Raw genomic sequence first — 115,343 nt, forward strand, 5'->3', positions numbered from 1 at the left:
GAGCCAGTGGAAACGTCCCGCCTCCGCCTCCTGTTCGGCCAGTGCCCGCAGGAAGCCCGCGGTGTCGGCGGCGGTACCGGACAGCTCCGCCGGTCGCAGCGCACCCAGCCGGCTCAGCACTTCTGCCGCGAACCCGGCACGCTCGTCGGTCTCCGTGGCGGACACCCCCGGCAGCGACTCGACCGGCAGCCCGCGGCGCGTGCGCAGCGACGGCTCGCGTGCGAGCAGGAACTCCCAGTACGAGGTCGCGAGTCGGTCGATCTCGCGCGCCGTCGAGCCGTCCGGGGAGCCCCCTGGATTGATGACCATGGCGCCAGTGTGCGCCTTGAGGTGACGCATCATCAGGAACGGGAAGGCGGACCGCGCGTCGGACGGCCTCACTCGGACGGGGGAAATAGTCCGGCATGTTCGCGTCCGGCCCGGGGAAGCCCGGCCGACGCCGTCGATCGCGATGGCACGATGAGCGCCATGCACCGCCGAACCGTGTCGTCTCCCAGGGCTCGGTCGGTCGTGGCGGCGGCCGCCGCCGTGTCAGCCGTGCTGACCGGTTGTGGCGGCGACGTGTCGTCGACGCGCACTCCTGTGGTCGAGGGCGGCACCGTGACGATCGCCACCACGGCGGAGACCCCGAGCTTCAATCCGTACGCGCAGTTCGGCCTTTCACTGGCTCCCTATGCCTACGACTCGCTGGTCGATGTGGCACGGGACGGGCGCGTGGTGTCCGGTCTGGCCGAGCGTTGGCGGGCGGGAGCCAGTACGGCGGGTTTCACCCTGCGCAAGGGGGTGACCTGCTCCGACGGCACGACGCTGACGGCGTCCGGGGTGGCCCGGTCGCTGCGGTACGCCGGCGATCCCCGCCATCGGCTCGTCGGTGCCCGGACCGCCCTGCCGGGTGTGCCGTTCACGGTGTCGGCCGACGACGCGGAGCGGACGGTGTCGGTGCGGACGGCATCGCCGTACAGCTTCATCGTGCGGACGATCGGTCTGCTGCCCGTCGTCTGCCCCGCCGGGCTGGCGGATCCCGGCGCGCTGGACAGGAGGTCACAGGGCACCGGACCGTACGTGCTGAGCGGCTACGCCTCGGGGGGTCCCTACCTCTTCACCCGTCGCAGGGGGTACGCGTGGGGGCCGGGTGGAGCGGGCAACGCGGCTCCGGGGCAGCCTGAGCGCATTGTGGTGACAGTGGTTCCACAGGAGTCCACCGTGGCGAATCTGCTGCTCACCGGCGGAGTGAACATCGCCATGGTGACCGGCCCGGACCGGGCGCGGCTGACCGGCCACGGGCTGGCGACCGCCCAGGTGCCGACCGTGGTGGGGCTGACCTTCTTCAACGAGCGGTCCGACCGGCCCCTGAGCGATCCGGTGCTGCGCCGGGCGCTGGTGGGAACCCTGGACCGCAAGGGCCTCGCCAATGTGGCGATCGGCGGCGACGGTACGCCCGCGCGCGCTCTCACCGCCCCGCACTCCCTCTGCTACTCCGACGTGGCCGCGGGGAACCTGCCTTCGCGCGGCAGCGCCGTGCGGGACCTGCGCGCCGCGGGCTGGACGAGGGACGCGCGAGGCAGGCTGGTCAGGCAGGGCCGGCCGCTGCGGCTGCGGGTGCTCAGCAGCGCCGACTTCGGCTCCACCCTTCCGTCGGTCGCCGAACTGATGGCCGTGACGTGGCAGACGCTGGGCGTGGCCGTCGACCTCGTCGGCGAGAGCCGCAACGCGGTGGTCCAGGCCATGTACGGAAGCGGCGACTTCGACGTCGTGGTCGGCAGCTCGCCGGGGCCGCCGCTGCCCGCGCAGCTCGTCCCGTACTTCTCCGGCACGCCGTCGTCGGGAGGACTGAACTTCGCGCATGTCGCCAACCCCGTCTACGACCGTTTCGTCGCCCAGGCCCTGCGGTCGCCGGGCTCGGCGAGCTGCGCGGACTGGAACAGGGCCGCCGCGGCGCTGCTCCGGTCGGCCGACGCGCTGCCCGTCGCCGACGGCACGAGCACGGTGTACGGCTACCGGACGACCTTCGCCGTCGTGCCCGGCGGCCGGATCGTACCGACCAGCATCCGCCTGCACAGGTAGCCGTAACGCACGCGGCGCGGCGGACCGGCCGCTGCAGCCCGCCCGTCGAGGAGGTTTCCCATGACGACCGTGTCCGCGCGGCCCGGTGCCCCGGCCCGGTACCACCCGTGGGTGGTGTTCTGCTGCCGACGCGCGGCGCGCCTGGTCGTCTCGCTCTTCGTTGTCGTCACCGCTTCCTTCGCGATGATCCGGCTGATCCCCGGGGACCCGGTCCGCGCCGCGCTGGGCGTGGACGCCCCGCCGGACCTGGTGGCGGCGGAGCGGCACGAACTCGGTCTGGACCGGAGCCTGCCGGAACAGTACGTGCAGTACCTGCCGAGGCTTGCCCACGGCGACCTCGGGGTCTCACTGGTGACCGGCGAGCCGGTGGCCGAGCTGGTCAGGGCCCGTCTGCCGGCCACTCTGCTGCTCGCCGTGCTGGCCTTCGGCTGCGTACTCGTCGTCGCCCTCCCAGGGGGAGTGCTCGCCGCGGTGTGGACGCGCGGAGGGCGACGCCCACGGACGGAACTGGTGTTCACCGCCACCACCTCGGTCCTGGCGGGCGTGCCGGACTTCGTCCTGGCGGCGGGTCTCACCGCGGGGCTGGCGGTCGCCCTGCGCATCCTTCCCGCCGCCGGCGACCTCGGTTCCCGGTCCTACGTGCTGCCCGTCCTCGCGCTGGCGCTCGCCCCGACCGCGGTCCTGCTGCGGATCGTGCGGGTGGAGACACTCAAGGTCCTCGCCACGGACTATGTGCGTGCCGCCCGCGCGAAACGGCTGCCCGCCGTCCGGTTCCACGTGTGCCACGTGGCACCGAACGCGCTGACCGCGTCGCTGACGTTCGCCGGGAACCTGTTGCCGGCCCTGATCGCGGGGACCGTGCTGGTCGAGAAGGTGTTCGCCTGGCCGGGCATCGGTTCGGCGATGGCACAGTCCGTGGTCGCGCAGGACTACGCGGTCGTCGAGGCGTCGGTGCTGGTGCTCGGCTCGTCGGTCCTCCTGGTGAACTTCCTGGTCGATCTGGCCCTCGCGCTGCTCGACCCCCGTTCGGTCATCCGGAAGACGTGATCCGATGGCGCTGTCCTCTTCCCCCGCATCCTCTCCCCCGTCCTCACCGGGTGCCGCCCGCGGCCGTTCTCGCGCGTCCCGGTCGGGCTGGGCCACCCCCATGGGCGTGATCACCCTGGTGATGCTCGGCTCGCTCGTCGTCCTGGCTGTCGCCGGAGCGGTGCTGTGGGGGCAGCAGGCCGGCCGGGCCGACCCGTCGGCGGTGCTGCGCGCGCCCACCACGGGTCATCCGCTCGGCACCGACCGTCTCGGCCGCGACCTGCTCGCCCGGCTGCTCGCGGCGACCTGGCCCTCCCTGCTGCCGGCCGTCGCGGCCACGCTCCTGGGGGCGGCGGCCGGCATCACGCTCGGCGCGCTCACCGCCGTGGTCGACGGGCGCGCCGCCCGCCTGCTGGGGGCGCTGATCACCCTTCTGCTGGCCTTTCCCGCGCTCCTCGTCGCGATGTTCCTCGCGGCCCTCTTCGGAGCGGGCACGGGCGGTGCGGTGTGCGCACTCGCCGTCGCCTGCGCACCGGGCTTCGCGCGGATCACGCAGACCCTCGCCGCCCAGGTGGCCGGTACCGACTTCATGGCCGCCGCGCGGGTGCTGGGCCTGCGCCGCCACCGGCTCCTGCTGCGCCATGTCCTGCCCCACATCGCCGAACCGCTGATGCTCAACACCACGGTCGCCGCAGGCTCTTCACTCGTGGCGCTGTCGGGACTGAGCTTCCTCGGACTGGGGACGCAGCCCCCGTCGTACGACTGGGGACTCCTGCTGAGCCAGGGGCTGGACCGCGTCTACACCGAACCGCTGCCCGCCGTGGCGCCCGGTATCGCCATCGTCTACGCAGCCGTCGCGTTCCAGCTGCTCGGCGAGATGCTGGCCGGAGCCGCCGCACGGCAAGCCCGACCGCACCCGGTGGACGAGCCCGTGGCACACCCGGAGCCCGTGGCACACCTGGTGCGCACCGACCGGCCGGCGTCCGTGGACCACGTGCTGGAGGTGGCGGATCTGCGGGTCGCCCTTCCCACCGCGGACGGGGTGGTCCGGCCCGTCCGCGGTGTGACCCTCGCCCTGCGGCGCGGTGAGATGGTCGGCCTGGTGGGCGAGTCCGGTTCCGGCAAGTCGCTGACGGCGCTCGCCATCGCCGACCTGCTGCCGGACGGCGCCCGCGCGACCTGGGGCAGACACCGGTTCCTCGGCACGGACACCGAGTCGTTGTCGGGCAAGGAGCGACGCAGGCAACTGGCGACGGGGATGGCGATGGTCTTCCAGAACCCGGCCTCGGCCTTCAACCCGTCGCTGCGCATCGGAACGCAGCTGACGGAGGCCGTGCGCGCACACCGTGGCACCCCTCGTGCCGAGGCCGTCGAGCAGGCGCTGGCCCAGCTTCGGCGGGTCGCGCTGCCGGGCGGGCGCCGGTTGCTGCGCTCCCGGCCCTTCCAGCTCTCCGGCGGTCAGCGCCAGCGAGTGGCGATCGCCTCCGCATCGATGATGCGGCCCGGCCTCATCATCGCCGACGAGCCGACGACAGCCCTGGACGTGACCGTGCAGCGGCAGATCATGGACCTGCTCCGCCGGATCCGGCGCGACGACGGCACCGCGATCCTCTTCATCAGTCACGACATCGCCCTGGTGGCCGACGCCTGCGACCGGGTTCTGGTCATGTACGGGGGAACGATCGTGGAGAGCCTTCCCGCCCCTGAGCTGGCGGCCGGTGCACGGCATCCGTACACGCGGATGCTCGTCGCCTCGGTCCCCGACCTGGCCGCGGAGCGTGACCACCCCCTGCACTCCATCGAGGGAGGACCGCCCGATCCCTCCGGAGCGGCCCCGGGGTGCCCGTTCCACGACCGCTGTCCGCACCGGCTGGACCGGTGTGCGGTGGAGAGCCCGGTGCTGTCCCCGCTCGGCCCGGGGCACGAGGTCGCCTGCTGGCAGCCGCCGGCCGCGGCACCGTCCCACGGGCGGCGTGAGAACGAGGAGGCGCAGAAGTGAGCACAGGGTCGGGGCTGGCGCTGTACGACGTCACCGTCCGCCATCACGGACCCCTCGGGCCGATCACGGCGGTGGACGGCGTGTCGCTGGACGTTCCCCAGGGCACGACGGTCGGCCTGGTGGGCGAGTCCGGGTCGGGAAAGTCCACTCTGGCACGAGCGGTCGTCGGTCTTGCCCCTCTGTGCGCCGGGCGGATCACCGTCTCAGGGCGGGAGTACGGCGGGCGCCGGGTGGCCGACCGGCGTCGGCTGGGGCAGCAGGTCCAACTGGTGTTCCAGGATCCGGACACGGCACTGGATCCGCGTATGACGGTCCGTCAGTCGCTCGCCGAATCGGCCGGGGCCTTCGTCCGGCTGGACCGCCGCAGCCGCGATCAGCGGATCGGCGGACTGCTGGACCTCGTCGGCCTCGACACCGGCTGCGCCGACCGGCTGCCCCGGCAGCTCTCGGGCGGCCAGCGTCAACGCGTCGCCGTCGCCCGCGCGCTCGCCGTCGATCCGGCGGTGCTCATCGCCGACGAGGTCACCTCGGCTCTCGACGTGTCGGTCCGGGCGGCGCTGCTCACGATGCTCCGGGATCTGCAGCGCCGCATGGGCTTCGCCATGCTGTTCATCAGCCATGACCTCGCCGCCGTCCGCCATGTGTCGGACGCCGTCGCCGTGATGTACCTCGGCCGGATCGTGGAGATCGCCGCCGCCGAGAGCCTGCTGAGCGGCCCACGGCATCCCTACACCCGGACGCTGCTGTCGGCCGTGCCGAGTCTGCACGCCGGCAGACGCCCGGCCGGGGAGCCCCTTCTCGCCGGTGAGGTGCCCGACCCCGCCGCGCCGCCGGCCGGCTGCCGCTTCCATCCGCGCTGCCCCGTCGGACCGGACCGGCATCCCGGACGCGACGTCTGCGCCGTACGGGACCCGCAGCGGGAGGCGACCGGTCGGCCGCACCGCGCCGCCTGCCACTTCCCGTACGGCACGGACGACCGCCCGCCCGAGGCCCGTCACGTTCCACCGGACGGCGACGGTGACCGGACTCCGCGAACCCCCGAGGACCTGCCGTCATGACGGCCGGGGAGACGGCCGCGCCTCCGTCCGGCGCGGACGCGGTCGTCGTGGGGGCCGGTGTGATCGGTGCCGCGGTGGCACTGGAACTGGCTCGCACCGGGAGGCGCGTGGTGGTCGTCGACAAGTCCGGCGGCGTCGGCCACGGATCCACCAGCGCGTCGAGCGCGGTCATCCGTTTCAACTACTCCACCTGGGACGGTGTCGCCACCGCATGGGAGTCCCGGCACTGCTGGGCACGCTGGGCGGAGCACCTGGGCACCGTGCGCGGCCCCGGTCAGGCGGCGTTCCGGCGGACCGGAGGGGTACTCCTCGACGCACCGGGCTCCGGGGCGTCGGAGGTCGTCGCGCTGTTCGAGCGTGCCGGTGTGCCCTACGAGCGCTGGGACGCGGCGACGCTGCGGAACCGGATCCCCGGGATCGACACGGGTCGCTACGGGCCTCCCAGGTCCCTGCTCGACGATGCCTTCTTCCGCGGCCCCGAGGGTGAACTCGGTGCGCTGTTCACACCCGACGCGGGCTTCGTCGACGATCCACAGCTCGCCGCACAGAACCTCGCGGACGCGGCGGCCCGCCTCGGGGCGCGGTTCCTCTTCCACCGCGCGGTCGTCGGTGTCCTGCGTCGCGAGGACCGGGTGGCCGGCGTCCGGCTCGCCGACGGCACCGCGATCGCGGCGCCGGTGGTGGTCAACGCCGCCGGGCCCTGGTCCGGAGCGTTCAACCGGCTGGCCGGGGTCGGGGCCGAGTTCACCGTCGGAGTGCGCCCGCTGCGCCAGGAGGTCCATCAGGTGGCCGCACCGGTCGGCCGGCGTGACACCGGCTCGTCGGGACCGGGCGGCGCCGGGACCACGCTCGGCCCGATCGTGGCCGATGTCGACCTCGGGACCTATCTGCGCCCCTCCGGAGGGCATCTCCTCATCGGCAGTACGCTTCCCGCCTGCGACCCCAGGGAGTGGCTCGACGATCCCGACGCGTGCAACCCGCACCCGACGCCCGCCCGGTTCGAGACCCAGGTGACCAGGGCCGCACGCCGCTTCCCGCTCCTCGGGGTCCCGAACCGGCCGGCCGGCGTCGCCGGTGTCTACGACGCCGCGGACGACTGGTCCCCCATCTACGACCGCACCGATCTGGCCGGTTTCTACGTCGCGATGGGCACGAGCGGCAACCAGTTCAAGAACGCTCCGCTGGCGGGCCGGTTCCTCGCCACCCTGGTCGACCGGATCGAGGCCGGCCACGACCACGACCGCGATCCGCTGCGGTACACGGGGGAACACACCGGCCTCGTCGTCGACCTGGGTGCCTTCTCCCGCAGACGGCCCCTGGCCGAGGGCGCCGCCGCCCAGAGCGTCCTGGGCTGACGTACGACCTGTGCCGGTGCCCTCCGGCGGGTGACGTGCCGAAGGGCACCAGCCCGGCGCCGCCGGAGGCCGGGCTACCAGCGACCGCGTGCCGACGCCGAGCCGAGCTTGGAACTCAGCACCGAAAGAAAGGCCGGGAGCCTGGCCACCGCGGACTCGGGGACCGGGGTGACCTGGACCGTGTCCCGTACCACGTCCTGCACGACGAGTTTGTAGGTGCCGTCTTCCCGTACGAGTTCGGCGGCATAGAGCAGTTTTTCCACCAGAGGTCCTTCGGTCGTGTCGTGCGGCGGGTTCAGTCGGGTTCAGGAACCATTGAGCCAGGCGTCCCAGGCCTCGACGGCCGGCTTCTCCTCCGCCTCCTCGGCGAACAGGTGGTGCCCCAGCCAGATCGGCCAGTTCCAGGAACTGCCGTTGAAGAACCGGTACAGCGCGTCCGGTCCGCGCAGGCCCAGGAAGTCGGGGCTCAGCCAGTCCACGACCACCTCCGTCGAGCCGCCGTCCGAGCCCGGGAGGTCGAGCGACAGCCGGTCGCCGACGGCGGCGTCGTCGGCGAGGCCGAGGCGCCGACGCAGAGCGGCGAAGTCGGCGGGGTCCTCGGTGCACTCGCCACGGGCGGCCCTGACGTAGACGGCGGGGCGGCCGGCGAAGTGCCTCAGGTACTCGGGAAGGGAGTGCTGGTAGAAGTCGACGTGCTTCTCCGCCGCGTCCGACTTGGTGTCCCAGTTCCAGGTGTCGTCGACGACGCCCGTGTGCACCCAGTGGATTCCCATCCGCAGGTGGCTCGTGCCGCCGTCGGCCGGTTCGATGCGGTAGGTGAGCGTGTTGGAGAACCCGCCGTCCTGGGTCGCCCGGACCGCGAAGTGGTGCGGCGGCTCCCACGCCACGACGGTGCTGTCGCCGCGCGTGGCCTTTCCGCCGACGCGCGGCTCGACCTCCATCGGGTACAGCCAGCCGAGGTTGCCGGCGCCGGTGGCGACCGCGTCCCAGACCTGTTCGGGCGTGGCGGGCAGATCCTGTTCCCGGCGGACCTCGAACTCTCGGGCCATGGTCACTTCTCCTTCGTCGTTCATGGGTCAGTAGGTGAGCGGAAGCGCGGTGAGCCGCCGTTGCAACGGGTTGGGGCGCCAGTCGAGTACCGCGTCGTCGGCCAGCCGCAGGTGCGGGAGCCGGCGCACCAGCGTGCTCACGGCCACTTCCGCCTGGAGCTTGGCCAGCGGGCCGCCGAGGCAGAAGTGCGGGCCGTTGCCGAAGCTGAGGTGCCGGTTGCCGGGGCGGGTCAGATCGAGCAGGTCGGGGTCCTCGAACCGCTCGGGGTCCCGGTTGGTCGCGGCGAGGAACAGGTAGGCCAGCTCGCCCTCGCGCAGCGTCCGCCCGCCGATCGCGACGTCCTCGGCGGCGACCCGGACGATCGCCTGGGTCGGGGTGTCGTAGCGGGCGAGTTCCTCGACGGCGGTGCGGATCAGCGTCGGCTCGGCGCGCAGCCGGGCCAGCTGGCCGGGGTGGCGCAGCAGGGCGAGCATGCCGTTGCCGACCAGGTGGGTGGTGGTCTCGTCGCCCGCGGTGATCAGGACGAAGCAGGTGGCCAGCAGCTCGGAGTCGGTGAGGCGGTCGTCCTGCGCCTGGGTGGCGACCAGGGCGCTGATGAGGTCGTCGCCGGGGTCGGCCCGGCGGCGGCGGACGAGCCGGGCGAGGTACTCCTCGTACTGTTCGATCGCCGCCTCGGACTTGTCGATGTCCTCGCTGAGCCTGCCGAAGCGGTGGAACCACGTCTTGACCTGCGGGAGGTCCTCGGCGGGGATGCCGAACAGCTCGCAGACGACGGACATCGGCAACGGCGAGGCGACGGCCTCGATCAGGTCCATGGCCGGCCCGGCCGCGACCGCCTCGTCGATGAGCCGGTCGACGATCCGCTGGATGCCGTCGCGCAGGGCTTCGACGCGCCGGGCGGTGAACGCCCGGTTGGCCAGCTTGCGCAGCCGGGCGTGGTCCGGCGGGTCGGTGTTGCTCATCACCCGGCCGAGCCGGTCGGTGAGCCGGCTGAAGGCCTTGAGGTCGCCGCCGAGCGCGCTGTAGGCGCGGGTCATCCGGTCCCGGTCGTTGGAGAGCCTGAGGTCGCTCAGCGCCGCCTCGACGTCGGCGTACCGGGTGAGGTACCAGATGCCCTGGGCGCTGCGGTGGACCGGGTCCTCGCGGCGCATGCGGGCGTAGAAGGGGTACGGGTCCCGGCGGGCCTCGGGCGTGAGCAGGGCCGCGGCGAGGTCGTCGGACCGGGCGAGGCCCGCGCCGGCGCGGGCCTCGTCGGCGGTGTCGGTCAGGTTCACTGCGCGCCCTGCTACTGCTGGGCGTTCATGGCGTCGGCGAGGCTCCTGGGCCGCATGTCGGTCCAGGACCGCTCGACGTACTCCAGGCAGGCGGCGTGGGTGTCGGGTCCGTGCGCGACGCTCCAGCCGTCGGGGACGTCCGCGAACTGCGGCCACAGCGAGTGCTGGTTCTCGTCGTTGGTGAGCACGAGGAAGGTGCCGTTCTCGTCCTCGAAGGGGTTGGTCATGGGTCAGTCCTCCTGGTGGGAAAGGGTGGTGTCATCGGTGGCCGCGTCGAGGCGGGCGGCCAGGATCGGGCCGATCTGGGCCAGCGAGCCGGCTTCGGTCATCCGGTTGTGCCGGGTGGTGATCTCGTGCGATTCGATCCGGCCCGCGATGTACGGGCGCCAGGTCGCGGGCCCGGCGTCGTCCCCGTCGCGATCGATCGTCGAGTTGAACAGCAGCAGGTCGCCGTCGAAGGCGGCGGGGACGAAGTCGACGGCCAGCTTCGCGTTGTTGATCATGATGTGGACGATGACCTCGATCTGCTGCTCCGTCAGTCCCTGCAGCGCGCTGCCCCGCCGGTTCAGGACCTCGGCGACCTCGGCGTAGGTCAGCTCCCGGTCGCCCAGCTCGTCCGGGTCGACGTCGAGCACGCCGACGAGCACGTCCCGCTCGGTGGGCACGGGCATCTCCTCGAACCGCACGTCCTTCACCGGGTAGGCGTCGAGGATGGCCAGCAGCGCGGTCCGCTCGCCGCGTGCCTGCAGCTCGCAGGCGATCGCGTGGGCGATCAGGCCGCCGGCGGACCAGCCGAGCAGCAGGTACGGGCCCTCGGACTGGATCTTGCGGATCTGGTCGGCGTAGTCGGCCGCCATCTCCTCGAAGGACGTCGGCAGGGGCTCGGGGCGGCCGAGGCCGCGCGCCTGGATCGCGTAGACCGGATGCTCGGGACCGACGTGGTTCAGGAGCCCGCTGTACGACCAGCTGATGCCGCCGCCGGGGTGGATGCAGAACAGCGGTGTGGCCTCCCCGGTCGAGCGCAGCGGCAGCACCACGTCCAGCGCGTCCCGGGGGTCGTCCATGACCAGGCGTTCGGTGAGCCCTGCCACGGTCGGTGCCTCGAACAGCATGCGCAGGCCCAGCTCCAGGCCGAGGGTCTCACGGACGCGGGAGGCCAGGCGGGCGGCCAGCAGCGAGTGCCCGCCCAGGTCGAAGAAGTTGTCGTCGATGTGTACCTGTTCGCGGCCGAGGACCTCGGCGAAGAGGTCGCACAGCAGCTGCTCCCGCGGCGTCCGGGGGCCGCGTCCGGTGCCCCTCGCCCCGTACTCGGGGGCGGGCAGGGCGGCCCGGTCCAGCTTGCCGTTGGCGGTCAGTGGCAGCGTGTCGAGGGTGACGAACGCCGACGGCACCATGTAGTCGGGCAGGTCACGGCGCAGTCGCCCGGACAGCTCGCCGGTCTCGGGCACGCCCTCGGCTGCGGGCACCAGGTAGGCGACGAGTCGCTTGTCGCCGGGCCGGTCCTCGCGGGCGACGACGGCCGCCTGGGCGACGCCCGGACAGCTCGCGAGAATCGCCTCGATCTCGCCGGGCTCGATCCTGAGGCCGCGGAGCTTCACCTGGTGGTCGGTGCGTCCGGCGAACTCCAGTGTGCCCTCGGCCGGCCACCACGCCAGGTCGCCGGTGCGGTACATCCGGCTCCCGGGCGGCCCGTACGGATCGGCGGTGAAGCGCTCCGCCGTCAGGCCGGGCCGGCCGAGGTAGCCGCGGGCCACACCCGTCCCCGCGAGGTACAGCTCACCGACCAGACCCGTGGGCACCGGCCTGAGGCGTTCGTCGAGGACGTAGGCGCGCATGTTCGCCATCGGTCCGCCGATCGGCACGGTCGCGGCGTTCTCGGGGAGGCTGTCCACGGAGTGGCAGGTGGCCAGGGTGGTGGCCTCGGTGGGCCCGTAGCCGTTGACCACCTCGATGCCGGGACAGACGTCCAGCACCCGGGCGACGGCGGCCGGGGAGACCACGTCACCGCCGGTCCACACCTCGCGCACCCCGGCGAGCAGGGCCGGGCGTTCCTCGGCGACCAGGCGGAACAGGCCTGCTGTCAGCCACAGTCCGGTGACCCCGTGCGTGCTGACGGTGTGCTGGAGCAGGTCGAGGTCGAGTCGCTCGGGCGGTGCGACCACGATCCGGCCACCGTTGAGGAGCGGCACCCACAGCTCGTAGGTCGAGAGGTCGAAGGCGGTCGGGGAGTGCATCAGCACCCGCTCGTGTCCGCCGCCGCGGTACTCGGGGGTGAGTGCGAGGCCCACCACGTCACGGTGGGTGACGGCCACGCCCTTCGGTCGGCCGGTCGAGCCGGAGGTGTACATCACGTACGCCAACTGCCGCTGATCGCAGCGTACTTCGACATCGGACGGGTCGGGCTCGCCCTCGATCAGCGCGGTCAGCACGTCCTCGGTGAGTACCAGGGCGGCGCCGGCCTCCTGGCGGATCAGGTCGATCCGGGACCGCGGGAAGCGCGCGTCGAGGGGTGTGTAGGCACCGCCCGCCTTGATGATCGCCAGGAGCGCCACGACGAGGTCCGCCGAGCGGTCCAGCAGCACGGCGACCGGTGCCTCCGGCCGTACGCCCTGACGGATCAGTGCGCGTGCGAGGCGGTTGGACCGCCGGTCGAGTTCCCGGTACGTCAGCTCGGTGGCGCCCGCCACGACGGCCACCGCGTCCGGGGTGGCGCGCACCTGGCGGGCGAACAGCTCCGGCAGCGCGGCCGCGGGCAGTTCGACCGTGTCGCCGGTGGACTCGGACAGCAGCCGGTCGCGTTCCTCGTCCGACATGATGTCGATCCGGCCGATCGGCCGGCCGGGGTCGGCGACCGCCGCGCGCAGCAGCCGTGCCCAGCGGGCGAACAGCAGCTCCACGGTGGCCGGTTCGAAGAGGTCGGTGGCGTACTCCACGGCGCCGGCCAGGCCGTCGGGGCCGCCGTCGGAGTTGAACTGCTCGGTCAGGCTGAACGTCAGGTCGACCCGTGAGGTCCCGGTCGACGCCTCCAGGTGACCGGTCGACAGGCCCGGCAGCGTGAACTCGCCCACGGGCGCGTTCTGCAGGGCCAGCATGATCTGGAACAGCGGGTGGTGCGACAGCGAACGGGCCGGGTTGACCACCTCGACCAGGTACTCGAACGGCACGTCCTGGTGGTCGTAGGCGGCGAGCGCCTTCTGCCGTACCCGGTCGAGCAGTTCGGCGAAGCCGGGGTCGCCGCTGGTGTCGGTGCGCAGCACCAGCGTGTTGACGAAGAAACCGACGAGGTCGTCCAGCGCCTGGTCGGTACGGCCGGCGATCGGGCTGCCCACGGGGATGTCGGTGCCGGCGCCGAGCCGGGTGAGCAGTGCGGCGAGGCCGGCCTGGAGCACCATGAACATGCTGGCGCCGCGCTCGGTGGCCAGGTCCCGTAGCGCTTGGTGCAGTTCGGGGTCGAGGCCGACCACGACCCGGCTGCCCCGCTGGGAGGCCACCGGCGGCCGGGGCCGGTCGGCGGGCAGTTGCACCTGCTGCGGGATACCCGTCAACTCCTCCTTCCAGTAAGCCAGTTGCCGGGCGAACAGGCTGTCCGGGTCGTCAGTGTCGCCGAGCAGGTCGCGTTGCCAGCAGGTGTAGTCGGCGTACTGCACCGGCAGTGGGGCCCACTGCGGCTCCTCGCCTCGGCAGCGCGCGGTGTAGGCGGCCGCGAGGTCGCCGGAGAGCGGCCCCATCGACCAGCCGTCGGCAGCGATGTGGTGGACCACGACCAGCAGCACGTGCCGGTCCGGCGCGAGTGCGTACAGCTCCGCCCGGACCGGCGGCTCCGCCGCCAGGTCGAAGCCCCGCCGGGCCGTCCGCGCCAGCCTCTCGGCCAGCCCGCTCTCGTCGAGTTCGGCCACCGGGAGCTCCGGGCGCGCCTGGGCGGCGCTCAGCACGACCTGGTACGGCACTCCGTCCGTCTCGCGGAAGACGGTCCGCAGGCTCTCGTGCCGGGCGATCACGTCCGCGAGCGCGGAGTGCAGGGCCGGGCGGTCGAGTTCGCCGGTCAGGCTCAGCGCGAGCGGCATGTTGTAGGTGGCGCTCGGCCCGTCCATCCGGTGCAGGAACCACAGGCGTCGCTGGGCGAAGGACAGCTCCACGTGGTCGGGCCGCGGCCGGGCGGTCAGCGCGGGCCGCGCCGAGCCGGAGCCGTCGAGGCGGGCCGCCAGTCCGGCCACGGTCGGCGTCTCGAACAGGGTCCGGACTTCGAGCTCGGCGCCGAGGGTCGCCCGGACGCGGGAGGCCAGGCGGGTCGCCAGCAGTGAGTGTCCGCCCAGGTCGAAGAAACTGTCCTCGACGCCGACCTGGGCGAGGCCCAGCACCTCGGCGAACAACTCGGCGAGGAGCTGTTCCTGCGGGGTGCGCGGCGCCCGCCCGGCTCCGGCCGAGCCGAGTTCGGGCGCGGGCAGCGCGCGGCGGTCGAGCTTGCCGCTGGCCGTCAGCGGCAGCGTCTCCAGGGCCACGAACGCCGACGGGATCAGGTAGTCGGGCAGTCGCCCGCGCAGCCATTCGCGGAGTTCGCCGATGAGGGCGCCGGTGCCCCGGCTGCCGGTCGGGCGGTTGGTCAGCGACGAGAGTGGTCCGTCGGCGGTCCGGGCCGACCGGTACGGCTCGACCGGGCAGGCGTGCTGCGCCTGCGGGTCGGACGGGTCGGCGAAGACGACGTCCAGGGTGTCGGCAGCGGTGGCCGACCAGGTGACGCCCACCCAGCGGTCGAACTCCAGCCCGATGGCCCGGAAGTCCTCCGGGTCGGGGAGTTCGGCCCCCTCCGGGGTGCTCTCCTCCGGTCCGTGCAGCCGCTCCAGCAGTTCGGCGAGCGAGCCGTCGCCGTTCTGCACCGCCCGGGAGAGGGCGGCCTCGCGCAGCACCCGGCGGTTCGGCACTCCGGTGATCCGCAGCACGTCGGCGGGCGGCTGGGCGAGGAGTTCGCGCAGCTCGGCCAGTCCCGCGAGCCGGCGGCCCCACTCCAGCTCGACCGCCGTCCGGCCCAGGGCCGCCGGAACGACCGGGGCCTTGTGCAGCGTCACGTCATAGCGGTAGCGGGTCAGTTCGTTGTGGTGGCGGCCACCCTTGACCTCCACCTGCACCGCACCGATGTCCGTGCCGCGCTCCCGCAGGACGGCGAAGAAGTCCGGGTCGACCAGCAGTTCCTTCTCCACCCTGACGGCCTGCTCCACCGCGCGGCGCACCGCCGCGAGGTCACCGTCGGCACCGGTGCGGTGCAGTTGGACCGCGGTGGCCAGCGGGCGCAGCAGCCGCTTGTTGCGGACGTCGCCGACGAAGAGCGTGCCGCCGGGGGCGAGCAGCCGCATCAGCTTCCCGATGACGTCGGCGAGGTAGTCGGCGGACGGGAAGTACTGCACCACCGAGTTGATCACGATGGTGTCGAACCGCCCGGCCGGCAGACCGTCGGTGTCGTGCGCCGGGCGGGTCTGCAGCACCACACGCTCGGCCAGCCCGTCCTGCCGGGCGACCTGCGCGGTCAGCGCGTCGACCGCCGTGGCGGAGAAGTCCGTCGCCCAGTAGGTCTCGCAGTGCGGTGCGATCTGCGAGAGCAGCAGTCCGGTGCCGACGCCGACCTCCAGCACCCGGCGGGGGCGCAGGGCCAGGATGCGGGCCACGGTGGCGTCCCGCCACTCCCGCATCTGCTCGACCGGGATCGGACTCGCGTCGTAACTGCTGTTCCAGCCGACGAAGTTCTGGCCGAAGCCTGCTTCCTCGGGGGTGATGGGCAGGGCGTCGTAGATGTCCTGCCACTCGCCGACGTGGTCGGCTTCCAGGCCGCTGTCCCGGGCCTCGTCCTGGTGCGGGACGACATAGCCGACGAGCCGGTCGTCCTGGGCGAGGACGGCGGCGCGGGCCACGGCGGGGTGCTCGGCCAGCGCCGCCTCGACCTCGCCGGGCTCGACCCGGAAGCCGCGCACCTTCACCTGGTCGTCGGCACGGCCGACAAACTCCAGCTGGCCGTCTCCCAGCCAGCGCACCAGGTCTCCGGTGCGGTACATGCGCTCACCGGTCCCGAACGGGCAGGCGACGAACCGTCCGGCCGTCAGACCCGGCCGGTTCAGGTAGCCGCGGGCCAGCCCCGCACCCGCGACGTACAGCTCCCCCGCCACACCCGTCGGTACCGGCCGCAGCCGCTCGTCCAGCACGTACACCCGGGCGCCCGCGATCGGACGGCCGATCGGTGGTACGCCCGCTCCCGGGGACAGCGGATCGCTCATGGTCGCGCACACCGTCGTCTCCGTCGGACCGTACGCGTTGACCATCCGGCGCCCTGACGCCCAGCGGTCCACCAGCTCCGGCGGGCACGCCTCACCCGCCACCACCAGGGTCGACACCCGCACCGAGCCCTCCGGCACGGCGGCGAGGACGGACGGGGGCACGGTCACGTGGGTGACCGCGAGGTCCCGGTCGGTCAGCGCGGCGACCGGGTCCGCCGCCTGGGGCAGCACCAGGGCCGCGCCACGCAGCAGGGCGGTGCAGATCTCCGACACCGAGGCGTCGAAGCTGGGCGAGGCGAACTGGAGCACCCGGCTGTCGGGGTGGATCGCGAAGCGCTCGATCTGTCCGGCGACCAGGCTCGCGACGCCGCCGTGGGCGACCACGACGCCCTTGGGGCGACCGGTCGAGCCCGAGGTGTAGATGACGTAGGCCGGATGCCGGACGTCGAGCGCGACCACGGGGTCGGTCTCCGGCCATGCGGACACCTCGGTCACCAGCGCCGGGTCGTCGACCACCAGGGCCGGCCGGGCGTCCGCCAGCATGTACGCGATCCGCGCCTGCGGGTACGCCGGATCCACCGGCAGGTACGCGGCCCCGGCCTTCAACACGCCCAGCACGGCCACCACGGACTCCACCGAGCGCGGCAGGGCCACCGCCACAGTCTGCTCCGGGCCGACGCCCCGGGCGATCAGCGCATGCGCGAACCGGTTCGCCCGGGTGTTCAGCTGACGGTACGTCAACTCGGCATCGCCACAAGCCAGCGCGACCGCGTCCGGAGTCGCCCTCACCTGCGCCGCGAACGCCTGCGGCACCGGCACGGCCGCCACCTCCCGGGCGGTCGCGTCGCCCTGCTCCAGCAAACGGTGCCGCTCGTCGGCGTCGAGGAGCTCGATACCCCCGATCGGCCGGTCCGGGTCGGCGGTGACCGCCTCCAGCAGGCGCGTCCAGCGCCTGGCAAGGGCCGCGACCGTGGAGCGGTCGAACAGGTCGGTGGCGTACTCCACCGCGCCGACGATCCCCGCGGGACCGCCGTCGGGGCCGAACTGTTCGACAAGGCTCACACCGAGGTCGAACTTGGCGGTCCCGGTGGCCACCGCGTAGGCGGCGACATCCAGGCCGGGCAGCGAGAACCTGCCCATCGGAGCGTTCTGCACCGCCAGGATGGTCTGGAACAGCGGGTGGTGCGACAGCGAGCGGGACGGGTTGAGCGCCTCCACCAGGTGCTCGAACGGCACGTCCTGGTGCGCGTACGCCGACAGCGCCGTCTCCCGCACCCGCCCCAGCAGCTCCGCGAAACTCGGATCACCGCTCGTGTCGGTGCGCAACACCAGCGTGTTCACGAAGAACCCGACCAGATCGTCCAGCGCCTCGTCGGTGCGCCCGGCGATCGGACTGCCGATCGGGATGTCCGTGCCCGCACCCAGCCGCGTGTACAGCGCGGCGAGCGCCGCCTGCAGCACCATGAACAGGCTCGCGCCCGAGCGGCGCGCCAACTCCACCAGTGCCGCGTGCAGTTCGGGGCTCAGCTCCAGGCCGACGTGGTCCCCGTGCCAGCCGGCGACGGCAGGCCTCGGCCGGTCGGCGGGCAACTGGAGCAGCTCCGGAAGGTCGGACAACTGACGCTTCCAGTAGTCGAGTTGTTCGGCGAACCGGCTCTCCGGGTCGGCGGCGTCGCCGAGCAGGTCGCGCTGCCACAGTGTGTAGTCCGCGTACTGCACCGGCAGGACCGGCCAGTGCGGCGCGCGGCCCTCGCACCGGGCGGCGTACGCCTCGGCCAGGTCGCGGGCCAGCGGGCCGGTGGACCAGCCGTCGCCGGCGATGTGGTGCATCACCAGCAGCAGCACGTGCTCGTCCGGCGCGAGCGCGAACAGCTCAGCACGCAGGGGCGCTTCGGCCTCCAGGTCGAAGGGGTGTCGGGCGAACCCGGCGAGCCGCTCGAACAGTTCGGCCTCCGACACCCTTGTCAGCCCCGTCCGGGGCCGGGCCTCGGCCGGGTCCAGGACGAGCTGGCACGGTACGCCGTCGACCTCCGGAAAGACCGTCCGCAGGCTCTCGTGCCGGGCCACCACATCGGCCAGCGCCTCGTCCAGCGCCGTCCGGTCGAGCGTCCCGGTCAGCCGGAGCGCCAGCGGGATGTGGTAGGTCGCGGCGGTGCTGTCCATGCGGTGCAGGAACCAGAGCCGTCGCTGGGCGAAGGACAGCGGCACCGCCTCCGGCCGCTCGTGTGTGGTCAGCGCCGGGCGGGCGTGACCGGCTCCGGCCAGCGCCTCGGCGAGGCCCGCCACGGTGGGCGCCAGGAACAGCGCGCGCAGCCCCAGTTCCACACCGAGCACCGAGCGCACCCGCGCGGCCAGCCGGGTGGCGAGCAGGGAGTGCCCGCCCAGGTCGAAGAAGCCGTCGTCGACCCCGACCCGTGGCACACCCAGCACCTCGGCGAACAGCTCGCACAGGATCTGCTCCTGCGGAGTGCGCGGCGCCCGGCCGGCCTCGGCCGAGCCGGGGCCGGGAGCGGGAGCGGGAGCGGGCAGCGCCGCCCGGTCCAGCTTCCCGCTCGGCGTCAGCGGCAGCACGTCCAGCAGCACGAGCGCCGACGGCACCAGATAGTCGGGCAGACGGTCACGCAGATACGCCGTCAGTTCCGCCGGACGTACGACCGTGTCGGGACGCGCCGCGACATAGCCGACGAGCCGGTCGTCCTGGGTGAGGGCAGCGGCCTGGGCGACGGCGGGGTGCTCGGCCAGCGCTGCCTCGATCTCGCCGAGTTCGACGCGGAAGCCGCGTACCTTGACCTGGTCGTCAGCGCGGCCGACGTACTCCAGCTCGCCGTCGGCCCGGCGGCGCACCACGTCCCCTGTACGGTACATCCGCGCACCCGCCGGACCGAACGGGCAGGCGACGAACCGCCCGGCCGTCAGACCCGGCCGGTTCAGGTACCCGCGCGCCAGACCGGGGCCGGTGACGTACAACTCCCCCGTCACGCCCGGCGGTACGAGGCGCAGCCGCTCGTCGAGGACGTACACCCGGAAGCCCGCGACCGATCGGCCGATCGGCGGTGCACCGGCCCCCGGGGACAGCGGGTCGCTCATCGTCGCGCACACCGTGGTCTCGGTCGGACCGTACGCGTTGATCATCCGCCGGCCCGGCGCCCACCGGGCCACCAGTTCCGGCGTGCAGGCCTCGCCCGCCACCACCAGGGTGGTGGCCGTGAGGTCGGCGCGCTCCAGCGCGGCCAGGGCCGAGGGCGGAAGCGTCACGTGGGTGACGTCGAGCCGACGGTCCGTCAGGGCCGCCAGCGGCGCCTCGGACGGGGCCAGGACGAGGGCGGCACCGGTGAGCAAGGCACTGCAGAGGTCCCAGAAGGACGCGTCGAAGCTGAGCGAGGCGAACTGGAGAACACGGCTACCCGGCGCCACGTCGAGCCGGTCGACCTGCGTCGCCACCAGGCCCGACACACCGGTGTGGCTCACCATGACGCCCTTGGGCCGGCCGGTCGAACCCGAGGTGTAGATCACGTAGGCCGGGTGCCGGACGTCGAACGCGGTCCGCGGGTCGGTGTCCGGCCACTCTCCCTCGGTCACTGTCACCGGGTCGTCGATCACCACCGTGGGCTGTGCGTCGTCCAGCATGAACGCGATCCGGGCCTGCGGGTACGCCGGATCCACCGGCAGGTACGCGGCCCCGGCCTTCAACACGCCCAGCACGGCCACCACGGACTCCACCGAGCGCGACAGGGCCACCGCCACGACCTGCTCGGGACCGACCCCCCGGGCGATCAACGCATGCGCGAACCGGTTGGCCTTCGCATTGAGTTGACGGTACGTCAGTTCGCTGTCACCGCACACGAGCGCGACCGCGTCCGGCGTCGCCGCCACCTGCGCCGCGAACAGCTCCGGCAGGCTCACCCCGGTCGCCCCGCCCTCGACGGCGGGCAGCAGCTCGCGGCGCTCCTCGGAGGACAGCAGGTCGATCCCGCCGATCGGCTGGTCGGGCGCGGCGGTGACCGCGGCCAACAGCCTGGTCCACCGGGCGACCAGTGCCTCGACCGTCGAGCGGTCGAACAGATCGGTGCTGTACTCGACCGCACCGCTGAGCCCGGCCGGCGCGCCGTCGGGCCCGTACTCCTCGGCGAACCCGAAGGTCAGGTCGAGCCGCGCGGTCCCGGTGAGCACGGTCACCCCGCAGACCCGCAGACCCGGCAGCTCGAAGGCGCCGCCCGGCGCGTTCTGCACGACCAGCCCGGTCTGGTACAGCGGGTGGTGGGACAGCGAGCGGGACGGGTTGAGCGCCTCCACCAGGTGCTCGAACGGCACGTCCTGGTGCGCGTACGCCGACAGCGCCGTCTCCCGCACCCGCCCCAGCAGCTCCGCGAAACTCGGATCACCGCTCGTGTCGGTGCGCAGCACCAGCGTGTTGATGAAGAACCCGACCAGATCGTCGAGTGCCTCGTCGGTGCGGCCCGCGATCGGACTGCCGATCGGGATGTCCGTGCCCGCGCCCAGCCGCGTGTACAGCGCGGCGAGCGCGGCCTGCAGCACCATGAACAGGGTCGCGCCCGAGTGTCGCGCCAACTCCACCAGTGCCGCGTGCAGTTCGGCGTCGATCCGGAGTTCGAGGAGGTCGCCGCCGTACGACATGGTGGCCTGGCGCGGCCGGTCGGCGGGCAGCCGCAGCTGCTCGGGCAGCCCGGCCAGCGCCTCGGTCCAGTAGGTGACCTGACGGGCGAACACGCTGTCCGCGTCGTGCTCGTCGCCGAGCAGCTCGTGCTGCCACAGGGTGTAGTCGCCGTAGGTCACCGGCAGCGGCGGCCAGGCCGGCGCCGCGCCCCCCTGCCGGGTGGTGTAGGCCGTGGCGAGGTCGCGGGCGAGCGGGCCCATGGACCAGCCGTCCCCGACGATGTGGTGCAGGACGAGCAGCAGTACGTGCTCGTCCGGGGCGAGCGCGAACAGCTCTGCCCGCAGCGGTACTTCCGAGGTCAGGTCGAATGCCCGTACCGCCGCCTCGCGCAGCAGGGCGGGCAGCTCCGGCTCGCCGACGGCGCGTACGGTCAGCGGGACGGTGGCCTCGGTGGGGTCCAGCACCCGCTGGTACGGGACTCCGCCGGTGTGCGGGAAGACCGTGCGCAGGGTCTCGTGGCGGGCCGCCACGTCCGCGAGCGCGGCGCTCAGCGCGGCCCGGTCGAGGTCGCCGGACAGCCGCAGGGCGAGCGGCATGTGGTAGGTGGCGCTCGGCGCCCCGAACTGCTGGAGGAACCAGAGCCGGCGCTGGGCGAACGACAGCGGCATCGGTTCACGGCGGGGCCGGGGCACCAGGGCCTGCCGCGCGGTGCGGGCGTGGCGCAACCCGGCCGCGACCCCGGCGGGTGTCGGCGCCCGGAACAGGCTGCGCAGTTCCAGCTCGATCCCGAGGGTCGCCCGGACCCGCGAGACCAGCCGGGTGGCGAGCAGGGAGTGCCCGCCCAGGTCGAAGAAGCCGTCGTCGACCCCGACCCGCGGCACACCCAGCACCTCGGCGAACAGCTCGCACAGGATCTGCTCCTGCGGAGTGCGCGGCGCCCGGCCGCCGGCGGTCGCGCCCGGTTCCGGCGCGGGCAGCGCCGCCCGGTCCAGCTTCCCGTTCGGCGTCAGCGGCAGCGCGTCGAGCAGCACGAACGCGGACGGGACCATGTAGTCCGGCAGCCGGTCGCGCAGGTAGGCCGCCAGCGCCGCCGCGGTCGCCCCGGCGTGGGCCATGGGGACGACGTACGCGACGATCCGGTCCTCCCGGGCGAGCACCGCGACCTGGGTGACACCTGGGTGGGCGGCCAACTCGGCCTCGATCTCGCCCGGTTCGACCCGGAACCCGCGTACCTTCACCTGGTGGTCCACCCGACCTGCGAACTCCAGCTCGCCGTCGGCACGCCAGCGGACCAGGTCACCGGTGCGGTACATCAGCGCACCCGCCGGACCGTACGGGTTGGCGACGAACCTCGTGGCGGTGAGCCCGGGACGGTTCAGGTAACCGCGGGCGAGGCCCGACCCGGCGAGGTACAGCTCCCCCAGAACGTCGGGGGCGACCGGCCTTAGCGCCGAATCCAGCACGTATACCCGGCAGTTGGCGATCGGGCGGCCGATCGGTACCGGCTGCGGGCAGTCGGCGGGGTCGGCCGGCACGGGGTAGGCGGTGATCACATGGGTCTCGGCGGGGCCGTAGTGGTTGTGCAGCTCCCGGCCCGGTCGGCGGGTCTGGAAGCGGCGTACGGCACCGCCGAGGCGCATCGCCTCACCGGCCTGGGCGATCAGCCGCAGGCTGGGCAGTTCCAGCCCGGCCTCCTCGGCGGCCTCGGCCAGCGCCTCGATCACCAGGTTGGGCGCGAACAGCTCCTCGACGGCGTGCCGGTCCAGCCAGCGGGCGAACAGTTCGGCGCTGCGGCGCTGTTCCTCGGTCGGCACCACGAGGGTCTTGCCGTACAGCAGTGCGGAGAGGGTCTCCTGCACCGAGACGTCGAAGCTGATCGCGGTGAACTGCGCGGTACGCGTGCCGGGTTCGCCACCGACGCAACCGTGGTGCCACGCCAGCAGGTTCAGCAGCCCGGCAGCGGGCATCACGACGGCCTTGGGCCGGCCGGTGGAGCCCGAGGTGTAGATGACGTAGGCAGGGTGCCGCGGGTCCACGGCGACGGCCGGGTCGTGCTCGGGCCATTCCCCGTCCGGCGTGACGGCCGCGAGGTCGTCCAGCACCACGGCCGGGCGTGCGTCCTGGAGCATGTACGCGATCCGGGCCGCCGGGTAGTCGGGGTCGACCGGCAGATAGGCCGCGCCCGTCTTGAGCACCGCGAGGACGGCGACCACCAGCTCGGTCGACCTCGGCAGCCGCAGGGCGACGACCTGCTCCGGCCCCACCCCGCGCGCGATCAGCGCGTGCGCCAGGCGGTTGGCCCTGCGGTTCAGCTCCCGGTAGGTCAGCACGGTGTCCTCGAACACCACCGCCGGGGCCTCGGGGGTCGCCCGGACCTGTGCCTCGAACAGAGCGGGCAGGGCGGCATCGGGAGCCGGGCAGGCGGTGTCGTTGCGCGCGACCAGCAGCTCGTGCCGTTCCCCGGCGGTGAGGACGTCGATCCGGCTCAGCGGCCGGTCCGGCTCGGCCACCACCGACGCCAGCAGCCGCAGCCACCGGGCCACCAGTGCCTCCACCGTGGCGGGGTCGAAGAGGTCGGTGCTGTACTCGACCCGCCCGACGACGCCCTCGGCCGGGCCGCCGGTACCGCCGCGCTCCAGCAGGTGGAAGCCGAGGTCGAACATCGCCGTCGGCGTCCGCACCAGGACGATCTCGGCGGCCAGACCGTCCAGCGCGAACTCGGTGCGGGGCACGTTCTGCAGCGCGAGCAGCACCTGGAACAGCGGCTGACGGGCGAGCGACCGGGACGGGTTGAGGGCCTCGACGACATGTTCGAAGGGCAGGTCCTGGTGCGCGTACGCGGCCAGCGCGCCCTCGCGGACCCTGCCCAGCAGCTCGGCGAAGGTCGGGTCGCCACCGGTGTCCGTGCGCAGCACCAGGGTGTTGACGAAGAACCCTACGAGGTCGTCCAGGGCCTCGTCGGTCCGGCCCGCGATCAGGCTGCCGACCGGGATGTCCTCTCCCGCACCGAGCTTGGCCAGCAGCGTTGCCAGGGCGGCCTGCAGCACCATGTACACGCTGGCGCCGTGCTCCCGGCCCAGCCGGACCAGCCCGGCGTGCAGTTCGGCGTCCAGTTCGATCGCGAGGTGGCCGCCGGAGTGGGAGGGGGTCGCGGGGCGAGGGCGGTCTGCGGGAAGCCGGATCTGCTCCGGCAGGTCGGCCAACTGCCCTGTCCAGTAGGTCAGTTGGCGGGTGAACAGGCTGTCCTGGTCGGCCGGGTCGCCGAGCAGCTCGTGCTGCCAGAGGGTGTAGTCGGCGTACTGCACGGGCGGTGGCGCCCACTGCGGCTCCTCGCCCTGGCGGCGTGCCGCGTACGCGGTGGCCAGGTCGGCGGCGAGCGGGCCCAGCGACCAGCCGTCACCGGCGATGTGGTGCATCACCAGGAGCAGCACGTGCTCGTCCGCCGAGACCTCGAACACCTCGGCGCGCAGCGGTGGTTCGGTCGCGAGGTCGAATCCGCGCGCGGCGGCCCCCGCCAGCAGTTCCGGCAGGGCCTGCCCATCGGCCGGGGTGAGCGACAGCCTCGGGCGCGCCTCTCCGGTGGCCAGCACCTGCTGGCAGGGCACGCCGTCCGCGGCCGGGAAGACCGTGCGCAGGGTTTCGTGCCGGTCGACGACGTCGCCCAGCGCGGCCTCCAAGGCCGCCAGGTCCAGTGGCCCCGAGAGCCGCCACGCGAGCGGCATGTTGTAGACCGAGTCGGCGCCCTCCAGCTGGCGCAGGAACCACAGCCTCCGCTGGGCGGACGACAACGGCACCAGCTCGGGCCGCCGCACCCGCCCCAGGGCGAGCCGGGCCCGGTCCGCGCCGCCCAGCCCGGCGGCCAGCCCGGCCACCGTCGGGGTCTGGAACAGGGTGCGCAGCGCCAGCTCCACGCCCAGGGCGGCACGGACCCGGGCCACCAACCGGGTGGCCAGCAGGGAGTGGCCGCCGAGGTCGAAGAAGTCGTCGTCGACACCGACCTGAGGCAGACCCAGTACCTCGGCGAACAGTTCGGCCAGTACCTGTTCCTGCGGGGTGTGCGGGGCCCGGCCGGCCCGCGACGCGGTGTACTCCGGCTCGGGCAGGGCGCGCCGGTCGAGCTTGCCGCTGGCGTTCAGCGGCAGGGCGGCGAGGGAGACGAACGCGGCCGGCACCATGTGGTCGGGCAGCCGCTCGCGCAGGTACGCCCGCAGGTCCTCCGGCCGAAGCTCCGCCCCGGTGGCGGGCACCGGGTAGCCGACCAGGCGGGTGTCCCCCGCGCGGTCCTGCCGGACGATCACGGCGGCTCGCGCGACCTGCGGGTGTTCCGCCAATGCCGTCTCGATGTCGCCGAGTTCGATCCGGAATCCCCGGACCTTGACCTGGTCGTCGGTGCGGCCGAGGAACTCCAGGTTTCCGTCCGGTCCCCACCGCACCAGGTCGCCGGTGCGGTACATCCTCGTGCCGGCCGTTCCGAAGGGGTACGCCACGAACCGCCCCGCGGTCAGGCCCGGCCGGTGGAGATAGCCGCGTGCGAGCCCCGCACCGGCGATGTAGAGCTCACCCGGCACCCCCGCGGGCACCGGCCGCAACGCGGCGTCGAGCACGTGCAGCCGGACGCCGCCGAGCGGCCGGCCGATCACCTGGCGCGGGCTCGACTCCAGCGGTGCGCAGGTCGAGTCCACGGTGCACTCGGCCGGCCCGTAGTAGTTCAGGGCGGACACCCCGTCGGCCGCCCGCAACCGTTCCCACAGTCGCTCCGGAACGGTCTCGCCGCCCAGCCCGACCAGCGACGGCCGCCACCGCGGGTTGTCCAGCAGGCCGTGGTCGACCAGGACTTGCAGGTAGGACGGCGTGCCGCCGACCGTGTCCAGCCCGGCCCGCGCGGCGTAGTCAAGGTAGGCGTCCGGGTCGGTCCAGGTCGCCTCGTCCAGCACGTGCAGCTCGTGGCCGGCGTACAGGGCGAACATCTGGTCGCAGGAGGCGTCGAACGACACCGACGTGGTCAGCCCCACCCGCACCCGCTCCCCCGTCCGGAACATCAGCGGACCCTGGTTGGCGAACAGGTTGGACAGGCCGCCGTGCGTCGCCACCACGCCCTTGGGCCTGCCGGTGGAACCTGAGGTGAAGATGACGTACGCCGGATGGTCCGGATCGATGGCCACCGCGGGGTCCGTCGCCGGGCAGCCCGCCACCACAGCGGCCGTCTCCGGGTCGTCAACCACCAGCCACCCGGCCGGAGCGTCCGGCAGCCGGCCCCGGGTGCGGACATCGGTCACTGTCAGGACCGGTCGGGCATCTTCGAGCATGTGTGCGATCCGCACGGCCGGGTACTCCGGGTCGACCGGAACATACGCGGCGCCGGTCTTCAGCACGGCGAGGATCGTCACCACCAGCTGGGCCGAGCGGGGCAGCGCCACCGCCACCAGCCGTTCCGGCCCCGCGCCCCGCGCGATCAGCGCATGGGCCAGCCGGTTCGCCCGCGCGTCCAGCTCCGCGTAGGTCAGCGAGGCGTCCGGCCCCACCAGCGCGACGGCGGCCGGGGTGGCACGCACCTGGGTCCGGAACAGCTCCGGCAGGCTCTCGGTGAAGGCCTGGGCGGCCGGGCCGGTGCCCAGCGCCGTCAACTCAGCGCGTTCCTCGGCGGTGAGCAGGCCGAACCGGCTGAGCCTGCGCTCCGGGTCGGCGACCACGGCGCGGAGCAGCCGCTCCCACCGCTCGATCACCGTCTCGACGGTGGCCGGGTCGTAAAGGTCGGCGGTGTACTCGACGGAGCCGTCGATCCCGTCCGGGGTGCCGTCCGGCGCGTGCCGCTCGGACATGGTGAAGATCAGGTCGAGTTTGGCGGTGGTCGACGTCGACGGCATGTCGCCGACGCGCAGACCGGGCGGCGCGAAGTCGGCGCGGGGGGCGTTCTGCAGCACCAGCATGATCTGGAACAGCGGGTGGTGCGCCAGCGACCGGACCGGGTTGAGGGCCTCGACCAGGTACTCGAACGGCACGTCCTGGTGGGCGTACCCGGCCAACGCGGTCTCCCGGACCCGGCCCAGCAGTTCGGCGAACGTCGGGTCGCCCGAGGTGTCGGTACGGAACACCAGGGTGTTGACGAAGTAGCCGACCATCTCGTCCTGGGCCTGGTCGGTCCGGCCCGCGACCGGACTGCCGACCGGGATGTCGTCGCCCGCGCCCAGCTTGCCGAGCAACACCGCGAGACCGGCCTGGAGCACCATGAACAGACTGGTGCCGTGTGCACGCGCGAGCTCGCGCAGCCCGCGGTGCAGTTCGGCGTCCAGCCCGGCACGCACGGAACCGCCCCGGTGCGAGGCGACCGCCGGGCGGGGCCGGTCACCGGGCAGTTGAAGCTGCTCAGGCACGCCGGCCAACTGCCGCGTCCAGTAGGACGCCTGACGGGCGAACAGGCTGTCTTGGTCGGCCGCGTCGCCGAGCAGCTCGTGCTGCCACAGGGTGTAGTCGGCGTACTGGACCGGCAGTTCCGTCCACTGCGGCTCCTCGCCGCGGCGGCGCGCCGTGTAGGCGGTGGTCAGGCCCTGTGCGAGCGGGCCCAGCGACCAGCCGTCACCGGCGATGTGGTGGAGCACCACCTGGAACACGTGCTCGTCCGCCGCCAGCTCGAACAGCCCGGCGCGCAGGGGCACATCGACCGCCAGGTCGAACGGGCGGGCCTTCGCCTCCGCCATGACGGCCGGCAGCTCGGCCTCGGTGGTCCGGCTCACGAGCAGCCGCGGGCGGGCTGCCTCGACCTCCAGCACCTGCTGGTACGGCACCCCGTCGACCGCCGGGAAGACGGTGCGCAGGCTCTCGTGCCGGGCCACCACGTCCGCGACGGCGGCCTCCAGGGCCCGCCGGTCCAGATCCCCGGACAGCCGCCAGGCCAGCGAGATGTGGTAGTTCGCGCCGGCGCCCTCCAGTTGGTGCAGGAACCACAGCCGCCGCTGCGCGAACGACAGCGGGATCGCCTCGGGGCGTTCGCGCCGTGCCAGGGCGGTCTGCGCCGGTCCGGCCGCCACCAGGGCGGCGGCCAGTCCGGCCGGGGTCGGCGCCTCGAACAGGGTGCGCAGCGGCATTTCCACGCCGAGCGTCGCGCGGATCCGGGCGGCCAGGCGGGTGGCGAGCAGCGAGTGGCCGCCCAGGTCGAAGAAACCGTCCTCGACGCCGGCCGAGGCCACGCCGAGGACCTCGGCGAACAGTTCGCAGAGGATCTGCTCCTGCGGGGTGCGCGGCGCGCGGGCGGTGGCCGCCGGGGCGAGGTCGGGGGCGGGCAGGGCCCGGTGGTCCAGCTTGCCGTTGGCGGTCAGCGGCAGCGCGTCCAGCACGACGAACGCCGACGGCACCATGTACTCCGGCAACCGCTCGCGCAGGTGCGCACGTAGTTCGGTCGGACTCGGTGCGGTACCGGCGGCCGGCACCAGGTACGCGGCCAGCCGGGTGTCGTCGGCCCGCTCCTGCCGGGCCAGGACGGCGACCTGGGCGACACCGGGATGCGCGGCCAGCGCCGCCTCGATCTCGCCGAGTTCGATCCGGAAGCCGCGCACCTTCACCTGCTGGTCGGCCCGGCCGACGTAGCGCAGGCCGCCGTCCGCCGCGCGGCGCACCACGTCGCCGCTGCGGTACATCCGCGACCCCGGCGGGCCGAACGGGTCGGCGACGAAGCGTGCGGCGGTCAGGCCGGGCCGGTTCAGGTAACCGCGGGCCAGGCCGGCGCCCGCGACGTACAGCTCGCCGGGGACGCCCGGGGCCACCGGCCGCAGGTGGGCGTCCAGGACATATGTCCGCAGGTCCGCGACGGCCGTGCCGATGTCGCCGCCCGCGGTTCCGGCCCGGTCGAGCGCCGCGTACGTGACATGCACCGTGGTCTCGGTGATGCCGTACATGTTGACCAGCCGCGGCGCGTCGTCCGGGTGCCGCTCGTACCAGCTCGCCAGCCGGGCATGTTCCAGCGCCTCACCGCCGAACACGACGGTCCGCAGGGCGAGTTCGCGCGGGTGCTCGGCATCCGCCTGCATCAGCTGGTAGAACGCGGACGGCGTCTGGTTGAGGACGGTCACCCGCTCGCGGGCGAGGAGCTCCAGGAAGCGGCCGGGCGAGCGGCTGGTCTCGTGGTCCACGACCACCAGACGGCCGCCGTGCAGCAGCGGGCCCCACAGCTCCCACACCGAGAAGTCGAAGGCGTAGGAGTGGAAGAGCGTCCAGACGTCGTCGGCGCGGAAGCCGAACTGCCGCTCGGTGGCGTCGAACAGCCGCACCACGTTGCGGTGCGTGACCACGACGCCCTTGGGGTTGCCGGTGGAGCCGGAGGTGTGGATGACGTAGGCGGCGTGGCCTGGGCCGAGGGGGACCTCCGGGTCCGTGTCCGGCAGCCCGTCCAGGTCGGCGGTGTCCAGCAGCAGCCGGTCCACCGGGTCCGCGCCCGGCAGGTCGCCGGTCTTGCTCGTGGTCACGAGGAGCGTGGGGCGGGCGTCCTGGAGCAGGTAGGCGATCCGGGCGGGCGGGTACTGCGGGTCCACCGGGAGGTAGGCGGCGCCCGCCTTCAGCACGGCGAGCACCGCCACGACCTGGTCCGCCGAGCGCGGCAGGGCCAGCGCCACGCGCTGCTCCGGGCCCACCCCCCGGTCGATCAGGGCGTGCGCGAGCCGGTTCGCCCGGGCGTTCAACTCGCCGTAGGTCAGGGTGACTTCGCCGTCCGTGAGGGCGACGGCGGCGGGGTTCGCCCGTACCTGCCGCTCGAACAGCGCGGTCAGGCTGCTCTCCGACGGCGCCTCGCTCAGGCCGGTGGGCGCCGGGAGCAGCGCGCGGAGCTCGTCGGCGGACAGCACGTCCACCTGGCCGATCCGCCGTGCGGGGTCGGCGGCGACGGCGCGCAGCAGCCGCAGCCACCGCTCGACGATCCCGGTGACGGTGGCCTCGTCGAACAGGTCGGTGCTGTACTCCACCACGCCCGACAGGCCGTCCGCACCGGGCTGTTCGGCCAGGATGAAGGTCAGGTCGCACTTGGCCGTCCCGGTGTGGACCAGGCCGGTCGCCACCCGCAGCCCAGGCAGGTCGAACGTGGCGAGGGGCGCGTTCTGCAGGGTGAGCATGGTCTGGAACAGTGGGTGGTGCGCCAGCGACCGGGCCGGGTTCAGCGCCTCGACCAGGTGCTCGAACGGCAGGTCCTGGTGCGCGTACGCGGCCAGCGCGTCGGTGCGCACCCTGCCCAGCAGTTCGGTGAACGACGGGTCGCCGGAGAGGTCGGTGCGCAGCACCAGGGTGTTGACGAAGAGGCCGACCATGTCGTCCGCGGCCTCGTCGGTGCGTCCGGCGATCGGGGCGCCCACGGGTACGTCGGTGCCCGCACCCAACTTGCCCAGCAGGGCGGCCAGTCCGGCCTGGAGCACCATGAAGAGGCTGGCCCCGCCGTCCCGGGCGAGCGCGCCGAGGCCCTGGTGCAGCTCGGCGTCGATCCGCACCGGCAGGTGAGCGCCCCGGTAGGACATCGCGGCCGGCCGGGGCCGGTCGAACGGCAGCTCGACCTGTTCGGGCAGATCGGACAACTGGCCACGCCAGTAGTCGAGTTGGCTGTTCAGCAGGCTGTCCTGGTCCGAGCCGTCGCCGAGCAGCTCGCGCTGCCAGAGGGCGTAGTCGGCGTACTGGACCGGCAGCGGCGACCACTCCGGCTTGGCGCCCTCGGCGCGGGCCGCGTAGGCGGCGGTGAGGTCCCGCGAGAGCGGCCCCGTCGACCAGCCGTCGCCTGCGATGTGGTGCACCACCAGCAGCAGCACGTGTTCCTCGGCCGCCAGTTGGAAGAGCTCGGCGTGCAGCGGCGGCTCCTCGGCGAGGTCGAAGCCGTACCGGGCCGCCCGCGCCAGCCGCTCGGGGAGCTCGCGTTCGCCGAGTTCGGTCATCCGCAGCCGCGGCCGGGCCTCCTCCGGGTCCAGCACCCGCTGGCACGGCACGCCGTCGACCGTCGGGAAGACGGTGCGCAGGCTCTCGTGCCGCTCGGCCACGTCCGCCAGGGCGGCTTCCAGGGCCCGCCGGTCCAGGTCCCCGGACAGCCGCAGGGTCAACGGGATGTTGTAGGTGGCGCTCGGGCCCTCCATGCGGTGCAGGAACCACAACCGGCGCTGCGCGAAGGACAGCGGGACGGTCTCCGGCCGCTCGCGCCGCCCCAGCGCCGGACGCGCCCGGCCCGCGACGTCCACGGCCGCCGCCAGTTCCGCCGGTGTCGGCGCGTCGAACAGGTCGCCGAGCCGCAGCTCCACGCCGAGGATCGAACGGGCCCTGGCGACCAGCCGGGTGGCCAGCAGGGAGTGCCCGCCGAGGTCGAAGAAGCTGTCGTCAGGGCCGGGCTCGGCCACCCCGAGCACCTCGGCGAACAACCCGACGAGCAGGTGCTCGGTCGCGGTGCGCGGCGCGCGGCCGGGCCCGGCGGGCTGCCGCTCGGGCGCCGGGAGGGCCCGCCGGTCGAGCTTGCCGTTCGGGGTCATCGGCAGCGCGTCCAGCAGCACGTACGCGGCCGGCACCAGCTGCCGGGGCAGCCGGTCGCGCAGGTGGTCGCGCAGGGCGGTGCCGGTCACGGTGGCGCCGGGCTCGGGCACCGCGTAGGCGACCAGCCGGGCTTCCTCCTCGGTGCGTACCGTCACGGCGGCCCGGGCGACCTGCGGGTGCTCGGCGAGCACGGCCTCGATCTCGCCGAGTTCGACCCGGAAGCCCCGGATCTTGACCTGGTCGTCGGTGCGGCCGAGGAACTCCAGGTTCCCGGCCGCGTCCCAGCGCACCAGGTCCCCGGTGCGGTACATCCGCGACCCGCCCGGCCCGAACGGGTCGGCGACGAACCGCCCGGCGGTCAGCCCCGGCCGGTTCAGGTAGCCGCGGGCCAGCCCCGGACCCGCGATGTACAGCTCCCCCGCCGCACCGGTGGGCAGCGGCCGCAGGGCGCCGTCGAGCACGTACAGCCGGGCGTTGGTGACCGGCCGGCCGATGACCGGGCGGGGGCTCGACTCCAGCGGAGCTACCACCGAGTTGACGGTGCATTCGGAGGGGCCGTAGAGATTGAGGCAGGTCACGCCCTCCGCCGCCCGCAGCTGCTCCCACAGCGGCTCCGGGACGGCCTCACCGCCCGCCCCGAGCACGGCCACTCGCCCCTGCGGATCACTCAACAGCCCATGGGACACCAGCTCTTGGAGGTAGGACGGGGTGGCTTCGAGGTAGTCGAGACCGCGGCGCGCCGCGTAGCCGACGAGGGCGTCGGGGTCGGTGAAGGTCGCGTGCTCAAGGACGTGCAGCTCGTGCCCCGCGAACAGGGCGGACAGCTGGTTCCAGGAGGCGTCGAAGGACACCGAGGTGGTCAGCGCCACCCGCAGCCGCTGCCGCTTCTTCAGCAGCGGCGCGAAGTGCGCCTGCCGGAGGTCGGTGATCAGGTCGAGCAGGCCGCCGTGGGTCGGCAGCACGCCCTTGGGCCTGCCGGTGGAGCCGGAGGTGTAGATGACGTATGCCGGGTGCCCCGGGTCGACGGCCGCCATCGGGTCGGCCGCCGGGCAGCCGGCCACCAGGGCCGCCGTCTCCGGGTCGTCGAGCACCAGCCGGTCGACGGGCCCGGACTCGGGCACCCGGCACCCGCTGCGGGAGTCCGTGACCAGCAGGGCCGGCCGGGCGTCGTCCAGCAGGTACGCGGTCCGGGCGGCCGGGTACTCGGGGTCGACCGGCACGTAGGCCGCCCCGGTCTTCAGCACCGCGAGGATCGCCACCACCAGCTCCGCCGAGCGCGGCAGGGCCACCGCCACCCGCTGCTCCGGGCCCGCTCCCCGGGCGATCAGGGCATGCGCCAGCCGGTTGGCCCGCGCGTCCAGTTCCGCGTACGTCAGCGAGACGTCGCCGCACACCAGCGCGACCAGGTCCGGGGTCGCCCGGACGTGCTCCCGGAACAGCTCCGGCAGGCTCGTGGCCGGGGCCGGGGCCACCGGTCCGGCGCCGAGCTCCGCCAGATCCCGGCGCTCCTCGGCGGTGAGCAGTTCGACCCGGCCCACCGGCTCGTCCTGGTCGCAGTCCGCGAGGGTGTCAAGGAGCGTGAGCAGCCGCTGCTGGTGGCCGGCGAGGTCGTCGGGGCCGTACGCCTCCGGCGAGCCGTGCAGCCGGAGCAGCGGCGGGTTGCCGTCCCGGTAGTCGAAGACCCAGACGGCGAGGTCGGTGGTCGACCCGGAGACGAAGTGGTGCACGGAGGCCGGGTGCCCGGCGAAGCTCGGCCTGGAGTTGAAGGCCATGATGTTGACGATCAGCGGGAACGCCGTCCCGATGCCGCCGGAGGCCCCGAGGTCCCGCAGCAGGTCCTCGCTGCGGTAGCGCTCGTGCGCGACGGCCGTCTCGACCTCCCGCGCCGCCTGGGCGACGAGTTCGCGCCACGGCATGTCGGGCCGGACCGTCAGCCGCAGCGGCACCACGTTGGACGTCGTGCCCGGCACCGCCGTCAGGTCGCGGTCGGCGCCCCGACGGGCGGTGACGGGCAGGGCGAGCATCACGTCCTGGTTGCCGGTCAGCCGGTGGGCGTAGAGCGCCGTCGCCGCGACCACCAGCCGGGACCACCGGACGCCGGAGCGTCCCGCCGCCGCCCGCAGGGCGTCCGGGCGGCGCAGTTCCCGCTCCTCGGCCACCCTCAGGGCGCGGTGCGGGTCGGTCGCGGAGGCGTGGGTGAGGCGGGTCGGGGCGGGCAGGTCGGCGAAGCGCCCGGCCCAGTGGGCGCGGTCGGCGGCGAAGTCGGCGGAGGCGCGGTAGGCGGCGTCGCTGTCGACCAGGTCCCGCAGCGAGCCGAACGGGCAGGGCGGCACGGCGCCGCCCTCGGCCAGCGCCGAGTACACCTCGCCGACCCGCTGCCGGAGCATCGAGCTGCTGATCGCGTCCAGCACCACGTGGTGGTAGTTCAGGTACCAGAGGTACTCCGTCGGCGACGCCTTGATCAGCGCGTGGCCGAACAGCGGGTCCCGGGCGAGGTCCAGCGGGCGCAGCAGGTCCCGCTCCATCCAGGCCACGGCCGCCGCCCGGGGATCGGGCTCCCCGCTGAAGTCGAGGTGGGCCGGAGCCCAGTCCCAGCTCTCCCGGAGGACCTGGCGCGGGCCCTCGCCGTCCTCGACGAAGGTCACGTGCAGAGCGTCGACCTCGTCGACCACCCGGCGCAGCGCGGTCTCGAACAGCTCCCGGTCCACCGGCCCGTGGATCTCCAGGCACTCGCCGACGCGGTAGCCCGGAATCGGCGTCCGGGAACTCTGCTCGGCCAGCCAGATCTCGCGCTGGGCCGCTGTCAGGGGAAGGGCGTCACCATCGCGACGGGACATGGGGGACCTCCGAGGGTGTGGGCAGGCGTGGTGGCGGGGCACGCAGGACCGCACCGACCGTGGTGTCGTCACACGGTCGGTCGGCCGGGGGGGGACGGCTGCTGCGGTCAGGCGGCGGGTTCGCCGGCCTGGAGTTGCCAGAGGGATGCGTAGAGTCCGTGCCGGGCGAGGAGTTCCTCGTGGGTGCCCTGCTCGGCGAGGACGCCGCCCTTGTCCATGACGTAGATCCGGTCGGCGTGGCGGACCGTGGACAGCCGGTGGGCGATCATCAGCATGGTTCGGTCGGCCGCGAAGGCGCGGAGCGTGCGTTGGATGGCGGCCTCGGTCTCGTTGTCCACGGCGGAAGTGGCTTCGTCGAGGATCACGACCGGCGCGTTCTTGAGGATCGCGCGGGCCAGCGCGATCCGCTGTCGCTGGCCGCCGGAGAGCGCGGCACCGCGTTCGCCGATCACCGTGTCGTAGCCGTCCGGCAGCGTCGCGACGAAGGTGTGTGCCTCGGCCTTCATCGCCGCCTCGGTCACGGCCTCGTCCGATGCTCCGAAGCTGCCGTAACGGATGTTGTCGGCGACGGTGCCGTCGAAGAGGAAGGGGTCCTGGGCGACGAACCCGATCGCGTGGCGCAGGTCGTGCCGCGACAGCTCGCGCACGTCCCGCCCGTCGAGCAGCACGCTGCCGGTGTCCGCGTTCTGGAATCGCATCAGCAGTTTGGCGATCGTGGTCTTGCCGGAGCCGGTGGCGCCGACCAGGGCGGTGACCTGCCCGGCCGGGATGGTCATCGAGAGGTCCGCCAGCGCCGGTGGCCGGTCGGGGTAGGCGAAGGTCACCTTGTCGAGGACGATCTCCCCGCGCACCTTCCCGGCGTCGAGCGGTCCGCCGGTGCCGTTGGTCTCGACGGGGAGGGCACGCAGCCGCTGGACCCGGTCGTAGGCGGTGATCGTGCGCTGGTACTGGTCGACGATGCCGCCGAGCCGGTTCATCCGCAGCAGGACCATCTGGGGCAGCCCGATCAGCGGGCTGAACACCTCGAACGGCAGGCTGCCGTCGAGCACCGCCCGGCCGCCGATCAACAGGGTCCCGGCCATCGAACCGGTCGTACAGACCCGGACGATCTCGGCGTGGCGGATCGTGCTCCGGTCGGTGTGCCGGCTGCTGTCCTGGACCTCCTCGCTCAGCCGGTCGATGCGCTCGGCCTCGTAGTCCTCGGTGCAGAAGCTCTTGACGGTGGCACCGGCCTCCAGGGTGTTCACCAACTGGCTGTGCAGCCTGGCCCGGTGTTCGCCGGAGACGGCGTAGTCGGCCGCGACCTTGTCCTGGTAGTGGAACGACAGCCAGGCGATGACGGGGATGGGCAGGAACGCGATCCAGGCGATCTGTGGTGCCAGCACCAGGAACAGCGGCACCAGGAGGGCCAGACTGGTGCCGAGCTGCAGCAGGTCACCCGCCGAGGTGGCGAAGAAGGTGCCCAGTTGGCGGACGTCGTCGGTGAGCGCGCCGGCGATCCGGGTGGTCCGCTCGCCTTCCAGGTGCCGTAGTTCGAGGTGCTGGACGTGGCCGTACGTCCGGTTGCGCCAGTCGTGCTCGATGTCCTGGCCGAGTCGGCGCCACTGGAGGTTCGAGGCGTACGAGAGGCCCGCCACGGCGGCACAGGCGGCGGTCATCAGCCCCGCCAGCCCGAAGAGCTGGGCGGACGCGGTGGTCAGGCCGAGGCGGACCAGCGGAGCTGCCTGCCCCTTGATGAGGACCAGTCCGGTCCAGCCGAGGAAGGTACCGAGCGCGATCTCCGAGGCCTGGCAGGCGACGGACAGGGCAACGGCCTCGTAGAGACGGCGCCGGTGCGGTCCGACGATCTCCGCCAGGGGGTGGCGTTCGACGCCGGGCCCGGCCGCCTCCCGGGACGCGTCGCCCGTTCCGCGCCAGGCCTTCCGGAGAACGGCCGCGGTCGCCACGGCCACCCCGCCCACTGCCACCAGTTGCCTGCTCAGCGCCGACCCCTTGACCAGCGCGATCCCGGCCGCGACCCCGCCGCCGACGGCGAGCACCGGTCGCACGACCAGGCCGCGGTCCACCTGGGAGGCCGGTGCGGCCTCGGGTCGGGCCGGTGCCGGACGTCCCGCTCCGGTCGGATCCGCCGCGACCAGGGTGACGGCTCTGCGCACGATCCGGCCGACGTCCGTGGCACGCACCCGAGCATCGTGCCGGACGAGCACCCCGCCGGTGACCGGGTTGGCCCGGACCTCGGTGATCCCGGGAATGCGGCGCAGCGCGGCGGCGAGGATCTCGGCCGTCCGCGGCCGTCCGAGCACCAGCTTGACGTCCCAGCGCTGACGGCCCGGAGTGACCGAGCGCGGACTCACGTCCCATTCAGCGGAGCGGAATCCGGCCACGGCACCCAGTAGCGATGACATGTGTACGATCACCTGTTTGCGGAGGTCGCGGGTAATCCGTCGGTGGGCGCGGCGGAATTCGACGCACGGCGGATCACTGCGACGGAACGGAAAGCCCGAAGGAGGGCGGAGGAGCGGCCGAAAGGGCCCACGGCCGACCGCCGCGAGGACCCGTCTCCCCAGGTCGGCGGGAAGACGCGCTCAGGCGGCGGGCCGGGCCGCGCATCAGGACATCACTACGCCTTCGCGGCACCGGCGGTGGCGGTGGCACGGATCTTGGGAGTCCTGGCCTCGTCCTTCTCGCCGTGCGAGGCCGCGCCCTCGGTGGGCCGGTGGCCCTCACCGGCGGCGATCTGCGCCGCCACCATGTCGGCGGCCACCTCGACCGCGAGGTCGTGGATGTTCTCTCCGGCCTCTTGGGCCGCTTTCTTCACCTCCATGACAAGACCCACGGACGTCGTGACCACACCGCGCACCAGCGGCTTGAGGACACGCTTGGCCAGTGGCGCGACGATGAGACCGATCAGAAACGGCGGAACGACGGGCGGCATGATGCTCCAACTTCTCTACGCAGACGTATGACAGGGGACCCAGGGCACTGCGCACCCCGGAGCACGCACAGCGGGGAAGGCGAAGGCACCCGTTTCCGGAATTCTCGATAATCCCGTGCCGGACTCCCGCCGGGTTGAATTCCTTGTCGATGGGGTAAACCATCCGCTCATCGATCACGGTAGCCCAGTCATGACCATCGGGACCAAACGGTCTCGGCGGGTTTCACTCATGCGAGTGCTATCCACGTCCAGACCGCTACGGATTACAGTAGATGCACCCACCAAGCAGAGTGCTCTTCCCATTTACTTATTACTGGTTACCGCATTCGCGTACCGAACCCGGCACGCACCGCGGTCCGGCCGTTTCACGGACGAGTGAACTCCCGGCCGGGCGCTGGCGCACCGGCTGCCGCGAACGCCAGCATGGCCGGCATGGTCACCACGTACCCCCGAGCTGAGCGGGCCGCGCAGGCCCGGGAGGTCGAAGTCCAGCTCGCCGCCGACGGAATCGACGGGGTGGTGTTCGGCTGGGTCGACAACGCCGGGCTGACCCGGGTGAAGTCCGTCCCGCTGGCCCAGCTCGAACACGCCGCCGAGTACGGCGTCGGCGCCGTGCCCTGCTTCGACGTCTCCCTGGTGGACGACTCCTTCACCGCTGCGCCTTCGAGTACCGGGCCGGTGGGCGACCTGCGGCTCGTCCCCGACCTCGACCGGCTCACGCCGCTCGCCGCCCAGCCCGGCTGGGCCTGGGCCCCGGCCGACCGCTACACCCAGGACGGCACCCCGCACCCCGGCTGCCAGCGGCAGTTCGCCCGCCAGGTCACCGAGGCCGTCGAGCGGCGCGGGCTTTCGGTGCGGGCCGGGATCGAGGTCGAGTGGGTGGTGGCCGACGCTGCCGGGGCCCCCGCGACGGCAGGGCCCGGGTACGGGATGACCCGCTTCGTCGAGCACTCCGACTACCTGCGGGAGGTGCTGCGCGCCCTCACCGCCCAGGGACTGACCGTGCTCCAGCTCCATCCCGAGTACGCCGCCGGGCAGTTCGAGGTCTCGGTCGCCGCCGAGGGGCCGGTCGAGGCGGCCGACACCACGATGCTGGTGCGCCACACCATCCGGGCCGTCTCCGCCCGGCACGGCCTGCGGGTCTCGTACGCGCCCGTCTTCACCGAAGGCTCGGTCGGCAACGGCGCCCACCTGCACCTCAGCCTCTGGCGACAGGGCCGCAACCTCGGGCACGGCGGCCCCGGCCGCCACGGACTGCACCCCGACGCCGAGCAGTTCCTCGCGGGCGTACTGGCCGAGCTGCCCGCCCTGCTCGCCCTCGGAGCGCCGAGCGTCGCCTCCTACCTGCGGCTGGTCCCCTCCCGCTTTGCCGGGGCCCACCGCTGCTGGGGGCTGGAGAACCGTGAGGCGGCACTGCGCCTGATCACCGGCTCCGCCGCCGGGCAGGCCAACGCGGAGTTCAAGTGCTTCGACGCCGCCGCCAACCCGTACCTGGAGATCGGCGGCGTGCTGGCCGCCGGACTCGCGGGCTTGGACGCCGGCCTGTCCCTTCCGCCCGAGACCTCGAACGACCCCGCCGCCCTCGGCGCCGCCGAGCGCCTCCCGGCGAGCCTGCCGGAGGCGATCGACGCGTACGAGAAGTCCGCACTGCTGCGGCAGTCGCTCGGTCCCGAGTTGTACCAGGCGGTGCTGGCCGTACGGCGGGCGGAGGCGGAGCTGTTCGGGATGCACACGGATGCGGACGTCATCGAGGCCGTTCGCTGGCGTTACTGAGGAGCATCGGCTCTGTTCCTCCGGCTCCCCGTCCACGCGTTGCGGCCCCGGAAGGTGTGGGGCAGATACCTGGCCATACCCGTGCCCCAGGTGGCGTAGGCGGTACTGCTGCCGGGACCGGCGACGGCCCCGGCATTCTGATCAGCGGTGCTGCTGCGGCCGTCCGGCGGCAGCGGGTTCCAGCGGCTTCGCCATGTAGACCGCCTCGGTGCCGTAGCTCGCGGGCAGCACGATCTCGGGCCGGGCACGGTAACCCAGCCGGGACCACAACGCCTCGGAGCCGCGCACGGCGACCAGTGAGAGGGTCCGGTAGCGGGCCGCCTGCCCCGTCTCCTCCAGATGGCGCTGCATCCGGCGGGCCAGGCCCCGGCCGCGCGCCCGCTCGGCGATCACCAGGTCGTGGGTGTGCAGGTTGCTCCCCTGGTCGCCCTCCGGTACCGCGCCGTCCTCGGCCACGCTCAGGTCCGGGCAGCGGAACAGCGGGTACGGCAGTGCGAGCAGGTAGCCTCCGAGGCCGCCCGCGTGTTCCAGCACGAAGCAGGTCGAGGGCGAGGCGCGGTGCCGGGAGCGCAGCGCCTCCCGGCCCTCGGACAGGCCGCTCGCGGCGTAGGCGCGTTCCTCCAGCGCGACCACCTCGTTCCAGTCCTCCTCCCGGAACCGCCGGATCCGGGTGTCGGTCATGCGCCTGCTCCGTCCGGAGCCGGGCCGCCGACGCAGGTGTACGGCAGCGGCGCGAAGCCGTTGAACCCCCGGGTGGCGTAGGCGCTGGCGTACGCGCCGCAGGAGTGGACCCACACCGGGTCGCCGGAGGCGATCGCGCCCGGGACCCGTACCAGGCCCTCCTGGGCGTACGCGTCGTCGCTGTCACAGGTCGGGCCCGCCACCACGGCGTCGACGAACTGCCCGCCGGAACGGGTGGGGAACTCCAGGCGGTACTGCAACTGGTCCATCTCGTAGAGGCCGTTGAACTTGCCGCAGCTCAGGTAGAGCCAGTCCTCGCGGGTGCCGTCGAGCCGGCGTCGGGAAGAGAGCCGGGCGACATGGGCGCGGATCGCGCCGTGGTCGGCGACCAGGTGGCGACCGGGCTCCAGCAGGAAGTCCAGGGGAACGGCGTTGACGGCACGCAGCCGTTCCATGCCCTCGCGGATCACCATGAACATCTTGTCCAGCGGCGGTTCCAGCGGCCGGCCTCGCCGGTCGAGAACGCCGAGGGCCGGCAGTCCGCCGCCGAGGTTGATCCGGTCCGGGGTGATGCCACGCCGGTCGAGCGCCTCCAGGACCGCCGCCAGCATGTCGATCCCCGTGACCCAGGCCTCGGGGGTCATCTGCTGGGAGCCAACGTGCACCGACAGGCCGGAGGGCACCAGCCCGGCGCTCCGGGCGGCGCCGAGCACCCGCGGGGCGTCCTCCGGCGAGCAGCCGAACTTGCGGCTCAGGCCCCACAGCGCGCCCTCGCCGGTGGTCGCCAGCCGGCAGAACACCCGGGAGCCGGGGGCGTGTTCGGCGATCGCGCCGACGTCCTCCAGGCAGTCGGTGGCGAAGTCGCGTACGCCCAGCCGGTAGGCCTCGGCGATGTTGCGGTCCGACTTGACGGTGTTGCCGTAGTGGATCAGCCGGGGGTCCGCCCCGGTGCGCAGCGCCTGGGCGATCTCCTGCGGGCTCGCCGCGTCGAAGCCGGAGCCGAGCCGGGCGAGGTGGCCGAGCACCTCGTCCACCGGGCAGGCCTTCATCGCGAACCGGACGGCGACGCCGGGCAGTTCGGCGCACAGCGCGGCGTACTGACGGCCGATGCCGTCCAGGTCGTAGATGATGGTGTCCTCGACGGCGGCGGCGAGCGCGGCGCGCAGGGCGGGGTGGTCGTGCCGGTCGGGGACGGACGGGGCGGACGTGTGCGCGGTGGCCGGCGCGGTCGGGGTGCGGTGGCCGGTTCTGCCATGGTCGGCCGTCCGACGCGGTTCGGCGATCTGGCGCACGTCGGTGGTCTGAGGCCTCACGTGTGAACTCCCGGTCCGACTGGAGGGACGATGCCGCGGGCTTGCCGGCCCGCACGAGATGAAGCGAGGGAGTCCAGAGGTCGGCTGTGACGCCTGACCTGGACTCCCTCCACGCCGCACTCTATGCACTTCCGGAGCCACCCCCGCACCCGCTGAACGGTGCGCGGCCCGCCTGCCGCCTTCGCGCTGACCGGCGCAAAGGCCGAGGTGTCCCCCGATCCCAGTCCCGCAGGGTGCCGCCGGGCAGCCGCGGCGCACCTTGTGCCACCGCTCGGCATACAGAACCACCCGAACGACGTCGATACGGGCATCCACGACCTTGACGATCACGTACCAACGGATACGGCAGGCTGATCGGTCCCTCGACGGGCGCAGAACATGACTGTCCCAGCCGCACGCTCGATCGACCCGACCACCGCAATGACCCGATGCCGCGCGGCTCAGCCCGTGATCCTCCCACCGCTGCGATCACGGCTCGTCACGGCAGCGCGGATCCGTCGGCGTGGACTCGGCGGGCCATGACCGCCCACAGGCTGCCACCGAAGAGGTCCGAACGCCCTTGGCGGTCTGCTCTGCTCACCCTGCGGCAAGGGGACGAACGCGCCGCGGAGAACACCCCGTTCAGCGACCTTGCCCGGCCAGACCGCATCCAGCCAGTCGGACTCGGGCCGACCAGAAGCCGACAGGTTCGCGGATTCTTGAAGGCCCAAGGCGGCGAACTGGTCGGCCATCTGAAGGTCGAGATGGCGATCGTCCAGCCGGTTGACGCACCAGGCGCTCGGAAGGGTTCAGGTCGGCCGATGGTCAGGCTCCGGCGCGAGTTCGGTCGCGTCCCGCCCGAGCCGCTCTATCTCGTACCTGAAGATGAGCGGCGACGCGAGGCAGGGCCTTGATCTCGACGAGTGCGGCGGGGCCCTTCAGATGGTCCGGTCCTTGGCCTCCGAAGCCCACGCGACCTCATCGCGTACGGGCGAAGCTGTCGGGGCCCCGGGGAATCCACGATGACTTCCCCGGGGGCCCCGGCTTATGGGATTGCCGTGTTTAGCTGCGAGGCGGCTGATATTCCGGGCGCCATCCGACGGACAGGCCCCAGTGGACTCCGGCGCTGGCCGTTATCGTGATTTTCACGTCTTTCTTGCTGCTGCCCAGACCGATCTCGTTGTAGGTCGTTGCGGGTGTGGCCGCGCACGGGACGGTGTATGTGGCCAGTTTTCCGATGACTATGGTTGTTTTCCCTTCACCGTTGCATTCGGTGGCTACAGCGACCGTCCCGGCCTTGATGTTCTCGATCACGGCCACCTCTTGCGGCCCTGTCCGGTTGGCCAGGCGGACGAGGGCCTTGGCCGAGCCGGAGATGTCGGGTGGAGTTTTCGTCACATCAACGACAGGGTCGCGATCAGATGGGGTTGCGGAGACGCTGGAAGCTTTCTTCGGTGAGTCCTGGCTTTTTTGTGCCGTGCAACCCGAGCTGAGTGGAATGCCCGCAGCCAGGGCGATCGTCAAGGCCGCGTGGGCCTTCGTCAGCTTTGCCACGTGTACCAGCCGACCGTGTATGGGGTGTAGGAGATGATTGTTGACTTCGCGCTGGTGGTGCAGTTGCTGTACAGGATATAGCTCGTGCCTGTGATCTTGCGCCGCCAGACGCCGTACTTGGCGCTGACGGTCTTGTGCGGCGGGATGGTGGCGGTTATCGAGTTGCCCAGTTTCGCGGTCAGTGACGCGGAGAAGTTGATGCCGTACGTGGCTTCCTGACGCGAGACGAGTTCGTTGAGTGAGACCTTCAGTGATCCGCTGAGACTGATGCCGACGGTTCCTGTGGCTTCAGCGCTGAACGTGGTGGTCTCGTTGTTGCTGGTGCCGTTGTAGTTGGACTGGTAGGGGCCGATGGCGTGGATGTATCTGCCCCCAAGAGAGGTGGGCTTGTAGATGCTCTCCCGGTCGCAGTACAGACCATTGGGGTCGTTGCCGCTCGGCTCGTCTGTAGGGGCCGCCGGCTCGGAGCTGGCAGCGGCAGGGTCCGTAGGCTCGTCGGTCAGGTCCGTCTCGGAGGGATCGACCGGGGGGACTGTCGTCAGGGCACCGCTGTCGTCGTTGCCGTCGATGGAGAACCAGCCCTCCAGGTCGACGATGAGCTGGATGGTTCCAGTGCTGCCGTTGTAGATGCTGACCGCGCCCTGGTCGCCGGGCTGAGCGATCACCAGGTCGGAGGTTGAGGTACTGGCCTGGAAGGAGTCCACGGAGGTGTCGGTCGGCATGGGCTGCCCGGTGGGCCACACCCGCAGGTAACCGGGGTTCTGCTGGCCGGTCGTGGTCAGATTGAGCGCTGCCGCGCCGAAGGACGTGGGGATGCCGTCGTGGTCGGCCACCGTCACGCTGACACTGCCGCCGGCCGGGATGGCAGTGGACGAGCGGGTGTCAAGCAAGCGGTCCTGAACGGCAGTGAAGACGCCGCCGCCCGAGGCGGCTTGGGTGAAGTAGCCGTAGACGTCCAGGACGACATCGATCGACTGCGTGGTCGACCCGTTCTTCAGGGTGATCTGACCGTCACTTCCGACCGGGATGACCGCACCCTGCGAAGTGGTGACGCTCTTGTAGTCCATGACCGGCTGCCCGGTCGAACCGCCGGACGCGTAGGCGTACAGGCTGCCGTCGTCTCCCGATGCGGGGACGATGAGGTTCGCGTAGACGGACGCCTCACCGGTGACACCGGCCATGCCGTCGATCTGGACGTTCAGTGTTCCGCCGGGGGCGATCTTCGCCTCCGGCGCTCCGGTTCCGTTGCGGGTGTCCAGGAGCCGGCTCTGCGAGATGGGAACGTACCCGCCGGGCGAGGTGGCGCCGTCACCAGAGGTGAAGTATCCGCTGACGTCCACGACCAGATCGACGGTGCCGCTGTTGTTGTAGACGTCGACCTTCCCGTTCGGTGCGACCGCGACGATCGCTGCGTTGCTCGTGGTGTCGCCGCTTGAGTAGTTGACCGTCGAGCCGGGAGTGGGCCTGGTCGTTCCGTCGGGCCACAGCTCCAGGTAGCTGCCGTTGGCCGTGGCGTTCACGGCCTTGACGACCAGCGACACCGCCGAGACTCCGGAGGACGGAACCCCGCCCACGCCCGCCACCTGGAAGGACGTGGTGGAGGCCGCGCCGAGCGTCGCGCTGACGCCGAGGGATGAGCGAGTGTCGACGATCTTCGAAGAAGGCGAGACGGGGAAGAACCCACCATTGGAGACGGTACTGGCACCCGCGTGCGCCAGGCTCCCCAGGCCGAGCCATGCGAGTGCCGAGAAGAGTACGACGGCCAGTGCCAAAGGTCTGTGCCGGGTACGTCTGGCTTGAAACATCTATGAACCCCCCACGCTTTCGTGGACCTCATCCCGACGATGGATCATGTCCGATTTCAGCGGAGCGTAAGGATCTTGCTTGAACGGTCAATGATCATCAACTCAAGGAAGTGCAAAGACTGCGACGTGTGAAGGGCTCTGAGCTGCACGAATCAATCACTCCGACACCCGTCCGAAGCGCCACGGGACTCCACGCTTGGGTCCACGGGCGGAAGTTGCCCACTACAGGGGCAAGGAGTTTGCCTATAGCGTGCCCCCGCCGGGCAGCTTTGACCAAAGCACGCGCACACCCTCAACCAGCCTCAAAGGAAGGCTAGTTGCAGCCAATCTGTCAACTCTTGAGAGTCGGAGCTGTCTGGCTTCCCAATGACGATTGTCAAGCCGTCGTCGCTACGGTTCGTGAAGCCTCATAACGCTCTCCGTCGCGGATCATGGCCCACAAGCTCAGGGCGTGATTGGGTCGGGCTGGCTGCGGTGCGGGTGCGCGGCGTGGATGTATTTCATGGCGGTGCGGGGAGAGAGGCCGAAGAGGCGGATGATGTGGAGGGGGTCGTCGGTGTGCTGGGCCTCGTTAAGGATGCGGTCCACGCGCAGGCGGCCGGTCTGGTGGTCGTGGGCGCGCAGGGGTTTGTTGATCGCCTGGATCGACACTGGGGGTTGGGTGTCGTCGGTGGCGGTGCGGGTGGTGACCAGCAGGTAGGGGTTGGTGGTGGCGGGCCAGCGTCGGTAGCGTTCGGCCAGCCACTGGCGTGCCAGGCGGTAGGTGAGTTCGTCCAGGTAGACGATATGGACGGGCTTGCCGGTGCGGCGCACCAAGAGGGTGGCGCGGCTGTGGTCGAGGTCGTCCAGCAGCAGATGGCGCTGGTCGTGGGTGCTCAGAGCGTGCACGGCGGCGAGCACGAAGCTGAGCCGGTCGCGGACGCGGGGGAGGCGGTCGAGAGCGCCGCGCAGCATGTCGTCGGCCAGCGGCCGCGGCAGCACGACAACTGCGGTCAGGGAGACGGCGCGGGCCGGGTCGCGGAAGATGAGTCTCTCCCGTTTGAGGGCGCGGAACAGCGAGCGCAGGGCGGTGGCCAGGGACTTGACGGCTTCTCCCTGGACCGGTTCGAGGGTCTGCTCGATGTGGGCACGGGTGACGGCCCGCAGATCGGTGACTCCGTCCTCATACCAGGTCTGCAGCGCGGGTGCGGCCAGGCGCAGGTAGGAATAGACGGTTGACGGGGCGAGCGGCCGGCTGGGGCGTGAGGCCGTGCCGCACAGGACGTCGATCCACCGGTTGAGCGGGCCGCGGAACGGGACGGGGGCAGCGTCGGCGAAGTGCCGGGCTCGGGCCAGAGCCGCATCAGAGCGCCGGTCTGGGGCCAGGCGTCCGGTCAGCAGGAGGTAGTTAATGACGCGGGCGCCATGGAAGTGAGTGCGGCGGGCGATCAGCCGCACGTCCTCCTCAGGCAGCGGGGCGTCGGCTCCGAGGTGGGCGAGCAGGACGCGCAGGGTGCGGATGCTGCCGCTCATGCGGCCGGCGTCCCAGCCGCGGCTCTTGATGTGGGCGACGAACTCGTTCAGCAGGATCCGGGCGGCCGGGGTCAGAGCCGGGAGATGTCGTTGGTCCAGGCGGGTCCAGTCGCGTGGCAGGTGGAAGAGCTCCAGCTGGCCCGGCTGGACGAGATGTTCGGAGACAGGGCGGGCGGCGCGCGAGGCACGGATGGCTTCGCGGCACTTGCGCTGGAGACGGCGGCGTCCGTAGAGGCCGCCTCGCTTGCTGCGCGGGGCAAGGGGGCCGCCGAACCAGAGTTGGTCGCCGCCGTCCAGGCGGATGCCGTCGAGGTCGTAGTCGGTCTCCGCGACGGTGAGCACGCAGCGCCGGCAGTGGTCGTCGCGCAACGGCAGCAGCCGGCCGCACCGGTGACACGGGGCCGCCTGGCGGCCGGCGCCCCAGTCCAGACAGGGCGCGCACCGCTGGTCCCGCTCGTTCGTCCAGGCCAGGCACTCGCGGCAGCTACCCAGACTGGCGGACATCCAGGAGGGCACCAGCCGCAGCCGCGGCGGCGCGAGCAGCCCGGCCCGCTTCAACGCCTCGTGCAGGGTGGGTGCCATCTGCGGAAGATCCGCGAGCGTCTCGGGGCGCACCAGGCGCCCATCCGGGGTCCTGGCGGCCAGCGCGAGCCGCGCGCCCTCCTCGGTGTGGAAGTGCCAGGTCTGCCCCACGCGGCGTTCCGCGGCCATCTCATCGAGCACCGCCTGGACTGCGAGGAAGTCGGGGATGGTCCGGCCCCGGATGCGCTTGCCGTGGGCGCGGGTGAAGGTCCTGGGCCAGGGTGCGAACAGCCCGAGCTGGCCGGGGACTTCCTCCACGCACACCGCGGGGTCGTCGAGGGCCGCCGGTACCCGGCCGCGGGCCCACGGCGCGAGCCCGTGCCGCGGGCCGGTGACGGCGCTGTTGCGCAGCGGGTTGCTGTTCAGCGCCAGTCCCTCGATGCGCACGGCCAGTTGCAGCGGCCGCCCGGCGGGCAGGTCGCGCCGTTCGAACTCGGCATGCATCCACGCCGGGTCCTGACCGAGCCGGACCGCGATCCGGCATCCCCGGCAGGTACCGTCCGCGCCGACGATCCCCGCCCAGCCGCACCGGCGGCAGACGGCCTCGCGCAGCCCTCCCTGAGCCCTCGGGTAGCGGCCACAGCGGCACTCGTAGCACAGGCCGGAGCCGGTGATGGTGCCCCAGGTCGCGCACAGCCCGCACGAGCCGGGACTGTTCACCCGTGCCCTCCTGCTCAGTTCGGCGGCAGGCGCCGCACCGCGCCCTTGCCGCCGCTCTGCTTCGGCACCGGCCGCCCGCCGCTTCCCGCACCCGGGCCCTGGCCGACCACCCGCTGCCCCTCCTGCTCCCCCAATTCGCTTCCGGCGAGCGGCTCGGCCTCCAGCAGATCGGCGACCGTGCACGTCAGCGCAGCGCAGATCATGTCGAGATCGTCCAGCCGCACCGTCACCGGCTGGGCCGACCACAGCGCGCACACCTTGCTCAGCGACGGGGTGAACCCGACCGCCTCAAACGCGGTCTTCAGGTCACTGGGCCGCCAGATGTCCTGCCTGGCCGCCACCCAGCGCAGATTCCACTTCACGCCCTCACGTCTCCCCGCTCAGCCGGCGCACCGTGCGCCGGGACGACTCCAGACTGGCCCGCTCCGGGTCCGCCTTCGCACTCGCCAGATAACCGACCGTCGTGGTCGGCCAGGTATGCCTAAGCAGCACTTGAATGTCCCAAAGCGGCATCCCCGACTCGTAGTTGTGCGTCGCGCAGGCGTGCCGCAGCAGATGCGGGAACAGCACCGTCACCGTGCCCTTCAGATGGGCGAGCGAAGCCCGGCGCAGCGACCGGCGGAAGGTGTCGGCGCAGATCGGCGGCGCGATGGCCACCTCGGCACCCAGCGCGGTCGGCAGCCGCTCGGAAGGAAACAGCGCAGCGTACGGGTCCAGCGCATCGTCCGGGAACAGGCCCCGGATCTCCTCGATGTACCACCACAGCAGCTCGCGGCCCTCCGCGAACATGAACGCCTCGCGCTCGCGCGGGCCCGACCCGCGAGCGCCCTTGCCCTTGACGAGGAAGCGGCCCCACTGGCCGCTGTCCCAGTGCAAGTCACCCAGCCTCACCAGGCACAACTCCGTTGCCCGCATCCCGGAAATGTAGGCGATCTTGGCCATCACGTAGTTGCGGACCGCGACCGGATACTTGCGCGCCGAGCCCAGTTCCTGGCGCCACGCGGCGAAGAACGCCGTCATCTCCGCGCGCGAGGGCGGGATCCGCAGCCCGAAGTCCCCGCGGTGCCGAGGCCGGTTGAAGGCATCGACCGGCGACTCCACCACCGCCCCGAACCGCCGCCGGATCTCCCCGGCGTACCGCTGTTCGAGGAACGAAAAGTACAGATCGATGCTGGTGATCTTTTTGCGGACCGTGGTGTGACCGCGTTTGCCCGCCCCGGCGAAGTACTGGTCCAGCTGCCGCGACGACAGCTCCCAGGGCAGGACGTCATAGAAGGTGCACACCTCGATCACCGGCTGCACCAGACGGTTCAGCGTCGTCGGCGCGAGCCCCGCCACATCCCGCGCCCAGCAGTACTCCGCGAGCGTGTCCTGATAGAGCGCCTGCTCCGCCTCCCGCGACGACGGGTGAACACCGCGACGCTGCAGAGTCAGGACGTCGGCCAGGCCCTCCTCCTGCCCGGGAGGCTGGCCTGGCAAGCCGCGCCCGCTGATCAGCGAGAAGCGGCGGGTATCGGAATCCACCACGGAAACGCAAATTACGGAAGCAGCTCCTGGAATCTACGAGCTACTGATAGAACTTCACCCTTTCGAGTGGACGACACTCCCAATTCCTCAGCCAGCACGAACAGCTCGAACGCTGGGTTGCCGGGTGAGGTCGAACCTGTCGGTACTCCAGTTGGGACGTTCCTCGCCTCGGGTGCGTTTCCCCGTCGGGTGAGGTTGGCGGGGTCGCCCGTGTCCGAGGTGATGCCCGTCTCGTTGCCGTAGCAGGTTGATCAGCTGGCGCGGGAGGCGGGTCGGATGGGCTGTGCTGAGGTGCTGCGGCTGTTCGGGGAGCGGCAGGCCTCCTGTCACAGCGGGCGGGCGGACAGCTCCCGGGTCGCGTACGTCCGGGGTTGAGGGACACCACCCGCGCCGGCACCGAGACCCACGCGGCGGCCGGCCTCACCCGAGCGTTTCGATGTCTGGCCACGAGGAGCGCCGTGCGGTGCCCCGGCCCGCAGATGTCTCCGAACGATGTTTCGCCCCCGACAGCTGGAAGGTGCCATGAGCGCGCGTCGTCTGTTACCGAACGATGAGTCCGTTGCCCTCATCAGGCTGGTCCGGAAGCTGGCAGCCGATGAACTCGCGGCGCGCGTGGATGTCGATGAGGCGAACGAGGCGTTCCCTCGTGACGTCTTCAGGCTCCTCGGACGCGTCGGCCTGCTCGGTCTGCCGTACTCCGAGACATACGGCGGCAGCGGCCTGTCCTACGAGGTGTACCTGCAGGTTGTCGAAGAGATCGCGTCCGTGTGGGCAACAGTCGGCGTAGGTGTCTGCGTGCACGTGCTGTCGTGCTTCGGCCTGGCGACGACGGGCAGCGAGGAGCAGAAGCAGGAGTGGCTGCCCGCGATGCTCGGTGGGGAGCTGCTGGGCGCCTACTGTCTCTCGGAGCCGCACGCCGGCTCGGACCCGGCAGCGCTGCGGACCCGGGCCCGTCTGGACGGCGACCACTACGTCCTGAACGGCGCGAAAGCATGGACGACCCATGGCGGCCACGCGGACTACTACAAGGTCATGGCCCGCACCTCGGAAGACCGCACGGGTATTTCGTGCTTCATGATCCCCGCGGACACCGAGGGCCTCACCGCTGATGTGCCCGAACGCAAGATGGGCCTCACCGGGTCCACGACGGCGACCATGGTCCTCCGGGACGTCCGTGTCCCGGTCGAGCGGCGTATCGGTGCCGAGGGCGACGGCCTGCGTATCGCTCTCGCGGGCCTGGATTCCGGCCGTCTCGGTATCGCGGCCGTCGCGGTCGGTCTCGCCCAGGGCGCTCTCGACCACGCGGTCGCCTACGCACGCGATCGCGAGACGTTCGGATCACGCATCATCGACCACCAGGGAGTCGCGTTCCTGCTCGCCGACATGGAGGCCGCGGTCTGTTCGGCGCGTGCCGCGACCCTCCATGCCGCCCGGTTGAAGGACGCGGGGCTGCCGTTCAGTCGTGAGGCGTCGGTCGCGAAGCTCGTCGCGACCGACAACGCGATGCGTGTCACCACTGATGCGGTGCAGATCCTCGGCGGGGTCGGCTACACGCGCGACTTCCCGGTCGAACGGTACATGCGTGAGGCCAAGCTGACTCAGATCTTCGAAGGCACGAACCAGATCCAGCGTATGGTCATCGGCCGGTCACTCGCCAAGTCCAACAGTGGCGATCTCACCCTGGCCCCTTGAGTCCTGGCTGCAGGCAGTGAGTCCCGTGGACCGCTCCGTCGTCCGTCCGTTCCTTGCCCGCAGCGACAACGCCGCCCTTGAGGTCGACCAGCCCCCAGCCGCTGGAAGACGGGCGGCACCGGGGCCCGAGCCCCGGCAGCGACGAAGACCTCGTTCCCACCGGCCCTGCTCGCGCTCCGCGCCCCGCTCTCACGTGCCACGGGAGGTACCCACCCATTCGTCGGAAATAAACTTCTCTTTTGAAGTTAATCGACCTCTCAGTCTTGAAAACCGGCTTCTCATATTGGCCCTGCCCTCGGTACAGTCCCTCACGGCACTCCCTCCGAGGCGGTATGGCGAGAGGCGAAAAGAGGAGAGACATGCGTGCTGCGGTACTCCGCGCAGGCGCTGTGGAGACGCGTGTGATCGGTGATCCGGTCCCCGGGCCGGGACAGTTGCTGGTGCGAGCGCTCGCCTGTGGAATCTGCGCATCGGATCTCCATTTCATGGATCATCCGGAGGCAGGCGCCGAGGACGACAGCGGAATGTCGACGTACGACCAGGACGTCGACATCGTCATGGGCCACGAGTACTGCGCCGAAGTCGTCGGTTACGGCCCAGGTACCGAGCGCCGGATCCCGCTCGGCACAAGGGTGAGTTCGTTGCCGGTCCTGACCACGCCGGGCGGCCGGAAGATCATCGGTCAGAACCCCGAATCACCGGGCGGGTTCGGCGAGTACTTCCTGCTGACCGAGGCCGCCGCCCGGACGGTGGTCTCCGATCTGCCGAGCGAGGTGGTGTGCGTCGCCGACGCGATCGCGGTCGGCTGGTCGGCCGCGGCCCGGGCTCGGGTGACCACCAGGGAAATGGCACTGGTGGTCGGCTGTGGCGCGATCGGCCTCTCAGTGATCGCTCACCTCAGACACCTCGGCCGTGGCCCTGTCATTGCGGTCGACTTCATGGCCTCGCGACGCGAGACGGCGCTGGCCATGGGGGCGGACGCCGTCGTCGATCCTGCCGAGGCCTCCCCTTTCCAGGCATGGCGTGACCTGGCTCGCGCACCGGCCGAGTCGGCGGCGCGGGGAGTGGGAGCGGCCGGTCTACCGGGCTGCGTGGTGTTCGAATGCGTCGGCGTCCCGGGGGTTCTCGACTCGATCATCAGGGGGTGCGAGCGCGGTACCCGCATCTTCTCGGTCGGCGGACCGCCGGAGGGCGAGCGTCTCCACACGCTCACCGCCAAACGCAAAGGGCTCAACATCCAGTTCGGCGGCGGCCCGTCGCCCGTCCACTGGGACGAGGCGTTCGACGCGGTCTGCTCGGGGAGTCTCGACGTCACGCCCATGCTCGGCCGGACCGTGGCACTCGACGACGTACCCGCCGCGCTCGACGCCGCACGCGACGCCGACGGCCCGGTCCGCATCGTCGTCGTCCCCGGTTGAAACGCGCCGCGCAACGCAACACGTGTCGAAAGGCTGGGTCCTCGTGAGCGAGACGGACGAACTCCGCACCATGGTCGACCTGTTGGCGTCGAAGGTCCGCGCCCTGGAGGACCACTTGGAGATCACGCAGCTCGTCGCCCAGTACGGGCCCGCTGTGGACAGCGGGTCGGGAGACGCTGCTGCGGACCTGTGGACCGACGGCGGTACGTTCGACGCGGTGCCCCAGCTCCGCATGCGCGGACGCGAGGACATCAGTGGCATGGTGCACGGCAGCGGTCACCAGAGCCTGATCAACAACGGCTGCGGCCATGTCCTCACCGTGCCGCACATCACCGTCGACGGTGACGAGGCGACCGGCCGCAGCTACGCGCTCAACATCCGCTGGGACGCCGAAGCCGACCGCTTCTGGGTGGCCCGGGTCTCGGCCAACACCTGGCGCTGGGTGCGCACTCCAGAGGGCTGGCGGATCCGTGAACGTGTCAACGCCAACCTGGACGGCACCGCCGATCACCGCGCGATGCTGGCGCCTTTGGAGACCGGCGGCCCCTCTCGTCATCCGGCGGGACGATGAGGATCGGATTCATCGGTCCGGGCCGCATGGGCCGGCCGATGCTCGAACATCTGACGGCCGCGGGGCACGAGGCCACTGTCCTGGTACGCCGCCCGCAGGCTCGGGCAGCGGCCGAGGCGGCCGGGCTGGACTGGGCCGACACCGTGGCAGCGACCGTGCGCGACGCGGACGTCGTGTTCGTCGTCGTCCTGACCGACGAACAGGTGCGCTCGGTGTGTCTCGGACCGGACGGCGCGATCGAGGCCATGAAGCCGGCGGCAACCCTCGTTCAGCACACGACATCTGACCCGGCGACCGCTCGACTCCTCGCCGACGCGGGCGTACACCGTGGGATCAAAGTCGTCGATGCCGCCCTCTCGGGCGGTCCGCACGATGTCGTGGCGGGTCGGCTCACCTTGTGGGTGGGCGCCGACGAAACGGCCCTGGACGAGGTGCGTCCGCTGCTTGAGACATACGCGTCACCGATCCTGCCCGTGGGGCCGGTCGGCAACGGCCAGCGTGTCAAGCTCGTCAACAACGCGCTGTTCGTGGCGCAGTTGGGGCTCGTGGTCGACGCCGTACGCCTCGCGGACTCACTGGGGCTTCCGGAACAGACCCTGCTGGCCGCCGTACGGCACGGCAGCGGGACGAGCCGGGCGCTCGGTGTCGTCGCACACGGAGAAGGGGGAGTCCAGGCGCTCGCGGACCGCCTCGGGGATCTGATGCGCAAGGACGTGACCGTGGTACGCGAAGTCGCCCGGAACGCCGGGGCCGACCTCGGGATCATCGGAACCGTCCTGTCCTCGGACGCGGTCGAGAAGACGGTGCTCGACCGGGCACGGACCGTGCGGTGACAGGTGCCTCTCTCGCCCCGCGCGACCGGCGCGTCCCGGGTCCCCACCCCGGCGGCGAGACGGACAGGGAACGGCTGTCGACGGCGATGCGCGAGCGATGCGCGAGCGATGCGTCTCGACCTCAGTCGGCGAACGATTCGTTGTCCGGCCCGACACCGATCTTCGTCACTCCGGTGCCGACCTCGACATCATGGCCCGGCTGGGCGTGGCCCGGATCGACACCGTGCGCCTTGACCCGGACCTCGGACGCGGTCCGACGTACCGGGAGGACTCGGTGGACCGGACGGTGCCGGGCCGTGGTGGGCTTCCGCTGGCGGCGATCCTCGCGGCGCTGCCCCGGAACGTCGTGATCGGCCTCGAAGTGCCCATGCCGTCGGCGGGCCCACCACCATGTTTCGAGGAGGAAGACGTGACAACACCTTTCCAGGACGCATACGGTCCATGGGCCGTCATCGCCGGGGGATCCGACGGAGTGGGCGCCGCCTTCGCGCACAAGATCGCCTCCAGGGGCCTGAACGTCGTGCTCGTGGCCCGGCGCGTACCCGTGCTGGAGGAGTCCGCCGCCGAGATCCGGGACGCATACGGGGTCGAGGTGAGGACGGCGGCACTCGATCTCAGCGCGCCGGACGCCGTCTCGGCACTCGTGAAGGCCACCTCCGGTATCGAGGTCGGACTCTTCGTGTTCAACGCCGGCGCCGACGACACCAGTTGTGCGTTCCTGGACAAGCCCGTCGAGGCCCACGGTTCACTGGTCCAGCGCAACTGCACCGCGGTGATGGAGGCGGCCCACCGCTTCGGTGCCCCCATGACGGCACGTGGACGCGGTGGAATGGTGCTCGTGACATCCGGCGCCGCCTGGGCCGGTGGCGCGGCGCTGTCCGTGTACGGGGCGACGAAGGCGTTCGACCTCATCCTGGCCGAGAGCCTGTGGGCGGAGTGGCACGAAGCCGGCGTGCACGTCCTGGGCCTGGTGCTCGGCCGGACCGACACCCCCTCCTTGCGGAGGACCATGGACGTCGACGGCGACATGGCGTCCGGCGGGCTCGCCGACCCGGACGACGTGGCCGAGACGGCGCTGGACCACCTGGCCGACGGTCCCGTCTGGATCCATGGCAGCGCCGACCCGACCGGCGGCTCTCCACTGGGCTCGCTGCGCCGCCGCGACGCCGTGCTCCTCATGAGCCGGCCCAGGCCAGTGAAGACCGAATGAAGTCACGGGACAGCGGACGAGCACACGAGAGGCGCGGCCGTGCCGGACACCGTCCGGCCTCCGCGCCGGCTGCTCGGGCCGGCGCGGCGCCGTTCACCCGGTGTCAGCCACCCGCTGCGGAGCCGCCCGCGGCCCTGACGGGGGCGTGGGCGTCGGCGGGCCGAAGAGGGTGCAGTTGAGCGAGCCCTCCTGCCCCAGGCCGGACAGGGTCGCCACCGGGGCGTCCACCGAGGACGTGCGGATACCGCCCTTGACGTTGCCGTCGGCGTCGGCGTCGAGCACGAGCGCCGGGGTCGAGCCGCTCGTGCCGATCTCCAGCCTTGGCGCCGGCGCCGGTGCCACGCCGGTCCTCGACCATGTACCGAGGGCGTGTACCGCCGCTTCCAGCACGTAGGGGGCCTGGCCCGCGTTGATCGGCGTGTTGCGGGTGACCTCGGGGTGGGTGGGATCCGGGGTCGACGGCGGGTGATGCAGGTCTCCGCATACGCGGTCCCGCAGGAGACCGGCGCCGGGGACGCCGCCCCGGCCGCACACCCGCGATCGGATCTGAGGGTGGTCTCCTGGCGCCGTCCGGGAGAGCGGCGGGAACCGGAATGGTCGGGTCCCTCTGCCCTCGCCGTCGCCGGTGCAGGGAGTATCCCACCGCCCGGAGAGAGTCCTGACACGTCGCGGGCAACGCGACCGGCGACGCGCGCGTGCGGGCCCTCGGCGTTTCAGATGCGGTCGCGCAGCCGCCTTTCCCGGCCGTAGAGCCCGACGACGACCAGGATCAGCCCACCGGTGATCATGTCCTGTGCGGCCGACGACAGTTGGTTGGCGCTGAGCAGCAGGGCGACCACCGACAGCACCAGCGCGCCGAGCACCGTACGCCAGTAGTCGCCGCGCCCGCCGAACATGGTGCCGCCGACGATGACCGCCGCCAGGGACTGGAAGAGATAGGGGTCGCCGATCGTGACGTTGCCCGAGCCCGAGTAGCCCGCCAGCAGGATGCCCACGCAGGTGGCGAGCACCGCGCTGGCTACGTACGCGTAGATCCAGGTGCGGTTGACCCGCACCAGGGCGAGCCGGGCCGCCGACTGGTTGACGCCGGTCAGGTAGAGGTTCCGGCCGGCCCGGGTGCGGGTGAGCACCAGGCCGATGACGATCGCCACCACCGCCCAGATGACGACCACCGGCGGGATGCCGATGCCGAAGGTGGTGCCGTTGGCGGCGGTCAGCGTGCCGAGCCACGCCGGGGCGACGCCGGTGGCGGAGCCGTTGATCCACTTCAGCACCAGACCGGACAGCAGCGCGCTGACGCCCAGCGTCACGATGAGCGGCTCGACCTTGAAGCGGTACGACAGCACTCCGTTGACGAGTCCGCCCAGCACGCCGACGGCGAGCGCGACCGCCACCGCGGCCCCGGTGGACCAGTGGTCGGTGCCGCACAGTTCGGCGATGATGACATTGCCGGCCGAGATGAACGCCGCGATGGAGAAGTCGATCCCGCCCACCAGGACGACGATGGTCTGCCCGGCGCCCGCCAGCCCCAGCAGGGAGGCGTTGACGAGGATCGCGTAGAGCACGCGCTGCGAGCCGAAGCCCTCGATGGTGCTCAGGCCGTAGACGTACAGCGCGGCCAGGGCCAGCAGTTGGAGCAGCGGGACCCGGCGCTGCCACTCGTTGAGCGTGTGGAGCAGGGGAACCCCGCCCTCTCCCGTCGTCGGGTCCGCGACCGCGGTGTCTGTGGTCATGCGACGGCCCTCCTGCGGGCGTTGGTCAACACGGCGCCCACGACCACGGCGAAGAGCAGCATCGCGCCGTAGATCGCGGTGGACCACAGGGTGGACACCCTCACCACGTTGAGCAGGTTGTTGATCAGGTAGATGCTCGCGGCGCCGAGCAGCGAGCCGAGCAGGGAGCCCCGGCCGCCGGCCAGCGAGGTGCCGCCCAAAGCCACCGCGGCGATGGCGAGCAGGGTGTACTGCGCGGACATGCTGGCCGCGCCCTCGCTGATGAGGGACATCAGGGCGATTCCGGCGATGCCCGCGTAGAGCCCGCCGAGGGAGTAGGCGGCGATCCGGACCTTCGGTACGTTCACACCGGCGGAGAAGGCGGTGGCGTCGTCGCCGCCGACCGCGTACAGCGCCTTGACGAACGGCGTCCGGGACAGAGCCCACCAGATCACCAGCGGGGCGCCGATGGTCAGCAGCGCGCCGGGAACCGGGCCGAAGGAACCGGCCAGGTCCTTGGTCCACGAGGTGCTGCCGGAGGGGACGGTGTCGCCCTGGACCTGGGTGGCCAGGCCGCCGATGACGATGTTGGCGCAGAGCGTGGCCACGACCGGCTGGAAGCGCAGTACGGCCACGAGCACGCCGTTGACCGCGCCGATCGCGGCGCCGATCGCCAGGCAGACGGGGATCACCACGAAGGGCGAAGTGAGTCCGTTCGGGAGCAGGTTCGCCACGATGACGATGTCGATCAGGGTCAGCAGCGGGCCGATCGAGATGTCGATGCCGCCGCCGCCCGAGAGGATCGCCGGGGTGCTGGCCATCGCCGCGACGGCCAGCGGTGCGAAGGACGCGAGCACCGCCGCCCAGTTGCCGAAGGCCAGGAACGCCGGCTGGAGGGCGGTGTTGACCACCAGCAGGAGCAGTGCGAGCAGCCCGGCGAACGCGTACGGGCGCTTGCCGAGCAGGCCCCGCAGGAAGTCGAGGGCATTCATGAGTCACCATCCGGGGAGGCGGAGCCGGCGACCGATGAGGTGACCGTGCGGCCGAAGAACGCGGCGACCAGGGACTGACGGGTCAGGGACGGGCGGTCGAGGGTCGTGGAGTGCGAGCCCTCGCGGAAGACGAGGACGCGGTCCATGAGCTCGATGTGCTCGTCGACCTCCGTCGAGAGCATGACGACCGCGACACCGCGTGCGGTCAGCTCGTCGAGGAGGGCGTAGATGTCGCGCTTGGCGCCGATGTCCACGCCCCGGGTGGGGTCGTTGAGCAGGAGTACGTCCGGGCGGCGGGCGAGCCAGCGGGCGATGACGACCTTCTGCTGGTTTCCGCCGGACAGGGTGGTGATGGGGTCGGACTCGCGGCCCATCCGGACCTTGAGGCCGGACCGGTACTCCGCGAAGCGGCCCAGCGCGGAGGCCCGCGACAGCAGCCCGAAGCGGGTGTCCTTGTCCTGGGTCGCGGCCGAGAAGTTCTCCCGGATGGAGAGCGTCCCGAACAGGGCCTCGCCGCGCCGGTCGCGCGGTACGTACCCGATGCCGGCCGCTGCCGCCCGCTGTTCCGAGCGGATCTCGGTCTCGCCGCCCACCTCCACCCGTGCGACGGACCCCGCACCCGCGGGACCGTGCCACAGCGCGTTGATGAAGGCGTCCTGGCCGTGGCCCTCAAGCCCGGCCAGGCCGACCGTCTCTCCGGCCCGGAGCTCGAAGTCGACCGGGTCGGCGTCCGGACGGAGCCTGAGCCCGCGCACCCGCAGCAGTACCGGCGCGTCCGCGGCGGGGCCGCTGCGGTGCGCCGGCGCGCCGCCCTCGGGGATGTCGGTGAGGTGTTCGGCGCCGGTCATGAGGCGCACCAGCTCGGCCGTGGTGGCGTCGGCGGCCTCCAGGGTGGCCACCGACTCGCCCGAGCGCAGGACGGACACCCGGTCGGAGATCGCGTCGACCTCGTCCATGCGGTGGGAGACGAACAGCACGGCCATGCCTGCCGACCTGCGCCGGGCGAGAGCCTCGAAGAGCCGGTCCCGGGTGGCCACGTCGAGCGCGCTGGTGGCCTCGTCCAGGATCAGCACCCGGGGCTCGCGGACCAGCGCGCGGGCGATGCCGCAGGCCTGCCGGTCGCTCAGCGAGAGCTGTTCGACCGGAGTGTCCAGGTCGGGTGCCTCGCCGAGCAGTTCGCCCAGTACGGCGGCGGCCCTGGCCCGCTTGTCCGCCTCGGAGATCTTCCGCCGGAAGACCCCGTCGGCGCCGAGCCAGACGTTCTCCAGCACCGAGCGGGGGCCGACCACCAGAACCTCCTGGTAGACGGCCATCACACCGGCCGCGATCGCCGCCGCGGGCCCGCCGAGGCGGACCGCACGGCCGCCGACCCGGTAGCCGCCGGAGTCCGGGGCGTGCACCCCGGTGAGTATCTTGACCAAGGTGCTCTTGCCGGACCCGTTCTCGCCCATCAGGGCATGGACCTCGCCCGCCAGAAGCCGGAGCGAACAGGACCGCAAGGCCCTGGTCGCCCCGAACGACTTGGCGAGACCGGTGACTTCGAGGGCCACCTGGCTCTGCTCGCTCAACGTACTTGCTCCCTACGAGCCGAAGAAGCCGTCGATGTAGCTCGTCTCCGCGAATGTCTGGCCGACGTCGCCCACCGTGATGGTGGAGGCGTCACCGGTCTTGAAACTCGACTTCGAGAAGTTCGACAGGTTGTCGCTCGTCACGAGCGGCGGATTGATGACGATGTCCGAAGCCTTGATCCCGTCACCGTCGAGCATGTGCTTGGCCACCTGGACGACGGCCTTGGCCAGTCCGTCGGCCGGGTTGAACAGGCCGACGCCCTTGTAGCTGCTCTGGTTGGCCGCCCAGTACGCCACCCCGCCCTTGGTCAGACCGTTGTCGGCGACCGGCGCCACGGTGACGTTGGACTTCTGGAAGGCCGAGATGATGCCCGTGGTCATCGGGCCGCCCTCCAGGACGCCGCCGATGGTCTTGGTCGGGTTCGCCGCCAGGTACTGCTGGACCTTGGTCTGGGCGGTGGTGGGCGAGAAGTCGGTGTAGATCGAGTCGTCCAGCGTGATGCCGGAGCACTTCGCCAGTGCGGCCTTGGCGCCCTTGAAGGTGTCCGTGTCGATCGGCACGCCCTTGATCCCGTGCACGCCGAGGATGGTGCCCTTTCCGCCCATGGACTTCGCCAGGGCGGCGGCCTGCGCCTCACCCGCCGCGAAGGCGTTCGGCACGACGTTGACGGTGTTGGCGTCGGCCACGTTGTTGAGCACCGAGATGGACGGGATGCCGGCCTTGGCGGCCTTGTCGACGACCGACTCGAAGCCCGCGGCCAGCGGCTGGTAGATGATCAGGTCGACCTTGTCGGTGATCAACTGGTTGAACTGCGAGATCTGGTTGGTGACCTCGTTGGTGGACACCAGGTCGATGACCTTGTAGCCCTGCGCCTTGAGGTACTTCTGCAGCGCGTTGTTGATCAGTGTCTGGTAGGGGTTCGTGAGCTGGGACTCGGAGATGCCGACGGTGATCGTCCCGGACTTCTTGCCCTCCCAGTTCGCCCACGCGCTCATCTGCACCGTGCCGGAGTAGCCGCTGTACGCCGCGGTGTAGTCCGAGCCCAGGGCCTTGATCAGGCCGGCCGTGTCGTTGAACTTCGCCGCCGGGACGGTGCCGCAGGACGAGGACGACGAGTCGGCGCCGGCACTCGTGCTGTCGGAGCTCTTCTTGCTGCAGCCCGCAGCGGTGACGGTGAGCAGGGCCGCGGCACAGAGAGCGCCCGAGATCCGGACGGTGCGGTTGCGGCGCGTCGTGGCGGTGGCCGCGGTCGCTGGTCTTGCGGTCATCGTGGGGACTCTCCTTTGAGCCTGTGCGAGTCGGTGCCGGGTCACGGAGCGAAACGGCCCGACTAAATTGCACGGCAGCGTAAGAAGTGCCCGAAACGACGTACAAGGTCCCCAGTCATCGAGCCTGGGGATGGGTGGTATGCCGGTCCGGCCCGCGCGGCTCGCCCGCCGCAGGTCGCGCACGCCGTTCCGCGCCGCCGAGGACCGCGATCCGGCTGACCGCCGCCGTGGGATTCGGTGCCGGAGCCGGGCTCGTCGCGGTCGGCGAACCCGCTGCGGCGAGGGCACCCCGCGCCCCCATAGACGCCGAATCGCGGTTGGCCGCGTCGTCCATGAGTTCCCTCCTCGACGGACGTGTCCACGACCGCAACGCCGGGGCCGCTGTGCTTGACGGGGCGGTCGGCTCGTCCGCGACGCCTGGGAGTCGTTTCGTTCCGAGGCCAAGGAGCGGCCCCGCGACAGCGGCCTTCCCGCCCCCACCGTGTTCGAGGTGCCGTGGGCTGTTCACGCATACTGATGACATGCGGCGACAAGAGAAGGCGATCACCCGCACCTCGTGAGTGACCGAATGACGACCGGTCCATTTCCTGGCGGGCTGAGGTGACGGACGGGGAATCCGGGGCCGGAGACGTCAGTCAGCTGTCACTCGTAGCCGAGTTCTTCCTTGGAGTGCAGGCGCCACCCTTCGTCCGCTTGACCAGGACGAAGGCGGTGCGCTCGAAAACGTCGTAGTACCCGGAATCCGGGTCGTGGCCATATGTGAACCAGAGCGTCTCGACCCGCGCCGCGTCCGAGGTCTCGCTGACGACAGTCACCTCTTCCAGGGTGGACACGGCTTGGGTGCGGGTTGCGGCCGGTTCGTATGAGCATGATGGCATGGCCGTCGCTCACGGAACCCGTCGCCGCCCGGCTCGAACTCCTGGGCGCCGACGGGTCGCCGTACGCGATCCCGCCTTTCTGGCCCATCCGGGAGGGTGCGTCGCCTGGGCCGCCCGCCGTGCGCTCCGGGGACCGGCATCCTCGGTAGCGTGACCATCTGGCAGGGAGTGTCCAGGTGTCCGGCTGGTCCGTGCGACGGCTTCCGGCGGAGAGTGATGAGGCTGCGATGAGTGAACCGACGAAGCCCGAGGTCCACGTCCCGGAGGGCGAGGCTCCTACCGAGCTGACCATCCGGGACCTGGTCGTCGGCGACGGGGCCGAGGTGAAGCCGGGCATGGTGGTCAGGGTCCACTATGTCGGGGTGACCTTCGAGTCCGGGAAGGAGTTCGACGCCTCCTGGGACCGGGGCCTGCCGTTCAAGTTCGCCCTGGGCAGTGGCAAGGTCATCAAGGGCTGGGACCGGGGAGTGAGGGGGATGAAGGTCGGCGGTCGGCGCGAGATCACCGTCCCCCCGCGTCTCGGCTACGGCAATCAGTCGCCCTCGCCGTTGATCCCGGCCGGCTCGACCCTGCTCTTCGTGGTGGACCTGCTGGACTCGTATTCCAGCACGACCGGGTGGAGCAACTCCTAGCGACTCCGGCCGCTCCTCGTCCGACCGGGTGAGCAGGCACTCCTCTTCCTGCGGCCCGGCCTGAGGCGTCCCGGCCCCGCCCCGGGTCACCAGCCCGGCAGCGGGCGGACGGTGAGGATCTGCTGCGCGTGGCCCACCGGTCCGGTCAGGTCGTGCAGGACGGTGCTGGTCAGGCCCTGGCCGGTGGGGCCGAAGGTGACGGTGGTGTCCAGGCCGACCCAGTCGCCCACCGGCTGCCGGTGGAGATGAACCGTCAGGTCGACGTTGGGGAACATCCACGCGGTGGGCGGCTGTCGTACGGCGATACCGTTCGCCGTGTCCACCAGGGCGAGATACGACGCGAGCGGGCTGCTGGGCTCGCCCGCCACCAGGTCGAGCGACGTGGAGACCCAGGCGGTCGTACGGCCGGGGCCGGGCGGAGCGAGGGGCCGTACGTCGAGGGAGGCGATGTAGCCGCCGGGCCATGTCTCTGTCATCGGCCATGAGGCCAGCGAGTCGGGCGGGGCGAGCGGGACACCGGGGCCGCCGGCGACGTCGGCGGTGTCGAGGGTGACGAGCAGCCAGGCACGGGCCTGGACCACGGGGCGGCCGGCGATGCGTACGGTGGCTTCCACGAGTGCGATGGTGCGGCCCGAGCGGATGGTCGCCACCTGGATCTCGCACTCGTCGAGGGCAAGGCGTCCGAGGATGTCGTAGCTGATCCTGGCAAGGACCAGCGCGTCGCTGCCGGGGCGTCCGGCGAAGTGGTGGTCGATGGCGTGGGCCACGAGACCGCCGAGCGGGCTGAAGTGCTGCTCGTCCGGATCCCAGGCACCGCCCGCGTGGACGGTGGGTTTGTAGCGGTGCTCGTCGATGCGCTCGTAGTAGCCGACGGGGACGGTGATGCCATGGGTCAACGGACTGTTCTCCTTGTGCCGTTCAGAATGCGTTGAGCCGGACGACGCGGACGCCGATGCCGATGCCGACGGTGACGGTGACGGTGACGGGACGGGGAAGATGCCCAGGGCCTCCTGTCGCATGGGTCCATGGTCTCGCGGAAGCCATGACAGGTGATCGCGGATGGTGCCCCTGATCGTCCGGCGGCTGGAGCTGCGCAGGCCGTTCGGCACCCCGGACCGCTTCGTGCGTGTGGCGGTCGCCGGTCCGGCGGCGATGAAAACCGTCGAGCCCGGTCCCTGGTGGACCGGGCTCGACGACCGACGTCGGCGTCGGCGTCGGCGGGAGGCGGCGCACAGGTCCGTCGGGGTGGCCCGGCGCCGTCCGGCCGGTCAGCGGCCGTGTGTCGAAGCGCTGCGGTAGTCGGTGTACGTGTAGGGGTTGTCGAGGACCTTCGTCTCGGGGACGTCCGGGTTCATGCCCTTCGCCCATGCCTCCTCGCCCATGGTCGACCGCAGGTGTTCCACGGTCTGCTCGACCGTGCGCCGCACCGCGGCCAGGTCGACGCCGAGCAGCCGGTGCTCGTGCTTGACCACCCGGCCGTCGACGACCACGGTGTGCACATCGCCGCGCTGGGCCTGGAACGCCACATGGCCGTAGGGGTTGAGCAACGGGAACGAGACCGGCGAGTGGTCGTTCTTCAGCAGCACGAGGTCGGCCTTCTTGCCCGGCTCGATGCTGCCCAGGTCCTGCTCGCGGCTGAGTGCCCTGGCGCCGCCGAGAGTCGCCCACTCCACGACCTGGTCGGCACGGAGCGCGCAGTGGGTGACGGTCTCGCCGCCGGCGTGGGCTTCGAGGTGCTCGCGGGCGCGGTCCGCGCCGAGGGTGGTGCGCATGGCGGAGAACAGGTCGCCGCTCCACCACACGCTCGTGTCCATCGACAGGGAGACGGGGATGTCGTGGGAGCGGACCGCCCAGGTCGTCGGATAGCCCTGGCCGGCGCTCTGCTCGCTCTCCGTGGACACCGACACCGAGCCGCCGGTCGCTGCGATGCGGTGGTAGGAGTCGGCCGACAGGGTGGAGGCATGCACATAGACCGTCTCGGGGGTCATGAATCCGTGCTCGTGCATCAGCCGGATGCCGTCGTCGTTGGTGGCACCCCAGACGCCGGCGTGGGTGGTGACGGCGACGCCCAGGTCGCGCGCCACCTCGAAGGCGGGCTTCTCGGGGAAGGCGGGGTCGCCGGTGACGTCGAAGGCGAGTTGGAAGCCCAGCATGTCGTCGCCGGTGATGCGGCGGCGGACGAAGTCCCGGAACTCCGGTGCCGCGGTCCATTCCGCCGGGGCCTGCTGGATGTTGCCGTAGGCGAGGACGAACCGTCCGGGCACCGACCGGAGCGCGTCCACGGCCGCGTCGGCGTGGTCGACCGTCTGCAGTCCGTGTGACCAGTCGACGACCGTGGTCACACCGGCGTCCAGCGCTTCGACGGCGGCGAGGAGGTTTCCGGCGTGCACGTCCTCGGGCCGGAAGGCCCTGCCGTGTTCGAGGTAGTACCAGACGAAGTACTGGGTCAGGGTCCAGTCGGCGCCGTAACCGCGCATCGCCGTCTGCCACATGTGCCGGTGCGTGTCGATCATGCCGGGCATCACGATGCCGCCGGACGCGTCGATCTCCGTCGCGCCCTCCGGGACGGCGAGGTGCGGGCCGACCGCGGTGATCCGGTCGCCGGTCACGAGCACGTCGGTGTCGGTGAGCACCCGTCGCGCGCGGTCCATGGGCAGCACCGTGCCGCCGCGGAAGACGACGGGGCGTCCCGCCTGGAATGGGGTGGACTGGCTCATCACTGAATCTCCCACTCTGCATCGGACGAGTGTCCGTATGGCGGCTCGTTGTTGCTGTCTGATGGTCATCAGGCTGCCGATCGCTGTCAATACTGTGCGTATTCCGAGCTCCACCCGGATGTGCCGGTGAGCGTCCGCTCTACGGTCGTACCGCAGCCGTTGACGCCGGACCATGGACACAGGAGCCTGTTTTCCTGCGTAGAGTGCCCGCGGTGCACTGTCCGTGAGGCGGACATGCGCGGAGTGAAGTCGACGACGTCCAGAGGAGCCACCATGCCGCGTGAAGGAACCGGGCCCGATTTCATCGAGGCGCTGGCCCGAGGCCTGGAGGTGATCACCGCGTTCCGGCCCCGGCAGCCGGTGATGTCGTTGACCGACGTGGCGACCGCGACCGGACTGGCCAGGCCCACCGCGCGCCGGATCCTGCTCACCCTGGCCGAGCTGGGATACGTACGCCCGCAGGCCGGCGGCTTCGCCCTGACCCCGCGCGTCCTGGAACTCGGCGTCGCCTACGTCCGCTCGATGGGGCTGTGGGACGTGGCCCGTCCGCACCTGGAGTGGCTGGTCGAGCGCACGAACGAGTCCTGCTCGATCGCCCAGCTCGACGGCTCGGACATCGTCTACGTGGCACGGGTCTCGGTGCCCAAGATCGTCACCCTGGCGGTGCAGATCGGCACCCGCTTCCCCGCGCTGCCCACCTCGCTCGGCAAGGTCCTGCTGGCCGCCCTGCCGCCCGACGACGCGGCCCGGGTCCTCGCCGAGCCGAGCCGCTCCGGCCTGGACTCGGTGTGGCACCCGGACCGGGCCGAGTGGGAGGCGGAGCTGCGCGAAGTGCGCGCACGGGGATGGGCGATGACCGACGAGCAGCTGGCCAGGGGCATCCGTTCGGTGGCCGCCCCGCTGCGGGACGGCTCGGGCCGGGTCGTCGCGAGCGTCAACGTCAACGCGCATGCCGCCGAGACCTCGGTGGAGGTGCTCCTCAATGACCACCTGCCGCTGCTCCTCCAGGCCGCCGGCGAGATCAGTGTGGACTTCGCCCGCCTGGAGTCCGCACCGCACGCCGTCCGGCCGTCGGGCGTGGGCGTGAAGGCTTGACGCCTTCTCCGTCCAGGACACAGAATCGCTTTCCGGACGATCGTCCGCTGTGCGGACGAGGAGGCGAGAACGATGTCACAGAGCGCCAAGCCCGTTCGGCAGGGCACCGCGGCACCGCTTTCCGGGGTGCTGGTCGCGGACTTCTCGCGGATCCTTGCCGGGCCGTACGCCACGATGCTGCTCGCCGACCTGGGGGCCGACGTGGTCAAGGTCGAGGGACCGCACGGCGACGACACCCGGACCTGGATGCCCCCCACCCGGGGCGAGGTCTCGACCTACTACCTCGGGATCAACCGGGGGAAGCGTTCGATCGCCCTAGACCTGCGTGACGAGGACGGCGCCGAGGTCGCCCGGAGGCTCGCCCGCCGGGCGGACGTCCTGATCGAGAACCTCAAGCCCGGCGGCATGGCCAAGTACGGCCTGGACTTCGACTCGCTCCGGCGGGACAACCCCGGTCTGATCTACACGTCGATCACCGGCTTCGGTGCCGGGCCCGGCCGCCATGTCCCCGGCTACGACCTCATGGTGCAGGCCATCTCCGGGCTCATGAGCCTGACCGGCGACCCGGACGGGCCGCCCTATCGGGCCGGGATATCCGTGTTCGACGTCATGGCGGGCAATCACGCCGCGATCGGCATCCTCGCCGCGCTGCGGCACCGGGACGCCACGGGCGCGGGCCAGCTCGTCGAGGTGAACCTGCTGTCCTCGGCGCTGACCGGACTGGTCAACCACAGCTCGGCCTACGTCGCCGGCGGCACCGTCCCGTACCGGATGGGCAACGCCCACCCCAGCGTCTTCCCCTACGAGCCCCTGCCCACCGCCGACAACGACCTGATCGTGACCGCCGCCAACGACGGCCAGTTCCGCAAGCTGTGCGAGGTGCTCGGCATACCGGAGGTCGCCGACGACCCGCGGTTCGCCCGCAACGCCGACCGCACCGCCCACCGCGAACAGCTGCGGCCGTTGCTGGTCGAGAGGCTGGTGACGCGCGGCGCCACCGAATGGTTCGAGGCACTGGTGGAGGCCGGCGTACCGAGCGGACCGATCAACACCATCGACGGCGGGTTCGCCATGGCCGAGCGCTTCGGACTCGACCCGGTCGTCATCGTGGGAGAGGGGGACCGCGCGGTGCCCACCACCCGGCATCCGATCCGGTTCTCCGCCACTCCCGCCGCCTACCGGCTGCCGCCGCCGGAACTCGACGAACACGGCGAGGAGTTGCGCAAGTGGCTGTCCCGAGTCGAGGAAGCCGAATCGGGAGTCGAGGGGACCGACCATGGCTGAGCCGACACCCCGACCCGCCTACCCCACCGCGCTGGGCGCCTCCGACCTGAGGACCATCACCCTGCTCGGGCACGATCTGGCCGAGGACATCATGGGCTCGGTCGGCTTCGGTGAGCTCGCGTTCTGGCTGGCCACCCAGCGGCGGCCCACCCCCGGCGAGACACGTGTCTTCGAGGCCGTGCTCGCCGCGCTGGCCGACCACGGCTTCACCCCCACGGCCATCGTCACCCGCCTGACCTACCTCTCCGCGCCGGACTCGGTCCAGGGCGCGCTCGCCGCCGGTCTGCTCGGCGGCGGCTCCCGCTTCCTGGGTGTCACCGAGGACACCGGCCGCTTCCTGCACGACGTACTGGAGTCCCTGGACGGCGCCCTGCCCACCCACGAGGCGGGCTGGGACGAGGTCGCCCTGCGTACGGTCCAGGAGCAGCGCCAGGCCGGGAAGTTCGTCCCCGGGCTCGGGCACCACGTGCACAAGGAGGGTGATCCCCGTACGCCGCGGCTGATGCGCATCGCTCAGGAGGAGGGCGTCTTCGGGCCGCATCTGAGCCTGTTCGCCGCCATCGGCCGAGTCCACCCGGCCGTGCTGAACAGAACGCTTCCGCTCAACGGAGCGGGGGTCTGCGGCGCCGCCCTCGCGGACCTCGGTCTCCCGTTGCCGCTGCTGCGCGGCTTCGCGCTGCTGGCCCGTACCGCCGGGCTGATCGGGCAGCTCGCCGAGGAGCTGCGCCACCCGGTCGCACAGGACGTCTTCCTGTCCGTCGACCTCAACAACACCCCTGTCCCGCCGGACCCTTACGCCCCGGAACCCCTCGCACAAGGACGACGCGAGGACTGAACCCGCGACCGCGGCACCACCGCACCGCCCGCCGCCCGCCGCGCCACGCCGCAACCGCCCGCAGACCAAGGAGCCGCAACCGTGTTCGTCGACGAGGACAACATCACCGAGCTGGCCGTCCAGCGCTGGGCCACCGCGCACTCGCCGCGGCTGGGCGAACTCATGACCGCGTTCGTCCGTCACCTGCACGAGTTCGCGCGTGAGGTGCGGCTCACCGAGGCCGAGTGGATGGCCGCGATCGAGTGGCTGACCGCGGCCGGCCAGACCTGCGACGACAAGCGACAGGAGCTGATCCTCACCTCCGACGTGCTCGGACTGAGCACCCTTGTCGTGCAGTTGAACAACAGGTTCGCGCCCCAGGCGACTCCCGCCACGGTGCTCGGGCCGTTCCACGTCGACGGCTCGCCCACCGCGCCCTACGGCTTCGACATGTCGGACGGCATCGAGGGCATACCGCTGTTCTTCACCGGCAAGGTGACCGACACCGAGGGCAAGCCCCTCCCGGGCGTCGTGCTCGACGTCTGGCAGGCCGACGCCGACGGCGCCTACGAAGCCCAGCTCCCGGAGATCGACGAGGCCCGGCTTCGGGCCAAGTACCGCACCCGTGAGGACGGCACGTACTGCATCCGCACCATCGCGCCGCGCGGTTACGCCATCCCCATGGACGGCCCTGTCGGCGACCTGATGCGCAAGACGGACATCAGCCACTTCCGGCCCGCGCACGTCCACTTCCTCATCGACGAGCCCGGCTACCGGAAGCTGACCACCCACCTGTTCCAGGAGGGCGGCCAGTACCTGGAGTCCGACGTCGTCTTCGGCACCAAGGACGCGTTGATCACCCCCTTCGCCGAACGGCCGGCGGGCGCCGCTCCGGACGGCGGCACGATCGAGGTGGCGTACCTGCGGGCCGAGTACGACTTCGTCCTGCAACCCGGCTGACCGCCCGGCGGGCGCCGGGATTCCTACGCCGGTTCGCCAGGGTTCCGGGCTCCGATGCGGCCGGTGGGTGGGCAGGGGCGGTACGCATGGCGTTCATCGTGCAGCTCACTCCCTGTGCGGCGGTCGCCGAAAGCGCGGGCGATCGTTCGCCCGCGGGGCAGGTCAGGGGCGGAAGCGGTGAGCCGCCCCCGGCTTGAGGGCGAGGACGGCGTCGGCGGACAGCGAACCGAAGCTCATCGCCGAGACGTTGAGCAAGGACCTGTCGTAGGGCCTGGTGGAGTCCGGGCCGCCGATGCGGACCCGGGGTTCCTCCGCCCCGGCTCCAGGGATCGTGCGTCTCCGCGACGACGGCGAGAGAAGCGACCGCGGTTGCGATGCGCCGTGCGGGCTTTTCCCTTGCCGTTCCTCCTTGTACCGGCGATCGCCAGTACGAAAAGTGTTGATCTGGAGGGATACCCGCACCTCGCGTGATCTGGTGACCTGGTCGGCCGCTCGATCGCCACCCGGGTCAGCTCGACCCGTGAGTTGATGCCGAGCTTGGTGAAGATGTGCTTCATATGGGTGCTGACGGTGTGCACGGACACGTAAGAGCCGGTCGGCGATGGCCCGGTTGGTCAGGCCCTCGACGACCAGCGGGATGAGTTTCCGCTCGGATTCGGTCAGGTTCGCCCACCCCTGGGGGCCGACCGTGTGGGTGCGCACGGGGGCCGTACGCACACCGAGCCGGCTCAGCCGTCCTCTGATCCTCTCCTGGTCGTGTCCGGCGCCACAGTCCGATGCCAGGCGGCCCGCTTCTTCGAAGTACCGGATCGCCGACGCGGTGTCGCCCGCTTCCGTCATCAGCTCGGCGAGGTCCTCACAGGCCGCCGCCGGCGCCAGCGGTCTGCCGGTGTTCCGGTAGCCGGTGACGGCGGACGCCAGCGCGCCGGAGTCGTGGTGCAGCAGGCCGTCCAGGTGGGCGTGGACGGCCCCGATGATCTGCCGGCTGCCGTCCTGCTCGGCCAGGTCGAGCAGTGCGTCCGACACGGTCCGGGCGAGGGCCGCGTCCCCGCCGCGGAGGGCGATGCGTACGATCTCGGGCCAGTGGGACGGGGGCAGCGCCAGCAGGCGCGCGGGTTCGTGACGCGCGAAGCTCTCCGCCAGTACCGCCGCCGCGCCGGATTCGCGCTCGGCGTCCGCCAGGCAGGCGCGGGCCAGTGACACCCAGGGGCCGTACCGCTGGGTGAGCGCGCCGGAGCCGGTGTCCGCGGTGCCGAGGTGCTCCTTGGTCCTGGCGAGGAAGCCGCGTCTGATCTCCACCAGCGCCAGGATCGCGCGGGCCTGCGGATTCGGCAGGGTGATCTCGAGTTCGTCCGCCACCGTCAGACTGGCCTCGGCCTCCACCGCCGCGTCGTCCAGCGCGCCCTGTTCGAGGAGCGCGCATACGCGGGCGGCGTGCCAGTGGGGCAGCGACCAGCCCAGGCCCAGCGCCTCCGCCGCCACCCTCTGCATCGGCGTCGGCCAAGGACTCGCCCTCGTTCTCCAACGCTGACGCGATTCCTTGGCATCGCCGCCGGTACCGGCCTCAAGCCCGCCGTCGGCTGGCCCGAGGGCGCAGGCAATGGCATGTCTTGACAGCACAGAGGCGGGTATCCAGGATGAGAAAATATGGAAACTAACTCAGTTTCAAAAGTTTCCGAGGGTGGCGAGCGGCGTGTCGATGTGATCGTGGAGGCGGCCGGTCGGCTGTTCTTCGCGCCGGGCCTCGCGCCCGTGAGCATGGACGAACTCGCTCGCGAGCTCGGGATGAGCAAGAAGACGATCTATCGCCACTTCCCGGACAAGCGCAGCCTGCTGGCCGCGGTGCTGGACCGGCAGTTCGCGGCGGTGGAGGACACGCTGCTGGCCGCGGCCGAGGACACGGAAGGGCAGCCCTTCGATGTGCGGGTCCAGCGATTCCTGGTCGCCGCGGGCACCGAGCTCGGCCGGATCGGCGCGGCCCAGCTCGCCACCGGACGCGGCGGCGACGCGATGCTGCGCCAGTACGTGGAGCAGCGTGTCGACACGGTGATCTACCGGCGCATCGACGAACTGTTCCGCCTCGGGCACCGGGAGGGGCTGCTGCTCGCGCCTCCCGAACTGCTCTTCGAGATCACCCGCGGCGCGCTGGAGCGCCTGTTCACCTCCCGGTTGCCGCACGATCTGGACTGGACCGCGGCTGAACTGCTGCGGGCCACCGTCGACACGGTGCTCTACGGAGCGATCCGCCCCACCCGCACCGGCGGCGAGGACGTTCGACTCGGGGCGGCCATTCCGGCAGCCCGTGACGATGACAAGGAGGTGAACCCATGACCGGGACAGCCGGCAGGGTGGCCCTGGTGACAGGGGCCAGCAGCGGAATCGGCGCGGCCACCGCACGTGTTCTCGCCGGGCGAGGCATGCGCGTGGTGGTCAACTACCTCAGCAGCACCAAGGCGGCCGAGGAACTCGTGGCCGACATCGAGGCCGCCGGCGGCATGGCCATGGCCGTACCGGCCGACGTCCGCGACGCGGCGGCGGTCGACGCCATGGTCGAGCAGGTCCAGGGCGCGTGGGGCGGCGTCGACGTGCTCGTGCACAACGCGCTCATCCCGTACGCGGTCAAGTCGTTCCAGGACATGACCTGGGAGGAACTGGGCGGCAAACTCGACGCCGAGATGCACGCGGCGTACGCGGTCACCAAGGCCGTCCTGCCCCACATGACCGAACGGGGCTCGGGCCGGATCATCTACCTCGGCACCGGCCTCAGCCGCCGGCCCCGGGCGGGCATGATCGCTCTGGGCACGGCCAAGGCGGCGCTGGAGCAGTTCGCCAGGTACCTCGCCCAGGAACTGGGGCCGCAGGGCGTCACGGTCAACGTCGTCTCGCCCGGACCGGTGGAGTCCCGTACCGCCGATGACGTGCTCGACGACGCGACGAGGCAGCGGCAGGTGGCCGCCACTCCCCTGGCGCGCCTGGCACACCCGGCCGATGTCGCCCTGGCGGTCGCCTTCTACGCCGACGAGGACAACGCGTTCATGACCGGCACCACCGCCGCGGTCAACGGCGGAATGGCCATGTACTGACGGTTCGCCGTCGCTGCGTCCGTGCCCGTCACGGGCGGGTGCCGGTGACACGAGCAAGGGAACGTATTCATGCACATGATCGATCTTGCCTACGTCGGGCGGGGCCTGCACGAGGAACTGGCCGCGTACATCGCCGACCAGGAGGACCTCTACGCCGACGAGGGCGTCCATGTCGCGCTGCGCGACGGCTGTACCTGGGGCGACGAGCGACTGCGCGGCGGCGCCACCATCGGGCTCGGCCGGGCACTGCTGTCCCGGCTGACCGACGGCACTCCCTGGGTCGGACTGACGGTCAACACCCATCGCCCGCTGTTCTGGTTCCTTGCCCGCCCCGGTCTGAACTCCCTGGCCGACCTGGCCGGCCGGCGGCTGGCGGTACACGCCCCGCACACGGCCCCCGGGTGCTTCGCCCGGATCGTGCTGCGCAGGGCCGGTCTCGATCCGGACCGGGACATCCGGACGATCGTCCGGGCTCCCGGTGACTACGGCATGGACCTGCGCCGGCTCCGCACCGGCGAGATCGACGCCGCGCTGGTCGGCAGCACCATGGCGCCGGAGGCGGTGGCCGCCGAGCACGGCTGGCAGGTGCTGGCCTGGGTGGGCGACCACTTCCGGATCCCCACCGTGGGCCTGGCCGTCGACACCACCTGCACCGACCCGGACGACCCGGCGGTGCAGGCCGTGCTGCGGGCGCACCGGCGGGCCCTGAAGGTGATCCACGAGGACCCCGACACCACGGTGCGCCACATGCAGACGTTCCTCGGCGGACACACCCCGGACGAGATCAGAGCGCACTACGACACGTTCATCGCACCGCACTACACCACCGACGGCCAGGCGGACCTCGCGGTCGGGGAGGCCGCGATCACCGCGGTCGCCGCCGAACTCGGCGTGCCCGCCGCCGTCACCGCGGCCGAGTTCTATCGCACCGCGCCCTAGGGACGGCCCCCTCTCGGACCGTGTGCGTCCGTCGGCGCCGCCGAGCGCGGAACGGGCCGGGGATCCGCCCCACGACCGGACTCACCGCAGAGAGTGACACCCGGAGCGCGGCTGACCAGGGTGCCCCCGAGAGCCGCCTCCCGCGAGGAGGGTCCGTCTCGCGGGAACGGGGGTGCGCGCGACCAGCGTCACCGTCACCAGGGACATCGGCGGCGGCGAAGCCCGGTTCGACCCGGCCGTGCTTGCCCGAAGTGACATCTCCGAGCCGGGCCCGAACGGCCTGTGCTCGCAGGATGTCTCCGGGGCGTCAGGCGCCCTTGTCGTCAGGCGCCCTTGTCGTCGGCCGCGGTGTGCGTGGTGCGGAAGCGTGCCCGGTAGGCCCCCGGTGTGACGCCGAGGTTGCGTGTGAAGGCCCGGCGCAGCGACTCCGCCGAGCCGAAGCCGGTGCGCCGCGCCACCGTGGCCATGGGGTCGTCGCTCCCCTCCAGCATCGCCTGGGCGGCCTCCATACGGACCTGCTCCACGTAGCGGGCCGGGGTCGTGGCCATCTCGTCGTGGAAGAGCCGCGTCATGTGACGGGGGCTCACACCCGCCCGGCGCGCCATGGCGGCAAGGGTGTGCGGGGCAGACGGATCTTCGGCGACCGCGTCCAGGACCCGGCGCAGCATCTCCTGTCTCGCGCGTGGAGTGTGGGTGCGGACGCTGAACTGCGACTGGCCTCCCGGCCGTTGCATGAAGACGACCATGTCCTTGGCCACGGCGCGGGCGACATCGGCGCCGAGGTGCTCCTCGACCAGGGCGAGCGAGAGGTCGATGCCCGAACTGACGCCCGCGGAGGTCATGATGTGGCCGTCGCGTACGAACAGGGCATCGGCTTCCACGGTCACCTGCGGGTAGCGCAGGGCGAGTTGGTCGGCGAAGCGCCAGTGCGTGGTGGCCCTGCGTCCGTCGAGCAGCCCGGCCGCGGCGAGAAGGAAGGCGCCGGTGCAGATGGACGCGGTACGGCAGCTGTGTGCGTCGAGCGCCTTCACGGCGTCCAGCAGGGCGTCGTCCTTCATGAGGGAGGGCCACTCGGGGCCACCGGGGATGACGACCACGTCACCGGCCTCCTGCACCTGCGCGGCAGCCAGATCGACGTGCAGTCCGGTGCCGGCCGCGGTGACCACGTCGGCGCCGTCCGGGGAGACCATGCGGACGCGGAAACGACCGCCGAACTCGTTGGCCGTCGCGAACACCTCGATCGGACCGGTGACATCGAGCAGTCGTACGCCGGGGAAGACCAGCACGGTCACCAGCAGCGGCTTCCTGCCTGACGGCATGTCCTTCATCGTGCGCCTCCCGGAGGGACCGGCTCCCACCCTAGGCTTCACGGGTTTGATTTTCAAACCCGAGGTGGGGCGTCACGACGGTGCCACCCGCCCGGTGTCGCGATGTCCTGGTGTGAGGGTGTCATGGCGCGCGCTGTTCTGTGGCGGAAGCCGGGCCGCGCCATAGCGTCGCAGGCACAGACGGGCCGACGGTCCCTGCCGTGTCCCCGTGCGCTGCCGGGTGCGGTCCGGCCGGTCGGCCGGTCACCGTCACCAGTGGTGGGCGGTGGCGAATCCGACACGACAAGGGAAGGCACCGCGCACCGTGGCACCCCACTCCAGTACCAGCCGGCCGATCCTGTCCCAGGGCGACCCGGTTCCGAGCCGGTCCGTACATGCCCGTGACCGCCCGGCCGGGGCGCACGGCAGGCGACGGGGCGATCTCGCTCCCAGCTGGTTCGCGGCCGTCATGGGCAGCGGAATCGTGGCGGCCGCGGCCGCCACCCTGCCCCGCGGATTCCCCGGGCTCGGCGGGGCCGCCACCGCGGTCTGGGCGGGGGCCGCGCTGCTGCTGGCCGTGCTGGCCGGCAACTACGTCGCGCAGCAAAGGCTCCGGGTGCATGCCGGTGATCCGGTACTGGCCCAGTTCTTCGGGGCGCCGCCGATGGCGCTGCTCACCGTCGGTGCCGGGACACTGCTGCTCGGCCGACGGCTGATCGGGGAGCGGGCGGCGGTGGACGTGGACTGGGTGCTGTGGTCGGCCGGTACGGTGCTGGGCCTCGCCACCGCCTGCACGGTCCCGTACCTGATGGTCACGCGGCACCGTTTCACCCCGGACGCGGCGTTCGGCGGCTGGCTGCTGCCGGTGGTACCGCCGCTGGTCTCCGCCGCGACGGGCGCGCTGCTCGTCCCGCGGGCACCGGCCGGACAGGTACGGCTGGCCCTGGTGCTGAGCTGCTACGCGATGCTCGGCCTCGGACTGGTCGCGGTCCTGCTGGTGCTGGCCATGGTGTACAGCCGACTGGTGCATCACGAGGCGCCCGGCGGTGCGGTGGTGCCCACGGTGTGGATCGGGGTGGGGGCGCTGGACCAGGCGGTCACGGCGCTGGGCACGTTGGCCACGGCGGCACCGAGCGCGCTGCCCGCCCCGTACGCGCGCGGGACCGCGGTCGCGGCGCTCCTGGGCGGGCTCGGGATCTGGGGCTTCGCCCTGCTGTGGCTGGTACTGGCCACGGCGCTGACCGTGCGGGAGGTCCGCAGGGGGCTGCCCTTCGCACCCACCTGGTGGTCCTTCATCTTCCCCCTCGGCGCCGCCGTCACCGGCACCAGCGCGCTCGCCACCCGGACCGGCTCGCAGCTGTTCGTCTGGACTGCCGTCGTCCTGTACGTCCTGCTCGTCGCCGCCTGGGCGGTGGTCGCCTGGCACTCCCTGCGCCACGTGGCTGTCCGGCGGCGTGGGCGCTGACGTACGTGCCGGGACCGGCATCTACGGCGAAGGCGGAGGCGGAGGCGGTGCCGAGGCCGCGCTCCGCGGGCGGGCCGCGGGTCCCGTCCCGGCAGCGGAGCCATGGGCGGTGCTGCGGCGGGGCCGGAGCCTGGCGGCCACCATGGCGGCGAACACCACGGCCCAGAACGCCGCGGCGACCCAGGCCTCCCAGCGGCCCGCATCCGTCAGCCACGAGGTTCCGGTCGCGCGTCCCAGCTCGTGCGTGGTGACCGCGTACATACCGACCGGGAAGACGAGGTTCCACCAGCCGAGCTCGTAGCGCAGCGGAATGCGGCGCAGTGCGTGCCGCCACACGCCCAGCGCCAGCAGGAGCGGGATCAGCCAGCTGGAGAACGACCACAGGACGACGGACGACCCGACGACAAGGGGGCGGGACAGCATCGTGCTGCCCGGCGGAAGTGCGATCAGCCGCACACCGGCGAGCACGGCGATCGCCGCCGCCCCCATGAAGATCCAGACGGATGTCATGAGGCCTTCCGGCTGCACCGGCCGGGCCAGCAGCCGGGTCAGGACGATGGCCGCGACCAGCAGGTACTGCATCAGCCCGACACCCCAGCACACCACCGCCAGCACGGGCAGCAGGTGCCCCTGGGTCACCCGGGCCAGCGAGGCCGCCGCGACCGCCACCGACTCCGATCCCACCGCCCACAGGAACCAGGTGCCGTTCACCTGGTCGAGCGAGGGACCTCGCTTCAAAGTGGTGATCAGCGCGAGCGGAACACCGTAGTCCAGCAGCAGCCACCCCAGCGTCCCGAAGGCCAGGAACGCCCCGGCGACGGCGGTGTGGCCGTCCGGCACGAGACGCGCGGCCAGCACGTTGGCGGAGATGGCCAGGGTGAGGAAGGCGAAGCCGCGCGGCCCGACGAGGTCCGCGACGAACCGCTCGCGGCGGCGCAGCAGCCGCCAGCCGTAGGCGGGCACCAGCAGCGCGAAGCCGACGAGGGCCACCCACAGCAGTACGGCGGAGGCGGTTCCGGCGCCGATGACGTACAGGGCCGTGGAGACGATGCCGGTACCCATGACGAATGCGAGCGCGCCCGCGTTGAGGTCGGTCACGGCGGCGGAGACGGCGGCCCGCTGTCCGGGCGGGCGGGAACTTCTGTGCTCGGCCGGGCCGGAACCGCTGTGTCCGGGCTCGGGAGGCACGGCAACCGGACGCTGTTCGTCGCGAGGGCCCGGTTCGGTGAGCCATTCGGCGAGGACGGCGGCGTGGCTGTGGCCCGTGTCCTGAGTGGCGGTCAGCAGGGTGAGGCTGCGGTGCTCGGCCAGACTTCGCAGCCGGGCGGCCGCGTGCCGGTGCCGTTGATCGCCGAGTTCGGTGAGGTAGCGGCGGCGGAACTCGTCGAACTGCAGCGGGTTGCGGCCGTACCAGCGCTGGAGTTCGGCGGAGGGTGCGACCTCCCGGAGCCACTCGTCGAGCGCCGCGCCCTGTCGGCGCATGCCGTCCGGCCAGATCCGGTCGACCAGCACCCGCTTGTCGACCCGGCGTGCCTCGGCAGGCGTCTGCTCACCGATCCTGCGGCAGGTGATCTCGGCCATGGCGCATCCTCCGGCCGCTCTCGCGATGGCAGCATTTTACGTGTCCGCGCATTTCACTGCGTTTCGGGCGTCGGGACTCAGGCCGGCTGTCGTGTGCCGGCCGGCGGAGCCGACCTGACCGTCGGCGGCCGCATGGACCGCCCCGGCGGCGGGTCACGTCCATATCCGAGTGCCTCAGGGCCGTTTCTCGGGCCATGGGGTGACGTGAGGCGAGCGCTGCAACGGTGGGGTGCGGGATCCCGCGCCCCCGAACCTCTACAGGAGGCAGCGGCTTGGCGGAGAACTGGGCGGTCCCGGACGTGGCCGGGGCCGATCACGAGCAGTTGCGGGCGTTCGACGAGCCGGAGGCGGTGTCGCCAGGGCGGCCCGCCCTGCGCGAGCACTTCTTCGACCGGCGCGCCCTGGAGGTCGCTCCGGAACTGCTGGGGGCTCTCGTGGTCTCGCGCTCACGGCGCGGCGTGACGGTCGTGCGGATCACCGAGGTGGAGGCGTACGAGGGGCCGGACACGATCCACCGTCGCCGGAGTGGACGGCGCCACCGGGGAGGACGCCGCCATCGCCACCAGCATGAACAACGCCTCCATGCAGATCGGCAGCGCCATCGGGCTGGCCGCCCTGGTCTCCCTGGGCACCGACCACGCCGCCGCGCTCCAGCACGCGGGCGCCGACCCGATGACGGCCGCCGCGCACGGAGACGCCTTCAGCTTCGCCATCGCGGCCGGCGTGACGGCCTTCGGCGCGTTCCTCGGCTTCGTCGGGATCCGCCCGGCACCGGCCGAGACTCCGACGATGCCGGCCGACACCCGGCAACGCGTGGTCTGACCCGCAGGGGCGGCGGCGTCGTCCCGGCCATGAAAACGGCGCCCGCCCTTCTCATGGCCGGGACGACGCCGGTCCCACCACACCGCGCCCCCACGCCCCTGGCTTCCGCGCACCCGCGCCCCCGCGCACGCGGGAACTTCGGACAACCACCTGGGCCGTACGCACAGACAGGACGACACACATGACCGCGAACAACCATCTCGGCTCCTTCGAGCCACGACTCGTCGTCATCCCGTGCGGCAGCCGCAAACTGGGCTCGCCCGCACGCTCGGCAGACATGTACGTCGGCTCCTATCACCGGGCATGCCGCAAGGCGGCCGACGCGCTGCGACCCGACCGGCTGCTCATTCTCTCCGCGCGCCACGGGCTCCTCGACCTCGACGACGTCATCGAGCCGTACGACACACCCCATGGCGCGGCCGACGCGGTGACGAGCCAGGTCCTTCTGGAGCAGGCGACCCTGCGTGACATCGTCGGCCTCGACCCGGTGGTGGCCCTCGGCGGTGCACGACACGTCAGCCTCGTACGCTCCGTCTGGCCGCACGTCCGGACGCCGTTGGCCGGAGCCCGCGGCATGGGCGAGCAAATGGCCCGGCTCGCGGCCATGCGCGAGGGACGGGACCACATCTGACATGACGCCACCTGCGCGGCCGCCGGGCCGCCAGACCTCGGCACCCGACGCGGCGCGGCCGTCCCTCGCGCGGCCCGCTCGTCGACCGGTTCGGCGGCCCTCGGCCCGCGCAGGGGTGGGCGGTCGGGCACGCCGCTCGTCGGCTGTCACCAGGTCTGCTCGCCGGCGCGTACGAGGACCTCGTTGACGGCGACCCGGCGGTCCCGGGTGACGATGTAGGACACGGCGTCGGCGATGTCCTCGGGGCGCAGCAGTTCCATGCCCTCGATCTGGCGCTCGACGGCCTGCCGCACACCGTCGCGGAGGTGTGTGCCGAGCTCGGTGTCCACCGTGCCGGGCTCTACCACGCTCACCCGCACACGCTTGTGCATGACCTCCTGCCGCAGGGCCTCGGTGAACCCGTTGACGCCGAACTTCGTCAGGTTGTAGACGGCCGTGCCGGGCCGTGCGACCCGGCCGGCCGTGGAGCTGATGTTGACCAGGTCGGCAACGCGTCGCGGCGGGTCCTCCGCGGCGCGCAGGAGATGGGGCAGCGCGGCGTGGGTGATGTGGAGGAGCCCCTGGACGTTGACCCCGATCATCCGCTCCCACTCCTCGATCGGCGAGTCCGCGAACTGCCCGACGCCCATGAAGCCCGCGTTGTTGACGACGGTGTCCAGCCGGCCGAGCCGGGCCACCACCGTGCCCACCGCGGCGGCGGCCTGCCGCTGGTCGGTGATGTCCGCCTCCACCACGAGTGCCGTGCCCCCGTCGGCCCGGATCTTGTCGGCGAGCTGCTCCAGCCGCTCACGGCGCCGTCCCAGGACGGCGACCGCGGCGCCCTCGGCGGCGAGGCTTCGGGCCGTCGCCTCGCCGATCCCGCTGCTCGCGCCGGTCACGAGCGCCACGGTGCTGCTGAGTCGTGCGGTCATGTTTCCTTCTCCCTGTGGTGTGGTCGCGGCCGCTGACCGGCCGCTGGTCGTAGGGGTCCCGCCCGGCTCCGTCCCGCCCGTCCCTTCACGAGGAGGTCCCGGATGCGCCGGCGACCGATATGCGGCGCGAGCCGTACGGCAACGCCCGGTCGGCCTGTGCTGTGCGGTACGTGGACGGGGCTGCCCGTCGGTGTCGGCGCCGTGGACGAAGCGGGTCCCGGGCCGGCGGGAGGGCAACGGCGTGGCCGTCGCGGCCGGCACGAGTGCCCGGATCCGGCCGACGCCGACACCGACGCCGACGCCGACGTCGACACCGACACCGACACCGACACCGACACCGACACCGACGTCGGCTCCACCGCCGTTGACCGGCACCGTCACGTCGTCGCAGAAGGGTTTCCTTCCCTCCGCGGTGGTCACTGCGGACGACCGTGCGTGACCGCTCGCCCGGCGGCGGCAGGCACGGTAGCCTCACAACCGGAACCAGTTCCGGTTACATCGGAACGATAAGCGGAACCGGTTCCGTTTGCAAGCGCGAGGGAAGGGAGCCGGAATTGGCCACCGACGACGAGGGCGACACCGGGCAGCGGCACAGGCCGCTGCGAGCCGACGCGCAGCGGAACGAGGACCGGCTGCTGCGGGCCGCGGCGGCCGCGTTCGCGCGCGAGGGAGCGGACGCCTCGGTCAAGGACATCGCCCGCGAGGCCGGGGTCGGCGTGGGCACGCTCTACCGCCGCTTCCCCTCCAAAGAACTGCTGATCGAGGCGACGTACCGGCACGAGGTACGGATCCTGTGCGAGGCGGCCCCCGAACTCGCGGCCGCCCTCCCCCCGGAGGAGGCGCTGCGGACGTGGATGGAGCGCTTCGTCGACTTCATGACCACCAAGCACGGCATGGCCGACGCGCTGCGCGTGGTGCTGACCGACGACGATGAGCGGCAGCAGACCCGCGCCCACCTCGCCGCGGCGGTAGGCCGGCTTCTCACCGCCGGAGACAGCGAGGGCGCGGTCCGGCCGCAGGCGAAAGCGCACGATGTCCTGATGGCGCTCGGCGGGATCAGCGTCATGGCGGACACCGAGCGCCGACCGGACCTCACGGCGCCACTCATCGACCTGCTGCTGCACGGCATCCTGACGAACTGAAGGTTCACGGCGGCCGGCCGCCCCGGAGCCGTCCGGCACCCCTGGTGACCGAGCCCGCGCCCCAGTCGGATTGAAACCGTTCAACTCGTCCGCCGCCGCCCCCCGGCCCCGCAGGCGCCTCGACGCCGCGAACTGACCACGCGAGAAAAACCCTTGCACGACGATTGACCCCCGCCTCGCCCGGCTCTACGTTTTCCACGCCTCTTCGTTCTGAATCGATTCATTACCATCCCCGTGCGTGAGGAGCCGTAGTGATCAGCAGGAGGAACATTCTCGCGACCGCCGCCGCCACCGTCATGGCGGCGGCGGTCGACGGTGGGTCGGCGGTGGCCGTGCCCGGGTCCGGACCGGTGCGGAGCCAGGCGCGGGGCGCCGGACCGCGCATCGCCGGGCCGAGCGTGGAGTACGTCCGGCACCCTCTCGGCCTCGACGCCCAGCACCCCCGCCTCAGCTGGCCGTTGACCGCCGACGGGACGGATGTGCGGCAGAGCGCCTACCAGGTCCGGGTCGCCACCAGCAGGTCCGCACTGGCGCGTCCGGACGTCTGGGACAGCGGAAGGGTCACGTCCGCCGAGTCCGCGCTGGTGCCGTACGCCGGCCCCGCCCTGAAGCCCCGCACCCGGTATCACTGGTCCGTGCGGGTGTGGGACGGCGACGGCCGGGCCTCCGGCTGGAGCGAGCCCTCGTGGTGGGAGACCGGGCTCATGGACACCGGCCAGTGGACCGCCGACTGGATCTCCGCCCCGGCGAGCCTCACCGACGCGCCGTCCTTCGCGGGCGGTTCGTGGATCTGGTTTCCCGAGGGCGACCCGACGAGCAGCGTGCCGGCCGCCACCCGCTGGTTCCGCGGTGGCGCCGAACTGCCCGCCGGGATCACGGCGGCGACGCTCGCCATCACCGCCGACAACGTCTACACCGTCTCCGTGAACGGGGTCGAGGTGGCCCACACCGACCTCGACACCGACAACGAGGACTGGCGCCGCCCGGCCGTCATCGACGTACTGGACCAGGTGCGCGCGGGAGACAACGTTGTCGCCGTCTCCGCCACCAATGCGACCGTGGGCCCGGCCGGGCTCCTCGCCGTCCTCGTGGTCCGTACCGCCACCGGTGAGCGGAAGGTGTTCACGGACGCCTCCTGGCGGGCCGTCGACCAGCAACCCGCCGACGGCTGGACGGAGTCGGGCTTCGACGACAGCGACTGGCCGGCGGCCAGGGTGGCGGCGGCCTGGGGCGGCGGCCCCTGGGGGCAGGTCGTTCCGGTGTCGTACGCCGTCACCCAACTGCGCCGCGAGTTCCGGCTGCCGCGCAGGAAGGTGGCCCGCGCCCGTCTGTACGCGACCGCGCTCGGTCTGTACGAGGCCCATCTCAACGGCAGCCGGGTGGGCACCGACCAACTCGCCCCGGGCTGGACCGACTACCGCACCCGGGTGCAGTACCAGACGTATGACGTCACCGACCTGCTGAGACCGGGCGCCAACGCGCTGGGCGCCTACCTCGCTCCCGGCTGGTACGCGGGCAACGTGGGCATGTTCGGACCCGGTCAGTACGGCTCGCACCCGGCGCTCCTCGCCCAGTTGGAGGTCGTGTACGCGGACGGGACCAGTGAGCGCGTCACCTCGGGCACCGACTGGCGGGCCGCCGCCGGGCCGATCGTCGCCGCCGACCTGCTGAACGGCGAGACGTACGACGCGCGCAGGGAGACCCCCGGCTGGACCTCGCCCGGCTTCGACGACGGGAGCTGGCTCGTGGTACGGGACGAGGGCGACATCGGGCCGGGCCTGATCGTCGCCCAGGTGGACGGACCGGTGCGCGTGGAACGGGAGTTGACGCCGAAGGCGGTGACCCGGCCCAAGCCCGGCGTCCACGTGTTCGACCTGGGGCAGAACATGGTCGGCTCGGTGCGGCTGCGGGTCTCCGGCGATGCCGGGACGACCGTCCGGTTGCGGCACGCCGAAGTGCTCAACCCCGACGGCACCGTCTACACCGCCAACCTCCGCAGCGCGGCGGCGACGGACACGTACACCCTCGGGGGCCGGGGCGAGGAGATCTACGAACCCCGATTCACCTCCCACGGGTTCCGGTACGTCGAGGTGACCGGGTTCCCCGGCACGCCCACCGCGAGGGCGGTCACCGGGCGGGTCATGCACACGGACGCCCCCTTCACCCTCGACTTCGAGACCGACGTGCCGATGCTGAACCAGCTGCACCACAACATCACCTGGGGGCAGCGCGGCAACTTCCTCTCCGTACCGACCGACACCCCGGCGCGCGACGAACGGCTGGGCTGGACCGGCGACATCAACGTCTTCTCGCCGACCGCCGCCTACACCATGGAGTCGGCGAGGTTCCTGTCCAAGTGGCTCGTCGACCTGCGGGACTCGCGGACCTCGGCGGGCGCCTTCACGGACGTGGCACCGGCGGTCGGCACCCTCGGCAGCGGTACGGCGGGCTGGGGCGACGCCGGTGTCACGGTCCCCTGGGCCCTCTACCAGGCCTACGGCGACCGGCAGGTGCTCGCCGACGCCTGGCCGTCCGTCCAGGCCTGGCTCACCTACCTGGAGCAGCACAGCGACGGACTGCTGCGCCCGGCCGAGGGCTACGGCGACTGGCTGAACGTCGACGACGACACCCCCAAGGACGTCATCGCCACCGCCTACTTCGCGCACGGCGCCGACCTCGCGGCCCGGATGGCCGGGGAGCTCGGCGAGGACCCCACGCCGTACAGCGGCCTCTTCGGGCGGATCCGAACGGCCTTCCAGAACGCCTACGTCACCTCCGACGGCCGGGTACGGGGCGACACGCAGACGGCGTATGTCCTCGCCCTGTCGATGGACCTGCTGCCGGACGCCTCCCGCAAGGCGGCGGCCGACCGGCTGGTGGCGCTGATCGAAGGCCGGGACTGGCACCTGTCCACCGGGTTCCTCGGCACCCCCCGGCTGCTGCCCGTCCTCACCGACACGGGACACACCGACGTCGCCTACCGTCTGCTGCAGCAGCGTTCGTACCCCGGTTGGGGCTACCAGATCGACCGGGGCTCCACCACGATGTGGGAGCGCTGGGACTCCATCCGGCCCGACGGCAGCTTCCAGGACCCGGGCATGAACTCCTTCAACCACTATGCCTACGGCTCGGTGGGCGAGTGGATGTACGCGAACATCGCCGGCATCGCGGCGGGCCGGCCCGGCTACCGCGAGATCGTCGTCCGGCCCCGTCCGGGCGGCTCCGTCACCACCGCCCGCGCCACCTTCACCTCGGTCCACGGTCCCGTCTCCACCCGGTGGCGGCTGCGGTCCGGCCGCTTCACCCTGACCTGCCAGGTGCCGCCCAACACGACCGCCGAGGTCTGGATCCCGGCCTCCGGCCCGGCGGCGGTCACCCACGGCCACGGCACGTTCCTGCGCCGGGAGGACGGCTGCGCGGTGTACCGCGTGGGCTCCGGCACCCACGAGTTCACCGCCTAGACCGTACGCCCGTCCGGGCACGGAACCCCTTCTCCCGCGGGCCCGTGCCCGGTGCCGGGAAGCCGGCGAAGAGACCGACGCGTCCCGGCCCGGCTCCCGGCGGGCGCGGAGCCGCCCTTCCCAGCACCGTTTGACAAAGCGGAACACTGTCCCGAATATAAACGGAGCACTGTCCCGCTTCGGTCCTGGCCGAGGCCGGCCCGCGCCTGCGCACCCGCCACCACCCAGCCGGGACCGGCGGCCGCGCAGGCTCCAGAAGGGAATCCCTCTCGTGAGTTCTTCCACCGACACCGATGCCACCTCCGGCTCGCCCGTTCCCGTCCTGTCGTACAGCCCGGTGGTTCTGGCCGTGCCCGGACGCCCCGTCGACCTCCAGGTCCGCGTCTCGGTGCCCGCCACCGGCACCAGGCTGCCCGTCCTCCTGCTCTCGCACGGTCACGGCGGCTCCAACAACCTCTCCTCGCTGAACGGGTACGCCCCCCTCGCCAACCTCTGGGCCGCCGCCGGATTCGCCGTCGTCCAGCCGACCCACCTCAGCTCCCGGACCTTGAGCCACCGGCTCGCGAACGCTCCGGGAGCCCCCTTCTTCTGGCGCTCACGCGCCGAGGACATGAGCCACGTCCTCGACCGGCTCGACGCGTTGGAGATGACCGTGCCCCAGCTCGCCGGGCGCCTCGACCACGACAGGATCGCGGTCGCCGGGCACTCCCTCGGCGGCCACACCGCGAGCCTCCTGCTGGGCGCCCGGACCACCGACCCCGACACCGGAGCGGAACTGGACCTGCGCGAGCCCCGGATCAAGGCGGGCGTGCTGCTGGCCGCACCCGGCAGGGGCGGCGACGTCCTCAACGGACCGATGGCCGAGATGGTGTCGTTCTTCGACACCACCGACTTCGCCACGATGACCACGCCCACCCTGGTGGTCGCCGGCGACAAGGACGACTCCTCGCACTTCACCGACATCGGCCCCGACTGGCACGCCGACCCCTACCGCCTCGCCCCCGCCCCCAAGACCCTGCTCACCCTGTTCGGCGCCGAGCACCTGCTCGGCGGGATCTCCGGATACGACGCCGACGAAACCACCGACGAGAACCCGCAGCGGGTCGCCGCCCTCGGGCGGCTCACCTCCGCCTACCTGCGCACCCAGCTCTCGCCCGGCGACCACTCCTGGCAGGCGGCCTGCGAGGACCTGACGACCGGGACGGATCCGGCCGGACGAGTCGAGTTCAAGTAGGCGCCCGCCACGGGGCGCCTCCCGGCGAGGGCGCCGACCGGAAGGCACCAGGCTCCCGAAGAGTCGCCGGTGCGCACTCCTTGTCGCCCTCACCGCGGGAATCTAGACTCCGACCATGAACTGAAGTCGGTTCAGTCCTGGATCCGCGGCGGAAGGGAGCGAACCATGGACGGTTCCCTCAAGGGCAAGGTCGCTCTCGTCACCGGCGCGGGCCGGGGCATCGGCCGGGCCATCGCGGTGGAGCTGGCCCGGCAGGGCACCTCGGCCGTGGCCGTCGCCGACCTGGACGAAACGGCGGTCGAGGAGACCGCAGACCTGGTGCGTGCCGAGGGGGCGAAGGCCGAGGCCGTCGGCTGCGATCTGCGGGTGCGCGACGACATCGAGGCCATGGTGACACGGTGTGCGGAACGCTTCGGCGGCCTCGATGTGCTGGTCAACAACGCGGGAGTGATCGACACCGCGTTCACGACCGGCCACGACCACGGTGTCGGTTCGCTTCCCGAGGAGGTGTGGGACGCCGTCTACGAGGTCAACCTCAAGGCCGTCTGGCTGACGACCAGGTTCGCGGCACCGTACCTCCGCCGCTCCACCCGCGGCCCGGCCATCGTCAACGCCGCCTCCGTCTCCGGCCTGGTCGGCTTCCCCAACTGCCCCGCCTACGGCGTCACCAAGGCCGGTGTCATCCATCTGACCAAGGTCACCGCGGTCGACCTGGCCCCGGTGCGCTGCAACTGTTTCTGCCCCGGCGTCATCGACACACAGCTGACGCAGGAGTACTTCGCCGCGGCGGAGGATCGCGAGGCGATGGCACGGGAACTGGTGGCTCCACAGCTGGTGGACCGCCTGGGACGGCCGGAGGAGGTGGCGCGGCTCGTCTGCTTCCTGGCTTCGGACAGCGCGGCCTTCATCACGGGCGCCGCCTATGTCGTCGACGGCGGCGCGCTGGCCTGGCGCGGCGTCAAGGGCTGAGGAAGGGACGGGTGTGATGAAGGCGAGACTGGGCGGCCGGGTGGCCCTGGTCACCGGTGCGACCGGAGGCATCGGAGACGCCGTCGTACGACGGCTCGCGGCCGAGGGCGCCACGGTGGTGGTGACGGACGTCGACGCGGAGAGCTGCGAGAAGCTCGCCGACGAGGTCGCGGGCGGGGCCGTCGGGCTGGCGCTGGACGTGAGTGACGAGTCGGCCTGGGAGGCGGTCGTGGACCGGGTGACCGGTCGGCTCGGCTCTCTCTCCGTGCTGGTGAACAACGCCGGTATCGCCGCGATGCGCTCCGTCGAGACGGAGACCCGGGAGTCCTGGGACCAGGTGATCGGCGTGACCCAGACCGGTGTCTGGCTCGGCATGAAGCACGCCGGTGCCGCCATCGAGCGTTCGGGGGGCGGCTCGGTCGTCAACGTCGCGTCGATCTTCGGTACGGTCGGCGGTTTCGGCTCCCAGTTCTCGTACCACGCGGCCAAGGGCGCCGTGCGTCTCATGACGAAGAACGCCGCGCTGCACTGGGCGGGGCGCGGCGTCCGGGTCAACTCCCTGCATCCCGGTTTCATCGAGACACCCCGGTCCCGTGAACTGTGGCGGGGTACGCCTCGGTTGGCCGCGATGCTCGACGGCACGCCGCTCGGCCGGCTCGGTACGCCCGAGGAGGTCGCGGCGGCCGTGGCGTTCCTGGCCTCCGACGACGCGAGCTTCATGACCGGCTCGGAGCTGTACGTCGACGGAGGCTGGACGGCACGTTAACCGGCGGCGGTCCGCGGGGACGCGGTGTAGCGGTCGACGCCGTCGGCCGACCGGGTGCGCCGGGCGTGGCCGCGGGCCGCCAGTACGTCGAGGTGAGCCGCGGTCTCGTTGACCGCGAGCATCTGGTTGAAGGCGTCCAGGTCGGTGAAGGGCACCTTGCGCCGCGTCCACCCCAACTCGCCGGCCACGTCGTGGGCGTCGAGCGTACGGTCGGCGAGGACCGCCCGGGTCTGGGCGAGCCGGTCGTCGTGATGGGCCAGCAACTCCCCGACCCTGCTGTGCACACTGTCGGACACCGGGCCGTGCGCGGGCAGCAGCCGGGCGTCCGTGAGCGTCGTCAGCATGCGCAGCGAGTCGAGGTAGTCGCCCAACGGCAGTTCGGCAGGGCCGAGTTCGAAGCCGATCGACGGGGTGATGTGGGGCAGGACGTGGTCCCCGGAGAACAGCAGGCCCCGGGCCCGGTCCAGGTAGACGACGTGTCCCCGGGTGTGGCCCGGGGTCGGGATGACCTGCAACCTCGCGTCGCCGAACCGGAGTTCCTCCGCCTCCAGCCAGCGGTCCGGGGCCTCCCACACCCTCGGGTCGAAGTCACCGTGGTCCATCGCGGCCACCCGTTCGGCGAGTTCGCCCGCGCCGGCCCGCGTCAGTGTCTCCAGCGAACCGGCCGGCTGCGTCGTACGCAGTGATCCGAGCAGTTCCAGGCCGCGGCGTTCGCCGGAGCCCAGGTAGACCCGGGAGCCGAGCAGCCTGCGCAGCGTCACGGCCTGGGTGTAGTGGTCGCGGTGGATGTGGGTGACCAGGATGTGGCTGATCTCGCCGAGGTCGTGGCCGATCCCGGCGAGCGCCTCCTCCAGTGCCGTGCGGGACTCGGGGATCGACCAGCCCCCGTCGATCAGGACCAGCCCGTCCGCGAGGCCTTCCAGCGCGTACACGTTGACCGCCCGCAGTCCGTCGTCCGGCAGCGGGAGCGGGATGCGGTGGACGCCGGGCCGTACGGTCTCGGCTCCCGCCTCCGCCCACCGGCCGCGGTCGAAGCGGGAGGTGCGGGTCGTGGGGGTGGTCATGCGTCTCCTTGCCGGTGCGGTTGCGGGGCCGGCACCGGGGAGAGCCCGGTGCGCAGCTCGTGTGCGAGTCTGCGGGCCCCGGGGCGGTCGAGCTTGCCCACCGTGGTCTGGGGCAGCTCGGCCACCGTGAAGGCGAACTCGGGCCACTTGGCCTTGGACAGGCCGGTGCGGTCGAGGTGTGCGGTGATGTCGCCGAGGCCGATGCCGTCGTGGCCGTCCTCCGTGACCACGAGCACGGCCGCCCGTTCGCCGAGCAGCGGGTCCGGTACGGGCACCACACATGCGCGGGCGACCCCCGGGTGGGCGGCGACGGCGCGTTCGATCTCCGTGATGTCGAGGTTGCGGCCGCCCCGGATGATGACGTCCTTCTCCCGGCCCATGACGGTGACCGTCCCGTCGTCGCCGGTCACCAGCAGGTCCCCGGTGGGGAGGAAACCGTCCTGGGTCAGAGCGGGCGGCTCGACCTTGCCGTCCCGGGCGTACCCCACGAACAGGGAGGGGCCGCGGACCTCGGCCCGGCCGGTCAGGCCAGGGCCGAGGACGCTGCCGTCGGCGCCGACCGCGCGCAACTCGGTGCCGGGGAAGGGACGTCCGTCCCGGCCCAGCCGGATCTCCTCGGGGTCGCCGGGGCTCGGGGAGGTGTGCCCGAGGCATTCGGACATGCCGAAGACGCGCAGGATCCGGGTCCCGAGCGAGCGTTCGGCACGGGCGAGGGCGCCGCGGTCCATGGGACCGCCGCCGACGGTGAGGGAGCGAACGCCTGCCAGGACCCGTGATCCCGCGGCCGCGGAGCCCATCTGAAGTGCCATGGTCGGCACGCACATGGTCCACCGGACGTCGTTCGCGGACATCCGCGCCAGTGCCTCCTCGCGGTCCCAGCGGCCGCTGAGGACGAGCGGGCCGCCCAGCATCAGCGCCATGCCCACGCCGAAGCAGTAGGCGGCGGTCGAGGAGAGGGGCACGATCGCGGCCACCGCGTCGCCGTCGCGCAGCCCGTTGATCTCCGCGGTACGGGCGCACGCGTAGCGCAGGGCGCCCTCGGACTGGACCACCCCTTTGGGCCGCCCGGTGGAGCCGGAGGTGAGGCCGATGAACGTGCCGCCGGACCAGCGGGAGACATCGCGCGGGCCGTGGCCGGCGAGCACCTCCCAGCCGTCCAGGGCGCTGGCCGTCCGCACGTCCGCGACACCCGTCCCGGCAGCCGCGACGCCGTCCCGGGCCCGCCATGCCTTGGCCGCGGACGGTTCGGCGACGACGGCGTCGGGGCGGATGTCCTCCAGCGCCGCCGCGAACTCGGCCTCGGTCGTGTGCCGGTTGACCAGGGCCAGGACCCCGCCGGTCAGCCCCACGGCGAGGGTCGCGGCGACGGTGCGCCAGGAGTTGTCGGCCTGGAGCAGTACGGTCCCGCCGGGCGCTCCGTCCGGTGCCATGGCCTCGGCCAGTTCGGCCGCGCGCGCCAGCAGGTCACGCGCGCCGTGCCGGCCGAAGTCGTCGACGACGGCTGTGAAGTCGGCGTTCTCCGCGCGTTCCTGGAACTCCCGCACTGTCTGTCGCATCCGCTGCTTCCTCGCCTCTTCGCGCGAAAGGTGGTGGTGAATGTCCGGTCCCGGACGGGCGTGTTCAGCCCGGGTACAGCTCCGTCTCGCCGCCCATGACGGCGATCCGCCGGCCCCGCATGTCCCCGACCTGGGCGACCGCGGCCGCCCACTCGGGGCTGGCCAGTGCCGTGCGCAGGTCCTCGGCGGTGTCGAAGCCCAGGACGGAGACCCCGTCCCAGCCCTCGGAGCGCGGTTCGAGGGCCGTGTCGATGTCGGTGTGCCGCCAGGAGCGCAGTCCGGGCAGGACCCGGGTGAGTTCGGCGTGTTCGCCGCGCCACCAGCCGATGAACCGTTCGTGCGTCCACTCGGGCGGCCGGGCGGCCAGCAGGATCAGGTTGTACATGGCGCCCTCCTCGGGCTTCTCAGGTGAACAGCACCTCGGGCGAGCGTCCGATCATCAGGCGGCGCAGCCGGCCGGTGCCGTCGAGGCGGGCGCCCGCCACGAAGGTGGCCTCCGGCACCCCGGAGCGCCGTACCTCGCCGAGGAACAGTTCGTCGCGGCCCGCGGTGCTCGCGGTGAGCAGGTGGTGCGTGCGGACGCCCACCTCGCGCTGGGCGAGGTAGCCCGCCAGCTCGGCCCGGCCGCCGTGGAAGTCGGTCGCGCCGCCGCCACCGGTCGAGAAGAGGATGGAGAAGGAGAAGTCGTCGCTGATCAGGTCCAGGACGCGGTCGGCGTCCTCGCTGTCGAGGAGGGCGAACCACCGGGTCAGGAACGCCGCGGTGGACTGCGCGGCCGGGGCGGTCACGGCCGGTCCACGAGGTCGAAGTCGGTGGTGAAGAAGGACTGGTAGCGGGCCATCAGCCCGGCGGGCGAGATCCGCGCGGCGGAGAGGAACGCCCCCGTGGTGACGCCCTTCTCGACGACGAAGCCGTATGCCGTCTCCACATCGCCGTCGACCGCGAACCTCCTGATGTCATGGGTACGGTCCACGGCCTGGCGCCCCGCTATGTACGCGGCGAACTCCTCTCGGGAGGTCCCGCTCCGCTCGCCGCCCGGCAGGGCGATGAGGAAACGGAAGCCGGGCTCCACCAACTCCAGGGCCTTCTCCGGATCCTGGCCGTCCATACGGGCCATGTATGCGCGAAGCACCATTGCCGATCCCTCTCCCTCGCACCCCTTGAAGCAACCTGAGTTCAGTTCAGTTTGACTGTAGGACGACCGCCCCGGCCCCGACAAGAGGCGGGACGGAGCCGGAGACTATTCGGCGACCATGCGCACCACGCATCCCTCGATCATCTCGCTGATCTCGGCGAGGGGGATCGCTCCGGTCGGGCGGTACCAGCGCCAGACGCTGACGATCATGCCGAGCACGGACAGGCCGAGGGTGTGGGCGTCACGCAGCGGGAAGGCACCCTTGGACATGCCCCGCATCAGCAGGTTCGTCCAGTCCCGTTCGACCATCTGCACCAGTTGGCGGGCCGCGACCCGCTCGGTCTCCTCCCGCTTGGACTTGCGGGGGTTGGCCAGCAGGGACATGTTGGCCTGGAGGATGCGCATCTGGCGGATCTCCTGCTCGCTGACCGCGAAGGCGGCGCGCACCGCCACGCGCACTTCCCCGACCGGCTCCGTCAGGTCCCTGGTGGCCTCGACGAACTGGTCGTGGGAGCGCTGGAGCTCCAGGCGCATGATGGTGAGCAGGCAGTGGGCCTTCGACTCGAAGTAGTGGTAGAGCGCGGTCTGCCCGATGCCGACCCGGTCGGCCACCTCTGACCACTTGGTGCTCTCGTAGCCGTCCTCCCCGAACCGCTCCACCGCCGCCACCAGGATGGCCGCCCGCTTCGACCTGGGCCCCTCCTCCGGATCCACGATCCGTGCCCTTGCCATCGCCACTCCCTCTCTTCCCCGGCCGGTTCCGGTCGCCGTCCGGTCGTCCGAGAGTAGACCCAAGTTCAGGTTGGCTTCGAATCGACGGGACGCGAGCCCGTGGGCGCCCCCGCTCCTCATCGCGTCGCGGCCCGCGCGAAGTCCGGCCGCCGCCGGCCGAAGAACGCGGTCATGCCCTCCTGCCCCTCCCCGGACACCGCGGCGGCGGCCAGCCGGCGGGCCTCCGCGTCGAGCTGTTCGTCCAGCCCGGCCGAGAACGCGCCGGCGACCAGGCGCCGGGTCACGCCGTACGCCCCGGTGGCCCCGCGCGCCAGGGTCCTCGCGGCGTCCGCGGCCTCCTCCCGGAGCCGCTCCGCGGCGACGACCCTGCTCACCAGCCCGATCTCCAGTGCTTCCCCGGCGGGCACCCGCCGGTTGGTCAGCAGCAGGTCCAGCGCCCGCTTGGGGCCGACGAGACGGGGCAGCAGCCAGCTCACCCCGGCGTCCGGCGAGTACCCGATCGCGGTGTACGCGGCCGTGAATCCGGCGTCCGCGGCGGCGAACCCGAGGTCGGCGGCGATCGCGAGCCCGAGTCCGGCCCCGGCGACGGCTCCCTGTACGGCCGCGACCAGCGGCGCGTCCAGCCCGGCGAAGATCCGCAGCGCCCCGTGCAGCGCGTCGGTGACCTCGGTGAGATGCCCGGCCAGCAGTTCCCTGGGCAGGGCGCCGAACTCCTTCAGGTCGCCGCCCACGCAGAAGGAGCTCCCCCGCCCGGTGAGCAGCACCGCCCGCACCCGGTCCGCCTCGCACTCCCGCGCGGCCGCCAGCAGCCCCCTGGCCATCGCCAGGTCGATCGCGTTGCCCGAGCCCCGGCACATCTCGACGTGGGCCACCCCGTCGTCGTCGATCCCGACCGTGACCCTCATCGCGCCGTCCACCCGCCGTCCACGGTGAGCACCTGGCCGGTGCAGTACGAGGACGCGTCCGAGGCCAGGTAGAGCAGCGCGCCGTCGAGTTCGCCGGGTGCGCCGCCGCGCCCGAGCATCGTGCCGCGCTCCACCCAGCGCCGGGAGCGCTCGTCGGCGAACAGCCCGTCGGTCATCTCGGAGCGGAACCAGCCGGGGGCGAGCGCGTTCACCCGTACCCCCGCCCCTCCCCACTGCCCGGCCAGCTCGCGTGTCAGCCCGAGGAGCCCGGCCTTGGAGGCGGCGTAGGCGGCCCCGCCGAGCGGGGCACCGGAGACGAGCCCGAGGACCGACGAGACGTTGACGACCGATCTCGTACGGTCATGACCGCGCCGTGCCTCGGCGAGCAGCCGGGCCAGGTGGAACGGTGCCACGAGGTTGACGGCCAGGACGGCCGCGAAGTCACCGGGGCTCTCGTCCCGCGCCCGTACGGCACCGGCCGCCCCCGCGTTGTTGACCAGCACGTCGAGCCTGCCGGTGTGCTCGAAGGCGGTCTCGGTCAGCCGGACGCGGTCCGCTTCCCTCGCCACGTCGCAGACGACGGGGTGGATGCGCGGGTCGGCGGCGGCCAGTTCCGTCAGCCGGTCCAGTCGCCTGGCGGCCGCGAACACGGTGGCCCCCGCGGCCGCGAGCACCGCGGCGAAACGCGCGCCCAGCCCCGACGAGGCCCCGGTGACCACGGCCGTCCGGCCTTCGAGCGAGAACAGGTCCGCGCCCGCGCCGGTCATCCTTCCACCCCGATCGGCAGCGCGGTCGCCCCGCCGTCCAGGACCAGCGTCTGGCCGGTCATCCAGGACGAGGCCCCGGACGCGAGGAACACGGCCGCGTTCGCCACGTCCTCGACCGTTCCCAGCCTGCGCAGGGGGAGCTTCGCGGTCAGGATCGGTTCTCGCGGTTCCCAGACGGCCCGCGCCAGTTCGGTCTTGATCAGGCCGGGCGCGATGGCGTTCACCCGGGCGTGCGGCCCGAGTTCGTAGGCGAGCTGCCGGGTGAGGTGGAGCATCGCCGCCTTGGTGGCGTTGTACCAGCCGATGTACGGATCGACGACCAGGCCGCCCACGGAGGCGATGTTGACGACGGCTCCCCCGTGCTCCCGCATCCACGCCCGCCAGGCGCACCGGGTCCAGAGGACCATGCCGTACTGGTTGACCTCCACGGTCTTCCGCGCACGCGGTGGGTCGAGGTCGAGAAGGGGGCCCATGTACGGGTTGGTGGCCGCGTTGTTGACGAGCACGTCGAGTCGGCCGAACCGGTCCATGGTCTCCTCGGCACACCGTTCGGCGTCCTCCGGCCGGCCCGCGTGCGCGACCACCTCGTGCACCTCGCCGTCGCCCTCGACCCGCAGCAACTCCTCGCGCGCGGCGGCCAGTCCGTCGGGTTTGCGGGCGGCGATCACCACATGGGCGCCCGCCTCCCGGTACGCCTTCGCGATGCCGAGCCCGATCCCCCGGGAGCCGCCGGTGATCACGGCCACCCGCCCGTCCAGTGCCCGTGCGTCCGATGCCTGTGCCTTCGGTGCCGGTGCGCTCGGTGCCTGTGCGTTCGGTGCCGGTGCGTTCGGTGCCTGTGCGTTCATGCCGACTCCTCCGGGTACCTGGCCAGTTCGCGCCGGGCGACGGTGCGCAGATGCACCTCGTCCGGTCCGTCGGCGATCCGCAGCGCCCGGGTGATGGCGTACAGGCGCGCCAGCACGGTGTCGTCGCTGACCCCGGCCGCCCCGTGTGCCTGCACCGCCCGGTCGACCACCCGGTGGGCCACCTCCAGCGCGGCCACCTTGATCGCGGCGACCTCGGTACGGGCGGCAGCGTTGCCCGAGGTGTCCATCAGCCAGGCCGACTTCAGGACCAGCAGGCGCAGTTGCTCGATCTCGATGCGGCTGCGGGCGATCCACTCGCGTACGACGCCCTGTTCGGCGAGCGGCCCGCCGAAGGCGCTGCGGGTCAGGGTCCGGCGGCACATCAGCTCCAGGGCCCGCTCGGCGATTCCGACCGCGCGCATGGCGTAGTGCATGCGGCCCGGCCCCAACCGCCCCTGGGCCAGGGCGAATCCCTCCCCCTCGCCGCCGAGCAGCGCGGACCCGGGCACCCGCACGTCCTCGAACAGGACGTCGCCGTGGCCGCAGCGGTCGGTGTAGCCGAACATCGGCAGATCGCGCAGGACCGTGATGCCGGGGGTCTCGCGCGGGATCAGCAGCATGCTCTGCTGCCGGTAGGCGGGCGCCTCCGGGTCGGAGACCCCCATCAGGATGATCAGTCGGCAGTCCGGGTCGAGGATCCCCGAGGTGTACCACTTGTGCCCGTCGACGACGTACTCGTCACCGTCCCTGGTGATGCGGGTACGGATGTTGCGTGCGTCGGAACTGGCCACCTCCGGCTCGGTCATGGCGAAGCAGGAGCGGATCTCGGCGGTCAGGAGCGGTCGCAGCCAGCGGTCCTGCTGTTCCGGTGTGCCGTAGAGGGCGAGGAGTTCCATGTTGCCGGTGTCCGGGGCCGAGCAGTTGAAGACCTCGGGGCCGATGACGGAGCGGCCCGCGAGCTCGGCGAGTGGCGCGTACTCCAGGTTGGTGAGGCCCGCGCCCCGGTCGCCGTGGGCGAGGAAGAGGTTCCACAGCCCCTCGGCACGCGCCTTCTCCTTCAGCTCCCGCATGACCGGCGGGAGTCGGTGCGGGTCGTCGGCTTCGGCGAGCTGGCGGTCGTGGACGGCTTCGGCGGGCAGGACGTGTTCCGCCATGAACGCGGCCATGCGCGAGCGGAGTTCCTCGGCCCTCGGAGAGAGTCCGAAATCCATGGTGCGGCTCCTTCAGGACCGTCGGGACCGTTGGGCGAGGAGGTCGCCGGCCGTGCGGATCATCGCCGCGATGGTCGGGGGCAGGCGCTCCTGGTCGGGGTCGTGGTGCTTGCCCTCGCGGTGCCTGCGCAGGTTGTGGCCCATGATCGCGGCCATCTTGGTGCGGGCCAGGGCGCGGAACCAGTCGAGGGCGGGCGGTTCGGGACGGCCGTCGAGGTAGGCGGTGAGCAGCTCCTCCTCGGTGGGCAGGCCGGGGACCGCGCGGCCGAGGCGGGGGAAGTTGCGGTGGTCGGTGAAGAGGAGGAACCACGCGAGGTCGATGCGCGGATCGCCGTACCCCCAGATCTCCCAGTCGACGACGGCCGCCGGCCGTTCCCCCCGGCACAGGACGTTGCCGAGGCGGAAGTCGCCGTGGGTGAGGGTGGGTGCCGTGCCGTCGGGGACGTGTGCGGCCAGGGTGCTCAGCAGTTCCTCGGCGCCGGGGCGGAGTCCGGACGGCACCGCCCGCATGGTGGCGCTCCACCGCGCCAGTTCACCGGCCGGGTCGAGGGACCGGGGGACCTCCCCGCTCGCCGTCCCGTGCAGCTCCCGCAGCACTCCGGCCAGAGCCAGCATGCGGGTCCGGCACAGTCCCGGATCCAGGCGGTGCTCGTCGAGAACCGGCTCGACGGCCTCGCCGTCCACGAACTCCATGGCGAACCAGGCCGGTTCGGACTCGTCCACGGCGACGACGGCCGGGACGGGCACCGGTGAACCGGCGAGCGCCCGCAGGATCCGGGCCTGCCGCAGCACGTCGTTGCGGCCGACGGCACGCTGTCCGGGCGGTACCGCCTTCACGACGTACGAGACCGCGCCCGCCGTGAGCGAGTAGGTGAGGCCCGAGTGCCCGCCGGGCAGGGTCCGCAGGTCACCCGGCGGCTCGTGCGGATGCCGGTCGGCGAGCCGGGCACGGACCCGCCGCCCGAGTTCGGCCACCTCGGTCGTGGTGCTCAACTCCGCTCCCCCTTCGGTTCCTTGGGCAGCCCAAGCACGCGCTCGGCCAGGATGTTGCGCTGGATCTCGTCGCTGCCGCCGGCGATGCGGTAGCCCGGGGCGCCGAGCAGATGCTCGGTCCAGGCGAACGTGCCCCACTCCCCCGTGTCGGCGGCCAGCCGCGGTCCGAGGAGCTGCTGGACGAGATCGGTGGTGGCGCGCATGGTGGCGGTGGCGCACAGCTTGCCGACCGAGGCCTCGGCGCCCGGTTCACGGCCGGCCGCCAGGGCCGCCGTCACCCTGAGTCCGGTGAGCCGTTGGACGAGGCCGCGGACGTACAGGCCGGCCGCCTGCTGCTGTTCCCCGTCGGTGAGCGGGCGGGGCAGGTGCCGGGCCAGGTCGAGGGCGCGTTCGGCGTTGTCCAGGCCGAGCCCGCCGGAGTCGAGGCGTTCGGCGGCGAGCACGGTGAGGGTGACCCGCCAGCCCTCGCCGACCGGACCGAGCCGGTCGGTGTCGGGCACGAACACGTCGTCCAGGTAGACCTCGTTGAAGCTGGCGCCGCCGGTCATCTGGCGGATGGGCCGTACGGTCACGCCCGGCGCGTCCATCCGGACCAGGAGGACCGTGATGCCCGCGTGCCTGGGGGCGTCGGGGGCGGTGCGGCAGACGGCCACGCCCCAGGTGGCGACCCGGGCACCGGACGTCCAGACCTTGTGGCCGCGCACCACCCAGCCGTCGCCTTCCCGTACCGCGCGGGTACGGACGCCGGCCAGGTCGGACCCGGCCTCGGTCTCCGAGAAGAGCTGGCAGGCGAGTTCGTCGGTGCGCAGCATGGGAGGCAGCCAGCGCCGCTTCTGTTCGTCGGTGCCCCAGATGCGGATGGCGGGGGCGACGAGCTGCTGGGTGACCGGGAAGACCTCGGTGCGCCGCGGCACCTCGAAGGCCGCCTCCTCAGCGCGGTACAACTGCTCGTAGTACGAAGGAAGTTCGCGGCCCCCGTACTCCGACGGCCAGCCGAGGGCGCCCCAGCCCTGGTCGTACCGGGTGCGTTCCCACTGCCGTGTCAGGTCGGTGTGGGCGCGCTCCTCTGGCTCGGTCCAGTTCTCGAAGACGGCCACCGAGTCGTCGCCGCGGCCCCAGTGCCGGTGCGCGGTGCGCTCCTTCGCCACGCCGGTCAGCCAGTCGCGGGCCTCGGCGCGGAACTCCGCGGGCTCGGGAATGCCGCTCATGGTGCTCCGACCTCCCTTCCTCTCCTCGATTCCGCGAACGGGTCAGCGGGTCAGCGGGTCAGCGGGTCAGTACGGTGCAGGCGCTGACGCCCGGCGCCCCGTACACATGGGTGAAGCCGGCCGCCGGATCACCCGGCACCTGGCGCTCGCCCGCCCGGCCGCGCAACTGCTGGACGACCTCGTGGACCTGGCGCAGCCCGGAGGCGCCGACGGGTTCGCCGTTGGCGATGCAGCCGCCGTCGGTGTTGACCGGCAGCGAGCCGCCGATCCCGGTCGCCCCGAACGGGATGAGCGACTCCTGTTCGCCGTGTGCGCAGAACCCGCACTCGGCCAGGTGCATCACCTCGGCGCCGCTCTCGGTGTCCTGGAGCTGGCACACGTCGATGTCCGTCGGGCCCAACCCGGCCTCTTCGAAGGCCTGTTGCGCGGCGTCCGCACTGACGCTGAGCGGGTTCCCGGGCGGCGCCCAGGGGCTGAAGACCTCGAAGGAGCCGAACCGGCGGGTCCGGACCACCGCCGCCCGCAGCGTGACCGGTGTGCCGCCGAGTTCGCGGGCCACGGCACGGCCGCACAGGACCAGGGCGACCGCGCCCTGGCCGGGCGAGCAGAACATGTAGCGGGTGAGGGGGTCGTTGACCATGCCGGACGCGAGGATCTCGTCGGCGTCGAGCGGTCTGCGCCGCCAGGCGAGCGGGTTGAGCGCGCCGTTGGCGTACGCCTTCTCGGCGACCAGGGCGAGGGTGCGGGGGCTGATGCCGTGGTCGTGCATGTACCGCTGGATCTTCAGGGCGAAGAACTGCGTGGTGACCATCAGCCCGTCGCGGCCGTAGGCCTCGTCGAGCCCCCAGTCGGCGGGCCGCGGGTCGAAGGCACCGCGCGGATGTTTGTCGAAGCCGACGGCGAGGGCCACGTCCGCCGCCCCCGACCGGATCGCGTGGACGGCCGACACCAGTGCGCTGCCGCCGGTCGCGCAGCCGTTCCTGACGTTGGTGAACGGTACGCCGGTCAGGCCGAGTTCGGAGACGAGTGTGTCGGCGTTGCCGGCGGCGTCGCTGCCTCCGTACGCGGCCCGCACCCGCGACCAGGGAAGTCCGGCGTCGTGGAGGGCCGCGCATACGGCCTGCACGGCCAGTTCCCGGCCGCTCGCCCGCGTCCGGGCGAAGGAGGTGATCCCGGCCCCGCAGACGAGCACGTCCTCGCCGCTCATCCGACGGCTCCCACGGCCCTCGGCACACCGTCCCCCGCCGTGACGGTGACCGGCATGCCGATCTCGGCGTCCTCGGGACCGATGTCGAGGGCGGCCAGCACCCGGACGCCCTCGGGGAGTTCGACGTATCCGACGGCGTACGGCGTGAATCCGGCGGCGGGCGGGACGTACGGCGGCGACTTGGGCGCGTACCGCTGCACGGTCCAGGTCCACAGCGTGCCCGTGGCGGAGAGCACGACCGGCTCGGCCGGCCCCCCGCAGCGTGGGCACCCCGGGCGGGCCGGGTAGGCGGCCACCGCGCAGTCGGCGCACCGGGAGCCGCGCAGCCGGCTCCCGGTCTCCGCCGCGGCGCTCAGCGGCCCTTCCACTGCGGCTCCCGCTTCTCCAGGAAGGCCGCCACGCCCTCCGCCGCGTCCTCGGAGTTGAGCATCACGCCGACGGCGAGGTGTTCCATGACCATCAGGGACTGGATGTCCGCGTCGAGACTCCGGTCGATGGTCATCTTGGTGATCCACATGGTGAACGGGCTCTTGTCGACGAGCTGGTCGGCGAACTCCTCGACGGTGGCGTCGAGTTTGTCCGCGGGCGCCGAGGAATTGATGAGCCCGAACTCGGCGGCCTCGACGCCGGTGAGCAGCTTGCCGGTGAGCATGAGCTCCTTGGTCTTGCGGACGCCGATCATCCGCGGCACCCGGTAGATCGGCCCCGCGCCGCCGAACAGGGCGCGGCGGATGTGGAAGTCGCCGATCAGGGCGTCGTCCGCGGCGATGGCGAAGTCGCAGGAGATCATCAGCTCGAAACCGCCGGCGGTGACATGCCCTTCGAGGACGGCGATCGACGGGGTCCTCATCGAGTACAGCCGGTCGCAGACCTTGGCCGACAGCACGGCGACGTCGATCGCGTTGGACCTGCCGACGAAGTCGGCCTTGAGGCTGTCCAGGTCGAACCCGGAGCAGAAGGTGTTGCCGCGTCCGCGCAGCACCAGCACGCGCAGTCCGGGGTCCGCGTCGACCTCGGTGATGATCTCGTCGAGGCGGTTGAGGATCGGCACGGTCACGCAGTTCTTCTTGTGCGGGCGGTTCAGCCACACCCGTGCCACATGCCCGTCCCGCTCGAACTGGATCTCGTCTTCCACTGCCATGAGAACGCCTCCAAACTGAACTGAATTGAGTTCGATTCTGGGGGCGGTAGATGCCCCTGTCAATGGTCTGGGACCTGGCCGCCCGGCGAGTGACGGCGAGCGCTCAGCCACCGCGGCCGGCCAGGCCGAGCAGTCCGGCCAGCCGCAGGGCCTGGTCGTCCCCCGTGCCGAACAGCGCCTCGTCGCCCCGGGCCCGACGCACGTACAGGTGGGCCGGATGCTCCCAGGTGAAGCCGATTCCGCCATGGAGCTGCACGTATTCGGTGGTGGCCAGGCGATACGCATGGGTGCAGGCGACCGCCGCGGCGCTCGCGGCGACGGGCAGCTCCGACCGTCGCAGGGCCAGGCAGGCGCTCGCGTACGATGCCGCGGAGCGGGCGCCCTCGATCGCGACGAGGAGATCGGCCAGCCGGTGCTTGATCGCCTGAAAGGAGCCGATGGCCCGACCGAACTGAGTTCGGTGGGACACATGGTCCAGGGTGGCGTCCAGGGCGTGCGCACTGCCTCCCACGTGTTCGGCGGCCAGTGCCGCCCGTCCCGCGTCCAGTACGGCGGCGGCCGTCGCCGGGACCTGCCCCGGCTCGCCGACCGGCTCGGCCGCGGCGCCCGTGAAGCGGAGGTGTGCCTGGCGGCGGGTGGGGTCGAGCACCCGGCGCGCCGTACGGCGGCAGGTCGCCGCGTCCGGGACGCAGGCGAACAGACGCGTGCCGTCCGGGGCACGGGCGGCGACCAGGAGCAGCTCGGCGCCCGCGCCGTCGGGCACGAAGTCCGCCTCGCCGCGCAGCAACCAGCCGCCGGGACCGCGCTCGGCCGCCACCCGCGCCGGGTGCAGCACTCCGGCGACGGTGGCCGTACGGGCTCCGGAGGCGATGCCCGGCAGCCAGCGTTCACAGGCCCGCCGGTCGCCGCTCGCCAGCAGGGCCTCCCCTGCCAGTACGACGGTCGGCAGCAGCGGCGCGGGACACAGGACGCGTCCGGTCTCCTCCAGGGCGACGGCGAGTTCGGCGAAGGTGTAGCCGGCGCCGCCGTACTCCTCGGGGACGGCGAGGCCGTGCACTCCGATCTCGCCGCCGAGCCTGTCCCACAGCACCCGGTCGAATCCGCGCGGGCTCGCGGCCTGCTCGCGGACCCGCTCGGGCCCGCACGCAGCGGTGAGCACGTCCCGTAGAACCGCTCGTAGTTGGCGCTGCTCCTCGGTCTCCAGCAGCAGCGCGGGATCGACATCGAGCCGCATCATCCAAGCCTCCTTCACACCGTGAACCGGCCGCCGTTGGCCAGCAGGACCGCGCCCACGAGATTCGCCGCGTCCTCGCTCGCCAGGAACAGCGCGATGTCCGCGATCTCCTCCGGCGTCGCGTACGGCCGGACCCGCGGGTCGGCGAAGCCCCGCCTCAGCGGCGCGGGCGTGCGCGCCGCCATACCCGTCTCCGTCGGCCCCGGCGCGACCGTGTTGACCCGGACGCCGAAGGCGATCGCCTCCTTGGCGACGGCCTGGCTCAGCGCGTGCGCGCCCGCCTTCGACGCCGCGTAGTGCGGATAGCCGGCCACCGTGTCGAAGGCCGAGGAGGAACCGACCGTGACGACCGCGCCCGACCTGCGGGGCACCATCACGCGCAGGGCGGCGCGCAGCACCTGGAAGGTGCCGTCGAGATTGACCCGCAGCACGCGCCGCCACGTGTCGTCGTCCAGCCGCGCGGTCACCTCGGGCGGCCGGTCGTCGAGCAGCGCCTCGGCGATCCACTCCTTCGCGACGGGGTCGTCGACCCCGGCCGCGTGCACCACCACGTCCAGCCGCCCGTGCTCCCCGGCGGCCGCCGCGAACGCCCGGTCGACCTGCGCGCGGTCCGCGACATCCACGGTCAGCGCGTGCGCGCCGGGCAGTTCCGCGGTCACGGCCCGAGCCGCGGTGCCGTCGATGTCGGCCGCGAAGACCTCCGCGCCCTGCCCGGCGAGAGCCCGGACGACCGCCGCCCCGATGCCGGAGCCCGCACCGGTGACCAGGGCGACCCGTCCGCCGAAGCGTCCGGTCCTCCCGTCACCGCGTTCGTCACCCACAGCGCCACCCCTCTCCCGTCTCCCGCTATACTGAACTGACTTCATTTTTGTTACCGTCTCGGCCATGTCAACAGACAGGACAAGGGCGGTCCGGCTGACCCGGTGGGGCGGTCCGGCCGTCCTCACCGAGCTGCCGCGACCCGTGCCCACGGGCGAGGAAGTGCTGGTCCGGGTCGAGGCGGCCGGGCTCTGCCGGTCGGACCTCCATGTCATCGACAGCCCGCCCGGGGGCCTCCCCTACCGCATTCCGTTCACCCTCGGGCACGAGGTCGCCGGCCGGGTGGCGGCGCGTGGCCCGCGGGCCACGGGTCCGGCCGTCGGCGAGCGCGTGGTCGTGTACGGGCCCTGGGGCTGCGGGCGATGCGCGCGCTGCGCGTCGGGCGCGGAGAACTACTGCGACCGGAGAACGGCTCTCGACCAGGAACTGACCGGTACCGGGGCGGGACTGGGCCGCGACGGCGGCATGGCCGACACGCTGCTCGTCCCCTCCGGCCGGCTGCTGGTCCCGGTGGGCGACCTGGACGCGGTCCGGGCGGCGCCGCTGACCGACGCCGGGCTCACCGCGTACCACGCCGTCACCGCCGTGGCGCACTCGCTCACCGACGGCGCGAGCGTGGCCGTTCTCGGCGTCGGCGGGCTGGGCCACCTCGCGGTGCAGATCCTGCGGGCGACGACGACCGCGCACGTGCTGGCCGTGGACGTACGGCAGGAGGCGCTGGCCCTGGCCGACAGCTGCGGCGCGCACTTCGGGACGCTGTCGCGGCCCGACACCGCCAAGGTCCTGCGGGCCCGGACCGGCGGGGCCGGGGCCGCGGCCGTGCTCGACTTCGTCGGCAGCCGCTCCAGTCTGGAGCTGGCGGTCGCCGTACTGCGGGCGGGCGGGGAGCTGGCCGTGGTCGGGAGCGGGGGCGGCGAACTGACGGTCCGCAAGCCCGGGGTCCTGCCTCCCGGGACGCGGATCTCGCTGCCCTTCTGGGGAACCGTGCCGGAACTGGAACAGGTCGTCGCACTGGCCCGCGAGGGTTCCGTGCGGGTGGAGGTGGAGCGGTACGCGCTGTCGAGCGCCCTGGAAGCGTTCGAGAGGCTGCGCGCGGGCGCGGTGCGGGGGCGCGCCGTCGTCGTTCCCGACTGAGTTCTCCCGGCCGCGCACCGGAGCGGGTTCCCGAGCAAGGCTCCGGCCCGGCCGAAACCGTACCGCCGCAGCACACCCGCACCGACCCCTCGACTACAGAAGTGAGTTCAATTAGCGTCTTGTACCACTCAGCGAAGCGAAGGCGGTGGACTGCCCGTGGGCGCGGACACAGTGGATCTGCTGGTGATAGGCGGCGGCATGGCGGGGCTCTCGGCGGCCGCCCGGGTGGCGGCCGAGGGCGGCTCGGTGGTGCTGGTGGAGAAGGCGGAGCGCACCGGCGGCTCCGCGCGCTTCGCCGGCTTCATCTGGACCGCCCCGAGCGTCGAGGAGTTGCGGCGGGTCAATCCCGACGGCGACCCGGAGCTGGCCGCGGCCCTGGTCGACGGGTTCGCCGACGGTGTGGCCTGGGTGCGGTCGCTCGGCGTGGAGTGCAGACCGCCGGTGCCGGTCCTCGGCTTCGGCCGCGGGCACCAGGTCGACACCGACCACTACCTCGACACCTGCGAACGGCTGGTCCGGGACCGGGGCCAGGAGGTGCTGACCGGCACCTGGACCCGCACCCTCCTGACGGAGAACGGCAGGGTCACGGGAGCCGAGTGCCTGCTGCCGGACGGCTCGGCGCGCCGCATCGAGGCCGCCTGGACCCTGCTCGCGACCGGCGGCTTCCAGGGCGACCCCGGCCTGCGCGCCCAGCACCTCCACCCGCAGGCCGCGGACGTCGGCCTGCGGGCCAACCCGCACAGCCGCGGCGACGGACTCGCGCTCGGCCGGGCCGCGGGAGCGGGGTTCGGCGGGAAGGACGCCGGTTTCTACGGCCATCTGATGCCGGCGGGCGTCTCCCTCGCCGACCCGGCGCGCTTCGTCGACCTCGCGCTCTACTACAGCGAGCACGCCCTGCTGTTCGACGTCACGGGCGAGCGCTTCGTCGACGAGACGGTGGGCGACCACCTCACCGCCATGGCCCTGCTGGACCGGCCGCGGGCCCGCGGTCTGCTGGTCGCGGACGCCCGCGTGCACCGGGAGTGGATCAGCGCCTCGTACGTCGAAGGGATCCCCGGCGTCGACAAGTTCCAGCTGTGCCATCGGGCCGGCGCCCGCTGCGCGGTGGCGGACGACCTGGAGGACTTCGCGTCGATGCCCGAGGAGTGGGGCTATCCCGGCGCCGTGATCCGCGACCGCGTCGAGGAGTTCAACGCCACGGCGACGGCGGGCGGCACCCCGGCCCCCGGCCGCCTGCTGGACTCCCGCCCGCTGGACGAACCGCCCTTCTACGTCGTCGAGGCCGCCCCGGCGGTGACGTTCACCTTCGCGGGCCTGCTGATCGACGCCGGGGCCCGGGTCCGTGCGGCGCCGGGCGAGGGGGGCGCCGACGGGGGCGGTCCGGTCCCGGGACTGCTCGCGGCAGGCGCGGACGCGGGCGGGCTGTACCGGCGCGGCTACGCGGGCGGCCTCGCCCCCGCCCTGGTCTTCGGGCTGGCGGCGGCCCGTACCGCGCTCGCCGGCAGGCCCACCGCCGACGGCCGCTGAGACGGCGCGGGCGGGGCCCGGCACAAATCCCGTGCACGAGTCTTGCCCGTCCGGCACCGCAGTGCCTAGCGTACTGAATTGAGTTCACTTTGATTTAGCGTTGCCTGCCGTGCCGGTGAGTTCCGCACGTGTGGCGTGAAACGCGCTCTTCCCCGAGGGAGGGACTGTGAGTCAGTTCCTGCTTGTCCTGGTCAGCGGTGTGGCGAGTGGAGCCGTGTACGGCCTCATGGGCCTCGGGCTGGTCATCATCTACCGGGCCACGGATGTCGTGAACTTCGCGATGGCGTCGCTCGCGACCCTGGGCCTGTATGTCGCGGTCTCGCTCCACGACCGCGGGGTGGCGACGGTGTTCGGCCTCCTCGCCGCGGTCGCGGTCACCGTCGCGGCGGGTCTGCTGGTGCGCGAGACCGTGATCCGGCCCCTGGGCCAGGGACAGCTGTTCTCCGCGCTGGTCGTGACCATGGGAGTCTCGCTGATCGCCGAGAACCTGGCCGGATCGGTCTGGGGCGAACAACCCCGGGACTTCCCCAGCCTGGTGGACGGCACGGTGCGCTGGTCGGGCGCGGCCCTGCCGGTGCAGAGCCTGGTGACGATCGGTGTCGCCGCGCTGGCGATGGCCCTGGTGGGCTATCTGTTCGCCCGCACCACGCTCGGTTCGGCCATGCGCGCCGTGGCCGAGTCGCCCGCGACGGCGCGGGTCGTGGGCCTCGGCGCCCAGCGTCTCGCCCGGATCTCCTGGGCCCTCGGCCTCGGCCTCGCCGCCCTGGCCGGCTGTCTGTACGCGCCGCGCTCCGGCCTGGCCACCACGGCGCTGACCGCACCGCTGTTCCGGGCCTTCGCCGGGATCTTCCTGGGCGGCCTGACCAGCATGTACGGCGCTGTCGTCGGCGGACTGGCCATCGGTGTCCTGGACAACCTGGCGGCGAACTACGTCTCCGCCAGCTTCCGCGACACGTTCGTGTTCTCGTTCACCGTGCTGGTGCTGCTGATCCGGCCCCAGGGCCTGTTCGGCACCCGCACCTTCCAGCGCGTCTGAGGGGTCGCTTCCATGGTCTTCAACCGTTCCGTCCTGGCGAGGGCCGCCCTGGGACCGGCCGCCGGCGCGGTGCTCATGGTGTTCATGGCCGCCGGCGCGATCCCGGCGTACCAGATGTACTCGGTGGCGCTGGCGGCCGTGTACACGATCGTCGTGCTGTCGGTCGGCCTGCTCGCCGGCTGGTCCGGCATCTGGTCGGTCGGCCATCCCGCGTTCTTCGCCATCGGCGCCTACTTCGCCGCGTACGGCAGCGCACACGGCTGGGCCCTGGAGGCGGTGGTCGCGGGGGCGGTGACGGCCGGCGCCGCCCTGGGCGCCTTCCTCGGGTACGCGGGCGCCCGGTTCTCGGTGCTCTACATCGCCCTGCTGACCCTCGCCTTCACCACGGTGACCCTGGAACTGGTGAACAGGTGGAGCAGCGTGACCGGCGGCGACCAGGGAGTCCCCGTCCTCCAACTGCGCAGCGCCCTGGGCCTCGGCGTCTTCCCGGGCGGCGGCACCGAGCCGCAGTACCTCGCGGTGGGCGCGGCGGCCGTGGTCCTCGCCCTGGCCGTGCCCGCCCGTGCCTCGGCGCTGCGGATGCGCCTGGTGGCCGCCAAGTCGCATCCCATGGCGGCCCGTACGGTCGGGATCGCGCCGGAGGCCCAGTCGTCGCTGTCGTTCGCGGTGAGCGGCGCGTGCACGAGCTTCGCGGGGGTGCTGCTCGGCCTGATCACCGGGTTCGTCAGCCCGGACCCGTTCTCGCTCTCCTTCGGCATCTCCCTGATCGCGGCGTGCGTACTCGGCGGGGTCGGCTCGGTCCTCGGCGCCGTGGCCGGCGGCATCTACCTGACCTGGAGCCCCTCGCTCTCCACCGCCGTGGGGGTGCCCCAGCCGGTGGTGCAGGGCCTGGTGCTGATCGCGATCCTCCTCTTCCTGCCCGGAGGGGTCGTGCCGTTCCTCGCCGGGCCGGCGCGACGGGTCCTGAGGGGCGTACTGCGACGGCCGGCGGCGGGGCACCGGCCGTCCCCCGAGCCGCCCGAGCCATCCGAGCCGCCCGAGCCGCTCCCGGCGCTCGGGCCCCCGGCGGAAGGTCCGGCGCTCCTCCACCTGGAACACGTGTCCGTCTCCTACGGCGGACTCAAGGCCCTGGAGGACGCCTCGATGTCCGTGCGGCAGGACGAGATCCTCGCCGTCATCGGTCCCAACGGGGCTGGAAAGACCACGCTGTTGAACGTGCTGTCCGGGCTGACCGGCAATGGACGCGTGAGCGGGACGGCCGACCTCGCCGGCCGGGCGCTGCTGAGGACGAGGGCGACCGCGCGTCGCCGGCTGGGGATCGGCCGTACCTTCCAGCACGCGGAGGTGTTCTCCGAACTCACCGTCGCCGAGAACGTGTTGTGCACCCGCCGCCGGATCAGGGCCGGCGACCGGGACGCCGTGGCACGGCTGCTGCGCTCCGTGGGCCTCGCGGAGGTGGCCGACCGTCGCCCCACGGAGCTGCCGTTCGGCCTGCAGAAGCGCCTCGATCTCGCGCGGGCGATGGCCGAGAGGCCCCGGCTGCTGATCCTGGACGAACCCTTCGGCGGGCTCGACGCGGGCGAACGGGCCCTGCTGGCACAGCACATCAGGCGGCTCAACGCCGACGGCACCGCCGTGGTCGTCATCGACCATGTCCTCGACGACCTCTTCTCCGTCGCCCACCGGGTGCTCGCGTTCGACTTCGGCCGCACCATCGGTGACGGCACCCCGGACACCGTGCTCCAGGATCCGAAGGTGCGGTCGTCCTACCTGGGAACGGTCGGCAGCCGGGCCCGGCTCCCCGACACCGTGGGCGAACGGAGCCTGATCCGGCTGCGCGGGACAGGTCATTCGTACGGCGGTGTGGTCGCCCTGCGGGACATCGACCTCGACGTCCGGGAAGGAAGCGTGCTCGGTGTCGCGGGGGCCAACGGCGCGGGCAAGAGCACCCTCGCCGGCATCCTGCACGGCTCGCTCCGGCCCGCCCACGGCGTACGGGAGTCGTCCGGCGCTGTCCGCACCAGCCTCGCACCCGAGGGCCGCGGACTGTTCAGGACGCTGTCGCTGCGCGAGAACCTGGAGGTCGCGGCGTACGCGGCCGGTATCACGGGCGCGGCGCTGCGCGAACGGCTGGAGGAGACCGTCCAGTGGCTGCCGGTACGGCTGCGTGACCGGATGTCCGTCCCGGCCGCCGGGCTGTCGGGCGGTGAGCAGCAGATGCTCGCCGTCGCCCGCGCGCTGATCGTCCGGCCGGACGTGCTGATCGTCGACGAACCGGCCCTCGGGCTGGCCCCCGCCCTGGTGGACGAGGTCTACGACCGGCTCATCGGGCTGACCCACGACGGCCTGACGGTGGTGCTCCTCGAACAGTCCCTCAGCCGGGCCATGGCGGTCTGCCACGAGGTGGCCGTCCTGCACGAGGGCGTCGTCGCCGCTCAAGGACGGCCGGGCGACCGGCAGTTCGCGGCGCTGGCGGAATCGGCGTATTTCAGCGGCGGCCCGGTGCCGGCCACGACCGCGTCGGCCGCCGCCCGGACCTCCCAAGTGAAGTGAATCCCGTTGTGCACGTTGTGAACGAGGTGGACCGTGTTCCGAACAATCAGCAGATTCCGCCGGGTGGCGGGAACGACAGCCGTGCTCGCCGCGCTGGCGCTGACCGCAAGCGCGTGCGCCGGTCAGGACTCGGCGTCGGCGAGTAGCAGCTCCGCCGAGATCCACATCGGCGCGTGGCTGCCCCTGACGGGCTCCACCGCCACGTACGGCGTGGCCGAGAAGGTGGGTGCCGACGCGTACTTCAAGATGCTCAACGCCCAAGGCGGCATCAACGGCCGCAAGGTCGAGTGGACCGTCAAGGACAACGCGGCCGATCCGCAGCAGACCGTGCAGATCGCACGTGAACTCGTGGGCCAGGACAAGGTCGTGGCCATCGTCAACGCGAACGGCACCGCTCAGGCGGAGGCCGCCTTCCCGTTCGTCCTCAACCAGTCGAAGGTGCCGGTCCTCAACGAGGTGGGCGGCACCGAGAACTGGTACAAGCCGCCGCGCGCAGGCCTGTTCGGCACCCAGACCCTGTACGAGGACCAGGCCGCGGCGGTCGCCGCGTGGGCGGTGCAGGACGGCGCGAAGAAGATCCTCGTCGTGCACAGCGACCCGGCCGCGTTCGTGAACGTGGCCGAGCAGGTGGCGCCCGTCGCCAAGAAGGCGGACCCCTCGGTCGAGGTCGACCGGCTGCCGGTCAAGTACCAGACCACCGACTACACACCGGTGATCAGCAAGGTGAAGGCGGCGAAACCGCAGGCGGTCATCCTGATCCTCACCTCACCCGAGGCGGCCGCCTTCCTCAAGGAGGCCAAGCTGCAGGGCCTCTCCCTGCCCACCTATGCCTACGCCCCGGTGGCCGCGGAGTCGACGATCGCGCTGGCCAAGGACGCCGCCGAGGGCCTCAAGGCCGTCCAGCTGGTGAAGGCGCCCTCGGACGACGACCCCGCGGTGAAGGAGTTCCGGACCGCGATGGCCAAGTACGAGCCCGGTCAGACCGCGGGCTTCCTCGCCCTGTGGGGCTGGAGCAACGCCAAGGTCTTCGCCGAGATCGCGAAGACGGTCAAGGGCCCGGTCACGGCCCAGTCCCTCACCGCGGCGTACCAGAAGGCGTCGAAGGTGGACACGGGAGTGTCCCCGGTCATGAGCTTCAGCGCGAGCAGTCACCTGGGGACCCGCAGCGTGCAGAAGGTGGTGGTGAAGAACGGCGTCTGGACGTCCGTCGGCGACTTCTACACACCCCCGGCACGCGGCTGACCGCCCACGGCCTCGGATCGGTTGCCTGGAGGCACCTTCGCGCTCCAGGCAGCCCGAGGACCGGGGAACCGGCCGCCCGGCCGCGGCCGGGGACCTGCCGGTCGCGCTCTACCCGTGCGGCGAGCGCTTGACCTTCGCCAGCGCGTTCTCGTCGAACCAGGCGGCCTCGCGCAGCGTGGCCAGCCACCGTTCCTGCTGTACGGGGGTGAGCCTGTCGATGAACAGCACGCCGTCCAGATGGTCGGTCTCGTGCTGGATGCAGCGGGCGAGGAACCCGTCGCCGACGACCTGGACCGGGTCGCCCTTCATCGTGTAGCCCTTCGCCACGACGTTCATCCGGCGCCTGGTGTCCAGGTAGACGCCCGGGATGGACAGGCATCCCTCCATGCCGTCCTGCGTCTCCTCGTCCGGGAAGTCCACGACGGGATTGACCAGATGGTCCAGGTCGCCCTCGATCAGCTTCGGGCTCCAGACGAACACGCGGAGCCCGACGCCGAGTTGGGGCGCGGCAAGCCCGGCTCCCTGCCGGTCGCCCAACGTCTCGCGCAGGTCGCGGACCAAGGTGTGCAGCTCACCGTCGAAATCGGTCACCGGCTTGGCGGGCTCCCGCAGCACCGGGTCGCCGAGTTCCCTGATCGGGACAACCGTCATACAGACCTTCTCCTTCTTGTCAGATGCGCTGAACCCGCACGGGCATCATTCAGCCAGGAACGCCCGGCAGGATCGTCACTCGTTGTCGGTCGGTTTCCACGCCGCCCCTCACCCCTGCGGACGAGTCCCTCCGACCCGAGGTCGTTCCAAGGAGTGATGGGGCCCAGGTGGCGTCACCCGGCCCCGGACGACGGTCCGTTCAGAGCGCGGCGGGCCAGGACGGCGGCCTGGGCGCGGCTCTGGCATCCCGTTTTCGCCAGCGTGCGGCTGACGTGCGTCTTCACCGTGTGCAGACTGACCGTGAGCCGCTCGGCGATCTCCGCGTTGCTCAGCCCTTCGCCCACCAGGCGCAGCACATCGCGTTCCCGTGGTGTCAGTTCGGCCAGCCGGGCCAGGTCGCCGTGGTCCGGCCGCCGCCGGGTGGCGAGGTGGCTCGTGATGATCCGGCGGGTGACCGCGGGACTGAGCGCGCTGTGCCCGGCGGCCGTGGCCCGCACCGCGGCGGTCAGCTCTTCGTGGGAACTGGTCTTCAGCAGGAACCCCGCCGCGCCGGCGGCGAGCGCCCGGTCGACGTACTCGCCGAGGCCGAACGTGGTCATCACCAGCGCCCGGGTGCGGCCGGGCCCCAGCAGGCCGAGGCGGTTCAGTTCGGCCAGCGTCCACAGCCCGTCGCGGCGCGGCATCCGGATGTCCAGGATCAGCACGTCGGGTCTCAGCCGGACGCACGCCGCGACGGCCTCCTCGCCGTCCCCCGCGGTCCCGGTGACGGTGATGTCGTCCTGGGCGGCGAGAATGGCGGCCAGACCGTCGCGGATGATCCGCTCGTCGTCCGCGACCAGTACGGTGATGGGCTCAGACACCGGCGGCGTCCAGCGACTCGGTACTCACCGGCAGTGCGGCCACCACCTGGAAGCCGCCGTCCTCGGTCGGGCCGGCGCGCAGTTCGCCGCCCAGCGCGTCGACCCGTTCACGCATGCTGACCAGTCCGAGACCGGAGCCCCAGCCGGCCGTGCCGGGTTCCGTCGGCCGGGTGTTGACCACCTCGCAGCGCAGCTGTCCCGCGTCCGCGGTGACGGTGACCCGGACCGGGGCCCCCGGCGCGTGCCGGCGGGCGTTGGTGAGCGACTCCTGCACGATGCGGTAGACGGCGAGCTGTACCAGCCGCGGCAGTACCTCCCCTTCGGCCGGGATCTCGATCAGCGCCTCCACCCGCGCGCCCGCGTCCCGGCTGCGGTCCAGCAGTTCCGACAGGTCGTCAAGGCCGGGCACGGGGCCCGGCGGCACCGCCTCGTCGGGGCCGCGCAGCACGCGCAGCAGGTCCCGTAACTCGCCGCCGGCCTGGCGGCCCGCGACCGCGAGTCCGTCTATCTGGGTGCGGGACCACGACGGCAGCTCGCCGCCCCGGGCGCGCAGGGTCTCCGCGCGCACCACGAGCAGGGTCAGCGAGTGCGCCACCACGTCGTGCATCTCGCGGGCGATCCGCACCCGCTCCTGCTGCGCGGCCTGCTGCTCCCGCACCCGCTGTGCGCGCAGCACGTCCTCGACGCGCTGCGCGGTCGCGGCCAGGTTCGCGCGGTGGGTGCGCGCGGCGAACCCGGTGGCCCAGGCCAACGGCATGGGGGCGACGACGGCCAGTACGTCCGAACCGCCCCGGTACTGCGGCGAGGCGGCGGTCAGGTGGTTGGTCCACAGCCCCGCGGCGACCACCGCGCCGCCGCCGAGCAGGGCCGTCCAGGTGCCCGCCCAGCTCGTCGAGTGGCTGCCCACGCCGTACAGGGCGGCCGCGAGGGACAGGAAGACCAGCGAGGAGAGCCGTACCCCGTCGGCCGCGCCCCAGACGACCGCGGCCACCAGGGTGTTGACGATGACCAGGAACACGGTCACCGGCACTCTGCGCCGCAGCGGCAGGGCCACCGCGACCACCGCTTCGCAGCCGGCCAGCAGCCACCAGCCCCGCGCCGAGCCGTCCGTGTTCTGCTGCATCAGCGGCGCCGGGCACAGGGTCAGCACCACAAGCCCGGCATCGACGGCCCACGGGCGCCATCGTGTGCGCCACCGACCGGAGTCCTTCGTCACCCGTCCGAGCGTAGCGGCGTTCGCCGGGCTCCTCGGCTGTCACCGGGCACCGGACCGGCATACTTCCGGGCACCTCGTCAGGTACCCGCGGGCATCGGGCCGGCCGGTTCCGGGCATCGGGTCAGGGACCGGCCGCGGTCACGGCGAGCCGTTCCGGTTCCGTCCGCCGACCGGGGCGCAGGGGCCGTGGCGTCCACCAGTTCCACCTGCCGAGCAGGATCATCGCGGCGGGCAGGACCACGGCCCGGATGATCGTGGCGTCCAGCAGGATGGCCGCGGCGAGCCCGACACCGAGCTGCTTCATGTCCAGGGTGGACAGCGTGCCGAAGATCGAGAAGACGGCGACCATGACCACGGCGGCGCTGGTCACGGTCCCGGCCGAGCCGGTGATGCCGTGCGCCACGGCCTGCCGGGTCGGCATTCCGTCGCGGACGGCCTCCTGGATCCGGCTCACCACGAAGACGTGGTAGTCCATGGACAGCCCGAAGAGCACCACGAACAGGAACAGCGGCAGCCAGGTCACGATCCCGCCGTTGGACCGGAAACCCAGCGCCGCCTCAGCCCAGTGGTGCTGGAAGACCAGTGTCAGCAGTCCGTACGAGGCCGCCGCGGACAGCGAGTTCAGCACGATCGCGGTGAGCGCGACGACCGGCGCCCTGAAGGTGGCCAGCAGCACGGCGACGGTGAGCACGAGCACGAAGCCGATCGCCCACGGCATCGCGTCGGCCACGTCGGACCCGAAGTCGGCGTTCATCGCGATCCACCCGCCGACCGCGTACCGGGCGTCGGGCAGCCCCGACAGCGCCGCCGGCGCCAGCCGCTGCCGCAGCTCGTCCACGGACCGTCTCGCCCCGTCGGTGCCCGCCTGGTAGCGCACGCCCACGTCGAGCACGGACACCGTCCGGTCCCGCGAGGTCCGCAGCCGCGGCCGGGTGTCCTGGGCGAACAGCGGGTCCTGCCGGACGCGCCCGCCGAGGCCGGTCAGCGCCCGGCGTACCCGGGTCGCCTGGTCGGCGGGCGCGCGGACGGCGATCTGGAGCGAGGAGCCCGTGCTCGGGAACGCGTCGAGGAGCCGGTCGTAGCTCCGCATGATCGGTATCGAACGGGGCAGGTCGGCGTCATCGGGCAGCTTCAGTGTCATGCTCAGCGCCGGGGCGGCGAGCGCGAGCAGAGCGACGACGGCGACCGCGAGGGTCGGCCCGGGGCGTCGCAGAGCGGGCCGCAGCACCGTCGGCCAGAAGCGGCCTTCGCTCTCCCGACGGGCGGTCAGCCGCCACACCAGCGGCACGCGCGGCCGGTCGAGCAGGCGGCCGAGCCCGGCCAGCAGTGCGGGCAGCACCGTGACCGAGCCCAGCACCGCCACGGTGACCACCAGGATCGCGCCGATCGCCAGCGAGTGGAACGTCGAGCCGTTCGCGATGAACAGGCCGCCCATGGCGACCGTGACCGCCAGCCCGGAGACCACGACCGCGTGCCCGGAGGTGGCCGCCGCGATCTCGACCGCGTCCGCGGAAGTACGGCCCTTGGCCCGTTCCTCGCGTTCGCGCCGCAGGTAGAACAGGGAGTAGTCGACCCCGACCGCCATCCCGACCAGCAGGATGACGCTGTTCAGCGCGTCGGTCGCCGGCACCAGGTGGGAGGAGAGCGCGGACAGCCCGATCGCCGCCCCCACCGACGACAGGGCCAGCAGCACCGGCACTCCGGCGGCGACCAGCGCCCCGAAGGCCACCAGCAGGATCACCAGCGTGACCGGAATGCTGATGAGCTCCGCCTTGTGGAAGTCTCCCTGGATACGGCTGGTCAGGGCCTCGTCCATCGAGGCGTCTCCGACCTCCTCCACCCGCAGCCCCGGGTAGCCCTTCGCGACGGCGGCCGTCGCGTCCAGCAGCGCCCGGACGTGTTCTGCCGCGTCGTCGCCGGGACCCGCCATCTCGGCCCGGACCAGCAACGCCGAACCGTCCGGCGCGAGTTCGGCCGGGTCCACCTCCGCGACCTCCGGAAGTGTCCGGAAGCGGGCCACGACACCCGCGGCGGCACGCCGGGCGGCCGCCTCGTCCAGTGCCCCGAATCGCGCGCTGACCAGCACGTTCTCCACCGCGGGTGCGGGGAACCGGCCGCTGTCCACGATCTCGGCCGCACGGCCCGACTCCCCCGACGAGAAGTCGGCGTCGCTCGTCCTGGTCCCGACCGCGCCGCCCGCCCCGACGCAGACCGCGACGAACAGCGCCCAGGCGCAGATCGCCCGCCACGGATGTGTCGCGCTCCATCGCGCGATCCGCACCGTCATCATCCGGCGTTCCACTGGTGTCTCCTCGGTTCCTCGGTGTCGGCGGGCGCCAGTTGGCCGCGCGGAGTTCATTCAGTCAGGACGGACGGGCGAGATCGTCACTCGTTGGCGGCCGATTTCCGCGGCGCCGTCACTCCCCCGACCGACGGCGTCCGGCTTCGGTGTCATTCCGAGGAATGACTCCGCGGCCTGGTGACAACTCGTGGCGTGAGCAGTTCAGCGGTCACGGGGCGTGCGGCGGCGACCCGTGGGTCGACGGCCTCGACCTGACCGACCTGAGGTCGGCCTTCCACCCCGACGCGGCCGGGTACGAGAAGGGTTGTGCCGCGAAGCTCATCAGCATGAGCCGGCTCCTCGGCGGCCGCGGTTCCCTCCGGGGCCTGCCGCAGGTGACCGGCCCTCGGCAGCACCCTGCCCCGCCGCACCGCCATGTCGGACACGGCCGGGGTCCATGCCGGGCAGGGCGCGTCCTGGCGGAAGTACGGGGTGCACCGGGACCGGTACGCGGGCACGGAGACGAAAGGGCTGTCGGATGGGCACGATGGACGGACTCGTCCTGGATCCCGTCTACACCGGGCGGGCCATGGCCGGGCTCGTCGCGGCCGTGCGCGAGGGGGACATCCGTCCGGGTGAGCGCACCGTCTTCGTCCACACCAGAGGGCTGCTCGGGCTCTTCGGCCACCAGGAGGCGCTACGTCGGGCCGCGGAGGTTCTCGCGAGCAGCACGGTGTGAGGACGGTGCGGGGGCGGAGCGGGGCGTCGCCCGGGTCGTGTGATGCTGGCGTCATGACTGAGGGATGCGTGGTCGCCGTGGTTCGCCGGCCGGACCTGGACTCCTCCGCCGTGGACGGGCTCCCCGCGCTGCTTGCGGACTACCACCTGCGGACGGAGGCCGAGAAGGGCGTGGCCGTCGCCGGTGCGGACGCGCTGCCGGAGCGCTACCGGGCGGAGATCGTCGACCCGCGGACCGCGTACGCCGACGACGCCGTGCTGGTGGCCCGGTGCGGGGACACCGCGGTGGGCTGTCTGGTGGTGACCTCGCCCGCGGACGGGCGATCCGAGATCAAGAGGGTGTGGACGGACCCCGCGTTCCGGGGCCGGGGCATCGCGTCCGAGTTGCTCGCCGCCGCACTCGCGCATGCCGCTGCGGGCGGCGCGGACACCGTGCGGCTGTCGGTGTGGGACTGGCGGGCCGGGGCCATCGCCCTGTACGAGCGCTTCGGCTTCGCCGTCACCGAGTCATGGGACGAGCGCGGCCGACTGGTGTGCATGGAGCGCGCCGTGTGAGCGGTCCCGGGCAGTACCGGCTCGCGCCCGGCGTGCCCGCGGTGCGCGCAGGGTGGGTGCCGTGGCGGGCTCATCCGGTGGCCCCGGGGAGCGGAAGGGATCGCTCCACCTCGACCGTCGTGGTGACCCGGGTGAGAGCGGGCCGGCGCGGGACCGAGCCGAACCCGAACCGCACGGGAGGTTCGACCGGTGCGAGCGCGCCCAGGTCCGCACCGTCGTGGACGCCCGACAGCTCACGGATCGCGAGCAGGTCCCGCGCGCCGTACCACTCCCTGCGGCCGCTGCCCGCGCTGCCGCGGGTCCGTACGCCGGGCAGCAGTACGCGGGCGACCCCGTCCGTGATCACGGACCACGCCGGGCGGCGGGCGAGCGGGCCGGGAACGGCGTGCAGCAGGTGGCCGAGGAGGGTACGGCGCCCGGTGGTGAAGCGCAG

The 115,343-nt window shown here is 72.2% G+C and carries 84 protein-coding genes and 1 pseudogene (2 of these 85 only partly in view); 36 read left to right on the plus strand and 49 right to left on the minus strand.

Going from position 1 to position 115,343, the window contains the following annotated elements; genetic code table 11:
* On the minus strand, positions 1–309 hold the start of the coding sequence (locus IEZ11_RS36605) for a DUF885 domain-containing protein (protein ID WP_189267306.1). The gene continues 1,452 nt to the left of window position 1, outside the view; only the first 309 of its 1,761 coding nucleotides appear in the window; it begins with the start codon at positions 307–309; its stop codon lies off the left edge, out of view.
* Positions 310–468: 159 nt separating this feature from the next.
* On the opposite strand from IEZ11_RS36605, the gene IEZ11_RS36610 reads away from it, so the two are divergent.
* The 5 genes from IEZ11_RS36610 to IEZ11_RS36630 all read left to right on the plus strand — a co-directional run bounded on the left by IEZ11_RS36610 (position 469) and on the right by IEZ11_RS36630 (position 7,502).
* Positions 469–2,064, plus strand: coding sequence for an ABC transporter substrate-binding protein (locus IEZ11_RS36610; protein ID WP_189267307.1), 1,596 nt, complete (start codon positions 469–471; stop codon positions 2,062–2,064).
* A gap of 60 nt (positions 2,065–2,124) precedes the next feature.
* Positions 2,125–3,111: an ABC transporter permease gene (locus IEZ11_RS36615; protein WP_189267308.1), complete on the plus strand. Its 987-nt coding sequence runs from the start codon at positions 2,125–2,127 to the stop codon at positions 3,109–3,111.
* A 106-nt stretch (positions 3,112–3,217) separates the two neighbouring features.
* Positions 3,218–5,089: a dipeptide/oligopeptide/nickel ABC transporter permease/ATP-binding protein gene (locus tag IEZ11_RS36620; protein ID WP_373295015.1), complete on the plus strand. Its 1,872-nt coding sequence runs from the start codon at positions 3,218–3,220 to the stop codon at positions 5,087–5,089.
* Positions 5,086–6,147, plus strand: coding sequence for an oligopeptide/dipeptide ABC transporter ATP-binding protein (locus IEZ11_RS36625; RefSeq protein ID WP_229713581.1), 1,062 nt, complete (start codon positions 5,086–5,088; stop codon positions 6,145–6,147). Before IEZ11_RS36620 ends, IEZ11_RS36625 begins: the two co-directional genes overlap by 4 nt.
* Positions 6,144–7,502, plus strand: a complete 1,359-nt coding sequence (locus IEZ11_RS36630; RefSeq protein ID WP_189267310.1) for an NAD(P)/FAD-dependent oxidoreductase — start codon at positions 6,144–6,146, stop codon at positions 7,500–7,502. Before IEZ11_RS36625 ends, IEZ11_RS36630 begins: the two co-directional genes overlap by 4 nt.
* A gap of 74 nt (positions 7,503–7,576) precedes the next feature.
* Here the strand turns inward: IEZ11_RS36630 and IEZ11_RS36635 are convergent, their stop codons facing one another.
* From IEZ11_RS36635 to IEZ11_RS36665, 7 genes are all read right to left on the minus strand, one after another.
* Positions 7,577–7,765: a hypothetical protein gene (locus IEZ11_RS36635; RefSeq protein ID WP_229713582.1), complete on the minus strand. Its 189-nt coding sequence runs from the start codon at positions 7,763–7,765 to the stop codon at positions 7,577–7,579.
* 42 nt (positions 7,766–7,807) lie between these two features.
* Positions 7,808–8,551: an SRPBCC family protein gene (locus IEZ11_RS36640; protein ID WP_189267311.1), complete on the minus strand. Its 744-nt coding sequence runs from the start codon at positions 8,549–8,551 to the stop codon at positions 7,808–7,810.
* A 27-nt stretch (positions 8,552–8,578) separates the two neighbouring features.
* Positions 8,579–9,826, minus strand: a complete 1,248-nt coding sequence (locus tag IEZ11_RS36645; RefSeq protein ID WP_189267312.1) for a cytochrome P450 — start codon at positions 9,824–9,826, stop codon at positions 8,579–8,581.
* Between the two features lie 11 nt (positions 9,827–9,837).
* Positions 9,838–10,053 (minus strand): MbtH family protein, encoded by a 216-nt coding sequence (locus IEZ11_RS36650; protein WP_189267313.1) that lies wholly within the window; start codon positions 10,051–10,053, stop codon positions 9,838–9,840.
* Positions 10,054–10,056: 3 nt separating this feature from the next.
* The gene (locus IEZ11_RS36655; protein WP_189267314.1) at positions 10,057–34,020 is read right to left on the minus strand and encodes a non-ribosomal peptide synthase/polyketide synthase; all 23,964 of its coding nucleotides are present in this window, start codon (positions 34,018–34,020) and stop codon (positions 10,057–10,059) included.
* 107 nt (positions 34,021–34,127) lie between these two features.
* Positions 34,128–36,425 carry an ABC transporter ATP-binding protein/permease gene (locus tag IEZ11_RS36660; protein WP_189267315.1) on the minus strand — a complete coding sequence of 766 codons (2,298 nt, stop codon included), beginning with the start codon at positions 36,423–36,425 and terminating at the stop codon, positions 34,128–34,130.
* Positions 36,426–36,640: 215 nt separating this feature from the next.
* Positions 36,641–36,955 carry a DUF5132 domain-containing protein gene (locus tag IEZ11_RS36665; RefSeq protein ID WP_189267316.1) on the minus strand — a complete coding sequence of 105 codons (315 nt, stop codon included), beginning with the start codon at positions 36,953–36,955 and terminating at the stop codon, positions 36,641–36,643.
* 432 nt (positions 36,956–37,387) lie between these two features.
* Here IEZ11_RS36665 and IEZ11_RS36670 point away from each other — a divergent pair, with 432 nt between their 5' ends.
* The gene (locus IEZ11_RS36670) at positions 37,388–38,728 is read left to right on the plus strand and encodes a type I glutamate--ammonia ligase (protein ID WP_189267317.1); all 1,341 of its coding nucleotides are present in this window, start codon (positions 37,388–37,390) and stop codon (positions 38,726–38,728) included.
* Positions 38,729–38,869: 141 nt separating this feature from the next.
* Here the strand turns inward: IEZ11_RS36670 and IEZ11_RS36675 are convergent, their stop codons facing one another.
* From IEZ11_RS36675 to IEZ11_RS36705, 7 genes are all read right to left on the minus strand, one after another.
* Positions 38,870–39,409, minus strand: a complete 540-nt coding sequence (locus IEZ11_RS36675) for a GNAT family N-acetyltransferase (protein ID WP_189267318.1) — start codon at positions 39,407–39,409, stop codon at positions 38,870–38,872.
* A complete protein-coding gene (locus IEZ11_RS36680; RefSeq protein ID WP_189267413.1) occupies positions 39,406–40,575 on the minus strand; it encodes a type III PLP-dependent enzyme in 1,170 nt (389 codons plus the stop codon). Before IEZ11_RS36680 ends, IEZ11_RS36675 begins: the two co-directional genes overlap by 4 nt.
* Positions 40,576–41,763: 1,188 nt before the next feature.
* Positions 41,764–42,255, minus strand: a complete 492-nt coding sequence (locus IEZ11_RS36685) for a hypothetical protein (RefSeq protein WP_189267319.1) — start codon at positions 42,253–42,255, stop codon at positions 41,764–41,766.
* Positions 42,243–44,060 (minus strand): hypothetical protein, encoded by a 1,818-nt coding sequence (locus IEZ11_RS36690; RefSeq protein ID WP_189267320.1) that lies wholly within the window; start codon positions 44,058–44,060, stop codon positions 42,243–42,245. The genes IEZ11_RS36685 and IEZ11_RS36690 overlap by 13 nt, the downstream gene beginning before the upstream one ends.
* Positions 44,061–44,504: 444 nt before the next feature.
* Positions 44,505–46,814, minus strand: coding sequence for a site-specific integrase (locus IEZ11_RS36695; RefSeq protein ID WP_189267321.1), 2,310 nt, complete (start codon positions 46,812–46,814; stop codon positions 44,505–44,507).
* A 14-nt stretch (positions 46,815–46,828) separates the two neighbouring features.
* Positions 46,829–47,176 carry a helix-turn-helix domain-containing protein gene (locus IEZ11_RS36700; RefSeq protein WP_189267322.1) on the minus strand — a complete coding sequence of 116 codons (348 nt, stop codon included), beginning with the start codon at positions 47,174–47,176 and terminating at the stop codon, positions 46,829–46,831.
* Between the two features lie 4 nt (positions 47,177–47,180).
* A complete protein-coding gene (locus tag IEZ11_RS36705; RefSeq protein ID WP_373295016.1) occupies positions 47,181–48,341 on the minus strand; it encodes a tyrosine-type recombinase/integrase in 1,161 nt (386 codons plus the stop codon).
* Between the two features lie 522 nt (positions 48,342–48,863).
* Between IEZ11_RS36705 and IEZ11_RS36710 the strand changes: the two genes are divergently transcribed.
* From IEZ11_RS36710 to IEZ11_RS36730, 5 genes are all read left to right on the plus strand, one after another.
* Positions 48,864–50,033, plus strand: a complete 1,170-nt coding sequence (locus tag IEZ11_RS36710) for an acyl-CoA dehydrogenase family protein (protein ID WP_189267323.1) — start codon at positions 48,864–48,866, stop codon at positions 50,031–50,033.
* Positions 50,034–50,392: 359 nt separating this feature from the next.
* A complete protein-coding gene (locus tag IEZ11_RS36715; protein WP_189267324.1) occupies positions 50,393–51,451 on the plus strand; it encodes a zinc-binding dehydrogenase in 1,059 nt (352 codons plus the stop codon).
* A gap of 43 nt (positions 51,452–51,494) precedes the next feature.
* Positions 51,495–52,022 carry a nuclear transport factor 2 family protein gene (locus tag IEZ11_RS36720; protein ID WP_189267325.1) on the plus strand — a complete coding sequence of 176 codons (528 nt, stop codon included), beginning with the start codon at positions 51,495–51,497 and terminating at the stop codon, positions 52,020–52,022.
* Positions 52,019–52,855, plus strand: a complete 837-nt coding sequence (locus IEZ11_RS36725) for an NAD(P)-dependent oxidoreductase (protein WP_189267326.1) — start codon at positions 52,019–52,021, stop codon at positions 52,853–52,855. The genes IEZ11_RS36720 and IEZ11_RS36725 overlap by 4 nt, the downstream gene beginning before the upstream one ends.
* A 97-nt stretch (positions 52,856–52,952) precedes the next feature.
* Positions 52,953–54,065: an SDR family NAD(P)-dependent oxidoreductase gene (locus tag IEZ11_RS36730; RefSeq protein ID WP_229713584.1), complete on the plus strand. Its 1,113-nt coding sequence runs from the start codon at positions 52,953–52,955 to the stop codon at positions 54,063–54,065.
* 93 nt (positions 54,066–54,158) lie between these two features.
* On the opposite strand, the gene IEZ11_RS51370 is transcribed toward IEZ11_RS36730, so the two are convergent.
* The 6 genes from IEZ11_RS51370 to IEZ11_RS36760 all read right to left on the minus strand — a co-directional run bounded on the left by IEZ11_RS51370 (position 54,159) and on the right by IEZ11_RS36760 (position 60,421).
* Positions 54,159–54,599 carry an alpha/beta hydrolase domain-containing protein gene (locus tag IEZ11_RS51370; RefSeq protein ID WP_229713585.1) on the minus strand — a complete coding sequence of 147 codons (441 nt, stop codon included), beginning with the start codon at positions 54,597–54,599 and terminating at the stop codon, positions 54,159–54,161.
* A 179-nt stretch (positions 54,600–54,778) separates the two neighbouring features.
* Positions 54,779–55,798, minus strand: a complete 1,020-nt coding sequence (locus tag IEZ11_RS36740) for an ABC transporter permease (protein ID WP_189267328.1) — start codon at positions 55,796–55,798, stop codon at positions 54,779–54,781.
* Positions 55,795–56,769 carry an ABC transporter permease gene (locus tag IEZ11_RS36745; RefSeq protein ID WP_189267329.1) on the minus strand — a complete coding sequence of 325 codons (975 nt, stop codon included), beginning with the start codon at positions 56,767–56,769 and terminating at the stop codon, positions 55,795–55,797. The genes IEZ11_RS36740 and IEZ11_RS36745 overlap by 4 nt, the downstream gene beginning before the upstream one ends.
* Positions 56,766–58,337, minus strand: coding sequence for a sugar ABC transporter ATP-binding protein (locus tag IEZ11_RS36750; protein WP_189267330.1), 1,572 nt, complete (start codon positions 58,335–58,337; stop codon positions 56,766–56,768). The genes IEZ11_RS36745 and IEZ11_RS36750 overlap by 4 nt, the downstream gene beginning before the upstream one ends.
* A 12-nt stretch (positions 58,338–58,349) precedes the next feature.
* Positions 58,350–59,606 (minus strand): substrate-binding domain-containing protein, encoded by a 1,257-nt coding sequence (locus tag IEZ11_RS36755; RefSeq protein WP_189267331.1) that lies wholly within the window; start codon positions 59,604–59,606, stop codon positions 58,350–58,352.
* Between the two features lie 635 nt (positions 59,607–60,241).
* Positions 60,242–60,421, minus strand: coding sequence for a hypothetical protein (locus tag IEZ11_RS36760; RefSeq protein ID WP_189267332.1), 180 nt, complete (start codon positions 60,419–60,421; stop codon positions 60,242–60,244).
* A gap of 290 nt (positions 60,422–60,711) precedes the next feature.
* Between IEZ11_RS36760 and IEZ11_RS36765 the strand changes: the two genes are divergently transcribed.
* Complete coding sequence (locus IEZ11_RS36765; RefSeq protein WP_189267333.1) at positions 60,712–61,116, plus strand: FKBP-type peptidyl-prolyl cis-trans isomerase; 405 nt, start codon at positions 60,712–60,714, stop codon at positions 61,114–61,116.
* Positions 61,117–61,202: 86 nt separating this feature from the next.
* Here the strand turns inward: IEZ11_RS36765 and IEZ11_RS36770 are convergent, their stop codons facing one another.
* Positions 61,203–62,012, minus strand: coding sequence for a thioesterase family protein (locus IEZ11_RS36770; protein ID WP_229713586.1), 810 nt, complete (start codon positions 62,010–62,012; stop codon positions 61,203–61,205).
* A 163-nt stretch (positions 62,013–62,175) separates the two neighbouring features.
* Here IEZ11_RS36770 and IEZ11_RS36775 point away from each other — a divergent pair, with 163 nt between their 5' ends.
* Complete coding sequence (locus tag IEZ11_RS36775; RefSeq protein WP_189267335.1) at positions 62,176–62,415, plus strand: hypothetical protein; 240 nt, start codon at positions 62,176–62,178, stop codon at positions 62,413–62,415.
* On the opposite strand, the gene IEZ11_RS36780 is transcribed toward IEZ11_RS36775, so the two are convergent.
* The gene (locus IEZ11_RS36780; RefSeq protein ID WP_189267336.1) at positions 62,385–63,833 is read right to left on the minus strand and encodes an amidohydrolase family protein; all 1,449 of its coding nucleotides are present in this window, start codon (positions 63,831–63,833) and stop codon (positions 62,385–62,387) included. The genes IEZ11_RS36775 and IEZ11_RS36780 overlap by 31 nt on opposite strands.
* A gap of 273 nt (positions 63,834–64,106) precedes the next feature.
* Between IEZ11_RS36780 and IEZ11_RS36785 the strand changes: the two genes are divergently transcribed.
* The 4 genes from IEZ11_RS36785 to IEZ11_RS36800 all read left to right on the plus strand — a co-directional run bounded on the left by IEZ11_RS36785 (position 64,107) and on the right by IEZ11_RS36800 (position 67,986).
* Positions 64,107–64,928, plus strand: coding sequence for an IclR family transcriptional regulator domain-containing protein (locus IEZ11_RS36785; RefSeq protein ID WP_189267337.1), 822 nt, complete (start codon positions 64,107–64,109; stop codon positions 64,926–64,928).
* A 72-nt stretch (positions 64,929–65,000) separates the two neighbouring features.
* The gene (locus tag IEZ11_RS36790; RefSeq protein ID WP_189267338.1) at positions 65,001–66,212 is read left to right on the plus strand and encodes a CaiB/BaiF CoA transferase family protein; all 1,212 of its coding nucleotides are present in this window, start codon (positions 65,001–65,003) and stop codon (positions 66,210–66,212) included.
* Positions 66,205–67,047, plus strand: a complete 843-nt coding sequence (locus tag IEZ11_RS36795; RefSeq protein ID WP_189267339.1) for a citryl-CoA lyase — start codon at positions 66,205–66,207, stop codon at positions 67,045–67,047. The genes IEZ11_RS36790 and IEZ11_RS36795 overlap by 8 nt, the downstream gene beginning before the upstream one ends.
* An 81-nt stretch (positions 67,048–67,128) precedes the next feature.
* The gene (locus tag IEZ11_RS36800) at positions 67,129–67,986 is read left to right on the plus strand and encodes a dioxygenase family protein (protein ID WP_189267340.1); all 858 of its coding nucleotides are present in this window, start codon (positions 67,129–67,131) and stop codon (positions 67,984–67,986) included.
* 162 nt (positions 67,987–68,148) lie between these two features.
* On the opposite strand, the gene IEZ11_RS52780 is transcribed toward IEZ11_RS36800, so the two are convergent.
* On the minus strand, positions 68,149–69,477 hold the full coding sequence (locus IEZ11_RS52780; RefSeq protein ID WP_444544943.1) for a hypothetical protein: 1,329 nt from the start codon (positions 69,475–69,477) through the stop codon (positions 68,149–68,151).
* Between the two features lie 216 nt (positions 69,478–69,693).
* On the opposite strand from IEZ11_RS52780, the gene IEZ11_RS36810 reads away from it, so the two are divergent.
* From IEZ11_RS36810 to IEZ11_RS36820, 3 genes are all read left to right on the plus strand, one after another.
* Entirely contained in the window at positions 69,694–70,317 is a 624-nt protein-coding gene (locus tag IEZ11_RS36810; RefSeq protein ID WP_229713587.1) for a TetR/AcrR family transcriptional regulator, read from the plus strand.
* A complete protein-coding gene (locus IEZ11_RS36815) occupies positions 70,314–71,069 on the plus strand; it encodes an SDR family NAD(P)-dependent oxidoreductase (RefSeq protein WP_189267342.1) in 756 nt (251 codons plus the stop codon). The genes IEZ11_RS36810 and IEZ11_RS36815 overlap by 4 nt, the downstream gene beginning before the upstream one ends.
* Before the next feature lie 69 nt (positions 71,070–71,138).
* Complete coding sequence (locus tag IEZ11_RS36820) at positions 71,139–72,008, plus strand: ABC transporter substrate-binding protein (protein ID WP_189267343.1); 870 nt, start codon at positions 71,139–71,141, stop codon at positions 72,006–72,008.
* 323 nt (positions 72,009–72,331) lie between these two features.
* Here the strand turns inward: IEZ11_RS36820 and IEZ11_RS36825 are convergent, their stop codons facing one another.
* The gene (locus tag IEZ11_RS36825; protein WP_189267344.1) at positions 72,332–73,327 is read right to left on the minus strand and encodes a GlxA family transcriptional regulator; all 996 of its coding nucleotides are present in this window, start codon (positions 73,325–73,327) and stop codon (positions 72,332–72,334) included.
* Positions 73,328–73,640: 313 nt separating this feature from the next.
* Here IEZ11_RS36825 and IEZ11_RS36830 point away from each other — a divergent pair, with 313 nt between their 5' ends.
* Positions 73,641–74,780: a TDT family transporter gene (locus IEZ11_RS36830; protein WP_373295017.1), complete on the plus strand. Its 1,140-nt coding sequence runs from the start codon at positions 73,641–73,643 to the stop codon at positions 74,778–74,780.
* A gap of 21 nt (positions 74,781–74,801) precedes the next feature.
* On the opposite strand, the gene IEZ11_RS36835 is transcribed toward IEZ11_RS36830, so the two are convergent.
* Positions 74,802–76,361 (minus strand): SLAC1 family transporter, encoded by a 1,560-nt coding sequence (locus IEZ11_RS36835; RefSeq protein WP_189267346.1) that lies wholly within the window; start codon positions 76,359–76,361, stop codon positions 74,802–74,804.
* Between the two features lie 350 nt (positions 76,362–76,711).
* Between IEZ11_RS36835 and IEZ11_RS52595 the strand changes: the two are divergent.
* The 3 genes and pseudogenes from IEZ11_RS52595 to IEZ11_RS36850 form a co-directional block, all read left to right on the plus strand.
* Positions 76,712–76,855, plus strand: a pseudogene (locus IEZ11_RS52595) (DNA-3-methyladenine glycosylase); the annotation flags it as partial.
* Positions 76,856–76,886: 31 nt separating this feature from the next.
* On the plus strand, positions 76,887–77,183 hold the full coding sequence (locus tag IEZ11_RS36845) for an MFS transporter (RefSeq protein WP_189267424.1): 297 nt from the start codon (positions 76,887–76,889) through the stop codon (positions 77,181–77,183).
* A gap of 181 nt (positions 77,184–77,364) precedes the next feature.
* Positions 77,365–77,814, plus strand: a complete 450-nt coding sequence (locus tag IEZ11_RS36850) for a DUF6884 domain-containing protein (RefSeq protein WP_189267347.1) — start codon at positions 77,365–77,367, stop codon at positions 77,812–77,814.
* Between the two features lie 146 nt (positions 77,815–77,960).
* Here the strand turns inward: IEZ11_RS36850 and IEZ11_RS36855 are convergent, their stop codons facing one another.
* Complete coding sequence (locus IEZ11_RS36855; RefSeq protein ID WP_189267348.1) at positions 77,961–78,725, minus strand: SDR family NAD(P)-dependent oxidoreductase; 765 nt, start codon at positions 78,723–78,725, stop codon at positions 77,961–77,963.
* Positions 78,726–79,279: 554 nt separating this feature from the next.
* On the opposite strand from IEZ11_RS36855, the gene IEZ11_RS36860 reads away from it, so the two are divergent.
* The 5 genes from IEZ11_RS36860 to IEZ11_RS36880 all read left to right on the plus strand — a co-directional run bounded on the left by IEZ11_RS36860 (position 79,280) and on the right by IEZ11_RS36880 (position 86,297).
* Entirely contained in the window at positions 79,280–79,867 is a 588-nt protein-coding gene (locus tag IEZ11_RS36860; protein WP_229713588.1) for a TetR/AcrR family transcriptional regulator, read from the plus strand.
* Between the two features lie 251 nt (positions 79,868–80,118).
* The gene (locus tag IEZ11_RS36865; RefSeq protein ID WP_229713589.1) at positions 80,119–83,328 is read left to right on the plus strand and encodes an alpha-L-rhamnosidase; all 3,210 of its coding nucleotides are present in this window, start codon (positions 80,119–80,121) and stop codon (positions 83,326–83,328) included.
* Between the two features lie 271 nt (positions 83,329–83,599).
* Complete coding sequence (locus tag IEZ11_RS36870; protein WP_189267349.1) at positions 83,600–84,562, plus strand: alpha/beta hydrolase family protein; 963 nt, start codon at positions 83,600–83,602, stop codon at positions 84,560–84,562.
* Between the two features lie 165 nt (positions 84,563–84,727).
* Complete coding sequence (locus tag IEZ11_RS36875; RefSeq protein WP_189267350.1) at positions 84,728–85,531, plus strand: SDR family NAD(P)-dependent oxidoreductase; 804 nt, start codon at positions 84,728–84,730, stop codon at positions 85,529–85,531.
* Between the two features lie 16 nt (positions 85,532–85,547).
* Entirely contained in the window at positions 85,548–86,297 is a 750-nt protein-coding gene (locus IEZ11_RS36880; RefSeq protein ID WP_189267351.1) for an SDR family NAD(P)-dependent oxidoreductase, read from the plus strand.
* On the opposite strand, the gene IEZ11_RS36885 is transcribed toward IEZ11_RS36880, so the two are convergent.
* The 17 genes from IEZ11_RS36885 to IEZ11_RS36965 all read right to left on the minus strand — a co-directional run bounded on the left by IEZ11_RS36885 (position 86,294) and on the right by IEZ11_RS36965 (position 101,119).
* The gene (locus IEZ11_RS36885; protein ID WP_189267352.1) at positions 86,294–87,361 is read right to left on the minus strand and encodes an MBL fold metallo-hydrolase; all 1,068 of its coding nucleotides are present in this window, start codon (positions 87,359–87,361) and stop codon (positions 86,294–86,296) included. The genes IEZ11_RS36880 and IEZ11_RS36885 overlap by 4 nt on opposite strands.
* A complete protein-coding gene (locus IEZ11_RS36890) occupies positions 87,358–88,917 on the minus strand; it encodes a class I adenylate-forming enzyme family protein (protein WP_189267353.1) in 1,560 nt (519 codons plus the stop codon). The genes IEZ11_RS36885 and IEZ11_RS36890 overlap by 4 nt, the downstream gene beginning before the upstream one ends.
* A 64-nt stretch (positions 88,918–88,981) precedes the next feature.
* Positions 88,982–89,302 (minus strand): EthD family reductase, encoded by a 321-nt coding sequence (locus tag IEZ11_RS36895; protein ID WP_189267354.1) that lies wholly within the window; start codon positions 89,300–89,302, stop codon positions 88,982–88,984.
* 19 nt (positions 89,303–89,321) lie between these two features.
* Positions 89,322–89,705, minus strand: coding sequence for a nuclear transport factor 2 family protein (locus tag IEZ11_RS36900; RefSeq protein ID WP_189267355.1), 384 nt, complete (start codon positions 89,703–89,705; stop codon positions 89,322–89,324).
* On the minus strand, positions 89,702–90,052 hold the full coding sequence (locus IEZ11_RS36905; RefSeq protein WP_189267356.1) for a nuclear transport factor 2-like protein: 351 nt from the start codon (positions 90,050–90,052) through the stop codon (positions 89,702–89,704). The genes IEZ11_RS36900 and IEZ11_RS36905 overlap by 4 nt, the downstream gene beginning before the upstream one ends.
* Before the next feature lie 105 nt (positions 90,053–90,157).
* Complete coding sequence (locus IEZ11_RS36910; RefSeq protein ID WP_189267357.1) at positions 90,158–90,784, minus strand: TetR/AcrR family transcriptional regulator; 627 nt, start codon at positions 90,782–90,784, stop codon at positions 90,158–90,160.
* A gap of 116 nt (positions 90,785–90,900) precedes the next feature.
* Positions 90,901–91,689 carry an enoyl-CoA hydratase-related protein gene (locus IEZ11_RS36915; RefSeq protein ID WP_189267358.1) on the minus strand — a complete coding sequence of 263 codons (789 nt, stop codon included), beginning with the start codon at positions 91,687–91,689 and terminating at the stop codon, positions 90,901–90,903.
* Entirely contained in the window at positions 91,686–92,456 is a 771-nt protein-coding gene (locus tag IEZ11_RS36920) for an SDR family NAD(P)-dependent oxidoreductase (RefSeq protein WP_189267359.1), read from the minus strand. Before IEZ11_RS36920 ends, IEZ11_RS36915 begins: the two co-directional genes overlap by 4 nt.
* Entirely contained in the window at positions 92,453–93,304 is an 852-nt protein-coding gene (locus IEZ11_RS36925) for an SDR family oxidoreductase (RefSeq protein ID WP_229713590.1), read from the minus strand. Before IEZ11_RS36925 ends, IEZ11_RS36920 begins: the two co-directional genes overlap by 4 nt.
* Entirely contained in the window at positions 93,301–94,515 is a 1,215-nt protein-coding gene (locus IEZ11_RS36930; RefSeq protein WP_189267360.1) for an acyl-CoA dehydrogenase family protein, read from the minus strand. The genes IEZ11_RS36925 and IEZ11_RS36930 overlap by 4 nt, the downstream gene beginning before the upstream one ends.
* 12 nt (positions 94,516–94,527) lie before the next feature.
* The gene (locus tag IEZ11_RS36935) at positions 94,528–95,508 is read right to left on the minus strand and encodes a phosphotransferase family protein (RefSeq protein WP_189267361.1); all 981 of its coding nucleotides are present in this window, start codon (positions 95,506–95,508) and stop codon (positions 94,528–94,530) included.
* Positions 95,505–96,716, minus strand: coding sequence for an acyl-CoA dehydrogenase family protein (locus IEZ11_RS36940; protein ID WP_189267362.1), 1,212 nt, complete (start codon positions 96,714–96,716; stop codon positions 95,505–95,507). The genes IEZ11_RS36935 and IEZ11_RS36940 overlap by 4 nt, the downstream gene beginning before the upstream one ends.
* 58 nt (positions 96,717–96,774) lie before the next feature.
* Positions 96,775–97,923, minus strand: a complete 1,149-nt coding sequence (locus tag IEZ11_RS36945; RefSeq protein ID WP_189267363.1) for a thiolase family protein — start codon at positions 97,921–97,923, stop codon at positions 96,775–96,777.
* Entirely contained in the window at positions 97,920–98,291 is a 372-nt protein-coding gene (locus tag IEZ11_RS36950; protein WP_189267364.1) for a Zn-ribbon domain-containing OB-fold protein, read from the minus strand. Before IEZ11_RS36950 ends, IEZ11_RS36945 begins: the two co-directional genes overlap by 4 nt.
* Positions 98,276–99,064, minus strand: a complete 789-nt coding sequence (locus IEZ11_RS36955) for an enoyl-CoA hydratase/isomerase family protein (RefSeq protein ID WP_189267365.1) — start codon at positions 99,062–99,064, stop codon at positions 98,276–98,278. The genes IEZ11_RS36950 and IEZ11_RS36955 overlap by 16 nt, the downstream gene beginning before the upstream one ends.
* Positions 99,065–99,167: 103 nt before the next feature.
* Positions 99,168–100,301 carry an acyl-CoA dehydrogenase family protein gene (locus IEZ11_RS36960; protein ID WP_189267366.1) on the minus strand — a complete coding sequence of 378 codons (1,134 nt, stop codon included), beginning with the start codon at positions 100,299–100,301 and terminating at the stop codon, positions 99,168–99,170.
* A gap of 11 nt (positions 100,302–100,312) precedes the next feature.
* Positions 100,313–101,119, minus strand: coding sequence for an SDR family NAD(P)-dependent oxidoreductase (locus IEZ11_RS36965; protein ID WP_229713591.1), 807 nt, complete (start codon positions 101,117–101,119; stop codon positions 100,313–100,315).
* A 64-nt stretch (positions 101,120–101,183) separates the two neighbouring features.
* On the opposite strand from IEZ11_RS36965, the gene IEZ11_RS36970 reads away from it, so the two are divergent.
* The 5 genes from IEZ11_RS36970 to IEZ11_RS36990 all read left to right on the plus strand — a co-directional run bounded on the left by IEZ11_RS36970 (position 101,184) and on the right by IEZ11_RS36990 (position 108,609).
* Positions 101,184–102,251 carry an NAD(P)-dependent alcohol dehydrogenase gene (locus IEZ11_RS36970; protein WP_189267368.1) on the plus strand — a complete coding sequence of 356 codons (1,068 nt, stop codon included), beginning with the start codon at positions 101,184–101,186 and terminating at the stop codon, positions 102,249–102,251.
* A gap of 156 nt (positions 102,252–102,407) precedes the next feature.
* The gene (locus tag IEZ11_RS36975; RefSeq protein ID WP_189267369.1) at positions 102,408–103,778 is read left to right on the plus strand and encodes an FAD-dependent oxidoreductase; all 1,371 of its coding nucleotides are present in this window, start codon (positions 102,408–102,410) and stop codon (positions 103,776–103,778) included.
* Between the two features lie 166 nt (positions 103,779–103,944).
* A complete protein-coding gene (locus IEZ11_RS36980) occupies positions 103,945–104,814 on the plus strand; it encodes a branched-chain amino acid ABC transporter permease (protein ID WP_189267370.1) in 870 nt (289 codons plus the stop codon).
* Between the two features lie 12 nt (positions 104,815–104,826).
* The gene (locus IEZ11_RS36985; protein ID WP_189267371.1) at positions 104,827–107,367 is read left to right on the plus strand and encodes an ATP-binding cassette domain-containing protein; all 2,541 of its coding nucleotides are present in this window, start codon (positions 104,827–104,829) and stop codon (positions 107,365–107,367) included.
* A gap of 63 nt (positions 107,368–107,430) precedes the next feature.
* A complete protein-coding gene (locus IEZ11_RS36990) occupies positions 107,431–108,609 on the plus strand; it encodes an ABC transporter substrate-binding protein (RefSeq protein ID WP_229713592.1) in 1,179 nt (392 codons plus the stop codon).
* A 108-nt stretch (positions 108,610–108,717) separates the two neighbouring features.
* On the opposite strand, the gene def is transcribed toward IEZ11_RS36990, so the two are convergent.
* The 4 genes from def to IEZ11_RS37010 form a co-directional block, all read right to left on the minus strand.
* The gene (gene def, locus IEZ11_RS36995; protein WP_189267373.1) at positions 108,718–109,260 is read right to left on the minus strand and encodes a peptide deformylase; all 543 of its coding nucleotides are present in this window, start codon (positions 109,258–109,260) and stop codon (positions 108,718–108,720) included.
* 173 nt (positions 109,261–109,433) lie between these two features.
* Positions 109,434–110,120, minus strand: coding sequence for a response regulator (locus IEZ11_RS37000; protein WP_189267374.1), 687 nt, complete (start codon positions 110,118–110,120; stop codon positions 109,434–109,436).
* Complete coding sequence (locus tag IEZ11_RS37005; RefSeq protein ID WP_229713593.1) at positions 110,113–111,336, minus strand: sensor histidine kinase; 1,224 nt, start codon at positions 111,334–111,336, stop codon at positions 110,113–110,115. The genes IEZ11_RS37000 and IEZ11_RS37005 overlap by 8 nt, the downstream gene beginning before the upstream one ends.
* Before the next feature lie 121 nt (positions 111,337–111,457).
* Positions 111,458–113,638: an MMPL family transporter gene (locus tag IEZ11_RS37010; RefSeq protein WP_229713594.1), complete on the minus strand. Its 2,181-nt coding sequence runs from the start codon at positions 113,636–113,638 to the stop codon at positions 111,458–111,460.
* Positions 113,639–114,155: 517 nt separating this feature from the next.
* Between IEZ11_RS37010 and IEZ11_RS37015 the strand changes: the two genes are divergently transcribed.
* On the plus strand, positions 114,156–114,356 hold the full coding sequence (locus IEZ11_RS37015; protein WP_308426571.1) for a hypothetical protein: 201 nt from the start codon (positions 114,156–114,158) through the stop codon (positions 114,354–114,356).
* A 53-nt stretch (positions 114,357–114,409) separates the two neighbouring features.
* A complete protein-coding gene (locus IEZ11_RS37020; RefSeq protein WP_189267375.1) occupies positions 114,410–114,910 on the plus strand; it encodes a GNAT family N-acetyltransferase in 501 nt (166 codons plus the stop codon).
* A 70-nt stretch (positions 114,911–114,980) separates the two neighbouring features.
* Here IEZ11_RS37020 and IEZ11_RS37025 read toward each other — a convergent pair whose 3' ends face one another.
* A protein-coding gene (locus tag IEZ11_RS37025) for a hypothetical protein (protein WP_189267376.1) crosses the window boundary here: on the minus strand, positions 114,981–115,343 show its 3' portion. Its footprint extends 300 nt past the window's final position; only the last 363 of its 663 coding nucleotides appear in the window; the start codon falls outside the window, past its right edge; the stop codon is at positions 114,981–114,983.

The organism is Streptomyces fuscichromogenes (assembly GCF_014645815.1).
GTDB classification, from domain to species: Bacteria; Actinomycetota; Actinomycetes; order Streptomycetales; family Streptomycetaceae; genus Streptomyces; species Streptomyces fuscichromogenes.

Coding starts and splice junctions, on each gene's coding strand:
- IEZ11_RS36875 (WP_189267350.1), top strand. CDS start 84,728: ATGGACGGTTCCCTCAAGGGCAAGGTCGCTCTCGTCACCGGCGCGGGC.
- IEZ11_RS36885 (WP_189267352.1), bottom strand. CDS start 87,361: ATGACCACCCCCACGACCCGCACCTCCCGCTTCGACCGCGGCCGGTGG.
- IEZ11_RS36920 (WP_189267359.1), bottom strand. CDS start 92,456: ATGACCGGCGCGGGCGCGGACCTGTTCTCGCTCGAAGGCCGGACGGCC.
- IEZ11_RS36765 (WP_189267333.1), top strand. CDS start 60,712: ATGAGTGAACCGACGAAGCCCGAGGTCCACGTCCCGGAGGGCGAGGCT.
- IEZ11_RS36930 (WP_189267360.1), bottom strand. CDS start 94,515: ATGGATTTCGGACTCTCTCCGAGGGCCGAGGAACTCCGCTCGCGCATG.
- IEZ11_RS36740 (WP_189267328.1), bottom strand. CDS start 55,798: ATGACCACAGACACCGCGGTCGCGGACCCGACGACGGGAGAGGGCGGG.
- IEZ11_RS36660 (WP_189267315.1), bottom strand. CDS start 36,425: ATGTCATCGCTACTGGGTGCCGTGGCCGGATTCCGCTCCGCTGAATGG.
- IEZ11_RS36910 (WP_189267357.1), bottom strand. CDS start 90,784: ATGGCAAGGGCACGGATCGTGGATCCGGAGGAGGGGCCCAGGTCGAAG.
- IEZ11_RS36850 (WP_189267347.1), top strand. CDS start 77,365: ATGACCGCGAACAACCATCTCGGCTCCTTCGAGCCACGACTCGTCGTC.
- IEZ11_RS36815 (WP_189267342.1), top strand. CDS start 70,314: ATGACCGGGACAGCCGGCAGGGTGGCCCTGGTGACAGGGGCCAGCAGC.
- IEZ11_RS36940 (WP_189267362.1), bottom strand. CDS start 96,716: ATGAGCGGCATTCCCGAGCCCGCGGAGTTCCGCGCCGAGGCCCGCGAC.
- IEZ11_RS37020 (WP_189267375.1), top strand. CDS start 114,410: ATGACTGAGGGATGCGTGGTCGCCGTGGTTCGCCGGCCGGACCTGGAC.
- IEZ11_RS36615 (WP_189267308.1), top strand. CDS start 2,125: ATGACGACCGTGTCCGCGCGGCCCGGTGCCCCGGCCCGGTACCACCCG.
- IEZ11_RS36725 (WP_189267326.1), top strand. CDS start 52,019: ATGAGGATCGGATTCATCGGTCCGGGCCGCATGGGCCGGCCGATGCTC.
- IEZ11_RS36985 (WP_189267371.1), top strand. CDS start 104,827: ATGGTCTTCAACCGTTCCGTCCTGGCGAGGGCCGCCCTGGGACCGGCC.
- IEZ11_RS36960 (WP_189267366.1), bottom strand. CDS start 100,301: ATGATGCGGCTCGATGTCGATCCCGCGCTGCTGCTGGAGACCGAGGAG.
- IEZ11_RS36915 (WP_189267358.1), bottom strand. CDS start 91,689: ATGAGGGTCACGGTCGGGATCGACGACGACGGGGTGGCCCACGTCGAG.
- IEZ11_RS36955 (WP_189267365.1), bottom strand. CDS start 99,064: ATGGCAGTGGAAGACGAGATCCAGTTCGAGCGGGACGGGCATGTGGCA.
- IEZ11_RS36790 (WP_189267338.1), top strand. CDS start 65,001: ATGTCACAGAGCGCCAAGCCCGTTCGGCAGGGCACCGCGGCACCGCTT.
- IEZ11_RS36780 (WP_189267336.1), bottom strand. CDS start 63,833: ATGAGCCAGTCCACCCCATTCCAGGCGGGACGCCCCGTCGTCTTCCGC.
- def (WP_189267373.1), bottom strand. CDS start 109,260: ATGACGGTTGTCCCGATCAGGGAACTCGGCGACCCGGTGCTGCGGGAG.
- IEZ11_RS52780 (WP_444544943.1), bottom strand. CDS start 69,477: ATGCAGAGGGTGGCGGCGGAGGCGCTGGGCCTGGGCTGGTCGCTGCCC.
- IEZ11_RS36905 (WP_189267356.1), bottom strand. CDS start 90,052: ATGGTGCTTCGCGCATACATGGCCCGTATGGACGGCCAGGATCCGGAG.
- IEZ11_RS36825 (WP_189267344.1), bottom strand. CDS start 73,327: ATGCCGTCAGGCAGGAAGCCGCTGCTGGTGACCGTGCTGGTCTTCCCC.
- IEZ11_RS36640 (WP_189267311.1), bottom strand. CDS start 8,551: ATGGCCCGAGAGTTCGAGGTCCGCCGGGAACAGGATCTGCCCGCCACG.
- IEZ11_RS36630 (WP_189267310.1), top strand. CDS start 6,144: ATGACGGCCGGGGAGACGGCCGCGCCTCCGTCCGGCGCGGACGCGGTC.
- IEZ11_RS36730 (WP_229713584.1), top strand. CDS start 52,953: ATGCGCGAGCGATGCGTCTCGACCTCAGTCGGCGAACGATTCGTTGTC.
- IEZ11_RS36835 (WP_189267346.1), bottom strand. CDS start 76,361: ATGGCCGAGATCACCTGCCGCAGGATCGGTGAGCAGACGCCTGCCGAG.
- IEZ11_RS36890 (WP_189267353.1), bottom strand. CDS start 88,917: ATGCGACAGACAGTGCGGGAGTTCCAGGAACGCGCGGAGAACGCCGAC.
- IEZ11_RS36610 (WP_189267307.1), top strand. CDS start 469: ATGCACCGCCGAACCGTGTCGTCTCCCAGGGCTCGGTCGGTCGTGGCG.
- IEZ11_RS36775 (WP_189267335.1), top strand. CDS start 62,176: ATGGTGCCCCTGATCGTCCGGCGGCTGGAGCTGCGCAGGCCGTTCGGC.
- IEZ11_RS36670 (WP_189267317.1), top strand. CDS start 37,388: ATGGTCACCACGTACCCCCGAGCTGAGCGGGCCGCGCAGGCCCGGGAG.
- IEZ11_RS36665 (WP_189267316.1), bottom strand. CDS start 36,955: ATGCCGCCCGTCGTTCCGCCGTTTCTGATCGGTCTCATCGTCGCGCCA.
- IEZ11_RS36880 (WP_189267351.1), top strand. CDS start 85,548: ATGAAGGCGAGACTGGGCGGCCGGGTGGCCCTGGTCACCGGTGCGACC.
- IEZ11_RS36820 (WP_189267343.1), top strand. CDS start 71,139: ATGCACATGATCGATCTTGCCTACGTCGGGCGGGGCCTGCACGAGGAA.
- IEZ11_RS36970 (WP_189267368.1), top strand. CDS start 101,184: ATGTCAACAGACAGGACAAGGGCGGTCCGGCTGACCCGGTGGGGCGGT.
- IEZ11_RS36785 (WP_189267337.1), top strand. CDS start 64,107: ATGCCGCGTGAAGGAACCGGGCCCGATTTCATCGAGGCGCTGGCCCGA.
- IEZ11_RS36945 (WP_189267363.1), bottom strand. CDS start 97,923: ATGAGCGGCGAGGACGTGCTCGTCTGCGGGGCCGGGATCACCTCCTTC.
- IEZ11_RS36655 (WP_189267314.1), bottom strand. CDS start 34,020: ATGTCCCGTCGCGATGGTGACGCCCTTCCCCTGACAGCGGCCCAGCGC.
- IEZ11_RS36855 (WP_189267348.1), bottom strand. CDS start 78,725: ATGACCGCACGACTCAGCAGCACCGTGGCGCTCGTGACCGGCGCGAGC.
- IEZ11_RS36675 (WP_189267318.1), bottom strand. CDS start 39,409: ATGACCGACACCCGGATCCGGCGGTTCCGGGAGGAGGACTGGAACGAG.
- IEZ11_RS36895 (WP_189267354.1), bottom strand. CDS start 89,302: ATGTACAACCTGATCCTGCTGGCCGCCCGGCCGCCCGAGTGGACGCAC.
- IEZ11_RS36650 (WP_189267313.1), bottom strand. CDS start 10,053: ATGACCAACCCCTTCGAGGACGAGAACGGCACCTTCCTCGTGCTCACC.
- IEZ11_RS37015 (WP_308426571.1), top strand. CDS start 114,156: ATGGGCACGATGGACGGACTCGTCCTGGATCCCGTCTACACCGGGCGG.
- IEZ11_RS36795 (WP_189267339.1), top strand. CDS start 66,205: ATGGCTGAGCCGACACCCCGACCCGCCTACCCCACCGCGCTGGGCGCC.
- IEZ11_RS36710 (WP_189267323.1), top strand. CDS start 48,864: ATGAGCGCGCGTCGTCTGTTACCGAACGATGAGTCCGTTGCCCTCATC.
- IEZ11_RS36925 (WP_229713590.1), bottom strand. CDS start 93,304: ATGAACGCACAGGCACCGAACGCACCGGCACCGAACGCACAGGCACCG.
- IEZ11_RS36715 (WP_189267324.1), top strand. CDS start 50,393: ATGCGTGCTGCGGTACTCCGCGCAGGCGCTGTGGAGACGCGTGTGATC.
- IEZ11_RS36745 (WP_189267329.1), bottom strand. CDS start 56,769: ATGAATGCCCTCGACTTCCTGCGGGGCCTGCTCGGCAAGCGCCCGTAC.
- IEZ11_RS36690 (WP_189267320.1), bottom strand. CDS start 44,060: ATGTTTCAAGCCAGACGTACCCGGCACAGACCTTTGGCACTGGCCGTC.
- IEZ11_RS36755 (WP_189267331.1), bottom strand. CDS start 59,606: ATGACCGCAAGACCAGCGACCGCGGCCACCGCCACGACGCGCCGCAAC.